The organism is Tardiphaga sp. 866_E4_N1_4 (genome assembly GCF_052076075.1).
Taxonomy (GTDB): Bacteria; Pseudomonadota; Alphaproteobacteria; order Rhizobiales; family Xanthobacteraceae; genus Tardiphaga; species Tardiphaga robiniae.
This window is the reverse complement of the sequence record NZ_CP197242.1, coordinates 1,907,785-2,022,218: the sequence shown is the minus strand read 5'-3', so window position 1 is coordinate 2,022,218 and position 114,434 is coordinate 1,907,785. Positions and strand designations below refer to the sequence as shown.

The 114,434-nt window shown below is 62.7% G+C and carries 102 protein-coding genes (2 of these 102 only partly in view); 59 read left to right on the top strand and 43 right to left on the bottom strand.

The features are described from left to right. Positions 1–39: the start of a hypothetical protein gene (locus AB8B20_RS10065; protein WP_439072463.1), read on the bottom strand. Its footprint begins 597 nt before the window's first position; the window shows 39 of its 636 coding nt (coding positions 1–39); it begins with the start codon at positions 37–39; the stop codon falls past the left edge of the window. A gap of 148 nt (positions 40–187) precedes the next feature. Here AB8B20_RS10065 and AB8B20_RS10060 point away from each other — a divergent pair, with 148 nt between their 5' ends. Beyond that, positions 188–898, top strand: a complete 711-nt coding sequence (locus tag AB8B20_RS10060) for an SET domain-containing protein (RefSeq protein ID WP_439072462.1) — start codon at positions 188–190, stop codon at positions 896–898. On the opposite strand, the gene AB8B20_RS10055 is transcribed toward AB8B20_RS10060, so the two are convergent. Beyond that, positions 895–1,293 carry a hypothetical protein gene (locus tag AB8B20_RS10055; protein ID WP_439072461.1) on the bottom strand — a complete coding sequence of 133 codons (399 nt, stop codon included), beginning with the start codon at positions 1,291–1,293 and terminating at the stop codon, positions 895–897. The genes AB8B20_RS10060 and AB8B20_RS10055 overlap by 4 nt on opposite strands. A 116-nt stretch (positions 1,294–1,409) precedes the next feature. Between AB8B20_RS10055 and AB8B20_RS10050 the strand changes: the two genes are divergently transcribed. Both AB8B20_RS10050 and AB8B20_RS10045 read left to right on the top strand, forming a co-directional pair. Continuing rightward, positions 1,410–2,228 carry a helix-turn-helix domain-containing protein gene (locus AB8B20_RS10050; protein ID WP_439072460.1) on the top strand — a complete coding sequence of 273 codons (819 nt, stop codon included), beginning with the start codon at positions 1,410–1,412 and terminating at the stop codon, positions 2,226–2,228. Positions 2,229–2,291: 63 nt separating this feature from the next. Further along, positions 2,292–2,957 carry a DsbA family oxidoreductase gene (locus AB8B20_RS10045; protein ID WP_439072458.1) on the top strand — a complete coding sequence of 222 codons (666 nt, stop codon included), beginning with the start codon at positions 2,292–2,294 and terminating at the stop codon, positions 2,955–2,957. A 10-nt stretch (positions 2,958–2,967) separates the two neighbouring features. Here the strand turns inward: AB8B20_RS10045 and AB8B20_RS10040 are convergent, their stop codons facing one another. Together AB8B20_RS10040 and AB8B20_RS10035 are read right to left on the bottom strand one after the other, a co-directional pair. Next, positions 2,968–3,912, bottom strand: a complete 945-nt coding sequence (locus AB8B20_RS10040) for a JmjC domain-containing protein (RefSeq protein WP_439072457.1) — start codon at positions 3,910–3,912, stop codon at positions 2,968–2,970. A gap of 17 nt (positions 3,913–3,929) precedes the next feature. Next, entirely contained in the window at positions 3,930–5,141 is a 1,212-nt protein-coding gene (locus tag AB8B20_RS10035; protein ID WP_439073056.1) for a GNAT family N-acetyltransferase, read from the bottom strand. A gap of 314 nt (positions 5,142–5,455) precedes the next feature. On the opposite strand from AB8B20_RS10035, the gene AB8B20_RS10030 reads away from it, so the two are divergent. Both AB8B20_RS10030 and AB8B20_RS10025 read left to right on the top strand, forming a co-directional pair. After that, positions 5,456–5,692, top strand: coding sequence for a hypothetical protein (locus tag AB8B20_RS10030; RefSeq protein ID WP_320447847.1), 237 nt, complete (start codon positions 5,456–5,458; stop codon positions 5,690–5,692). Between the two features lie 173 nt (positions 5,693–5,865). After that, entirely contained in the window at positions 5,866–7,266 is a 1,401-nt protein-coding gene (locus AB8B20_RS10025; protein ID WP_439072456.1) for a caspase family protein, read from the top strand. A gap of 7 nt (positions 7,267–7,273) precedes the next feature. Here AB8B20_RS10025 and AB8B20_RS10020 read toward each other — a convergent pair whose 3' ends face one another. Next, positions 7,274–7,513 carry a PilZ domain-containing protein gene (locus AB8B20_RS10020; RefSeq protein WP_089265685.1) on the bottom strand — a complete coding sequence of 80 codons (240 nt, stop codon included), beginning with the start codon at positions 7,511–7,513 and terminating at the stop codon, positions 7,274–7,276. A 227-nt stretch (positions 7,514–7,740) separates the two neighbouring features. Here AB8B20_RS10020 and AB8B20_RS10015 point away from each other — a divergent pair, with 227 nt between their 5' ends. Next, entirely contained in the window at positions 7,741–8,034 is a 294-nt protein-coding gene (locus AB8B20_RS10015; protein ID WP_414716866.1) for an HdeA/HdeB family chaperone, read from the top strand. 146 nt (positions 8,035–8,180) lie between these two features. After that, entirely contained in the window at positions 8,181–8,462 is a 282-nt protein-coding gene (locus AB8B20_RS10010) for a hypothetical protein (protein ID WP_439072455.1), read from the top strand. 89 nt (positions 8,463–8,551) lie between these two features. Here the strand turns inward: AB8B20_RS10010 and AB8B20_RS10005 are convergent, their stop codons facing one another. Then, positions 8,552–8,761, bottom strand: a complete 210-nt coding sequence (locus AB8B20_RS10005; protein WP_089265143.1) for a DUF6894 family protein — start codon at positions 8,759–8,761, stop codon at positions 8,552–8,554. A gap of 294 nt (positions 8,762–9,055) precedes the next feature. Here AB8B20_RS10005 and AB8B20_RS10000 point away from each other — a divergent pair, with 294 nt between their 5' ends. Beyond that, complete coding sequence (locus AB8B20_RS10000) at positions 9,056–9,373, top strand: hypothetical protein (protein WP_439072454.1); 318 nt, start codon at positions 9,056–9,058, stop codon at positions 9,371–9,373. 103 nt (positions 9,374–9,476) lie between these two features. After that, a complete protein-coding gene (locus tag AB8B20_RS09995) occupies positions 9,477–9,914 on the top strand; it encodes an acyl-CoA thioesterase (protein WP_439072453.1) in 438 nt (145 codons plus the stop codon). Between the two features lie 42 nt (positions 9,915–9,956). Here the strand turns inward: AB8B20_RS09995 and AB8B20_RS09990 are convergent, their stop codons facing one another. The 3 genes from AB8B20_RS09990 to AB8B20_RS09980 all read right to left on the bottom strand — a co-directional run bounded on the left by AB8B20_RS09990 (position 9,957) and on the right by AB8B20_RS09980 (position 11,136). After that, positions 9,957–10,184 (bottom strand): hypothetical protein, encoded by a 228-nt coding sequence (locus tag AB8B20_RS09990; protein WP_068735728.1) that lies wholly within the window; start codon positions 10,182–10,184, stop codon positions 9,957–9,959. Positions 10,185–10,348: 164 nt separating this feature from the next. Beyond that, positions 10,349–10,648 carry a hypothetical protein gene (locus AB8B20_RS09985; protein WP_439072452.1) on the bottom strand — a complete coding sequence of 100 codons (300 nt, stop codon included), beginning with the start codon at positions 10,646–10,648 and terminating at the stop codon, positions 10,349–10,351. Between the two features lie 74 nt (positions 10,649–10,722). Then, on the bottom strand, positions 10,723–11,136 hold the full coding sequence (locus AB8B20_RS09980; protein WP_439072451.1) for a hypothetical protein: 414 nt from the start codon (positions 11,134–11,136) through the stop codon (positions 10,723–10,725). A gap of 638 nt (positions 11,137–11,774) precedes the next feature. Between AB8B20_RS09980 and recA the strand changes: the two genes are divergently transcribed. Beyond that, positions 11,775–12,878 (top strand): recombinase RecA, encoded by a 1,104-nt coding sequence (recA, locus tag AB8B20_RS09975; protein ID WP_439072450.1) that lies wholly within the window; start codon positions 11,775–11,777, stop codon positions 12,876–12,878. Between the two features lie 184 nt (positions 12,879–13,062). Here the strand turns inward: recA and AB8B20_RS09970 are convergent, their stop codons facing one another. The 5 genes from AB8B20_RS09970 to AB8B20_RS09950 all read right to left on the bottom strand — a co-directional run bounded on the left by AB8B20_RS09970 (position 13,063) and on the right by AB8B20_RS09950 (position 18,803). Beyond that, a complete protein-coding gene (locus tag AB8B20_RS09970) occupies positions 13,063–14,076 on the bottom strand; it encodes an ABC transporter ATP-binding protein (RefSeq protein WP_439072449.1) in 1,014 nt (337 codons plus the stop codon). Then, positions 14,073–15,062 (bottom strand): ABC transporter ATP-binding protein, encoded by a 990-nt coding sequence (locus AB8B20_RS09965; RefSeq protein ID WP_439072448.1) that lies wholly within the window; start codon positions 15,060–15,062, stop codon positions 14,073–14,075. Before AB8B20_RS09965 ends, AB8B20_RS09970 begins: the two co-directional genes overlap by 4 nt. A 25-nt stretch (positions 15,063–15,087) precedes the next feature. Beyond that, complete coding sequence (locus AB8B20_RS09960; protein WP_439072446.1) at positions 15,088–16,026, bottom strand: ABC transporter permease; 939 nt, start codon at positions 16,024–16,026, stop codon at positions 15,088–15,090. A 7-nt stretch (positions 16,027–16,033) separates the two neighbouring features. Continuing rightward, complete coding sequence (locus tag AB8B20_RS09955; protein ID WP_149531197.1) at positions 16,034–17,014, bottom strand: ABC transporter permease; 981 nt, start codon at positions 17,012–17,014, stop codon at positions 16,034–16,036. 181 nt (positions 17,015–17,195) lie between these two features. Then, a complete protein-coding gene (locus AB8B20_RS09950; protein WP_439072445.1) occupies positions 17,196–18,803 on the bottom strand; it encodes an ABC transporter substrate-binding protein in 1,608 nt (535 codons plus the stop codon). A 253-nt stretch (positions 18,804–19,056) separates the two neighbouring features. On the opposite strand from AB8B20_RS09950, the gene AB8B20_RS09945 reads away from it, so the two are divergent. Both AB8B20_RS09945 and AB8B20_RS09940 read left to right on the top strand, forming a co-directional pair. Beyond that, positions 19,057–20,310: an NAD(P)/FAD-dependent oxidoreductase gene (locus AB8B20_RS09945; RefSeq protein ID WP_231079953.1), complete on the top strand. Its 1,254-nt coding sequence runs from the start codon at positions 19,057–19,059 to the stop codon at positions 20,308–20,310. Between the two features lie 116 nt (positions 20,311–20,426). After that, complete coding sequence (locus AB8B20_RS09940) at positions 20,427–20,681, top strand: DUF6489 family protein (protein WP_089265127.1); 255 nt, start codon at positions 20,427–20,429, stop codon at positions 20,679–20,681. An 8-nt stretch (positions 20,682–20,689) separates the two neighbouring features. Here AB8B20_RS09940 and AB8B20_RS09935 read toward each other — a convergent pair whose 3' ends face one another. The 4 genes from AB8B20_RS09935 to AB8B20_RS09920 all read right to left on the bottom strand — a co-directional run bounded on the left by AB8B20_RS09935 (position 20,690) and on the right by AB8B20_RS09920 (position 27,723). Continuing rightward, positions 20,690–21,667, bottom strand: a complete 978-nt coding sequence (locus AB8B20_RS09935) for an alpha/beta hydrolase (RefSeq protein ID WP_231079954.1) — start codon at positions 21,665–21,667, stop codon at positions 20,690–20,692. Between the two features lie 166 nt (positions 21,668–21,833). Next, positions 21,834–25,067 (bottom strand): bifunctional cytochrome P450/NADPH--P450 reductase, encoded by a 3,234-nt coding sequence (locus AB8B20_RS09930; protein WP_439072444.1) that lies wholly within the window; start codon positions 25,065–25,067, stop codon positions 21,834–21,836. Positions 25,068–25,176: 109 nt separating this feature from the next. Further along, complete coding sequence (locus AB8B20_RS09925) at positions 25,177–26,172, bottom strand: alpha/beta fold hydrolase (RefSeq protein ID WP_439072443.1); 996 nt, start codon at positions 26,170–26,172, stop codon at positions 25,177–25,179. Between the two features lie 9 nt (positions 26,173–26,181). Continuing rightward, on the bottom strand, positions 26,182–27,723 hold the full coding sequence (locus AB8B20_RS09920) for a WS/DGAT/MGAT family O-acyltransferase (protein WP_439072442.1): 1,542 nt from the start codon (positions 27,721–27,723) through the stop codon (positions 26,182–26,184). A gap of 491 nt (positions 27,724–28,214) precedes the next feature. On the opposite strand from AB8B20_RS09920, the gene AB8B20_RS09915 reads away from it, so the two are divergent. Next, complete coding sequence (locus AB8B20_RS09915) at positions 28,215–28,703, top strand: phasin family protein (RefSeq protein WP_244527903.1); 489 nt, start codon at positions 28,215–28,217, stop codon at positions 28,701–28,703. Between the two features lie 102 nt (positions 28,704–28,805). Here AB8B20_RS09915 and AB8B20_RS09910 read toward each other — a convergent pair whose 3' ends face one another. The 4 genes from AB8B20_RS09910 to AB8B20_RS09895 form a co-directional block, all read right to left on the bottom strand. Next, positions 28,806–29,231, bottom strand: a complete 426-nt coding sequence (locus tag AB8B20_RS09910) for a DUF4399 domain-containing protein (RefSeq protein ID WP_089265122.1) — start codon at positions 29,229–29,231, stop codon at positions 28,806–28,808. 27 nt (positions 29,232–29,258) lie between these two features. Further along, positions 29,259–30,791: an SUMF1/EgtB/PvdO family nonheme iron enzyme gene (locus AB8B20_RS09905; protein WP_439072441.1), complete on the bottom strand. Its 1,533-nt coding sequence runs from the start codon at positions 30,789–30,791 to the stop codon at positions 29,259–29,261. 213 nt (positions 30,792–31,004) lie between these two features. Beyond that, on the bottom strand, positions 31,005–32,582 hold the full coding sequence (locus AB8B20_RS09900; RefSeq protein WP_439072440.1) for a fatty acid--CoA ligase: 1,578 nt from the start codon (positions 32,580–32,582) through the stop codon (positions 31,005–31,007). A 109-nt stretch (positions 32,583–32,691) separates the two neighbouring features. Then, a complete protein-coding gene (locus AB8B20_RS09895; protein ID WP_439072439.1) occupies positions 32,692–33,495 on the bottom strand; it encodes an AraC family transcriptional regulator in 804 nt (267 codons plus the stop codon). Positions 33,496–33,624: 129 nt separating this feature from the next. Between AB8B20_RS09895 and AB8B20_RS09890 the strand changes: the two genes are divergently transcribed. Beyond that, positions 33,625–34,029, top strand: coding sequence for a hypothetical protein (locus AB8B20_RS09890; protein WP_439072438.1), 405 nt, complete (start codon positions 33,625–33,627; stop codon positions 34,027–34,029). 66 nt (positions 34,030–34,095) lie between these two features. Here AB8B20_RS09890 and AB8B20_RS09885 read toward each other — a convergent pair whose 3' ends face one another. After that, positions 34,096–34,968 carry an SDR family oxidoreductase gene (locus AB8B20_RS09885; protein ID WP_315843013.1) on the bottom strand — a complete coding sequence of 291 codons (873 nt, stop codon included), beginning with the start codon at positions 34,966–34,968 and terminating at the stop codon, positions 34,096–34,098. Between the two features lie 112 nt (positions 34,969–35,080). Here AB8B20_RS09885 and AB8B20_RS09880 point away from each other — a divergent pair, with 112 nt between their 5' ends. The 6 genes from AB8B20_RS09880 (at position 35,081) to ppc (ending at position 43,270) form a co-directional block, all read left to right on the top strand. Beyond that, the gene (locus tag AB8B20_RS09880) at positions 35,081–35,890 is read left to right on the top strand and encodes a crotonase/enoyl-CoA hydratase family protein (protein WP_089265116.1); all 810 of its coding nucleotides are present in this window, start codon (positions 35,081–35,083) and stop codon (positions 35,888–35,890) included. Between the two features lie 177 nt (positions 35,891–36,067). Then, entirely contained in the window at positions 36,068–37,612 is a 1,545-nt protein-coding gene (locus AB8B20_RS09875) for an acyl-CoA synthetase (protein ID WP_439072437.1), read from the top strand. Positions 37,613–37,622: 10 nt separating this feature from the next. Further along, positions 37,623–38,429, top strand: a complete 807-nt coding sequence (locus AB8B20_RS09870) for a transporter substrate-binding domain-containing protein (protein WP_439072436.1) — start codon at positions 37,623–37,625, stop codon at positions 38,427–38,429. Positions 38,430–38,489: 60 nt separating this feature from the next. Continuing rightward, positions 38,490–39,464: a tripartite tricarboxylate transporter substrate binding protein gene (locus tag AB8B20_RS09865; RefSeq protein WP_439072435.1), complete on the top strand. Its 975-nt coding sequence runs from the start codon at positions 38,490–38,492 to the stop codon at positions 39,462–39,464. 5 nt (positions 39,465–39,469) lie between these two features. Further along, entirely contained in the window at positions 39,470–40,393 is a 924-nt protein-coding gene (locus AB8B20_RS09860) for a DUF1932 domain-containing protein (protein WP_439072434.1), read from the top strand. Between the two features lie 99 nt (positions 40,394–40,492). Then, the gene (ppc, locus tag AB8B20_RS09855) at positions 40,493–43,270 is read left to right on the top strand and encodes a phosphoenolpyruvate carboxylase (RefSeq protein ID WP_439073055.1); all 2,778 of its coding nucleotides are present in this window, start codon (positions 40,493–40,495) and stop codon (positions 43,268–43,270) included. Between the two features lie 201 nt (positions 43,271–43,471). Here ppc and AB8B20_RS09850 read toward each other — a convergent pair whose 3' ends face one another. After that, the gene (locus tag AB8B20_RS09850; protein ID WP_244527893.1) at positions 43,472–44,497 is read right to left on the bottom strand and encodes an SMP-30/gluconolactonase/LRE family protein; all 1,026 of its coding nucleotides are present in this window, start codon (positions 44,495–44,497) and stop codon (positions 43,472–43,474) included. Positions 44,498–44,896: 399 nt separating this feature from the next. Between AB8B20_RS09850 and AB8B20_RS09845 the strand changes: the two genes are divergently transcribed. Further along, positions 44,897–46,129 (top strand): tetratricopeptide repeat protein, encoded by a 1,233-nt coding sequence (locus AB8B20_RS09845; protein WP_231079964.1) that lies wholly within the window; start codon positions 44,897–44,899, stop codon positions 46,127–46,129. A 60-nt stretch (positions 46,130–46,189) separates the two neighbouring features. On the opposite strand, the gene AB8B20_RS09840 is transcribed toward AB8B20_RS09845, so the two are convergent. From AB8B20_RS09840 to AB8B20_RS09825, 4 genes are all read right to left on the bottom strand, one after another. Beyond that, positions 46,190–47,491, bottom strand: a complete 1,302-nt coding sequence (locus AB8B20_RS09840; RefSeq protein WP_439072433.1) for an MFS transporter — start codon at positions 47,489–47,491, stop codon at positions 46,190–46,192. 353 nt (positions 47,492–47,844) lie between these two features. Then, positions 47,845–48,768 carry an SDR family NAD(P)-dependent oxidoreductase gene (locus AB8B20_RS09835; RefSeq protein ID WP_089265108.1) on the bottom strand — a complete coding sequence of 308 codons (924 nt, stop codon included), beginning with the start codon at positions 48,766–48,768 and terminating at the stop codon, positions 47,845–47,847. Between the two features lie 222 nt (positions 48,769–48,990). Next, positions 48,991–50,130 carry a thiolase C-terminal domain-containing protein gene (locus AB8B20_RS09830; RefSeq protein WP_439072432.1) on the bottom strand — a complete coding sequence of 380 codons (1,140 nt, stop codon included), beginning with the start codon at positions 50,128–50,130 and terminating at the stop codon, positions 48,991–48,993. Positions 50,131–50,134: 4 nt separating this feature from the next. Next, positions 50,135–50,548 carry a Zn-ribbon domain-containing OB-fold protein gene (locus AB8B20_RS09825; protein ID WP_120291263.1) on the bottom strand — a complete coding sequence of 138 codons (414 nt, stop codon included), beginning with the start codon at positions 50,546–50,548 and terminating at the stop codon, positions 50,135–50,137. Positions 50,549–50,762: 214 nt separating this feature from the next. Between AB8B20_RS09825 and AB8B20_RS09820 the strand changes: the two genes are divergently transcribed. The 7 genes from AB8B20_RS09820 (at position 50,763) to AB8B20_RS09790 (ending at position 57,745) form a co-directional block, all read left to right on the top strand. Then, positions 50,763–51,095 (top strand): AtuA-related protein, encoded by a 333-nt coding sequence (locus tag AB8B20_RS09820; RefSeq protein WP_068735784.1) that lies wholly within the window; start codon positions 50,763–50,765, stop codon positions 51,093–51,095. A 40-nt stretch (positions 51,096–51,135) separates the two neighbouring features. Continuing rightward, a complete protein-coding gene (locus tag AB8B20_RS09815; protein WP_439072430.1) occupies positions 51,136–52,500 on the top strand; it encodes an amidase in 1,365 nt (454 codons plus the stop codon). An 82-nt stretch (positions 52,501–52,582) separates the two neighbouring features. Further along, positions 52,583–53,272: a DUF2848 domain-containing protein gene (locus AB8B20_RS09810; protein ID WP_439072429.1), complete on the top strand. Its 690-nt coding sequence runs from the start codon at positions 52,583–52,585 to the stop codon at positions 53,270–53,272. 260 nt (positions 53,273–53,532) lie between these two features. Beyond that, positions 53,533–54,276: a 2OG-Fe(II) oxygenase gene (locus tag AB8B20_RS09805; protein WP_439072428.1), complete on the top strand. Its 744-nt coding sequence runs from the start codon at positions 53,533–53,535 to the stop codon at positions 54,274–54,276. Positions 54,277–54,297: 21 nt separating this feature from the next. Then, a complete protein-coding gene (gene alkB / locus AB8B20_RS09800; protein ID WP_439072427.1) occupies positions 54,298–54,948 on the top strand; it encodes a DNA oxidative demethylase AlkB in 651 nt (216 codons plus the stop codon). Between the two features lie 80 nt (positions 54,949–55,028). Next, positions 55,029–56,288: an MFS transporter gene (locus AB8B20_RS09795; protein ID WP_439072426.1), complete on the top strand. Its 1,260-nt coding sequence runs from the start codon at positions 55,029–55,031 to the stop codon at positions 56,286–56,288. Positions 56,289–56,527: 239 nt separating this feature from the next. Further along, positions 56,528–57,745, top strand: a complete 1,218-nt coding sequence (locus tag AB8B20_RS09790) for an ABC transporter substrate-binding protein (RefSeq protein WP_439072425.1) — start codon at positions 56,528–56,530, stop codon at positions 57,743–57,745. 252 nt (positions 57,746–57,997) lie between these two features. Here the strand turns inward: AB8B20_RS09790 and AB8B20_RS09785 are convergent, their stop codons facing one another. The 6 genes from AB8B20_RS09785 to hpaH all read right to left on the bottom strand — a co-directional run bounded on the left by AB8B20_RS09785 (position 57,998) and on the right by hpaH (position 64,566). Then, a complete protein-coding gene (locus tag AB8B20_RS09785) occupies positions 57,998–59,626 on the bottom strand; it encodes a thiamine pyrophosphate-dependent enzyme (protein WP_439072424.1) in 1,629 nt (542 codons plus the stop codon). Positions 59,627–59,641: 15 nt separating this feature from the next. Beyond that, positions 59,642–60,511 (bottom strand): fumarylacetoacetate hydrolase family protein, encoded by an 870-nt coding sequence (locus AB8B20_RS09780; protein ID WP_439072423.1) that lies wholly within the window; start codon positions 60,509–60,511, stop codon positions 59,642–59,644. Positions 60,512–60,652: 141 nt separating this feature from the next. Further along, on the bottom strand, positions 60,653–61,636 hold the full coding sequence (gene hpaD / locus AB8B20_RS09775) for a 3,4-dihydroxyphenylacetate 2,3-dioxygenase (protein WP_439072422.1): 984 nt from the start codon (positions 61,634–61,636) through the stop codon (positions 60,653–60,655). Positions 61,637–61,810: 174 nt separating this feature from the next. Continuing rightward, positions 61,811–63,352 (bottom strand): 5-carboxymethyl-2-hydroxymuconate semialdehyde dehydrogenase, encoded by a 1,542-nt coding sequence (gene hpaE, locus AB8B20_RS09770; RefSeq protein WP_439072421.1) that lies wholly within the window; start codon positions 63,350–63,352, stop codon positions 61,811–61,813. Further along, complete coding sequence (locus tag AB8B20_RS09765; protein WP_439072420.1) at positions 63,345–63,743, bottom strand: 5-carboxymethyl-2-hydroxymuconate Delta-isomerase; 399 nt, start codon at positions 63,741–63,743, stop codon at positions 63,345–63,347. The genes hpaE and AB8B20_RS09765 overlap by 8 nt, the downstream gene beginning before the upstream one ends. Positions 63,744–63,759: 16 nt before the next feature. After that, on the bottom strand, positions 63,760–64,566 hold the full coding sequence (gene hpaH / locus AB8B20_RS09760) for a 2-oxo-hept-4-ene-1,7-dioate hydratase (protein ID WP_439072419.1): 807 nt from the start codon (positions 64,564–64,566) through the stop codon (positions 63,760–63,762). A 137-nt stretch (positions 64,567–64,703) separates the two neighbouring features. Between hpaH and hpaR the strand changes: the two genes are divergently transcribed. The 7 genes from hpaR (at position 64,704) to AB8B20_RS09725 (ending at position 72,150) form a co-directional block, all read left to right on the top strand. Then, the gene (gene hpaR / locus AB8B20_RS09755) at positions 64,704–65,225 is read left to right on the top strand and encodes a homoprotocatechuate degradation operon regulator HpaR (RefSeq protein ID WP_439072418.1); all 522 of its coding nucleotides are present in this window, start codon (positions 64,704–64,706) and stop codon (positions 65,223–65,225) included. A gap of 159 nt (positions 65,226–65,384) precedes the next feature. Beyond that, positions 65,385–66,533 (top strand): ABC transporter substrate-binding protein, encoded by a 1,149-nt coding sequence (locus AB8B20_RS09750; protein WP_089265093.1) that lies wholly within the window; start codon positions 65,385–65,387, stop codon positions 66,531–66,533. 245 nt (positions 66,534–66,778) lie between these two features. Further along, positions 66,779–67,654 carry a branched-chain amino acid ABC transporter permease gene (locus tag AB8B20_RS09745; protein ID WP_092146577.1) on the top strand — a complete coding sequence of 292 codons (876 nt, stop codon included), beginning with the start codon at positions 66,779–66,781 and terminating at the stop codon, positions 67,652–67,654. Next, the gene (locus tag AB8B20_RS09740; RefSeq protein ID WP_231079980.1) at positions 67,651–69,429 is read left to right on the top strand and encodes a branched-chain amino acid ABC transporter ATP-binding protein/permease; all 1,779 of its coding nucleotides are present in this window, start codon (positions 67,651–67,653) and stop codon (positions 69,427–69,429) included. The genes AB8B20_RS09745 and AB8B20_RS09740 overlap by 4 nt, the downstream gene beginning before the upstream one ends. After that, positions 69,429–70,172 (top strand): ABC transporter ATP-binding protein, encoded by a 744-nt coding sequence (locus AB8B20_RS09735; protein WP_439072417.1) that lies wholly within the window; start codon positions 69,429–69,431, stop codon positions 70,170–70,172. The genes AB8B20_RS09740 and AB8B20_RS09735 overlap by 1 nt, the downstream gene beginning before the upstream one ends. A gap of 51 nt (positions 70,173–70,223) precedes the next feature. Beyond that, the gene (locus AB8B20_RS09730; RefSeq protein ID WP_439072416.1) at positions 70,224–71,309 is read left to right on the top strand and encodes a malate/lactate/ureidoglycolate dehydrogenase; all 1,086 of its coding nucleotides are present in this window, start codon (positions 70,224–70,226) and stop codon (positions 71,307–71,309) included. A 64-nt stretch (positions 71,310–71,373) separates the two neighbouring features. After that, positions 71,374–72,150, top strand: coding sequence for an HpcH/HpaI aldolase family protein (locus AB8B20_RS09725; protein WP_092146581.1), 777 nt, complete (start codon positions 71,374–71,376; stop codon positions 72,148–72,150). A gap of 160 nt (positions 72,151–72,310) precedes the next feature. On the opposite strand, the gene AB8B20_RS09720 is transcribed toward AB8B20_RS09725, so the two are convergent. The 4 genes from AB8B20_RS09720 to AB8B20_RS09705 form a co-directional block, all read right to left on the bottom strand. Then, positions 72,311–72,841: a MarR family winged helix-turn-helix transcriptional regulator gene (locus AB8B20_RS09720; RefSeq protein WP_439072415.1), complete on the bottom strand. Its 531-nt coding sequence runs from the start codon at positions 72,839–72,841 to the stop codon at positions 72,311–72,313. A 67-nt stretch (positions 72,842–72,908) separates the two neighbouring features. After that, positions 72,909–73,661, bottom strand: a complete 753-nt coding sequence (locus AB8B20_RS09715) for an ABC transporter permease (RefSeq protein ID WP_439072414.1) — start codon at positions 73,659–73,661, stop codon at positions 72,909–72,911. Between the two features lie 2 nt (positions 73,662–73,663). Next, positions 73,664–74,485 (bottom strand): ABC transporter ATP-binding protein, encoded by an 822-nt coding sequence (locus tag AB8B20_RS09710; protein WP_439072413.1) that lies wholly within the window; start codon positions 74,483–74,485, stop codon positions 73,664–73,666. Beyond that, positions 74,485–75,453, bottom strand: a complete 969-nt coding sequence (locus tag AB8B20_RS09705) for an ABC transporter substrate-binding protein (RefSeq protein ID WP_439072412.1) — start codon at positions 75,451–75,453, stop codon at positions 74,485–74,487. The genes AB8B20_RS09710 and AB8B20_RS09705 overlap by 1 nt, the downstream gene beginning before the upstream one ends. A 101-nt stretch (positions 75,454–75,554) precedes the next feature. Between AB8B20_RS09705 and AB8B20_RS09700 the strand changes: the two genes are divergently transcribed. The 13 genes from AB8B20_RS09700 (at position 75,555) to AB8B20_RS09640 (ending at position 96,164) form a co-directional block, all read left to right on the top strand. Continuing rightward, positions 75,555–75,803, top strand: a complete 249-nt coding sequence (locus AB8B20_RS09700; protein WP_439072411.1) for a hypothetical protein — start codon at positions 75,555–75,557, stop codon at positions 75,801–75,803. Further along, positions 75,752–76,912 (top strand): FAD-dependent oxidoreductase, encoded by a 1,161-nt coding sequence (locus tag AB8B20_RS09695; RefSeq protein ID WP_439072410.1) that lies wholly within the window; start codon positions 75,752–75,754, stop codon positions 76,910–76,912. The genes AB8B20_RS09700 and AB8B20_RS09695 overlap by 52 nt, the downstream gene beginning before the upstream one ends. Next, positions 76,891–77,841, top strand: a complete 951-nt coding sequence (locus tag AB8B20_RS09690) for a polysaccharide deacetylase family protein (RefSeq protein WP_439072409.1) — start codon at positions 76,891–76,893, stop codon at positions 77,839–77,841. Before AB8B20_RS09695 ends, AB8B20_RS09690 begins: the two co-directional genes overlap by 22 nt. 174 nt (positions 77,842–78,015) lie before the next feature. After that, positions 78,016–79,014 carry a Bug family tripartite tricarboxylate transporter substrate binding protein gene (locus AB8B20_RS09685; RefSeq protein WP_439072408.1) on the top strand — a complete coding sequence of 333 codons (999 nt, stop codon included), beginning with the start codon at positions 78,016–78,018 and terminating at the stop codon, positions 79,012–79,014. 881 nt (positions 79,015–79,895) lie between these two features. Then, positions 79,896–81,419, top strand: coding sequence for a UxaA family hydrolase (locus tag AB8B20_RS09680; RefSeq protein WP_439072407.1), 1,524 nt, complete (start codon positions 79,896–79,898; stop codon positions 81,417–81,419). 234 nt (positions 81,420–81,653) lie between these two features. Continuing rightward, on the top strand, positions 81,654–84,941 hold the full coding sequence (locus AB8B20_RS09675) for a DUF2126 domain-containing protein (RefSeq protein WP_439072406.1): 3,288 nt from the start codon (positions 81,654–81,656) through the stop codon (positions 84,939–84,941). Between the two features lie 31 nt (positions 84,942–84,972). Further along, entirely contained in the window at positions 84,973–87,480 is a 2,508-nt protein-coding gene (locus tag AB8B20_RS09670) for a circularly permuted type 2 ATP-grasp protein (protein ID WP_439072405.1), read from the top strand. Further along, positions 87,477–88,355, top strand: coding sequence for a transglutaminase family protein (locus tag AB8B20_RS09665; protein ID WP_439072404.1), 879 nt, complete (start codon positions 87,477–87,479; stop codon positions 88,353–88,355). The genes AB8B20_RS09670 and AB8B20_RS09665 overlap by 4 nt, the downstream gene beginning before the upstream one ends. Next, positions 88,352–89,551, top strand: coding sequence for an NAD(P)/FAD-dependent oxidoreductase (locus tag AB8B20_RS09660; protein ID WP_439072403.1), 1,200 nt, complete (start codon positions 88,352–88,354; stop codon positions 89,549–89,551). Before AB8B20_RS09665 ends, AB8B20_RS09660 begins: the two co-directional genes overlap by 4 nt. A 32-nt stretch (positions 89,552–89,583) precedes the next feature. Beyond that, on the top strand, positions 89,584–90,966 hold the full coding sequence (gene eutB / locus AB8B20_RS09655; protein WP_439072402.1) for an ethanolamine ammonia-lyase subunit EutB: 1,383 nt from the start codon (positions 89,584–89,586) through the stop codon (positions 90,964–90,966). 225 nt (positions 90,967–91,191) lie between these two features. Then, the gene (locus AB8B20_RS09650; RefSeq protein WP_439072401.1) at positions 91,192–92,775 is read left to right on the top strand and encodes a B12-binding domain-containing radical SAM protein; all 1,584 of its coding nucleotides are present in this window, start codon (positions 91,192–91,194) and stop codon (positions 92,773–92,775) included. Between the two features lie 16 nt (positions 92,776–92,791). Next, the gene (gene eutC, locus AB8B20_RS09645) at positions 92,792–93,577 is read left to right on the top strand and encodes an ethanolamine ammonia-lyase subunit EutC (RefSeq protein WP_439072400.1); all 786 of its coding nucleotides are present in this window, start codon (positions 92,792–92,794) and stop codon (positions 93,575–93,577) included. A gap of 247 nt (positions 93,578–93,824) precedes the next feature. Beyond that, the gene (locus tag AB8B20_RS09640) at positions 93,825–96,164 is read left to right on the top strand and encodes an efflux RND transporter permease subunit (RefSeq protein ID WP_231079997.1); all 2,340 of its coding nucleotides are present in this window, start codon (positions 93,825–93,827) and stop codon (positions 96,162–96,164) included. A 23-nt stretch (positions 96,165–96,187) separates the two neighbouring features. Here AB8B20_RS09640 and AB8B20_RS09635 read toward each other — a convergent pair whose 3' ends face one another. After that, the gene (locus AB8B20_RS09635) at positions 96,188–97,087 is read right to left on the bottom strand and encodes a LysR family transcriptional regulator (RefSeq protein WP_439072399.1); all 900 of its coding nucleotides are present in this window, start codon (positions 97,085–97,087) and stop codon (positions 96,188–96,190) included. Between the two features lie 138 nt (positions 97,088–97,225). Between AB8B20_RS09635 and AB8B20_RS09630 the strand changes: the two genes are divergently transcribed. The 4 genes from AB8B20_RS09630 to AB8B20_RS09615 are packed head-to-tail and all read left to right on the top strand — an operon-like array spanning position 97,226 to position 101,270. Beyond that, a complete protein-coding gene (locus tag AB8B20_RS09630) occupies positions 97,226–98,206 on the top strand; it encodes an ABC transporter substrate-binding protein (protein WP_439072398.1) in 981 nt (326 codons plus the stop codon). Then, complete coding sequence (locus tag AB8B20_RS09625; RefSeq protein ID WP_439072396.1) at positions 98,203–98,970, top strand: ABC transporter ATP-binding protein; 768 nt, start codon at positions 98,203–98,205, stop codon at positions 98,968–98,970. Before AB8B20_RS09630 ends, AB8B20_RS09625 begins: the two co-directional genes overlap by 4 nt. Next, positions 98,960–99,751: an ABC transporter permease gene (locus AB8B20_RS09620; RefSeq protein WP_093757285.1), complete on the top strand. Its 792-nt coding sequence runs from the start codon at positions 98,960–98,962 to the stop codon at positions 99,749–99,751. The genes AB8B20_RS09625 and AB8B20_RS09620 overlap by 11 nt, the downstream gene beginning before the upstream one ends. Before the next feature lie 10 nt (positions 99,752–99,761). Further along, positions 99,762–101,270, top strand: a complete 1,509-nt coding sequence (locus AB8B20_RS09615; RefSeq protein WP_439072395.1) for an amidohydrolase family protein — start codon at positions 99,762–99,764, stop codon at positions 101,268–101,270. A gap of 52 nt (positions 101,271–101,322) precedes the next feature. Here AB8B20_RS09615 and AB8B20_RS09610 read toward each other — a convergent pair whose 3' ends face one another. Then, positions 101,323–101,823: a hypothetical protein gene (locus AB8B20_RS09610; protein WP_068735853.1), complete on the bottom strand. Its 501-nt coding sequence runs from the start codon at positions 101,821–101,823 to the stop codon at positions 101,323–101,325. Positions 101,824–102,262: 439 nt separating this feature from the next. On the opposite strand from AB8B20_RS09610, the gene AB8B20_RS09605 reads away from it, so the two are divergent. The 6 genes from AB8B20_RS09605 (at position 102,263) to AB8B20_RS09580 (ending at position 108,466) form a co-directional block, all read left to right on the top strand. Continuing rightward, the gene (locus AB8B20_RS09605) at positions 102,263–102,505 is read left to right on the top strand and encodes a cysteine rich repeat-containing protein (RefSeq protein ID WP_068735855.1); all 243 of its coding nucleotides are present in this window, start codon (positions 102,263–102,265) and stop codon (positions 102,503–102,505) included. A gap of 231 nt (positions 102,506–102,736) precedes the next feature. Then, the gene (gene hpnC, locus AB8B20_RS09600; protein ID WP_089265074.1) at positions 102,737–103,618 is read left to right on the top strand and encodes a squalene synthase HpnC; all 882 of its coding nucleotides are present in this window, start codon (positions 102,737–102,739) and stop codon (positions 103,616–103,618) included. Then, complete coding sequence (gene hpnD, locus AB8B20_RS09595; RefSeq protein ID WP_374725736.1) at positions 103,615–104,469, top strand: presqualene diphosphate synthase HpnD; 855 nt, start codon at positions 103,615–103,617, stop codon at positions 104,467–104,469. The genes hpnC and hpnD overlap by 4 nt, the downstream gene beginning before the upstream one ends. Next, positions 104,469–105,719, top strand: coding sequence for a hydroxysqualene dehydroxylase HpnE (gene hpnE, locus AB8B20_RS09590; RefSeq protein ID WP_439072393.1), 1,251 nt, complete (start codon positions 104,469–104,471; stop codon positions 105,717–105,719). The genes hpnD and hpnE overlap by 1 nt, the downstream gene beginning before the upstream one ends. A gap of 42 nt (positions 105,720–105,761) precedes the next feature. Beyond that, entirely contained in the window at positions 105,762–107,735 is a 1,974-nt protein-coding gene (gene shc, locus AB8B20_RS09585; RefSeq protein WP_439072392.1) for a squalene--hopene cyclase, read from the top strand. Further along, positions 107,732–108,466, top strand: coding sequence for a phosphorylase (locus AB8B20_RS09580; RefSeq protein WP_439072391.1), 735 nt, complete (start codon positions 107,732–107,734; stop codon positions 108,464–108,466). The genes shc and AB8B20_RS09580 overlap by 4 nt, the downstream gene beginning before the upstream one ends. Before the next feature lie 198 nt (positions 108,467–108,664). Here the strand turns inward: AB8B20_RS09580 and hpnH are convergent, their stop codons facing one another. After that, positions 108,665–109,834: an adenosyl-hopene transferase HpnH gene (hpnH, locus tag AB8B20_RS09575; RefSeq protein ID WP_439072390.1), complete on the bottom strand. Its 1,170-nt coding sequence runs from the start codon at positions 109,832–109,834 to the stop codon at positions 108,665–108,667. A 21-nt stretch (positions 109,835–109,855) separates the two neighbouring features. Further along, positions 109,856–110,821, bottom strand: coding sequence for a 4-hydroxy-3-methylbut-2-enyl diphosphate reductase (ispH, locus tag AB8B20_RS09570; protein WP_439072389.1), 966 nt, complete (start codon positions 110,819–110,821; stop codon positions 109,856–109,858). A gap of 394 nt (positions 110,822–111,215) precedes the next feature. On the opposite strand from ispH, the gene AB8B20_RS09565 reads away from it, so the two are divergent. Continuing rightward, a complete protein-coding gene (locus AB8B20_RS09565) occupies positions 111,216–113,804 on the top strand; it encodes an MMPL family transporter (protein WP_175367946.1) in 2,589 nt (862 codons plus the stop codon). Here the strand turns inward: AB8B20_RS09565 and AB8B20_RS09560 are convergent. After that, positions 113,794–114,434, bottom strand: partial view of a DUF2147 domain-containing protein gene (locus tag AB8B20_RS09560; RefSeq protein ID WP_231080001.1) — the 3' portion only. Its footprint extends 67 nt past the window's final position; the window shows 641 of its 708 coding nt (coding positions 68–708); its start codon lies off the right edge, out of view; the stop codon is at positions 113,794–113,796. The genes AB8B20_RS09565 and AB8B20_RS09560 overlap by 11 nt on opposite strands.

Here is a 114,434-nt window from a genome sequence, read left to right as displayed (position 1 = left end):
GATCGTTAGGGCGGCGGCGAGGGCGGGCAGGCGGGGCATTCAAGGGCATCCAGCACGGGAAAGGTGCTGCTTTGACGCTCACAAGCTGGGGAAGGTTCAACGGAAGCGGCTGACAGGGCTGGTTGAATCGCGCTAGACAGCTTGGTCAGCCTTCATTTTGTCTCCAGCAGCGTCAGTTCCTCATCCCATGCCCGCCTCGACTTCCGCTAAGCCATATCGCATCGGCCGTTCCAAAACAGGTCTCGGTCTTTTCGCCACCCAGCCGATCAAGAAGGGCGTCAAGATCGTCCAATACTTCGGGCCCCTGCTGGATTCGAAGAACGAGAAGCACGACGCGATCGAGAACAAGTATCTGTTCCAGATCAGCAAGCGCTGGACCGTCGATGGTTCGATCCGCAAGAACATCGCGCGCTATATCAACCACGCCTGCAAACCGAACGCTGAGTCCGACGTCAATGCGGCGAAGAAGAAGATCATCATCCGCTCGATCAAGAAGATCGAGCCGGGCGAAGAGATCAACTACGATTACGGCACGGAGTATTTTAAGGAATACCTGAAGCCGATCGGCTGCAAGTGCGATTCCTGCGAGAAGAAGCGCAAGAAGAAGCGCGCCGAAGCACGTGCCGAGAAGCTCAAGGCCAAGGAGAAGGCCGAGCGCAAGGCGCTGAAGAAGGAAGAAAAGGCGAAGGCCAAGAGGGCCAAAGATAAGGCCAAGAAGGCCAAGAAGGCCAAGTCTTCGGGCAAAGCGGCTTCGGGCAAAGCCAAAACGACCAAGGCCGCCGCGAAGAAGACATCCGCAGCGACCAAGGCCAAGTCTGTTAAGGCCAAGTCGGCTAAATCCAGGTCGGCCAAGGCTAGCAAGGCAAAGGCCGGCAAGGTCAGGAGCAAGGCGGCTTAAGCCGCCTGTGCCGCTGCGCTCCGGCGCAGCCCGATATATTGCAGCTCCGCAAACACACCGACTGCGATCGCCTGCGCGGCCACGAAAATCTGGCCGAGCAGGTTCGGCGTCACCGCGCCCGAGAACAGCAGGCCGATGCTGCCCAGAGTCCACAGGGCGTTGCCGACGATGATCACCAGCACCAGCAGCTTCGGCATGGTCGCGCGGGTGCCGAGCCAGCCGACCAGCGCCGCATAGGCGATCAGAAACAGACCGGATTCCAGCAGCAGCGCTTCAGGCAGATGCAGCAGGGGCGCCAGCATGGCTGCGGCAAAGGTCAGCAGCAGCGCCATGGCGCCGCTGACGACAGCGTCGATCTGGATGGCGCGGCGGAGCAGCAGAGAAGCATTGATCATGGTCGTTGTCCTTCGGTTGGTCGTTGTGGGTGTCCCGAAGATGCCGGCGCCGCGGAGCCAAATCGATTACCTGTGAGGTCATGGAAGCTGCGAAATTCGCATGCTAGCTTTTTGCCATGAGCACACAGCTAGCAGCGTCCTCCGCAACATCCCGGCCCGCTGGGATTGGCCATCATCTGCGCGAATGGCGGCAGCGTCGCCGCCTGAGCCAGCTCGATCTCGCCGGCGATGCCGAGATTTCCACGCGTCATCTGAGTTTCCTCGAGACCGGCCGCGCCTCGCCCTCGCGCGAGATGGTGTTGCGGCTGGCCGAGCGGCTCGACGTGCCGCTGCGCGAGCGCAATGTCTTGCTGGTGGCTGCTGGCTTCGCACCGGCCTTTCCGCAGCGGGCGCTGGACGATCCCGCGCTGAATTCAGCGCGACAGGCCATCGACCTCGTGCTGAAGGCCCATGAGCCCAGTCCGGCGCTGGCGGTCGATCGGCACTGGAATCTGGTCGCGGCCAACCGCATGGTGATGCCGCTGCTGTCAGGCATCGCGCCTGAATTGCTGGCGCCGCCTCTGAATGTCTTGCGACTGAGCTTTCATCCGGAGGCGTTGGCCCCGCGCACCGTCAATCTCGGTGAATGGTGCGCGCATCTGCTGGAGCGGCTGCACCGGCAATGCGAGGCGACCGCCGATCCGGAATTGCTCAAACTGTATCAGGAATTGAAGACCTATCCGGTGCCGGCGCGGTCGGCGCCGATCGCGGCTGACAGCGTCGTGGTGCCGTTCCGGATGAGGCTGGGCGACGATGTGCTGAGCTTCATGTCGACGACCATGACCTTCGGTACGCCGCTGGATATCACCCTGTCGGAAATCGCCATCGAGACGTTCTTTCCGGCGGATGATGTCACGGCGAACAGGCTCCGGGAGATCGCTTCAAAGGGGAACTAACGGCCTTGTCCGCGATGTCCACGACGCCTATTTGTGGGCGGAACAAATACAGGGAGCCCGCCCATGAGCACCATCAAGCCGCTTCAGATCGATATCGTCTCCGACGTCGTGTGCCCGTGGTGCTATATCGGCAAACGCCGCATCGAGAATGCGCTGGCGCTGGTCCCCGACGTGCCGGTGCATGTCAATTGGCGGCCGTTCTTCCTCAATCCGTGGATCCCGCGCGAGGGCATTGATCGCTCGATCTATCTGGAGACCAAATTCGGTTCTGTCGAAGCCTACAAAGGCATTGCCGGCCGTGTCGTCGATGCGGCTGAGCAGGAGGGCCTGACCTACCGGCCGGACAGCGTGAAGCGCCAGCCGAACACCATCGATTGCCACCGGCTGATCCATTGGGCCGAAGCCTCCGGCAAGTCGGCCGAGGTCAAGCAGCGGCTGATGGAATTGTATTTCCGCGATGGCGGAGATCTCACCCAGAGTGAGACGCTGGTGCAGGCTGCGGCCGATGTCGGGCTCGATGCGGACGATATCCGCAAGCGCCTCGCCACTGATGAGGACGTCGAGCTGATCTCAGGCAACGCCAAGGAAGCCGCTGACAAGGGCATTTCCGGCGTGCCGACTTTCGTGTTCGCCGGCAAATATGCGGTGTCCGGTGCGCAGGATGCGGAGAAGCTCGCGCGCGCGATCCGTCAGGTCTCGGCGGAAGTGAACGCGGAGGCGGCCGAGTAAGGGCGCGCGCTTACGCGCCCTTCAAATAATAATTCGCCTTCTTGCCGAGCGCGATGCGGCGTAGCAGTTTGCGCATGGCCAGTGAGCTACGCAGCGGTTTGATCGCCGTGGTCACCGTCCGGTAGAAGGCGAGCTTCAGCAGATCGAGCATCGGCTGCTGTCCCGGCGGCTTCTGCGGGAAGCCGATGCCGCGCAGCATCGAGTTGAAGAAGTGCAGGTCGTTGACGCGGCGCACTTCCTTGGTCTTCCAGGTGATTGCCATCGAGATCGAGAACGAGCCGGCGGTGCGCACCCAGTGCGGCCACTGATAGGGCACGTAGCAGCCATCGCCATCGAACATGTGAAACTCGACGGCGCGCGGTGCGAAGCTGTCGTCGAATTTGAGGTTGCGGTGCTTGGTCATCGAGCGTTCGATCTCGTCGTCGGAGACGATGGCGCGGTCCTTGTTGTCGTAGATCGTGAAGAACTTCTCGCCGTGGATCTGGACGAAGAAATTGTCTTCGCTGTCGAGATGGAACGGCGTGGTCGAATTCGGCGACGACACGAACAGGAAGCCTTCGAGCTGTTCGAAGCCGGCATCGAGCAGGCTGTTGAAACCGCGGGCGCGCGCCACCGACAGCAACGTGTCTTCGAGCAACTGGCGATATTCGGGCGAATTCTCGATCCGCTTCAGCACCATCCAGGCACCGGCAGTTTCGATACGATTGACCACCTCAACGGGATCGAGATCCACCGACGGGATCGCGTCGGGATCCTGGCTGATCGCGACCTTTCCCGAATTGTATTCGATGAGATCGCGCGGCAGTTCGGATGCCAGCTGTGCGATACGCTGCAGCGTCAGCAGCGGATGTCCGGCGAGCTTGTGCTTGATGGCGAACGGCTTCAGCGGAAAATCGTTCTTGAGCGATTGATTGGCGGCCGAGATCACCGGCGCGACGTCAGTAGCTGCGTTCATGGTTGAACCCCTGATATCTAGCGGAGGCGGTTGCGGAGGGAGCGGGCCACGCGTCGCAGTGGCTCGCGGATGGAGCGACGCAGGGTCAGCGCGCCGTGGATGAGTGAGACGAGCGGGTCGTGTTTGCGCAGCGGAATCAGCACGTCGCCGATGGCAAGGCGGCCGCGCCAGATCGGGTCGATCATCGGGTGACCGGCATTGGCCGTGGAGTCGGCGCTTGTAATCACGGGATCGGCGCAGAGATGCCGCGTCACGTCGAGCGTGAGTTGCACGCCGGGGGACAGTTTGGCGAAGCGCTCGTCGACGCCGAGCTTGAAGTAGAAGGCACGATCGAGATGTCTGAGCAGCACACCGGAGGCGACCGGCGTGTCGCCGGCGCGAAGCGTGACGATCTCGCATTGGCCCTGTTCGGCGAGCGCCTTGGTGGCGCTGCGGATGAAGTTGTTGTCGCCGGCATCCTGCATCAGGGCGGTGCCGCGTTTGCCTTTCCAGCCGCTCGCTTCCAGCGTCAGGAATGTGTCGATGGTCGCAGCGATCTCCGCCGGCGTGCGCGCAATGTGGAACGTCACCGCGCCATGCTCGGCGAGACGATTGCGCTGGCGGCGCAGTTCTTTCAGCTTCTTCGCGCCGAGCGCATCGCGCAGTAGGTCATCGGCATCGCGCGTGGCATCGAGGCAGGCGCGGGCGTGCGATTGCAGGATACGCGGCGCCAGGTCCTGCATGGCGAGCGACTTGCGGATCGTCTGCATTGCGGCGCCGTCGAGCGAGACGTTCTCGAGGATCAGCGCATGCGCGCCGGCCTTGCGGGCCTGTTCCAGCAGGCGCGTGACGGCGTCCGGCGCCATGTCGCGATCGAGTAGTGGCGTCGAGAGGGTGCCATAGGGATCGGCACTCACCAGTACGGGGAGCGGAATGCGATAGGCGCGCCGCGCGGTGATCACCGGCAGCAGCCCGATCAAGCGGGGCGTTCCGGTGTCGCTCGCCCAGGCGCTGAGCGCGGCGACATCGGTGCGGCCGCGCGCGGATGCATTGACGGCCAGTTCCCAGTCGGCGAGGTAATAGCCGTTCGGCTCGACGGCCTGCTGCGCGAGCGCGCGCCATGGCTCGGGCGCGATTGCTGCGAGCGGCGCAAGCGCATCGGGCGCAGACGCTGGGCGGTTCGCCGCGGTCACCCCGGCGCCCGTTGCTCTGCTGCCATGCATGCCGGCTGGGTTTGCAATGTCGACCACGTCCCCGATCCCCGTCGCAAGGAAGGCGGCGCAGGCCGCTTCTCCATTGCTGTCTGCGGAGACTAGGCGAAACATTCCAAGATCCGGTTTTTCCGGACATGAAATTTGACGGGAATGTGCAACCGATCGTTCACCAAACGGTCGCTGAAAAGCCTGTGTTTTCAGCGGATATAGGTCGGCCGGGGTGGCGGGTGCCGGAGTATTCGCTCGTTTCCAAGGACGGGCGGACCTGCGGTCGATGGTCGCGGCCTCGCCATGTTGGGGCTGGAAAATGGCCTGCACGTCAGGCTATCAAGGCGCCGGAGGGACGCATGATGAGAGCATTGGTATTGGCGATCGCGGCAGTGGCGCTTCTGGCTGCGCCGGCGACAGCGCAGATGGGCGGCAAGCGCGGCGGCGCCGATCATGCGCCTGGGCCCGAAAAGCCGAAGATCGACGAGAAGGCGTACAAGGCCGCCTTGGAGCGCGTTCCGACTCCCAAGGAAAAATACGATCCATGGGGCGGCGTCGCTCCTGCTCCCGCGCCTACAACGGCAGCGAAGAAAAAGTAATCTTCGACTGCATATGTCGCACGCGGTTCCCGTGAACCGCGCTTGCGTTGACAGCGACCAAATTGGGCAGCGGCAGGCCGTCGCATTGTTGGCGTGCGGCCATCCTGATTTCAGTTGAATCAGGCGGGGAATTATCCGTCGCGCGAGCTGGCCCAGGCCGGGGAGACTGTTCGATGGTTCGTCCTGTCATTCGCAGCGCGATCGTTGCAGCCACGGTAATGCTCGGCTCGCAAGCCGCATGGGCGGAGAGTCGTCTGGCGCTGGTGATCGGGCAGTCCTCCTATCGGTCCATCGCGCCGCTCCCCAATCCGGTCAATGACGCCAAGGCCATGGCGCAGATGCTCGGCGATGCCGGCTTCGAGGTGCAGTCGGCCACGGACCTGTCGCAGACCGATCTGCGCGCCAGGATCGCCGGCTTCGCCGCCAGTGTGTCCGCCAAGGGGCCTGACACGGTGGCGCTCGTGTTCTATGCCGGCCACGGTTTGCAGATCGACGGCGAGAACTATCTGGTGCCGGTCGATATCGATCCGAAGCGCGAAGCCGATATTCCACTGCAGGCGGTGCGCCTCAATGATATCCTGAACACGCTGACATCCGTGCCGAGCAAGAGCCGCATCATCCTGCTCGATGCCTGCCGCAACAATCCGTTTCCGGCTATCAGCAAGACCACCGGCCGCGGGCTCGCCCAGGTCGACGTGAAATTCGGCACGCCCGGCACGTTGCTGTCCTTCTCGACGTCGCCCGGCGCCGAAGCCGAAGACGGCAAGGACGGCAACAGCCCCTATACGACGGCGCTGCTGAAGGCGGGGCGCGAGCCGGGCCTGCCGATCGAGGATGCGTTCAAGCGCGTGCGACTGTCGGTCAATCAGGCCACCGAAGGTCGGCAAACGCCGTGGGAGAGCTCGTCGCTGGTCAATGATTTTCGCTTCTTTGGCACTGATGCCGGCGCCAAGCCTGCGGCTACCAAGAAGACCGTCGATCAATGGCGCAAGGAGCTACAGGGCAAGCCGGTGCAGGACGCCAACAACCTGATCGTGTCGGACGGCTCGGTGGAAGCCTATGAGGCCTTTGTCGGCCTCTATGCCGAGCCGCCGCTCGGCCCGCAGGCGAAAGAATGGCTCGACCGTCACTACAAGATGGTCGCGTGGAACAACGCGGTCATCACTAATACTGCGCCGTCCTATCGTGACTTCCTGGCGAAATATCCCGACAGCGATCTGACCTCGACGGCGCAGAAGCTCGAGGAGCGCACGCGCAACAAGCCGGTGCCGGATGCGGCAGCAAACGCGCCGACCAATGTCGCGTTGGCCGGACCGGGCCCGACATGCCCGTGCGGCACGCCGCCCGCAGCGGCGCCTGCATCGAAGAAGGCGGAGAGAACCACCGAGCCTGCGAAGAAGCGCGCCGACAAGCCATCGCCACCGCCGCGGCGCAGCCGTGAGATCGTCGAGGAAGAGGTCATCATCCGCCGTGCGCCGCCGGTCTATTACGAGCCGGTACCGCGCGTCTATTACGGCGGTGGAGGCTATGGCGGTTACGGCGGCGGCAACTATGGCGGCCGCGGGCGCTACTGACGGGCGCCTACTCGAACGCCACGCCAAGCTGGCGGTCGTTATTCCAGACCGGACGGCAGCGGCGGATGAAGTGATCCGCCTCGATCACCAGCATGAAATTCGAGGGCAAGCCGAGCGGGCTCGCGATATCGACACGCGCGCCAGAGGCCGAGAGGTTGCGGACGGTGCAATCGATACCGCCGCCGCCAAAGGCCAGCGTGCCGCGCTTCAGAACCCGGTGTCGTGGAGCCGTTCGTTTCTCGATCATGGTCGCCGTCCGCATCGTCTGCATGCGCCATGCCTAGCACCGCGATCTTGCCGGCCGATAAAGCCGATCGCAGAAATCCGGACCCGCCTGTTCATCCTTCGTGAAGTTCTGGAGGATCAGAAGATTTCATAAAAATATCAAATCAAGGAAATGAGCTCCATGATATCGTCGGGCCGTTGGACGCTCAGCCAGCCATCGGCCGGCGTCATTTTTCGGGGAAGGGGACCATGATGAAATTCGCCTGCGCGTTTCTGACTGCCGCTGCCATGTTCTCTGCCGCGCCGGCCCAGGCCGTCGTGCTCGATCTGTCCACCATGTCCTGCAAGCAATTCGTCGAATCCGGTCCCGACGAGATCAAGATGGTGCTGACCTGGATGGACGGCTGGTACAAGGGCGACTCGGACGATGCGATCATCGATACCGAGGTGTTCGTCGAGAACGCCAAGAAATTCGGTACCTATTGCGCGGCGCACCCGACCATCAGCATCGTGACGGCCGCGGAGAAAGTGCTGGGCGACTAGGCTCCAATCCGGGCCAGCGCCCGGGTTTCCCGGTTTCCGAAGGTTTCAACCTGCGTGAGGCACGACGGGGTGCCTTGCGTCAGGCGCTTGGCGTGCCCGAATGGCCGGTGGTATAACGCCTCCGAAATTCACGGAGCTTTGGTGCCATGAAACGATCCAGCAAACTATTCAGCGTCGTCGCAGTGCTCGCGCTTTTGACCGGCCCTGCCGCCGCGCAGATGATGAACCTGATGCCGGAGGTGAAGTCCAAGTCGGCGGAGGAGAAGGAGCAGGACGCGATCACCGAGAAGGCGTATCGCGAGTCGCTGCGCAAGATTCCCGACACCAAAGCCGCGGCCGATCCATGGGGCAATGTGCGCAGCGATGCGCCGAAAGCCGTTGCACCCGCGAAACAGCCACGCACCAAGACCGGCAGCGCTGCGAATTGATCAGGCGATGACGTGGCATCGGCGGCTCGTGCCGCCGGGCGCGCAAATGGACTGAAGCCTGCGCGCGGCCACTGACATATGCGCCTGTGTCAGTTGCTCCAGGACAGCGGCACTTCGAACAATCCGCCGCTGTCTTCATTCTCGACGACGATCGCGCCCCTCACGACGCCGAGGCTGCGCACCATCTCCGATGCGAGCTGACGTGCGTGCAGCATCGCTTCCTGATCGTCCTTGAAGCTCGTCCCTTCTTCGTCGAGGAACGTGTTTTCGGCGATAATATGAAAGAAATATCGAGGCACGGGAAACGACCACAGCTGGCGCGCGTGTAAATGGCTTGCAGCACCTGAGGTTGCTGTAAGACAATGATACCGCTAAACTAACTTGTTCCGTGCGTCGATAGAAATGTGCAAAATTTGCGGCAAATAAACGGTTTTTTTGCGCGGCCAGTCGCGCGTGCAGGGATCCGCTTTCGGAACCGTGATCCATCTCTGGGTTGTCATCGAAGGCGGCCATTGTATCGGGCGCCATGATCGTTGCGGTATGGTGGGATGAGATACGGCGTCATCCGGCCGCGGTTTCACATAGGGGCCATCATGTTGTCGGCCGATCTCGTATTTGCATGTGCTCTGGTCGTGATGATCGGGTGCAACCTCTATGGCGAGCCGCGGATCGCAGGTGAGCACATCGCGATGCAGTGGGGCTTCGACGGCAAGCCGACATGGGATGCGCCGAAGCGGATTGCACTGTGGGGCATGGTCGTCTTCATGCTGACGGTGCGCCTGATCATCTGGACGGCGACGACCTTCGCACCGGAGAAGGTTCACGGCGCCAATCTCGGACTCATGTTGGCGTCGGTGATCATCGCAGCGTCGCACATTTTCATTGTGCTGAAGGCCATCAAGCAGACCTGAGTTGCGGCATGACGTCTCCCTGCGGCGGCTGGCTTCGCCGTGCAAGAGAGGCTAGGGGAGCATCAGGGCGGAGAACGAAGCCGCCGTCATAGGCGAGGGGCATATGTCACGCGACCGGTTCTGGTTCTTCCACCCGTTTCGGGTGCGCTATTCCGAGATCGACGGCCAGGGCGTCGTGTTCAACGCGCACTATCTCACTTACTTCGACACGACCATCACCGAATATTTTCGTGCGCTCGGCTATGACCAGTTTGCCGATGCCAAGGCGAGCGGCGTCGACTTTCACGTCGTCAAATCGGTGATCGAATACAAGGCGCCGATCCTGTTCGATCAGGAGCTGGACGTCGCCGCGCGCGTGGCGCGGATCGGCAACTCCAGTCTGGTGTTCGAACTCGGCATCTTCGCGCGCGCAGCCGACGGTCTGTTTGCGACGGGCGAGATCGTCTGGGTCAATACCGATCAGAAGACCCATCGTCCGGTGCCGATCGCGCAACCGATCCGCGATTTGATCGCCACGCGCGAAACGCATCTCGCGGGATAAGGCACAGGTCACATGGGCTCGGTGCGCGGACGCCGGGCGACTCTAGGCTGGCTCGTCCAGATCGTAGAAATGGGCGAGCCCCCGGCAGATCTCCATCAACCGGTCGCGAAAGGGGGTCTGGGCCGGATCCGAGTAACTGACAATGACGCGCCAGCTGTCATCCAGCGAATAGATGATTACGCTCATGTTCTTGGGCCATGGCCCGGCGATTGCGGCGGCTTCTCGAATGATCTTCTGAAGTTCGGCGGCGGTTTTCTTTGGCTTGGGCATCCACGCTCCCTGGCTAGAAGCGTTCTAAAGTGGCGGCGGGGAACTGTCCAGAGTGTGCCGGGCTCGCAGTTTGTGTGACCCGACTTGCCTGTCTCGGGTGACCCCGGCGGCCGGCCCGTTCAAACCGCCGCACTGACCAAAAGAGGCCGCGCCCCGAGGCGGCCTTACCTTGGCAACGTTCCCAGATCGCCCGATGAAGGCCTGCCCAGGGCAACGAATGCTGCGACCGCCAGAAGGCAGACGGGCGCAATCAGACCGAGCAGGTATCCGGCAAGACCGTGCCGAATATAGATGCCCCAATAGTTCACGAGGCCGGGGTAACTGGGGTCGGTGTTCGTATAGAAGACGACAAATTTTGCGGCGTTGGATATGTGCCCGTGTGACCACACGAGAAATGTAAATGCCAGCACGGTTGCGATCACGCAGAGTGCTGCTGCCACGACCATGCGCTGATTTCTGTTCATCGGATATCTCTCGCTGACTTCACGCCCCGTTGTGCAGGAAAGCTGCACGCAGGTTCAAAGGAGGAAGACTCGCCTCATGCACCGCCATGGGGTGCTTCGCTGCGCGTCAGGAACCAGCCTGGGATCTGCAGCGTGATCCATGATCCGAGCACCGTGAGGATCGCCATGCCCGCGAGCGAGATATAGAGCAGAGGATGTTGCGAGGATACGAGCGACCCGTTGAGGTGCAGGTGCGGGCGGATCATGTCCATAACCATACCGACCAGGCTCGCCGCCACGAAGCCGCCGATGGCCGACGCGACAATACTCGCGATCCATCCAAGCGGGCCGCGCTTCTTTGTCCAGGCCTCGTGAATTCCCACCGCCAGCATGGCGATAACCATGATCAGCATGATGGTCAGCGGGCCACCCACGCTCGACCTGGGCATCGCGCCACTGAGTTCGACGAGCAACAGGGCAGCGGCGGAGAGCAGTGCGATCGTCTTCACGGCGTGTGACCTTCCCATGTCGGATTGAACGCATGAGCGATGCGGACATCCTGTTGTGCGGGAAACGTGCAGGAAGGTTCAAAAGTGGCTCGATTAGTCCAAATCGGGTGGCTGTCGTTTTTGAACGATATCGACGAAGATGACTAAGAATGAAAGAGGCCGCCCACTGAGGCGGCCTTAGTCCCATTCAACCGGCCCCCATGGTTGTTGGTCGGCCCAATCCTTCGCCTCGTCGAGGGTGTGGTGGCTCCCTCCAGTGAGGTCGCACGTATAAACGAGTCCATCTGGCGTTTCTGGAATCGGACGGCTTTCGTCCAATTGGTCATCGTTGTCATATCGAGACGACGCAAACCGCACGGGCTGGGCGTAGATAGCAATCCGCCTAGGGGCGGTTCGGTCGTAAAGCCAAATCCCAGTTGCAACGATTTTTTTCTCTGCGGTCATTTTTTCATAATAGGCCACAGCCGAAATCAAACTAGGCCACTGCGGCCGGAAACAGGCCAGTACCAAAATTCTCAAAAGAACATATTGCGAACATAGAACAGATAGGGTACATTGTTTTCAACCCGAACAGCGCCGCCATCCTTTGGCGCTTGCCGTTTGTCCTGTCGCGAATCCCTTCATAAGGAGCTAGATCAATGGCTACCACTCCGACTGCCCTGCGTATCGTTGAAGGATCCTCCATGGACAAGACCAAGGCCCTGTCGGCCGCGCTCTCCCAGATCGAGCGCCAGTTCGGCAAGGGCTCGGTGATGAAGCTCGGCAAGAACGACCGGTCGATGGATATCGAGGTGATTTCGTCCGGCTCGCTCGGCCTCGATATCGCGCTCGGCGTCGGTGGCCTGCCAAAGGGCCGGGTGATCGAGATTTACGGACCGGAATCCTCGGGCAAGACGACTTTGGCGCTGCATTGCGCCGCGGAAGCCCAGAAGAAGGGCGGCATCTGCGCCTTCATCGACGCTGAACACGCGCTCGACCCGGTCTACGCCCGCAAGCTGGGGGTCAATGTCGATGAACTCCTGATCTCGCAGCCGGACCACGGCGAACAGGCGCTGGAAATCGCCGACACGCTGGTGCGCTCCGGCGCGGTGGACGTGCTGATCATCGACTCCGTGGCAGCGCTGGTGCCGCGCGCCGAACTCGAAGGCGAAATGGGCGACGCGCTGCCCGGCCTGCAGGCCCGTCTGATGAGCCAGGCGCTGCGCAAGCTGACTGCCTCGATCAACAAATCCAATACGATGGTGATCTTCATCAACCAGATCCGCATGAAGATCGGTGTGATGTATGGCTCGCCGGAAACCACTACCGGCGGCAATGCGCTGAAATTCTACGCCTCGGTCCGTCTCGACATCCGCCGCATCGGCGCGATCAAGGAGCGCGACGAAGTGGTCGGCAATTCGACCCGCGTCAAGGTCGTGAAAAACAAGCTGGCACCGCCCTTCAAGCAGGTCGAATTCGACATCATGTATGGCGAAGGCGTCTCCAAGATGGGCGAGATCCTCGATCTCGGCGTGAAAGCGGGAATCGTCGAGAAGTCCGGCGCCTGGTTCTCCTATGACAGCCAGCGTCTCGGCCAGGGCCGTGAGAATTCCAAGGCCTTCCTGAAGGCCAATCCGGACATGACCGCCAAGATCGAAGCCTCGATCCGGCAGAATTCCGGCCTGATCGCCGAACAGGTTCTCGCCGGTCCCATCGAGCGCGACGAAGACGGTGGTGACGGCGAGGAGCCGGCAGAAGATTGATCGGATCGGGTCCGGAGACGCACTGACGTTCATGCGCAGTGATCTTGCCGGGCCGATCTTGCAGCCGAGATTTTCGGCTGAATGATTTCGCGGTGGGTGCTGTGGGGGTCTGTTGCCGATACCCTGCGGTGCCTGCCGCGTTGTCGTTTCAGGGCATGTTGATCTGAGTGCGCGCTGATCGCAACTATCGCCGCGCGGCGGGAACGGCCTCGGCCGGCGGTGCGATCAGTTTGTTGACCGCATGACAGGCGACGCCGTCGACCAGATCCGGCACGACTTTGCGACAGAGATCGAACACTTCCGGGCAGCGCGGATGAAACGTGCAGCCGGAGGGCGGATCGATCGGATTGGGAATCTCGCCGGAGACCGCGATGCGTGCGCGGCCTGACATGGCCAGATCCGGCACGGCGCCCAGCAGCATGCGCGTATAGGGCATGCGCGGCGCGCGGAAGAGTTCGCGCCCTTCCGCGATCTCCACGATGCGGCCGAGATACATCACGCCGATCCGGTCAGCCATGTGCCTGACCACAGCAAGGTTGTGGCTGATGAACAGATAGGTTAGGCCGAATTTGTCCTGCAGTTCGCGCATCAGGTTGAGAATCTGCGCCTGCACCGAGACATCCAGCGCGGAGGTCGGCTCGTCGCAGACGATGAACTCGGCCTCCGATGCGAGTGCGCGGGCAATCGCGATACGCTGGCGCTGGCCGCCGGAGAACTGATGCGGATATTTCTGCCCGTCGTCGGGATGCAGGCCCACCAGCGTCAGCAATTCGCCAATGCGGGCGCGAATGTCGCGCTCGCCCTGAATGAGATCGAAGGCGCGGATCGGTTCAGCGATGATCGCATCAACGCGCAGCCGCGGATTGAGGCTCGCATAGGGATCCTGGAAGATCATCTGGATGCGCTTGCGCAGCAGTCTTCGCGCGCCCGCCTGGCCGGGATCGCTCATCGAGACGCCGTCGATGATGACGTCGCCGGATGTCGGCGGCAGCAGCCCGACCACCATCCGCGCCACCGTGCTCTTGCCCGAACCGGATTCGCCGACCAGCGCAAAGGTCTCGCCGCGCTTGATCTCGAACGAGACGCCGTCGACGGCTTTCAGAAACTCCATCGGGCTGCGCTCGATCATCCGGTTGAGCCAGGGCTTCGAGACATCGAATGCGCGTTTGAGATTGCGTGCCTGCACCAGCGCCGTCATGCCGCGCTCTCCGCGTGGGCGTGATCGTAGAGATGACAAGCGACCTGCTGGGCGCCAACAGCGATCGGCTCCGGCCGCTCGATACGACAGCGGTCGAACGCAAAGCTGCAGCGCGGATTGAAAGCACAGCCCTGCGGAATGGCCGACAGCCGTGGCATTGAGCCTGAAATCTGCACCAGCCGCTGCGAGGCATCGCCGGTCAGTGTCGGGATCGCGCCCATCAATCCCTTGGCATAGGGATGCAGCGGGTTCTGCACCACGTCGCGCACCGGTCCGATCTCGGCGATGCGCCCGGAATACATCACGGCGACGCGGTCGGACGTCTCGGCGATCACGCCCATGTCGTGGGTGACCAGCATCACGGCGGTGCCATGGTCGCGGCCGAGCCGCTTGATCAGCGCGATGATCTGCGCCTGCACGGAGACGTCGAGCGCGGTGGTCGGCTCGTCCGCGATGATCAGTTCGGGCTCGGCCGCGATCGCCAGCGCAATGACCACGCGCTGCCGCATGCCGCCGGAAAACTCATGCGGATAGGCATCGACGCGCTTGTCCGGCGCGGGAATGCCGACCTCGGCGAGCAGATCCACCGCGCGCTTGCGTGCCTGCGTCTCGTTCATGTTGAGATGGGTGCGGATCGTCTCCACCAGCTGGTCGCCAATGCGATACAGCGGATTGAGGCTGGTCAGCGGATCTTGAAAGATCATCGCGATGCGCTTGCCGCGAATCCGGCGCATCTGCTCCGGCGGCAGATTGTCGATGCGCAGGCCCGACAACAGGATCTCGCCGCCGGCGATGCGCCCGGGTGGATCGATCAGGCCGATGGCCGCGAGGCCCGTCACCGACTTGCCGGCGCCGGATTCGCCGACCACGCCCAGCACCTCGCCCTTGGCGATGTCGAAGGACACGCCGTCGATGGCGCGCAGCGCACCGCGCCGGCTGGCGAATTCGACGCGCAGGCTGCGCACGGAGAGGACGGGTACGCTCATGTCGGGCACTGCTTGAGGTGAGGCATCATTGCAGCTTCGGGTTCAGCGCATCGCGCAGCCAGTCGCCGAGCAGGTTGATCGACAGGATCAGCGAGGCCAGCGCGAGTCCGGGAAAGGCGATGACCCACCATTCGCCGGAGAACAGATAGTTGTTGCCGATGCGGATCAGCGTGCCCAGCGATGGCATCGTGTCGGGCATGCCGGAGCCGAGAAACGACAGCGTGGCCTCGGTGATGATGGCGAGCGCCAGATTGATGGTGGCGATCACCAGAATCGGCCCCATGGTGTTGGGCAGGACATGGCGGATCATGATCACCCGCGCGGGCAGGCCGATCAGCTGCGCCGCCGCGACATAGTCCTTGTTCTTCTCCACCATCACCGAGCCGCGCACGGTGCGGGCATATTGCACCCAGAAGCTCAGCCCGATGGCCACCACCAGCACGATCAGCGTGGTCGAGGCATCCAGATGATTGCCCAGCGCCGACTTCACCACGCCGTCGATCAAGAGCGCGATCAGGATCGCCGGAAAGGTGAGCTGCACATCGGCGATGCGCATGATCAGGCTGTCCACGGCACCGCCGACATAGCCGGCGATCAGGCCGAGTCCGATGCCGAGCACTGCCGCGAAACTGACGCCAAGTACGCCGACCACGAGCGAGATCCGCATGCCGTAGAGGATCGCCGAATAGATATCGCGACCCTGCTCGTCGGTGCCGAGCAGGAACGGCCTCTGGCCCTCCGCCGTCCAGAGCGGCGAGATGCGGGAATTGATCAGTTCGAGCTGCGCCGGGTCGAACGGATTCTGCACGACGAGTAAAGGCGCAAACAGCGCCATCATCAGCAGTACGAACACGATCGCCGCGGCGACCATGGTGAGTTTGGAACGGCGGAACGAATAGAAAATGTCGCTGTCGATGGCGCGGGCGAGGAGGGACGGTGTGCGGGGGATGGGCGTATCGGTCATGTCACCCTCATGCCGGCCGGTTGATCGTCGCGCGCAGGCGCGGATCGACGATGGTGTAGAGGATGTCCACGATCAGGTTGATGGTGACGAAGATCAGCGACACCACCAGGAGATACGCCGCCATGATCGGGATATCGACATTCTGCACGGCCTGCACGAACAAGAGCCCCATGCCCGGCCACTGGAACACGGTCTCGGTGATGATCGCAAAGGCGATGACCGAGCCGAATTGCAACCCGGCCACGGTGATGACCGGCACCAGTGTGTTCTTTAGCGCATGGCCGAAATGGATCGCCCGCGTGGTCAGCCCGCGGGCGCGCGCGAAGCGGATATAGTCGGTGCGCAGCACTTCCAGCATCTCGGCGCGGACGAGGCGCATGATCAGCGTCATCTGGAACAGGCCGAGCGTCACCGATGGCATGATCAGCGCCTTCAGGCCGGAGATCGTCAGCAGGCCGGTGGTCCACCAGCCGAATTTCACGACATCGCCGCGCCCGAAGGAGGGCAGCCAGCCGAGTGTCACCGCGAAGAGATAGATCAAGAGAATGCCGATCAGGAAGGTCGGCAGCGAGATGCCGATCAGCGACACCGCCTGCAGCACCTTGGCGAAGAACGAATCCTTCCGCAGCGCCGAATAGATGCCCATCAGGATGCCGAACACCATGGCGATCACGGTGGCGCAGGTGGCGAGCTCCAGCGTCGCCGGCATGCGCTCCTTCAGTAGCGCCGAGACCGGCTGACGAAACTGGTAGGAGACGCCGAACTTGAACTGCACGGCATTGATGAAGTAACGCGCGAATTGCACCGGGACGGGATCGTCGAGGCCGAGCGACGCGCGCACCTCAGCGCGCTGCGCCGGCGTTGTGTCGATGGCCACCATCTGGTTCACCGGATCGCCGGCAAAGCGGAACATGGTGAAGGCGATGATGCCAACGGCGATCATCACACCAATGGACTGCAATGCGCGGCGCAGGATGAAAGCGAGCATGGGCTATTTCGCTTTCTGTTATTGAAACATCTGGGACCTCATGGTGAGGAGGCGCTTCTTCAGCGCCGTCTCGAACCATGAGATAATGCAGGCCACCATCCTTCGAGACGCGGCGAAGGCGCCGCTCCTCAGGATGAGGACTGAGATCGGGGCGACCTGGCCTTCCACGCGGATGCCAAACCTAGTCCTGCTTCACCGCCCAGTATGGCAGCACCTGGTTGTCCGGGCGCTGCACGATCTTCACCTTCTTGGAGACGCCCCAAGCCAGCGCCTGCTGATGCAGCGGGATATAGGCCCAGTCCTTGGCGGCAATCTCATAGGCCTGTTTGATGAGCTGGTCGCGCTTCGCAGTGTCGGTCTCCTGTAGCACCTGATCGGTGAGGGCGTCGAACTGCTTGTTGCAATAGCCGCCGAGATTGGTAGCGCCGCGCGGGCTCGCGGGATCGTCGCGGCAGCCCATGATGTCATGCATCACATTGTGCGAATCCTGCGTACCCGGTGTCCAGCCGAGCAGATAGAATGAGGTGTTGAAGCCGCCGGTCTTGAAGACCTTGGCAAAATACAGCGCCTTCGGCTGTGCGTTCAGGATCACCTTGACTCCGATGCGCGCGAGCATGCCGACCACGGCCTGGCAGATCGCGGCGTCGTTGACATAGCGATCATTCGGGCAATCCATGCCGACTTCGAATCCGTCGGGATAGCCGGCATCGGCCAGCAGTTTCTTGGCGCCGTCGGCGTCATACTTCGGCCGCGTGAAGTCGCCGGAGAGCTTGAACAGCGGCGGCGCGATCATCAAGGCGGATGGTGTCGACAGTCCGCGCATGACGCGGCTCTTGATCAGTTCGATGTCGATGGCCTTGTAGAAGGCCTCGCGGACGCGGATGTCCTTGAACGGATTCTTGCCCTTGATGTTCGAGAACAGCAGCTCGTCGCGAATCTGGTCCATGCCGAGGAAGATGGTGCGCAGCTCCGGCCCGGCCATCACGGCGGCGTTGGCTGATCCATTGACGCGGGCGATGTCCTGCACCGGCACCGGCTCGATGATGTCGACTTCGCCGGACAGCAGCGCCGCGACGCGGGTGGCATCGGAGGCGATCGGCGTGAAGATGATCTCCTTGAGATTATGCTCGGGCTTGCCCCACCAGTTCGGATTGACCTTGAAGACGGTCTTCACGCCCGGCTGATGGCTTTCGATGGTGAAAGGGCCCGTGCCATTCGCATTCAACGACGCGAAGCTTGGCGACGTCGCCGCGGCAGGCGTCGGCGCGTTGGCATTGTTCGCCTCCGCCCATTTCTTGTCCATGATGTACCAGACGTCCCATTGCGACGTCAGGATGGGATTGGGCTTGGTCAGCACGAAATCGACGGTGTAGTCGTCGATCTTGAGCACCTTGGCATCGGCCGGAATGACCGTCGTGAAGTCGGAGCCCTTGGCGCGCACGCGGTCGGCGGAGAACACGACATCATCTGCGGTGAAGGGGTCGCCATTGTGGAATTTGACACCCTTGCGCAGATGGAAGCGCCAGCGCGTCGGCTCCGGTGTTTCCCAGCTCTCGGCAAGCGCCGGGATGATCTGCAGATCCTTGCCGCGTCCGACGAGGCCTTCATAGACCTGGCCGTGATGGGCGATCGTCGTGGTCTCGCGCAGCGTATAGGGATCGAGCGATTTCAGGTCGCCCTGATTGGCATAGCGCAGCGTTTGTGCGGAGGCGGGCAGTACGGAGGCAGAAACTGTGGCAAAGGCGATCAGCGATGCAGCGGCGGCAATGAACGTCTGACGGATCGACATACTGAGCTTCTCCATTGCATTGCCGCGATTGCATCACCACGCGGCCGCCCGACAGTTGAGCGAGTGTCACATTGTTGGCGGAGATTGCACGCCGCGCAAGCAGCATTTGTCAGCTATGCGCTGCACAATGAAGTGGCTGGCGCAATCCTTGCTAGGGTTAGGTATAAGCAATTCTACGCATTGCGCGCGTGCATCATTCGGTCACGACACAGCGCTAACAGGACCGCCAGAACGGCAAGATTTCGGAGCAGGAATGGCGGAACTCAAGGCTGATGTGCTTGTGCTTGGCGCAGGTATGGTCGGTGTGTCGGCGGCGCTGCATCTGCAGGCGCGCGGCCGCAATGTGGTGCTGGTCGACCGGCATGAGAAGGCCGGTGAGGAAACCAGCTATGGCAATGCCGGGCTGATCCAGTGCTGTTCGGTTTTTCCCTATATGCTACCGCGCGACCTCAGCAAGCTGTTTAAATATGCGCTGAACCGCGCGCCGGAGGTGCACTATCATCTCAACGCGCTGCCCGGCATGCTGCCGTGGATCGTCAGATATTTCCTGAACTCGTCGCCTGAGGGAGCGCTCCGCAGTGCGATGGCGGCGCTGCCGCTCATCCAGCGCAGCCTGATCGAGCACGAGGCCCTGATCGCGGAGGCCGGCGTGCCGGAGTTGCTGCGCCGGATGGGTTGGATCAACGCGTTTCGCTCCGAGGCTACGCTGGCGAAAGGCATCGCGGATCTCGAACGCCATCGCGCCTATGGCGTACCGGGCGACGTTCTGGACGCCGCCGCCATTGCAGAGCAGGAGCCGAACCTGTCTACCGATTTTGCGGGTGCCATCCACTGGACGTCGCCGGGCTTCGTGCCAGATCCTGGCGGCCTCGCGAAAGCCTATGCCGCACTGTTTATCCGCAAGGGCGGTCGCTTCATTGCCGCAGACGCCCGGACGCTGGAGCAGAGCGACGGCAAATGGCGCGTTGCCGGGCCGAACGGGGCGCTGGTCGCGCGCGATGTGGTGGTTGCGCTCGGGCCATGGTCGGATCAGGTGTTTCGGCCGCTCGGCTACAACATCCCGCTCAAGAGCAAGCGCGGCTATCACATCCATCTGGCGCCATCCGGCAATGCGGTGCTGCGCCATCCGGTTCTCGATGCCGATCGCGGCTATCTGCTGGCGCCGATGAATCGCGGCATCCGGCTGACTACCGGCGCCGAATTCGCGCTCCGCGATGCGCCGCCGACGCCGGCGCAGATCGAGCGGGCGCTGCCGATCGCACGGCAGACCTTCCCGCTCGGCAATCCCGTCGAGGCGAAGCCCTGGATGGGCGCCCGGCCATGCCTGCCGGACATGCTGCCGGTGATCGGCAAGGCGCCGCGCCACAAGGGCCTGTGGTTCGATTTCGGCCACCAGCATCATGGCTTCACGCTGGGGCCGGTGACCGGCCGTCTGATCGCGGACATGGTGACGGGCGTCACGCCCTTCACCGATCCCAAGGCCTTCGCGGCTGAGCGTTTCGGCTGACATCTCGCAACTGCAATGTAGATGTCACATCGCTTGCATCGGGCAGGCGTCAACGGCGATACTGCCGCTGCGTCGCCATGTTCGCGTGAGCGGCCGGTTTGCCTCAGGAGCTGATAATGAAAGTGATCGTCACCGTGGACTGCACGCCGCTCGAGGCGCGCGAATTCCTGGGGCTGCCTGATGTGCAGCCGATGCAGTCGGCGATGATGGATCAGATGCAGAAAAAGATGATGGACAACATCGACAAGTTCTCGCCGGAGTCGATCATGCAGAGCTGGTTCTCGTTCGATCCGAAGATGGGCGAGCGCTTCCAGGAGATGTTCGCCAATATGGCCGGCCTCGGCGCTGCACGGCCGAAGGACAAGAAGTAGGCGCGCGCTCAGCCCGCGCGGCGCGCATTGACCTGCAGCGACTGCTGCAGTTTCGCCCCATGCGCATGCCGGGAGATGGCGTCGATCACCAGGGACCACATCGAGATCGGCAGAGCGTGGCCCATCCGGTCGACCATCATCAGCTTTGCGCCGGGAATCGACGCCGCCGTGTCGCGGCCGGCGGCCGGATGCACCAGGGGATCGATCTTGCCGTGGATCACCAGCGTCGGCGCGGTGACCGTGGCGAGACGCTCTTTACGGCTGCCCGAAGCGAGGATGGCGCGGAGTTGCCGGCCGACGCCGGCCGGGCTCAGGCCGCGCGCATAGGTCCGTTCGGCGCGGTCGAGATCCCTGGCTTCGTCGTCGGGGAAGCTGCCGACGCGCAGGAACAGCCAGGTCTGCTTGAAGCGTTCGAGGAACGCCTCGTAGCCGGTCGGCTGCGGCTTCAGCAGCAACAGTGACACCGCGCGGCTCGGCTGCGGCAGGCGCGGATTGCCCGTGGTCGACATGATCGAGGTCAGCGAGCGCAGGCGCTCCGGATAGGTGATCGCCATTTCCTGCGCGATCATGCCGCCCATCGATGCGCCGACCACATGTGCGGAGCGGATGCGCAGCACGTCGAGCAGGGCCACCACGTCGGTCGCCATGTCGCTCAGCTTGTAGGGGGCGGAGACGGGCGTACCGAGAAAACGCAGCTTGGCCAGTTCGTACAGAGTGAACGGCTTGCCGCCGGCCATCTTGGAGGACAGGCCGATGTCGCGGTTGTCGAAGCGGATCACCCGAAAGCCATTGCTGGCCAATTCGCGGCAGAAGTCGTCGTCCCAGTGGATCATCTGGGCGCCGAGACCCATGATCATCACCATCGGTTCCGCGTCCGAATAGCCGAAGATGTCGTAACAGATATCGATGCCGTTCGCGCGCGCCAGCTGTGGCGGTTCGTACGGGACATCAATCGGTTCGGGAGATCGGGCGGAACGTGGGCTCATGTCAAACATATGACACGGAAAGTCCCTGCGAAAAAGTGACAACCGCGTCATGCGCCAAACAAATCGTCGCAGCGATTAATGAGAGATTGCGCGTATGGCAATTGTGACAGTGCGCGCGGGCTTTTGTGACAGCGATTGTGACAATGGAACTGGTATCAGCCTCTCGCTAGCTCCCGGCCCAGACGTCGAGCACGTAGCGATTGCGGGTGCCGAGGTCGTCGATCCAGGCCAGCGCTGCAGTGTCATCGCCGCCGCTGCGCTCGCGCTGGATCGCCATCAACGCCGCTTTCACATCCGGCTCCATCTTGCCGCCGTCGCCGCATACATAAGTAATGGCGCCTTGCTGGATAAGATCCCAGACGCGGTCCTTCTGCTGGGTGATGAGGTGCTGCACATAGGTCTTCGGTGCATCGCCGCGCGAGAAGGCGGTGTGTAGTTCACAGATACCATCGGCAGCGAAACCCTTCAGCTCCTCGGCATACAGAAAGTCCTGATCGGGATGGCGGCAGCCGAAGAACAACAGCGCCGGGCCAAGCGTAGCACCTTGCGCCTTGAGTGCGGCGCGTTCCTGCAGGAAGCCGCGGAACGGCGCGAGGCCCGTGCCGGGTCCGATCATGATCAATGGTACCGCGGGATCGGCGGGCAAGCGGAAGCCCGCTTTGGTCTCGCGCACGATGGCATGCACGGTATCGCCGGCGCGGCGGCCACTGAGATAGTTGGAGCAGACGCCTCGATAGATGCCACGGCCGGAATGCGCGGGGCCCTGGACCACCGCCGTGGTGACGCTGCAGTGTGACGTCTCGCCTTGCGGCGACGACGAGATCGAATAATAGCGCGGCGCCAGCAGCGACAGCATTTCCAGATAGGTGTGGAACGGCAATTCGCAGGCCGGATGTTCTTCGAGGAGGTCGAACACCGATTTGCGTTTGGCGAGGATGTCACTGCGATAGCGCTCGCTCGCAGCGGGATCGTCGCCCACATAGCCGAGCAGTTTCGGCCTGGTCATCGGGCATCGGGTGTTCTCTGCCATGATCTGGATCTGCTTGCGGGTGGCGACCTGTTGCAGCTCGACGAATTCGGTGAGCAGGCGACCGACCGAGACGACATCACCGACAGGCAACTGCGCGCGGCGACCTTCCGCGACCTGCAGCCGGATCTGGTCATCCGGCAGGAAGCCGAAGCGGCGCGCCACCGCATCGACTAGCGCGGGATCGTTGCGCGGCACCACGCTGAGGTGATCGCCGACGCGGTAGCTGGTCCCGGCAGGAAGCTCGATCTCAATATGCCGCGTCGAGCGATCGGATGCGCCGTTCTGCAGTTCGCGATTGCCCAGCACTTTCATCGGGACCACGCCGCCGAGCGCCACGACGGTGTTCACCGCGCTCGGCGCGACAGGTTCGATCTGATAGAGCGGCGCATCGTCGGCGCTGCGCTCGAAGCCGGTATCGAGGCCGAATTCCTTCACCGCGAGCGGGCGCAGTTTCGCGAACCAGTCCTCGAACTGACCGTCTAGATCGTCGCGCGCATCGCCTTCGCCGCGCACATAGGCGTTGGTCGCACCATGCGCGCGCAATTGGTCGTCGATAATGCGGGGGATCGACTGATAGGTCGCCAGCCAGTCGCTGTTGCCACAGCCGAACACGGCATAGCGCACCTTGGCGAAGGCATCCTTCGGCAGGTCGGTGCCGAGCCAGTTGACGAATTGCGTGGCATTGTCCGGTGCCGCGCCGTTGTAGGACGCGCAGAAGATCAGCACGCCGCCCTCGGTCGGCAGTTTGCCGACAAAGTCATCCAGCGGCGCGAGTTTGGTGGCGAAGCCGTTGACCTCGGCGAGATCGGCGACGCGCGTTGCCAGTTCCTCGGCGGTGCCGAGATTGGAGCCATAGAGCACCAGCAGCGGCGTGTTGTGGCTGGGCCGTGCGCGACCCGTGGCGACGGGCGTGAGCGGCGTAGCAGCAGAGGTGGCAGCAGCCGTCCGTCCGGCAAAGGCGCTGCGCTCGTGATCGTGGCGCGGGCGCACCTTGATCTTGAAACCATCAGGCTTGATGGTCAGCGTTTCCTTCAGCACCATCTGGTAGCGTTTGTGGTCGGTCATCTTGAACCGCTGCAGGATCATGCCGAGCGCCAGCGCCGCTTCATGCATGGCGAAGCCGCGGCCGATACAGGCACGCTGGCCGTTGCCGAACGGCTTCCACGCATTGATCGGCCGTGCGGCTTCGGCCTCTTTCGAGAAATTCTCGGGATCGAAGGCGTCGGGATTGGGTCCCCACACCGAGGGATCGCGATGCAGCGCCAGCACCAGGATGGTGACGAAGGTGCCCTTGCGCAGCTTGTACTTGCCGCCGCCGATGGTCTCGTCCTGCACCGGCGCGATGCCATAGGCCGGTGCCGGCGGCCACAGCCGCAGCGACTCCTTCAGGATCTGCGTGATGTAATGCAGCTGCGTAACCTGCTGATAGGTCGGCTTGGCATTCATATCGGGGCCGAAGACACGGTCGACTTCCTCATAGGCCTTCTTCAGCACCTCCGGATGTTTCAGCATCGCGTAGATCGCGCATGACAGCAGACCCGACGTGGTCTCGTGTCCGGCGATCAGGAAAGTGTTGATCTGGTAGCGGATGTTGACGTCGTCGAGCTGTTCGCCGGTGGCGCGGTCGACGCCGGTCATCATGGCGCCGAGCATGTCCTTCTTGGCCTCGGTCGCCTCGGCATTCTTGCGGCGCTCGGCAATGATCTCGTCGACCATGGAGTTCATGAAGGCGACGTCGCCGGCGAGATCGCGGCGGCGCTTCTGCATCCACAGACTTTCGAGCGGCAGGCCGCGGGTCATCATGATGGTCTCGAGCGAGCGCACCAGCGATTCCACGAAGGGGTGGTAGTCGCTGCGGTAGAACGAGTTGAAGCGATAGTCGAAACCGCAGAGGCCAATCGTGTCCAGCGTCAGCGCCGTCATGTCATGGACGACGTCGATCTCCTCGTCGGTGTTGAGGCGTTCCCACTTCTTCACCAGCTGCTCGGCGATATCCACCATGCTCGGGTGATAGGACTGCATCGCGCGGTTGCCGAAGGGCTGCAGCAGGATGTTGTGGGCCTTGGTCCAGTTCGGCTCTTTCGTGTCCGCCGTGAACAGTCCGTCGCCGCCGACGGCACGCACCCGGCGCAGCGCGCCGCGCACCGCCTTGTCGAAACGCTTCTCGTCGCTGAGCTCGTCCACCAGATCGTGGCCGCCGACGATCACGATGGGTGAGCCCATCATGTCCAGCCAGAAGATCGGCCCGAGCTCCTTGGCCAGCCGCGCCAGATCCTGCACCGGCGCATTGGCGTCCAGCGACAGCATGTTGCCCACCACCGGCTTCTTCGGCGGATGCGGGATCGGGGCGAGTTTGTTGGTGGAGGACATTCTCAAGCGTTTCCTGTTGCGTAGGATGGGTAGAGCGTCTTCGCGAAACCCATCAAAATCCTGCACCCGGCCGTGATGGGTTTCGCAAGAGCTCTACCCATCCTACGGATCATCCAAACCGTCTTCGCCGCCAGTCGATCAGCACCTGGCTAACCTCGTCGGGCTTTTCCTGCTGGGTCCAGTGACCGCTGTCCTTCACCAGATATTTCTCCAGATCTGGAATGATGTTTTCCATGCCATCCGCGGAGGAGGGCGGCAGCACCGCGTCGTTCTCCGCCATGATCATCAGCGAGGGCACGCGCACGGTGTGATCGAGCCCTTCGGCGCGCGCCCAGTTGGCGCTCATGTTGCGATACCAGTTGATGCCGCCGGTGAAGCCGGATTCCTTGAAGGCATCGACGAAGATCTTCTTTTCCTCGTCGGAGAGAATCTTCTGGCGCGGGTCCTTCGCGGGATCGTAAGCAGCGACCATCTGCGGAAAGGCCAGATTGGTCTTCGACGACGCGCCGATGCCGCCTACCGGCGCTTCGCCCACATTCGCGTGTTTGCGCGGCATCGGCTTGCGCATGAAGAAGTCGAACGCCTTGTCGACATTCTCGCCGAAGATGCGGTCCGGCTCGTGTGCGGGATCCTGGAACTGGACGATATACATCGTCTCGCCGAAGCGCTTTTTATAGATCTGCAACGGATCGACCGGCGCGCGATCGGTGTGCGGCGTATTCACGCCGACCACGCCGGCGACGCGATCGCGATGCCGCAGCGGCATCTGCCAGACGATGAAGCCGCCCCAGTCGTGGCCGACGAAGATCGCCTTGTCGATCTTGAGATGATCGAGCAATGCGACGAGATCGCCGGTGAGATGTTCGATACTGTAATCCTCGACCGCGTCGGGGCGCGACGTCGCGCCATAACCGCGCTGGTCCGGCGCGATGACGCGGATGCCGGCGGCAGCCAGTGCCTTGATCTGATGCCGCCAGGAGAACGCCATTTCCGGCCAGCCATGGCACAGCACCACAGGCGGTGTGTCGCTCATGGGGCCGGCGTCGTAATATCCCATGCGAATGCCGTTCAGCTTGGCGAACTGCAAGGGAGGCATTTCAATCATGATAAGTCCTTAGCTGGCGGTCTTGAGAGCATCGGGCGACGCGAAGGCCGCCTGCAGCAGCGCGAATTCGTCCGGCATCATGTCGGCGAGCACTTGCACATGCGGGATGATATTGGCGCCGGCGATGAAGCCGAAATCGAGCTGGTCGCGATAACTCTGCACGGTGATATTCAGCGCCAGCCCATGGGTGGCGATGGATACCGGGAAGATGTGCAACAGCTCGGCGCCGGCCGCATAGAGTGTCTGCCGCGGACCGGGCACGTTGGACACCGTGATGTTGGCCGCCGGCGGCAGCACGTCGGAGAGATTGGTGCGGCTGTAGAGCAGCGCCAGGATCTGCACCATGATCGGTGCGCCCAGCATCGAGATGTTGGAGACCTGCGGCATCAATGCGCGTAGCGGATGCGACATCTCCTTGGACTTGGTCGATTGCGCGATGATCGCTTCCAGCCGCTCCTTTGGGTCCTCGATATTAGTGGCGATCGAGCAGATCATGCCGAACACCTGATTGTTGGAATCGGTGTTGCCTTCCTCGCGCAGCGAGATCGGCACCGCGGCAGTCAGGGACTTGGCGGGCAGGGCGCCTTTTTCCTTGAGGTAGCGCCGGACTACGCCTGATGAGAGCGCCAGCACCACGTCATTGAGTTTGCCGCCCGCCTGCTTGGCTACGGCCTTGGCCGCCGACAGCGGCACCGACACGCCGGCAAAGCTGCGCTCCGAGGAGATGGTTTTGTTGAGCAGCGTCGGCGGCGACAGCATACTGTTGAGACTGTCGCGCGATTTGGGATCGGCGATTTTGGCCATCACGTCGGAGGCACTCTTCACCATGGTCGGGATCGAGCCGGCGAATTTCACCGCACTCTCGATCTGGAACATGGCGTTGTCGAACAGGATCGAGCCGATATCGCTCTTGCCGGAGCGCGGCAGTTCGATGCCTTTTCCGGAATTCTCCAGCGGCTGACGCCAGAGCTGCTGGTAGGAGTCGATGAAGCTCGCTGCGATATCGCGCGGCTCCTGACGCTGCTTGGCGCGCACTTCCGGCTTCTCGATCTCGCGCGGGATCGGCGTCACGTCATAGATCATGCTGGTGAGGGCCGCGCCGGCACCGCCGTCGATGCAGGCATGGTGCATCTTCGAATACAGGCCGATCTCGTTGTCCTTCATGCCCTCGAAAACATAGAACTCCCACAGCGGCCGGGCGCGGTTCAGCAGCTTGGCATGCATCCAGCCGACGATGCGCTCCAGCGTGGGACGGTCATGGGGCGCGGGCAGGCTGCCGCGGAAGATGTGACGGTCGATGTCGAACTGGTCGTCCTCGACCCAGGAGGGATGGTCGATATCCAGCGGGGCCTTTTCCAGTCGGGCCTTGAGGATCGGCGCCACATGCAGGCGCGAGGCGATCATCGCCTTGAAGTCCTCGAAGAAGTCGCCCTTGTAATCCTCGGGCAGGCGAAAGATCGCCATGCTGCCGACATGCATCGGCATCTCCGGCGTTTCCAGATACAGAAACGACGCGTCCATTGAGGACAGCTTCCTGCTGGCTTCCGCCATGATACGTCCCTCCCTCGCATGGTCACCGACGCCTTTGCGGCGCTCTACCGATGAGTGTGCCTGCGCGCGGGGCGAATATGCAATGGCAAAGGCGAGGCCGGACACCGGCCAGGCCCACGACTTAAGGCTGGGGTCGTCGAGGCGTTGGGAGGTCGGTTTGCCGACTTAAAGGGCAGGTGCCATTTGCCTTGCCCAGTTGGATATCCGGAGAATCCGCGGCTCGAAATGCTAAATTATAAAGCTAAATCAACACGTCGGTTACTCTCCTGTTTCAGATCTCTGGCGGTAGCCCGTTAATGCATCAGGCGCCGCCTGATTACCGGAAATATCACGGGTTTGTGATGTTGCGATGCACCATAGATGTTGCAGTGCATTATTTACTATGTCATAGAAGTTGCACCCCGGGCCCACAACGGCGGGACGGGGTGAGCCGAGCCTGAGTGCAAGCATGAGCTTTGCAGAGGCGGCCCAACCCGAGGATGGAGACGAACATGACGATCGAAACCGAAACCAATTCCGTGCTGAACAACGTCAAGCAGGCTTTCGCGCCCGTCACCGAGGCGTTCACCAAGCTGCAGAACATGGAAGTGCCCGAAGCGACCCGTGACTTCGTCAAGCGCGCTGCCGGCACTGCCAAGGACAAGGCCGCCGACTTTCAGGCCAATTCCGAGAAGGTGACCTCTGCCATCGAGACCGCCGTGTCGAACTCGGTTAGCGAAGCCACCAAGATCAGCCGCAACGTTCAGGACGCGTTCTATGCCGACGTCCAGTCGTTCTTCGCTGGCATCGACAAGCTCGCTTCGGCGAAATCGCTGACCGAAGCCTTCCAGGTGCAGACCGATCTCGTGCGCGCCCATGGCGAAGTGCTGAGCTCGCGCGCCAAGGCGTCGACCGAATATCTCGGCAAGCTCGTGTCGGAAGGCGCCAAGAGCGCGCAGGACAACTTCTCGAAGGCGACGTCGTTCGCTAAGACCGCCTGATCCACACGCGATCAAGCGACATGAATTCGAAAGGCCCGCGCAAGCGGGCCTTTTTTGTTGTTCTGGCAGAGCAGGCCGCACGTCCCGGCGTCGGAAGCACGTTCACTTGATTGTCACGGTGATCTTGTTCGAGACGATGGGCGGGTTGAAGGGATAGTGAGCGCCGTCTCCCAGCACGAGCTGGAGCGTATGTTTGCCGGGGGGCAATTCGATGCGTGCTTCGGTCTGGCCGGCTCCGAAATGGAGATGCGACTTGTCCTGCGGGATCGGCTCCTTCGGATCGAGCGGGTCATTCACATCGATCAGCAAATGATGATGGCCGCTGTTCTGGAAATTATCGCCTGCATGAGTGACGCCCATGTTGCGCAAACCGAAACGACACCAGAACCCGCCCTTGATCACCGCTTTGTCCTGTGGCCACACGAAATAGAGGACCGCATCCTTCGGTGCGGACTTTCCTTGCGCATGGACTGCAAGGGGCGCCGTTGACAGCATGGCGGACAACACGATGAGCCCGGTGATCCTCATGACGCAGCCTTTCCTTCGGGGGCGGTCTCAGGACGAAATGGCAATCCGGAAGCCGTGGGTCGGATATCGCACATTGGTGTCGTAGCCATCGCGGCTTGCGGGTCGGACGTAACGCGCATCGTTTTTCCAGGAGCCGGATCGAATGACGTGCGAGACGCAGTCGTTCTCGACCCATGGCGCGCCGTTCTGCGGGGCACCCTGATAGTTCTTGTGCCAGCAATCCTCTGTCCATTGATTGACGCCGCCACCCATATCGTAGAGCCCGAATGGATTTGGCTTCAGACTGCCGAGCTTGAGCGGCTGTTCGGCGGTGGCATCCGTGCAGTTCTTGCAATTGGCCATGCCGGGCTGGAGCTGATCGCCCCACCAGTATTTCGTTTGCGTGCCGCCACGCGCGGCGTACTCCCATTCAGCTTCGCTCGGGAGCCGGAAGGCTTTTTGCGTTTCCTTCGCAAGCCATGCGACAAACTGCTTGGCATCGGTCCAGCTCACATCCGTGACTGGAATGTCGTCCCGCCCTGTCACCAGAAACGCGCATGCATTCGCAGCAGCGCACGCGTTCCACTCCCGAACGGAGACTGGATACTTGCTGATCGCGAAGGGCTTGATCGTGACCTGGTGGACCGGCTTTTCCGATATGTCGTCATTGCTGCCCATCGCGAAGGTCCCGCCGGGGAGCGGGACCATGACGGGCTCTATGACCGGCTTTGGTGGTGCTGGCGGCGGGGGCGGGACAGGCGTCACCGCCGGAGCAGGTTCAGGCCGGGCTTGCTTGGCGGCGGGCGCGGGCGCTGATCGGGTGCCTGCATTCCCTGTCTCTTGCGGAGGCGCCGAGGGAGCTGACGCCTGATTGCCGATTTCACCGCGCGGGTAAGCCCTCATGTACCAGACGCCGGCGCCTGCGAGAGCCAGCAGGATGGCGCAAAACGAAATGATCAGAACATGTTCACGCCGCTTCCGTGCCTTGTTGAATGCCGCGGGATCAGGAAGCACCCGGTAAACGCGCACCGGATCGGTAATGTTCTTGATCTTGCGGTCTCCAAGCGACTCGTAGCCGCAGACGAGCTTGTGCTTGATCTGCTCGTAGATGCCACCCGAGATGTACACTTGGCCCGGGTCGGCGATCCCCTCGAGGCGCGCAGCGATATTGACGCCATCGCCGAAGACATCATTGGGCTCGATGATCACGTCCCCCAGATTGACGCCAATGCGATATTCGATCCAGGAGCTCTTTGGCAGCGCAGCGTTGCGCCCGATCATGCTTTGCTGGATGACGATGCCGCATCGAACGGCTTCGACCGGACTGTCGAATATCGCAATGAACCCATCGCCAGTTCTTTTGACGAGCTTGCCGTCGTGCTCGGCAATGCTCGGCTCGATGAGGTCACGCTCGATGCGCTTGACGCGCGCATGCGTTTCTTCCTCGTCGAGTTCCATGAGGCGGCTATATCCGCAGATGTCCCCCACAACGATCGCCGCAAGGCGACGCGGCGTTCCGACGCGCGGGGTGGCAGGGTCCTTACCCCTGCCTGAACTGATGTCACGAATCTCGCCGCGCATGACTTCGCGCCTCTACAACGGACACACGAGGTTCACTAGCCGTTCGGTCGACCGTCATGACGCTACGCTCAACGTCTCCGTCAGACAATTAGCTGAAAACGCAAATTGGCTGATCCCGGAGGAGCCGCGCGGTAGCGAGATGACGAAGTTCCTCGTCTTCGCTGTATCGATATACCCGGCGCCGATATAATAAGGCGGCAGCTACACAGGTTCTCAGTTCACCTGCCGCTCTTTCCCCACCCAATAGGGATCGCGCAACTGCCGTCGCAGGATCTTGCCCGATGCATTGCGTGGCAATGCTGCGATGAAGTCGATGGTCTTCGGCGCCTTGAATCCCGCGATGCGCTCGCGCGTGAACTTCATCAGTTCGGTTGCGCCGAGCTCCTTGCCGGGCTTCAGCACCACCACGGCCTTCACCGCTTCGCCCCATGTATCGTCGGGAATACCGATGACGGCGACTTCGGCGACATCCGGATGATCGCAGATCGCGCTCTCGACTTCGGCGGGATAAATGTTCTCGCCGCCGGAGATGATCATGTCCTTGATACGGTCGTGGATGTAGAGGAAGCCGTCTTTGTCGAGATAGCCGGCGTCGCCGGTGCGCAGCCAGTTGTCGCGGCCGAGCGTGCGCGCGGTGGCGTCCGGCAGATTCCAGTAGCCCACCATGTTGGATGCCGAGCGCGTTGCGATCTCGCCGACTTCGCCCACATCAAGCGGCTTGCCGTTCACATCGAGGATGGCGATCTCGATTCCCGGTAGCGCCTTGCCGGCGGAACGCATGCAGTCGCGGCCCTCGACGTGATCTTCCGGGGCGAGCACCACGATGGTACCGGTGGTCTCGGTCATCCCGTACATCTGCACGAAGCCGCAGCCGAATACGCTGATGCATTCCTTGAGCAGGGCGGCGGGGATCGGCGATGCGCCATACATGATGTAGCGCAACTTGCTGAAATCCATCTCCCGCGCACGCGGCTGCCGCACGATGAACTGCATCGCTGCCGGCACCAGGAACAGTTTGCTGATGCCGTAGTCCCGGAAGAAATCGAGCACCTTGTTGGGATCGAACTCCCTGGCGATTACGCTCTTGGCGCCGTGATAGAGGCCGAACACCGCCCAGCCGACGCCGCCGATATGAAATACCGGCATGGCCACCAGCGAGACGTCGTCGGCGGTCCAGACGTTCCAGTCGGGGTTCTCGTCGGTGCCGCCGATGCGCAGCAGTGACAGGAAATTCTGATGCGACAGCATCGCGCCTTTTGGTTTTCCTGTGGTGCCCGACGTGTAGAGCTGGATCGCGACATCGTCCTTGGTCATGGTGAGGTTCGGGTCGTGCTCGCTCTGCGCGTCGCGCCAGGCCGTAAAATCCTGCCACTCGGTTGCGCCGCCTTCCATGGTCATGACGATACGCACGCCCGGCATTTGTGGCTTGAGGCTGCGCACGAGGTCGACGAATTCCGGTCCGACGAACAGGACGCTTGCCTTGGCGTCGTCGACAATGAAGGCGATCTCCGGTCCGGCGAGCCGCCAGTTTACGGGTGCCGTCACCACCTTGGCCTTCACGGCGCCGGCAAGAAGTTCGATAAACAGATCGCTGTTCTTGCCGAGATAGGCGATACGTTCGTTCGGCTTGACGCCGAGCGCGATCAACCCGTTGGCGACGCGGTTGGCATTGTGATCGAGTGATCTGTAGCTGGTCTCGCGGCCCTCGAACACCAGCGCAATTGAATCGCCGCGGGTCTGTGCTTGCGCGCGAATGACATCGGCCAGCGTGGCCGCTTCCGCAACGGACATGTGTCTCCCTCCCTCAGTTTATTAGTTGCGGTGAGTGTGCGGGCGTCCGGGAGGACTGACAAGACGGGAAAGGTGCTGCGGTGCGGTGAGACAGGTGCCGGGAGGTCGTTCAGCCGACGTTGCGCGTCCTGCGCTGTTTTGCAAAATAGCGCGCGGGCGGCTCGCCAAACGCCCGTCGAAACATCGCGATGAAGTTGCTGGACGTGGCATAGCCGAGCGCTTCGGCGACATCCGCGACGGGTTCATTGGCGGCCAGCCGTTCCAACGCCAGCGTGAGACGCGCCTGCTGCCGCCACTGCGTGAAGCCCATGCCGGTCTCCGTCATGAAGATGCGACGTGCCGTTCGTTCCGACAGGCCAGCCCATTCGCCAAGCTCATGCAGCGTGCGCGCGTCATGCGGCCGCCGGATCAGCGCATTGGCGATACGCAAGGCGCGGATATCCGTCGGCATCGGCAGATGCAGCGGCTCCTGCGGCGCACCGCGGATTTCATCGAGCAGCACGGCCACGACGCGCGTCTGCGCCGGCGTGAGTCGATCCGCATTCGTCCAACCCGCAGCGCGCCTGACGAGCGCGCGCAGCAGATCGCTGACACCCATGACGCAGGGCTGCGACGGCAATGTCCGGCTCGCGGCCGGCGTCAGGAGCACGCCCCATCCGCTCAGTACACCGCTCAGGGTCACCTTGTGATGGAGCCCGGGCGGCAGCCAGCCGATGCGCTGCGGCGGCAGTAGCCACGAGCCCTGTTTCGTGGGCAGGCGGATCAATCCGCTTTCGATACAGAACAACTGGCCGCGGCGGTGATGATGCCAGTCGAGTTCGCGGGTGCCGAGCCGAAATGCATCGCCGGGCTCATCGCTGCCCCAGATGGCGATTGCGGACGGTCCGTCGAGGCGCTCGGTGAGCGAGGTCATGACACCATGCCTTTTCAGAACCGCTCCAGCCTGGCCGGTTCTCATTATTTTGCGTCCGAATGTCGTTAACGGGTTTGAGCGACCGGGTCTATCTCCGCATGCAGATCAACGAACAGTCAGGAGACGACGATGAGCCTCGATAGCGGTGCCTTTCTCATTCACGATGTTGCGGCCTTCCCGATCGTGTGGGTCCGGCATGATGAGCTTCAGCCGGGAAGTGCGGCGCAGTGGGAGGTCGAGATGGACGATCTCATCGGCCGCAAGCAGCCTTTCGTCATGATCATGGCCAGTCATCATCATGATGAGGCGCATGAAGATCGCAAGGCGAGGGGGCTTTGGCTCAAGCGCAACAAAGCGACGCTCGCGCTGCTTTGCCGTGCCATCATTGCCGTCGAGCCGAATGCCGTCACACGCGTTCTCGTAGAAGCCCAGTCGGCACTTGCGACGAAGGCGTTCGGCATCAGTTCCGCGGTGGTCGTATCCGAGGACGAGGCGATGCGGGTTGCGCGCGAGCGGTTGCAGGTTGCGCGTTGATCAAAAAGCAAAACGAGGCCTCCCGCATGGGAGAGCCTCGCTGCCGGTCGAATTACTTTGCGGCCCTTACCCCCGCTGCGCCTTGTCCTTTTCGTTCTGCGCTTTGATGCTGTCGCGTGCCTGGATCCATTCGGCATCGGACCAGTCGCGCAGCTGATAGAAGTTGCCGCCCATGGCGAGAGCCTGCGCGCCGTCCATGGCGATGGTCTCGCCTGATATCCAGTCGCAGCCGCCGGAGATCAGGAACACCGCGAGGTTCTGCAGCTCTTCCATCTTGCCGACGCGGCCCATCGGGTTTTGCGCGCGGGTGCGCGCGCCGGCCTCGTCGCCGGGCTTGATGCGCTTGCTCATGCCTTCGGTGGGGATTTCGCCGGGCGCGATGGTGTTGAGGCGGATGCCGTAGCGGCCCCATTCGGTGGCCAGCGACATGGTCATGGCATGGATCGCCGATTTGCTCATGGCGGAGGGCACCACGTAGGGGCTGCCGTTGCGTACCCAGGTCACGGTGATCGAGACCACGTTGCCCGGCACCTTGTCGGCGATCCAGCGCCGGCCGACTGCATGGGTCATGTAGAACGTGCCGTGCATCACGGTATTGGCGACCGCGTCGAAGCCGCGCGCCGACAGGTCCTGCGTCCGCGAGATGAAATTTCCGGCGGCGTTGTTGATCAGGTCGGTGAGGGGGCCGTCGGCCCAGATGCCTTCGATCATCGCATCGACCGCCGCGGCGTCGCGGATGTCGACGCCGTGGCTGGTGACCTTGCCGCCAAATTCCGCCATCAGCTCGGTTGCGGTCTCGTCGCATACAGCCTTGCGGCGACCGCAGATATGCACTTCGGCGCCGAGTTCGAGGAATTTCGCCGCCATCGATTTGCCGAGACCGGTGCCACCGCCGGTGACGAGGATTTTTCGGCCTGCGAGGAGCTGCTGATTGAACATGGGAGGGTCCTGCTTTAAGAGGATGCGGACGGGTTAATTAGTTGATTGACTAAACCCGATACCGCTCGCGTGTAAAGCGGGAAGAAAAACAAGTCTAGGAAGGAAACCTCCCATGGAAGACCGCATCTCTGTGTCCATGACGGATGGCGTTGCCGATGTTCGGCTGGTCCGCGCGGACAAGATGAATGCGCTGGATGCGGCGATGTTTGCGGCATTGGTCGATACCGCCGAGCGCCTGAGCCACGAGAAAGGCCTGCGCGCGGTGGTGTTGTCCGGCGAAGGCCGGGCGTTCTGCGCCGGCCTCGACATGGGACGATTCGCCGCGATGAATGAGGGCGGCGGCGACGGTATTGGCGGCGCGCAGAAGCGCGACCTGTCACTGCGCACACACGGTCTTTGCAATCACTCCCAGCAGGCGGTGTGGGGCTGGCGTCAACTGCCGGTGCCGGTGATTGCGGCGGTTCATGGCGTCGCCTTTGGCGGCGGTTTCCAGGTCGCGCTCGGTGCCGACATGCGCTTTCTCGCGCCGGACACGCGCATGTCCGTCATGGAAATCAAATGGGGCCTGGTGCCCGACATGGCAGGCACGCCGATCCTCGCTTCGCTTGTGCGCGACGACATCCTGCGCGACCTCACTTATACCGGCCGCATCTTCTCGGCACAGGAAGCGCTGAGCTACGGCCTCGCCACGCGCATCTGCGACGATCCGCGCGCCGCAGCGCTCGAGACGGCGCGCGAGATCGCCGGCAAGAGCCCGGATGCGATCCGTGCTGCCAAGCGCATGCTCAACAATCTCGCGGTCGATCCCGGTCCGGCGCTGCTCGCCGAATCCGTCGAGCAGATGAAACTGATGGGCGGACCGAACCAGACCGAAGCCGTGCGCGCGAATATCGAGAAACGTGCGCCGAAATTTGTGGATTAGTCCGCGACGTTCTCAGCCGTCATTGCGAGCCCTGAGAAAGTTGGACTTCCAACTTTCTTTGGGCGAAGCAATCCAGAAAGTCACAAACGAAGACTGGACTGCTTCGTCGCAAGGGCTCCTCGCAATGACGGCGAAGAGTTCATCAAAAATCAAAAACAAAAATCCGGAAACGTATCCATGTCGACAAACTCCCTCTTCCAAGGCGTCATCTCAGGCGATCGCCGCCGCGGCTTTGCCGAACTGACCGAACGTGCGAGCCGCATTGCCGGCGGGTTGTCACGGCTCGGCGTCAAGCAGGGCGACAGCGTCAGCATCCTGATGCGCAACGACATCGCGTTTCTCGAAGCGGCCTATGCGGTGGCGCAGCTCGGCGCTTATGGCGTACCGGTGAACTGGCACTTCAAGCCGGAAGAGATCACCTATGTCATCAAGGACTCCGGCAGCAACGTCCTAATCGCCCATGCCGACATGTTGCATCAGCTGCGCGAGGCGATCCCGCAGGGCATCGTGTCGCTGAGCGTGCCGACGCCGCCGGAGATCATCGCGAACTACAAGGTCGATCCCGCACGGCTCGGCACCCCGGACGGCGCCATCGATCTGGAGAGCTGGCTGACCGAACAGGCGCCCTATGACGGCCCCGCGCTGCCGCAGCCGCACAACATGATCTACACGTCGGGCACCACCGGCCATCCAAAGGGTGTACGCCGTTTTGCGCCGACGCCGGAGCAGGCGGCGTCCGCCGACCAGATGCGTGCACGCGTCTATGGCCTCAAGCCCGGCGCGCGCGCATTGCTGCCCGGACCGCTCTATCACTCGGCCCCCAATGCTTTCGCCCTGCGTGCCGGGCGCCTCGGCGGCGCGCTGGTGCTGATGCCACGCTTCGATCCCGAAGAATTCCTGCGCGTGGTGCAGGACGAGAAGATCGACACCATCTTCATGGTGCCGACCATGTTCATCCGGATGATGAAGCTGCCGGAGGACGTCCGCAAGAAATACGACATGTCGTCGCTGCGCCACATCATCCATGCCGCTGCGCCGTGCCCGGCCGACGTCAAGACCGCGATGATCGACTGGTGGGGCCCGGTGATCTACGAATTCTACGGGTCGACCGAATCCGGCGCGGTGACCTTCGCCAATTCCGAGGACGCGCTGAAAAAGCCCGGCACCGTCGGCAAGATCGCGCCCGGCGCGGAATTGCGCTTCCTCGGCGACGACGGCCAGATCCTGCCACAAGGCGAGATCGGCGAGATCTATTCGCGCATATCAGGCAATCCGGATTTCACCTATCACAACAAACCCGAAAAGCGCGCCGAGATCGACCGCGACGGTTTCATTACCTCGGGCGATGTCGGCTATCTCGATGCCGACGGCTATGTCTTCATCTGCGATCGCAAGCGAGACATGGTGATCTCAGGCGGCGTCAATATCTATCCCGCCGAAATCGAAGCCGCACTGCATGCCGTGCCCGGTGTGCATGACTGCGCCGTGTTCGGCATTCCCGACGAGGAGTTCGGCGAGTCCCTGATGGCGGTGATCGAGCCGCAGCCCGGCGTGGTGCTCGACCTTGCGACTGTGCGCGCGGACCTCAAGAAAGCGCTGGCCGACTACAAGGTGCCGAAGCAGATAGAGATCCAGAGCAATCTGCCGCGCGAAGACTCCGGCAAGATCTTCAAGCGCCGGCTGCGCGATCCTTATTGGGCCAAGGCTGGGCGGACGATCTAGGAGGGTGATGATGCGCGCGGCAATGATTGGAAACAAACTTGCCGCGCAGATCGCGGCGATCGCTCTCCTGGTGGCAGCGTTTGCCGGTCCTGCGGTTGCCGTCGATCTCGAGCCGAAGCAGATCCTCGCCCCAAGCGGGAAGCTGCGTGTCGGGCTCTATCCGGGAACACCGACGTCTATTCTCGTATCGCAAACCGAAGGCCCGCGTGGTGTCGGTTACGATCTCGGCAAGGAGCTCGCGCGGCAATTGGGCGTGCCCTATGAGCCGGTGGTGTTCTCCAGGAATGCCGAGGTTCTCGAAGCGGTGAAGACAGGCGCCGTCGATGCCGCTTTCACCAATGCGTCGGCCGCGCGTGCGAACGACATGGATTTCGGCCCGTCTTATCTGGAAAGTGATCTTGGCTATCTCGTCGCGAAAGAGTCCAGGGTTGCGGGGCCCGATGATGTCGATGTCAAAGGCGTCCATGTCGGCGTCACCGCCGGAAGTTCATCCGATGCGGTTCTGTCACGCGATTTGAAGAATGCCGAAGTCGTTCGCGTGCCGGCCATCAGGCTTGCGCCCGGCCTGCTGATGGCCGGCAGCATCGATGTGTTCGCCACCAACAAGGCGACACTGTTCGAACTCGCAGAGCAGGCGCCGGGCGCGAGGGTGCTGGATGGCCGCTGGGGTGTCGAGCGACATGCCATCGCGATCCCCAAGGGGCGCGATGAGGGGATGGCATTTGTCCGCAAATTCACCGAGGATGTGAAGGCGCAGGGACTGGTCGATGCGGCCATCGCGCGGTCCGGGCTGCGCGCTGCGACCACAGCCAAGTAGCCATATCAAGTAGCAACGACACGAGATTGTTGCGCAATATTACAAGAGGGACGACCACCCATGCCTGCGCCTATGAAATTGGCCATCGCCACGGCGGCTGCATTGCTGTCTTTCACCAGCCCGTCGCTGCACGCCCAGACGTTTCCCAGCAAGCAGGTGACAATCCTGGTGCCCTATGCGGCCGGCGGTGCGGTCGACGTGCTGGCGCGGACCTTTGCGCAGTCGCTGTCGAAGACCTGGGGCCAGCAGCCCGTGGTGGACAACCGTCCGGGCGCCGGTGGCATCATCGCCTCGCAGGCGCTCGCGAAGTCACCGCCCGATGGCTACACGCTGATCCTTGTCGCGTCGGGCCATCCGCTCAATCAGTTCTTCTATCCGAAGCTGCCCTACGACACGTTCAAGGATTTCACGGCGATCAGCGAAGTCGCCTATTCGCCACTGGCCATCGTGGTGTCGAAGGACAATCCGGCGAAGAATCTGCAGGAGTTGCTGGCGCAGGCGAAAGCCAAGCCGGACTCGCTGTCCTACGGCATGTCGGGCAATGGCACCTCGGCGCATCTTGCCGGCGAATTGCTGAACCACATGGCCGGCACCAAGATCGTCTCGATCCCCTACAAGGGCGGTGCGCCGGCGCTCACGGCCGTCATTGCTGGCGATATTCCCATGAGCATCAATCCGCTGCCCGAGATCGTCGGCCAGCTCGAAGGCGGCGCGGTGCGTGCCGTGGCGGTGACGACGGCGACGCGCTCGGCGGCACTGCCCAATGTGCCGACGGTCGCCGAATCCGGCGTCGCCGGTTATGATACGGCGGTGTGGTGGGGGTTCCTCGGACCTGCCGGCATGCCGGCCGATATCGTGGCGAAGATCCATGCGGATCTGGTGACGGCGCTGAAGGATCCGGTGGTGCTGGCGGCGCTGAAGAAGATCGATGCCACGCCGGTCGGTTCCTCGCCGGCAGATTTCGACAAGTTCATGCATGCCGAAGCGGACAAATGGGGGCCGGTGCTGAAGGCGGCAAACATCAAGGTCCAGTAAGCAATATGACTGAACGTTCGAACCAGTGGCACGTCGGCCTGATCGGTTATGGCGAAGTCGGGCGCATTCTCGCTGAAGACCTGCGCAAGCAGGATATCCGCGTCAGCGCCTATGATCTCAAGCTCGACGGCAAAGATGCCGGGGCGCTCCGCGACCATGCCGAGACCCATGGTGTCACGCTCGCATCCTCGCATGCGGACCTTGCGTCACGCGCCGACTTCATCGTTTGCGCTGTCACCGCGAGCCAGACGGTGCCGGCGGCGCAGGCCTGCGTGCCCGGTCTGAAGCCGCAGGCGTGGTTTCTCGATTTCAACTCGGCATCTCCCGGCGCGAAGCAACGTGCGGCCGTGTTGATCGATGGCGCCGGTGGGCGCTATGTCGAGGGCGCGGTCATGACCTCGATCCCGCCATACCGCATCAGGGTGCCGCTGCTGCTCGGCGGCACCGGCGCGCGCGATCTCGCGCCGCTGCTCAATGCCATCGGCTTCGATGCGAAAGTCGCCAGCGACAAGCTCGGCGTCGCCTCGGCTACCAAGATGTGCCGCAGCATCATGATCAAGGGCCTTGAGGCCATGGTGATCGAGAGCTTTACGACCGCGCGCGCCTATGGCGTCGAGGACGCGGTGATCGCCTCGCTGGTCGAGACGTTTCCGAGCATCGACTGGGAGAAGCAGGGCGCCTATTTCTTCCAACGTGTCATCGAGCACGGCCGCCGCCGCAGCGAGGAAGTCCGCGAGGTCGCCGAGACCGTGCGCGAGATCGGGCTCACGCCGTGGTCGGCCGAAGGCACGGCCGAGCGCCAGGGCTGGGTCGCGGATCTCGCCGATGACGGGCTGTTCGGCACCAAGGGCGAGGCGGGTTTCGCGCGCAGCGCGGACTGGCGCACCGAGGCGGATCGGATCTTAGGTAAGGTAAAGCCACGAAGCTGAGTTCCGGGACACTGCTGGGCGCTGCAACTTCGTCTTGCGTCGCAGCATGACTTGCGACCAAATGGGGCGCCGGCAACTTCCTGGAGCGTCCTTGTGTCCCTGACCCTGTCCACCGAAGAACCCGCATCCCAGCGCGGTGACGATCCTGCTCACCAGGAGGCCGATGCCCGGCTGCGCGAGGACATCCGGCTGCTCGGCCGCATCCTTGGCGACACCGTGCGCGATCAGGAAGGCGAAGCGGTATTCGCCCTGGTCGAGAACATCCGTCAGACCTCGGTCCGTTTTCACCGCGACGAGGACAAGCTGGCGCGGCGTGAACTCGAAGCCATTCTCGACGGCATGTCGATCGCCGAGACCGTGCGCATCGTTCGCGCCTACAGCTATTTCTCCCATCTCGCCAATATAGCGGAGGACCAGAACAACATCCGCCGGATGCGGGCGCAGCGCGCGAATGCGGCCAACGCATCGGGCACGCTGGCCCATGCGGTGAAGCGCGCGCGCGAGGCCGGCATCGATGCCGCGCTGCTCAGCAAGTTCTTCGGACAGGCGCTGATCTCGCCGGTGCTGACCGCGCATCCCACCGAAGTGCGGCGCAAGAGCACCATCGACCGCGAAATGGAAATCGCGGCATTGCTGGACCGGCGCGAGCGCATGCAGCTCACCGCCGAGGAGATCGAGGCGTCGGAAGAGCAATTGCGCCGCGCCGTCGTCACCCTGTGGCAGACCAATCTGCTGCGCCGGAGCAAGTTGACGGTGCTCGACGAAGTCGCCAACGGATTGTCGTTCTACGACTACACGTTCCTGCGTGAGGTGCCGCGTCTGCATTGCGTGCTGGAGGACAGCCTGCGCGCGCAGGGCGGCGCTGCCGAACTCGGCTCGTTCCTGCGCATGGGCAGCTGGATCGGCGGCGACCGCGACGGCAATCCGTTCGTCACGGCAGATGTGATGCGCGGCACCATGATGCTGCAGAGCAGGCGCGCCTTCAGCTTCTATCTCGACGAACTCCACGCGCTGGGCGCGGAACTGTCGATGGCAGCGCATCTCGCCGATGTCTCCGATGAACTCCGCGCATTGGCCGAACGCTCCCCTGATCCATCGCCGCACCGCGCCGGCGAGCCCTATCGTCTGGCGATCTCCGGCGTCTATGCCCGCATGGCGGCAACGGCCCATGCGCTCGAGCTGCCGAACCGCCGCGCAGCCGTGGGCGATGCGCCGGCTTACGTATCGGCGCAGGAGTTCAAGGCCGATCTCGACGTGCTCGATCGTTCGCTGATCGCTGATAATTCCGCAGTCATCGCCCGCGGCCGGCTGCGGCAATTGCGCCGCGCGGTGGATTGCTTTGGCTTCTATCTCGCCAGTCTCGACATCCGGCAGAATTCCGCTGTGCATGAGCGCACCGTCGCCGAACTGATTGACGCGGCGATGCCCGGCACGTCCTATCTCGCGCTCGGCGAGGAGGCGCGCATCGCGCTGCTGACGAATGAATTGAAGAACGCGCGGCCGCTCGGCTCGCTGTTCGTCAAATACAGCGATGAGACGCTGGGCGAACTCGCACTGTTCCGCATGGCGGCGCAGGTTCATGCGAAATTCGGCGCGGCGGCAATCCCCCAATGCATCATCTCGATGTGCAAGGGCGTCTCCGACATGCTCGAAGTCGCAGTGCTGCTGAAGGAGGTCGGGCTCGTCGATTGCTCCGGTCGCAGCGCCATCAATATCGTGCCGCTGTTCGAGACCATCGAGGATCTGCAGGCCTCTGCAGCCATCATGGACCGCATGTTCTCGCTGCACGACTATCGCAAGTTGGTCGACAGCCGCGGCGCGGTGCAGGAAGTCATGCTCGGCTATTCCGACAGCAACAAGGATGGCGGCTTCGTCACTTCCGGCTGGGAACTGTACAAGGCCGAGATCGAGCTCATCGAAGTGTTCGAGCGGCATCACATCCGGCTCAGGCTGTTCCACGGTCGCGGCGGCTCGGTCGGCCGCGGCGGCGGCCCAAGCCACGATGCGATCCTGGCGCAGCCCGGCGGCGCGGTGGATGGCCAGATCCGCATCACCGAACAGGGCGAGATCATCTCCAGCAAATATTCCAATGCCGAGGTTGGCCGCAACAATCTGGAAATCCTCGCCGCCGCAACGCTGGAAGCAAGCCTGCTGGCACCGAAGCACAGCGCGCCGCGCCGCGAATATCTCGAAGCCATGGAGGAGATTTCCGAACTGGCCTTCAAGGCCTATCGCGGGCTGGTCTATGAGACCGAGGGCTTTGTCGATTACTTCTGGGAATCCACCGTCATCAATGAGATCTCGACGCTGAACATCGGCAGCCGTCCGGCCTCGCGCAAGAAGACCCGCGCCATCGAGGATTTGCGCGCGATCCCGTGGGTGTTCTCCTGGGCGCAGTGCCGCTTGATGCTGCCGGGCTGGTATGGCTTCGGCAGCGCCATCGAGGCGTGGCTCGCCAATCATCCCGACAAGGGCATGGTCTTCCTGCAGGAGATGCACCGCGAATGGCCGTTCTTCCGCACGCTGTTGTCCAACATGGACATGGTGCTGGCCAAGAGCTCCATCGCCATCGCCTCGCGCTATGCTGAGCTTGTCGCCGACCAGAAGCTGCGCGAGACCATCTTCGGCCGCATCCGCGGCGAATGGCATCTGTGCATCGAGACGCTGCTGGATATTATGGAGCAGGAGCGCCTGCTGCAAAACAATCCGCTGCTCGATCGCTCGATCCGCAATCGCTTCCCGTATCTCGATCCGCTCAACCACGTGCAGGTCGAGCTGCTGAAAGAGCACCGTGCGAATAATCCGGACGAGCAGGTGCTGCGTGGGATTCAGCTGACGATCAACGGGATCTCGGCGGGGCTGCGGAATAGCGGGTAGGGGGAGCGCGCAGATGTGAGTGGCCTCCCTCCCCCTTGCGGGGAGGGTCGGCCGAACGAGGCGATGCGACGCATCGCCGAAGTGGAGGCCGGGGTGGGGGTGCCACAGGCGCCGTCGCTTGTGGCACCCCCACCCGTCACGTTTGCTCGCTCCGCTCGCAACGCGCCACCCTCCCCGCAAGGGGGAGGGTGAAGAAAGCCCTCAACAGAAATGCGCGCCCTGCGTTTCCACATAGACCGCATAGAGTGACTGGCTCGCCGTCATGAACAGCCGGTTGCGCTTCTTGCCGCCGAAACACACGTTCGCGCAGGTCTCCGGCAGCTTGATCTGGCCGATGCGCTGGCCGTCCGGCGCGAAGATTTGCACGCCGTCATAGCCGTCGCCGACCCAGCCGGCACCGACCCAGATATTGCCTTCGGTATCGACGCGCAGCCCGTCAGGGAAGCCGGACTTGCCATCCAGCGTCATGTCGATCAGCGGCTTGCCATTCGAGAGCTTGCCGCCGTCGACGTCGTACTGCCAGACGACATTCTTGGCATTGGGATAATGCGTGATGCCGGTGTCGCAGACATAGAGCTTCTTGTAGTCCGGGCTGAAGGCCAGACCATTCGGCTTGAACGGATCGTCTGCGACCTTGCTGATCTGGCCGTTCGTTGGATCGATGCGATATACCGCTTCCTTCTGGTGCGGCTGCGTGACGCCCGGCGCCGCGCGTTGTCCTTCATAGAGATTGATGGCGCCGTAGCCGGGATCGGTGAACCAGATCGCCTTGTCGATCGGATTGACCACCATATCGTTCGGCCCGTTCAGCGGCTTGCCGTTTGCCTGTTCAGCCAGCGTCGTGACGCTGCCATTGTGCTCGAAGCGGACAAGGCGCGTGCGCTGCGCGGAAAGCTGGCGGCCCTCGGTGTCGAACGAATTCCCGTTGCTCTCCTCGGATGGATAGCGGAAGCGCTCGGAGATGTGGCCGTCATCGTCGAGATAACGCAACTGGCGATTGGCAGGGATATCGCTCCAGATCAGATACTGACCCTGTGCATTCCACGCCGGTCCCTCCGCCCACAGGCAGCCCGTATAGAGCCGCTTGATGACGGTGTTGCCGACTCTCGCCTTGAAGCGATTGGCGTCGATGACGACGATATCGGGATCGGGATAGCGCTGCGGTTCCGCGCCGCGGTTGAAATTTCGCGCCAGCGCATCGGGCGCGATCAGCGATGTCGCGGCCATTGCCGCGGCGCCGCTCAGGATTTTTCTGCGACTGAGTGAGTTGGATATTGCGGCGGGTTGAACTGCGTCGTTCGCGTCGAGCTGAGTTGGCATCGTCGTCCTCCCGGCTTTTCTGGTTTGCTCCAGTTATTGCCAGCAGTCTAAATACCGTTGCGACGGCGATGCTACACAATTCGATGCTGCCGCGCGGTCATGGCGGTGCACAAGCGCGCATCGCAGCGCAGTGAACGTTTTGATAGTTCCATGCGACCAACACCAAAGCTCTCATTTGATGCGCGGTTCCCCATGTCGTTGTTTCGCTGTCACATATGTGTTGCAGTCGCTTCTGCAGCATTGCTGTTCGCCACATCATTGTCAGCACACGCGGATAATGGATGTCGCCCGCCGATGGATCAGCGGATGATCGCAGGCTGTAGCGATATCATCGATCGTCCCGGCGCAACGGATGCCGAGCGCTCCGAAGCGCTTCGCCTTCGCGCCATCGGGAACTTCGAACTCGGCCATATGGAGGCGGCGCGCGCGGACTTTACTGCGTTCATCGCACTCAATCCTGATTTTGCGAAAGGCTATGGCGCGCGCGCCATGGTCCACAACCGCCTCGACGAATTCGATCTGGCTATCGCGGATGCTAACAAGGCGATCGCCCTCGATCCCACTTACTCCTCGGGCTTCGGCTCGCGGGCGAGCGCCTATGAATCCAAGGGCGATTTCGTGCGGGCGCGCGCCGACTATGACAAGGCGATTCGCCTGCAGCCGGGCAATTCGTCCTACCACCGCGGACGCGGAATGTTGCGGAAGAGATTGGCCGACATCGATGGCGCGATCGCGGATTTCTCGGAAGCCATCCGCCTCGATCCGAAAGACTATGCGGCGTTTGCATTGCGCGGCAACAGCCGTGCCGCTAAGAAAGACTACGAGAGGGCGTTGGCCGACTATGACGCTGCGCTACAGATCGAGCCCGGCGACAGCTATGCCCACCGTGGTCGCGCCGACATCAGGATTCGACGCGGCGACAATGACGGCGCGATCGCGGATTTCGATGTCGTTCTGGCCGGCAATCCGAACGACGTCGGCGCCCATGTTGACCGCGGCATCGCCTTCGCGCGCAAGGGCGATTTCGCCGGCGCGATCCCGGACCTGGATGCGGCGCTGAAGCTGAGGCCGGATGATCCCGACACCCGCAACCGGCGGTCGCATATGAACTTCATCGAGGGACATTTCGCCGAGGCTGCCGCCGATTTCGGCGACGTGGTCGAGAAGACGCCGGAATACGAGCTGGGCAAGCTGCTACGCTACATCGCGCGGGCGCGCAGCGGCGACAACGACATCGGCGAGCTAAAACGCAATACCGACAAGCTCGATCGCAAGGGCTGGCCATGGCCGATGGTCGCGGTCTATCTCGGCCAGATGAGTCGGGAGGAGATGCTCGCCAAAATGAAGAACATGCGGCTGGAGGACGACTTCGGCGATTGCGGCGTGTCGTTCTATCTCGGCCAGTATCTGATGGTGAAGCACAAGCCGCAGGAGGCGCTGCCCTATCTGAAACAGGCAGCTGAAGTGTGCCGGGGCGATGGCGAATTCGAGCGTGACGCGGCTCGCGCCGAGCTCAGGCGGCAGCAGGCGGCGCGCTGATCAATAAAAAAGGAGCAGCGTTGGCACTGCCCCTTTTTTGACGTTTGCCGGCAAGCGCGCTCAGACCTCGTGCTTGTCCGAAGCGAAGATCGCGATGAGCGTGATCGTCGCGGCGGCGAGCACGTAATAGCCGATGTAAGCGAGACCGTAATTTGCCTGCAGCCAGGTGGCGATATAGGGCGCCAGTGAGGCGCCGAAGATGCTCGCCAGATTGAACGTCATCGACGAGCCGGTATAGCGTACGGCGGTCGGGAACGGTGCCGCCAGCGCGGCGCCGATCAGGCCATAATTGACGCCGAAGATCGCCAGACCGATCAGCGCGAAGGCATAGATGCCCGCCACGCCGCCTGACAGCAGCGGCGCCAGGAAGAACGAGAACACGATCACCATCAGGCAATTGGCGATCAGCAGCGTGCGGCGACCGATCTTGTCGGCGAGCAGGCCGGCCAGGATGTTGGTGGTGCCGAAGGCGACGGCGCCGGCGATCTGCACCTTGAGCGCGTCGAGCAGCGACATCTTCGCGATCCCGACATTGTAGGACAGCAGATAGGCCGTGCAGACATAGAAGAACACGAAGGTCATCAGACCGACCAGCGTGCCGAGCACGAGGCTGCGCTTGTGCTTGCGCAGCAGCTCCATGCTGGGGACGGCAACGCGCTCGGCCTTCTCGATTGCCTTCTGGAATTCCGGCGTCTCGGTGATCGACAGGCGCACCCACAATCCGATGGCGATCAGCACGATGGAGGCGAGGAACGGCACGCGCCACGCCCAGCTCAGGAACGTTTCCGGCGAGACGAAGTGCAGCAGAATGAAGAACGTGCCGGACGACAGGAACAGGCCGAGCGGCGCACCGAGCTGCGGGAACATGGCGTACCAGTTGCGCTTGCCTTCCGGTGCATTCTCGGTGGCGAGCAGCACTGCGCCGCCCCATTCGCCGCCGAGTCCAAAGCCCTGACCGAAACGGCACAGCACCAGCAGCAGCGGCGCAGCGAGGCCGATCTGCGCGTGAGTCGGCAGCAGGCCGATCAGCACGGTCGAAATGCCCATGGTCAGCAAGGCTGCGACCAGCGTGGTCTTGCGGCCGACGCGATCGCCGAAATGGCCGAACACGACAGCGCCGAACGGACGCGCAAAGAACGCGATCGAGAACACCGCGAAGGACGCGAGCAGCGCGGCGGTGTCGTTGCCAGCCGGGAAGAACAGTTTTGGAAACACCAGCACCGCGGCGGTGGCATAGACGTAGAAGTCGAAGAATTCGATCGTGGTGCCGATCAGGCTCGCCAGCAGAACGCGGGCGGGGGAATTCAGCGGCTTGGAATGCGGCATGGCCGCGGAGGGCATCGCGCCCGCGTGATCTGTCATGATGTTCGTCCAGCAAATGCGGTTTCGTCCGCACATGCGTGACGTCAAACCCGTTGATTGCTGGTGACATAGCCGGTCTTGGCCGGCGTTTGAATTCTTTACGACGAAATTAGCGCGATCTCGGGTCAGATAAGACCGCTATGCATAGCTATTTGAGTAATATTGTTTGGTTTTCGATTTTGGGTTGTGGAGATGGTCGGTGTGTCGGCGGCGAGAGGGCGGCAACCTCTCCACGTCATGCCCGGGCAAAGCGCGAAGCGCGGCTTCGCTAGATGTCCCGGGCATCCACGCCTTTTGTTTGGTCGCCAAGACGTGGATGGCCGGGACAAGCCCGGCCATGGCGCACAGTGTGGTTAGACTGGATCCCAGCTGAAAATGTCAGCCGAACGATCGAGCTTGTAGAACGACGACTTCAGCGCCGGCATGCCGTGCTCGGCGAGGGACTGCGGGGTCCAGCCTTCGGCGCGGTGGATCGAGCGCAGCGGGCGCGACTGGCCCATCAGGAAGATCTCGTTCATGCGCGCGGCAAAGATCTGCCCGGAGATTTCCTTGGCGTCGTCGGAGAGCAGATGCGCCACCAGCGGTGCGATCTTTTCCGGACCCATGCGCTGCATGCGTTCGACGCGGGCCTTCTCGGCTTCGGTCTCGGTCGGGATGCTGCCGATCATGCGGCTCCAGGCGAAGGGCGAGACGCAGTTCGAATTGACGCCAAAGCGGCCCATGTCGAGCGCGATCGACTTCGACAGGCCGACGATGCCGAGCTTGGCCGCCGAGTAATTGGCCTGGCCGAAATTGCCGATCAGACCCGAGGTCGAGGTGAAGTGCACGAACGAGCCGGAATTCTGCTCGCGGAAATATCGCGCGGCAGCATGGGATGTATAGAACGAGCCCATCAGATGGACCTTGATCACCATCTCGAAGGCATCGATGGACATCTTGTGGAAGATCGCGTCGCGCAGGATGCCGGCATTGTTCACCACACCGTCGATCTTGCCGTAGGTGTCCACGGCCTGCTTGATGATCTTGCTGGCCGGGATCGCTTCGGCCACCGACTCGAAGTTCGCGACGGCGGTGCCGCCGGCCTTGGTGATTTCCTCGACGACCTGTTCGGCCGGTGCCGCGCCATCGCCGCCCGACCCGTCGGTGCCGACGCCGGGATCGTTGACGACGACCTTTGCGCCTTCAGCGGCGCAGAGTAGCGCAATGCCACGGCCAATGCCGCGACCCGCGCCGGTGACGACAATGACCTTGCCGTCGAGTGATTTGGTAGATGCCATGTGGTTTTCCTTTTGGTGGTGTGATTGATGTTTTCTAACCTCTCCCCGCCGGGGCGAAGCGAAGCTTCGCTAGGCGGGGAGAGGTCGTCCCGGCGAAGCCGGGGCGGGTGAGGGGGACTATCCGCTTGCTCCGTGCTTGCGGATAGTCCCCCTCATCCGTCTCGAACGCGCTTCGCGCATTCGAGCCACCTTCTCCCCGCAAGCGGGGAGAAGGCACCGCGTTTACTTCTCGTTCGTAAAAATCACCGTGCCCGACGCGGCGAACATGCCGCCGACGCCGTGGCACACTGAGATCTTCGCGCCAGGCACCTGTGCCGGCGCGATGCCGCGCATCTGCCGTACGCTCTCCTGCAGCGCATACATGCCGTACATGCCGGAATGCATATAGCTGAGGCCGCCGCCATTGGTGTTCATCGGCAGCTTGCCGCCGGGGCGGGTGTTGCCGTCCGCGATGAACTTGCCGGTTTCCTCATGCGGCATGAAGCCGAGATCGCCGAGACCATACAATGGCAGATGCGCGAAGGCATCGTAGATCATCAGGTGATCGACGTCCTTGTGGGTAATGCCGGCTTCGCGGAATGCGGTCGGTCCGGCCACGGTGAAAGCGCGCGATGAATCGAAGGTCTTCATCTGGCTGACCATCGGCGTTTCCACGCTCTCGCCGGTGCCGAGAATATAGACCGGCTTGTTCGGGAAATCCTTGGCGCGATCCGCCGAGGTCAGGATCAATGCGCCACCGCCATCGGTGACGAGGCAGCATTGCAGGATGCGGAACGGATAGGCGATCATCTTCGAGTTCAGCACGTCCTCGACCGTGATCGGCGCCTTCATCATGGCGCGCGGATTCTTCGCGGCCCATTCACGCTGGAACACGGCGACCGACGCGATCTGCTCGTGGGTGATGCCGTGCGTCTTCATGTAGCGCAGCACGGGGATCGGGAACATGCTCGGCGGACCGTAGACGCCATAGGGCGCCTCGAACTGGCCCTGCAGGCCGTCGGCCGGAATCGAGCGCGGCAGTTTGCCGATCATCGACTTGCCGGACTCCGCGTGCGTGATCAGAACCGTCTTGCACAGGCCGGCCTCGATCGCCGCGGCCGCGTGGCGAACATGCAGCATGAACGAGCAACCGCCGACGGATGTACCGTCGACCCAGGTCGGCGTGATGCCGAGATAATGCGCGATCTGCTGCGGCGTCTCGACGGCCGTGGCGATGCCATCGATGTCGGACAGTTTTAGCCCGGCATCCTTGATGGCATTGAGGGCCGCATCCGCGTGAAGCTGGATCTGCGACATGTTGGGGATGACGCCGAGCTCGGTGGTCTCGGCTGCGCCGACAACGGCGACTGCGTTTCTGCGCATGATCTCAGCCCTTCGCCGGGCGGAATACGGGGAGGGTGATGGCGTCGTCGAGCTTCTCGAAGGCGACCTCGAGCTTCATGTCGAGTTCGAGCGCTTCGGGCGTCTGCGGGCAATCGATGATGTTGCTCATCAGCCGCGGACCTTCTTCAAGCTCGACCACGGCAATCGCGTAAGGCGGCGTGAAACCCGGCGCGGCGGGCCGGTGATTGATGACGTAGCTGTAGAGGAAACCCTTGCCCGAGGCCTTGAACACCGAGACCTTGCGCGAGGCGCAGCCGGGGCAGAACGGCCGCGGCGGAAAATACACATTGCTGCAATCGTCGCAGCGCTGCAGGCGGAGTTCGCCGGCTTTTGCGCCGTCCCAATAATGCTGGGTTTCCGGTGTCGGTTTCGGCCGCGCGCGGGCTGGTTCAGCCATGTGTGGTGTTCTCTCCCTTGGACGGGGATTTGGCCCCGTTCGTTGTCCTCTGGATGGACATTCCACATTCCACCGGGGGCGGTCCAGCGCGCGTGCTGCATGGCCGTATCTGCTCACTGCGGGACGACGTGGAATTCCGGTTGGAAAACGTGCGAGGCTTGTCCCGCTGCAACCAGGCAGGGTAGGTTGGTACGGATGGTTCAGGGAGCATGACGTGAAGCTGCGCGAGATCGCCCATTCCCGCACAGGTGACAAAGGCAACATTTCCAACATCTCGGTAATTGCCTTTGACGCAAAGCTATATCCGTTGATAGTATCCCAGGTGACCGCCGCGCGCGTGAAGGCCCTGTTTGCGGGCATCGTCGCGGGCGAGGTGGTCCGCTATGAACTGCCCAATCTGGCGGCCTTGAATTTCGTCATGGATCAGGCGCTTGGCGGCGGGGTGACGCGATCGCTCGCGCTCGATGCGCATGGCAAATCGCTCAGCTCCGCGCTGCTCGATCTGGAAATCGAGGACACTTTCGGCGATACCGACCGGGCGCCGTGACCACTTGCGGGTCCGGCAAGACACACAGGATGCCGCGACCATGAGCAACGACTTCCACCAGACCGCACCGACCCTCGCCAGCCTGGCCGCCGACCTTGCCGCCGGTCGCACCACGTCCCGCAAGCTGGTCGAAGCCTGTCTGGCCAAAATCGCCGATCCGAACGGCGAGGGCGAGCGCACCTTCATTCACGTCGACAAGGATGCGGCTCTGGCCGCCGCCGATGCCATGGATGCGCTGCGCAAGGCCAATGCCGCGCCGTCGCGCTTTGCCGGCATTCCGATCTCCATCAAGGATCTGTTCGACATCAAGGGTCAGGTGACCCGCGCCGGTTCGCGCGCGCTGGACGATTCTGCGCCGGCCGACGCCGATGCGCCGACTGTCGCACGTCTGCGCCGCGCCGGTTTCGTGGTGATCGGGCGCACCAACATGGTTGAATTCGCCTATTCGGGCATCGGCACCAATCCGCATTACGGCACGCCGAAAGGCGCGTGGAAGCGCGAGCTCGGCCATGTGCCGGGTGGCTCGTCCTCCGGTGCCGCCGTCTCCGTGCTCGATGGCATGGCGCATGCGGCATTGGGTACCGACACCGGCGGTTCCTGCCGCATTCCCGCGGCCTTCAACGGCATCGTCGGCTACAAGCCGACGCAGCGCCGCGTGCCGCTCGATGGTGCCGTGCCGCTGTCCTTTACCCTCGACAGCATCGGCCCGCTCGCACGCTCGGTCGCCTGCTGCGCGGCGATGGATGCTGTGCTGGCCGGCGAACCGGAATTTGAGCTCACGCCGCGCCCGATCAAAGGCATGCGTCTCGCGGTGCCGACGACGCTGGCGATGGACGATCTCGATCCGGTCGTCGCCTCGGCCTTCGAACGCGCGCTGAAGAAGCTCGCCGAGAAGGGCGCGATCATCGAGCGCATCGAAGTGCCTGAGTTCAACGACATCGCGCCGATGAGCACCAAGGGCGGCTTTACGGCGGCTGAGAGCTACGCCTGGCATCGCTATCTCCTGGCCAGCAAGGGTGACGTCTATGATCCCAGAGTCGCGCTGCGCATCCAGCGCGGCGAGACCCAGAACGCCGCCGACTATCTCGACCTCCTGCCGATGCGCCGTTCGTTGATCGCGCGCACCGAAAAGCGCATCGCGCCTTACGATGCGCTGGTGCTGCCGACCAGCGCGATTACGCCGCCGTCGATTGCCGACATGGAAGACGACAAGGTGTTCTCCAAGCAGAACCTGATGGCGCTGCGCAACTGCACGCTGATCAACATGATCGACGGCTGCGCCATCTCGCTGCCGATCTCGGCCGCGGACGAAGCGCCTGTCGGCCTGATGCTGGCAGCCGCCGGCGGCGCCGACCGTCGCATCTTCGAACTCGCCGCGGGGATGGAGACGCTCGTTCGTGGCTGATGTTTTCTAACCTCTCCCCGCAGGCGGGGAGAGGGAGCGCGACGCCGGAACTCACTTTCAATTGCAAGCAAGGAAGAACCATATGACCACCGAGATCGCGTTCACGCTGGACGCAAAGGGCACCAAGACGCCGCTGACGCTCAAGATCACCCAGGGCGTCATCGCCGGCTGGACCGGCCGCGATCCCGTCGCGCGCGATCATCACATCAAGGAACTCGAGGCGCTCGGCATCGCGCCGCCGGCCTCGACGCCGATCTACTACCGCTGCTCGGCGCGCCGCTTCACCACTGACGGCATGATCGAATGCACCGACGAGAATTCCTCGGGCGAAGTCGAATTCTGCCTGATCGCGTCAGGCGGCAAGACCTATGTCGGCGTCGGCTCCGACCATACCGACCGCAAGGTCGAGACCTACAACATCACCGTGTCGAAGCAGATGTGCGACAAGCCGATCGCACCTGTCGTGTGGGAGCTCTCCGAACTGCTTCCGCATTGGGACCAGATCATCCTGCGCTCCTGGGCGACCATCAAGGGCGAGAAGGTGCTGTATCAGGAAGGCCTGCTGAGCGGCATGCTGCCGGTGGCCGAACTGATCAAGAAAGGTTTCGACAGCGACACGCTGCCAGACGGCACGGCGATGTTCGGCGGCACCTTCGCCGCCAAGGGCGGCATCCGCCCGGCCGATCGTTTCGACTACGAGATCGAAGATCCCGTGCTGAAGCGCAAGATCAGCCATGGCTATGATGTGAAGACATTGCCGGTGGTGGGTTAACCACCCGCTCGTCGTAGTCCGACACTCGTCATTCCGGGGCACGCGCGCATCTTCGTGCGCGTGAACCCGGAATCCCGACGTGTTTGGCTCCCGGAGACCCCCCATGCCGAGATTCCGGGTTCGCGATCGCCAAGTGGCGCTCGCGCCCCGGAATGACAGTGAGAGGCATCCGGAAATCGGGTGGCTTCACCCGCCCATCTCCCCAAAATGGCCAACAGGCCATGACATGCTGATCGCGGCCGGATGACGGAGGCGATGATATGGTTTCACTCGCGAAGAAGCGCCCAGAAAACAATGACGCGCCGCAGGCGCGCGTCGATGCCATCGACTGGCAGCGCATCGGCGCCGAACTTGACGCCCAGGGCTGTGCCGTGTTCGAGAAACTGCTCACGCCCGATGAGTGTCGTCACCTCGCATCGCTCTATCCCGACGATTCCCGTTTCCGCAGCCGCATCGTCATGGGCCGCCACGGCTTCGGCCGCGGCGAATACAAATATTTCAACTATCCGCTGCCCGATCCGATCGCCGGCCTGCGTCCGGCGCTCTACGGACCATTGAGCACGATCGCCAATCGCTGGAACGAGGCGATGGGGATCGACGTGCGCTTTCCCGCCGATCACGCCGCGTTTCTCAAGCGCTGCCACGACGCCGGACAGACCCGACCGACGCCGCTGCTGCTGCAATATGAAGCCGGGGACTACAACTGCCTGCATCAGGATCTCTATGGCGAACACGTGTTTCCGCTACAGGTCGCGATCCTGCTGTCGGAGCCGTCGGAGGATTTCACCGGCGGAGAATTCGTGTTGACGGAGCAGCGTCCGCGCATGCAGTCGCGCGCCGAAGTGGTAGACTTGCGGCAGGGCGATGCCGTGGTGTTCGCCGTGCATCACCGGCCGGTTGCCGGCACATGCGGCAGCTATCGCGTCAATCTGCGCCATGGCGTCAGCCGGGTGAAGTCGGGCCGGCGCCATACGCTCGGGGTGATCTTTCACGATGCGAAGTGACGGGACGACTGAACAACCGCGATGACCGACCTGTTTGCCGATATCAGGGATGACCAGCCTGCGTGTGAAGAGCTCGCCGAGGGAGCCGTTCTGCTGCGCAACTTCTTCGCCGCCGAACAGCCGGATGTAATCGCCGCGCTGCGTATGATCGTGAAGGCGGCGCCGTTCCGCCATCTGGTCACGCCGGGCGGTCACACCATGTCGGTCGCCATGACCAATTGCGGCCGTGTCGGGTGGGTGTCGGATCCCCGGGGCTATCGCTACGACCCCGTCGATCCCGACAGCGGTAAGCGATGGCCCGAAATGCCGGTGCCGTTTCGCGATCTCGCCGCGCGCGCGGCGGTTCAGGCCGGCTTCGAGGCCTTCGTGCCGGATGCCTGTCTCATCAATCGCTACAAGCCCGGTGCCAAACTCTCGCTGCACCAGGACAAGGACGAGCTGGATCTGCGCGCGCCCATCGTCTCGGTGTCGCTCGGCCTGCCGGCGACATTTCTGTTCGGCGGTCTCACCCGCAGCGCGCCCACGAGGCGCTATCGTCTGACCCATGGTGATGTCGTGGTCTGGGGCGGCCCGTCGCGGCTGGCCTATCATGGCGTCGCGCCGCTGCCGGATGGCGAGCATCCGGTCATGGGCGGCCAGCGCATCAATCTGACCTTCCGCAAGACCTGTTGAATGGGACCTGTTGAGCGCTGCGCGTTGAACGCTTTCCTCGGCTGCCGCGACCATTCTATGGTCGGGCGGGTGAGGGGACCATGAGCGAGCAGGAACGAACCGGCACACAGGCCGCCACCAGCAACGGCGCGGGCGTCTATCTCGCCGTCCTGCAACTGGTGTTCACGCTCGGCTGGGTCACCTATGTGATCTATCTGCCGAAGCTCGCCGCCGATGTCGGCATTGCGCCGACCGTCGTGATCTTCATCTTGATGCTCGATCAGGCGATCTTCACCGTCACCGATACGGCGATGGGCCTGGTCGCTGACAGGATCGCGCGCGTGGTCGGGCGGCTCGGTCTCATTGTCGGCATCCTGACCGCAGTGTCCTGCGCAGCCTTCGTCGCGCTGCCTTTCGTTGCCGGGCAGGGACCGAAGGCGCAAGTCGCGCTGATCGCATTGATCGTGATCTGGTCGGCAACATCCTCTGCCTTGCGCGCGCCGCCGCTGACATTGCTTGGCAAATATGCGGCGCGCCCATCGCGGCCATTTCTCGCGGCGTTGGCCATGCTCGGCTATGGCGTTGCCGGCGCGCTCGCGCCCTATCTCGGCACGACATTGCGCGGCGTCGATGCGCGGCTGCCTTTCGTACTTGCCGGCGTCGTCTTGCTGATCGTGACGCTGGCGCTGTCGCGCGTCGAGCGTGGCCTCGTGCATGTCAGCGCCCGTGAGGCAAAGGCTTTGCCGGCACCAGGCAAGGCGCTCGGCCGTGTGCCCATGCTGTTCATCGCTGCGATGGTCATTCTCGCGCTCGGCTTCCAGCTGCATTTCAGCATCAACAGCGCGCCGATGTTCCTGCGCTTCGCCAAGCCGGCCGATCTGGAATGGCTGATGCCGATCTTCTGGATCGGATTCAACATCGCGATGTTTCCGGCCAGCGCGGTGGTCAAGCGTCAGGGCGGGATTCTCGTCATTGGCGTCGCCGCATTGCTCGGCGCGCTTGCGGTGATCGGCGCGGAGTTCGCCGTGAATCTCAACATGCTGATCGCGGCGCAGTTCATCGCCGGCGCGGCATGGGGCTGCATGATGATGAGCGCGGTGTCGGCGGCGATGGCGATCGGCGAGACCGGCGCCGAGGGCAAGGTCATCGGTCTCGTCTTCTCGGCGCTCGCGCTCGCGACTTTCGCACGCGTGGCTGCGGTCGCCGGCGGATTGCAGAAGCTGCCGGACTATGCGCCGCTGCTGCACTGGGCACCCGTCGCATGCTGGGCGGTCGCCGGTGCTGGACTACTGGCGCTTGCTGCGGTTCGGTGGCAGCGCGTGCCACACACTCGTCATTCCGGGGCGGGACCGACGCCGTAGGCGACGGGACCGAACCCGGAATCCCATTATGTTCATCACCTTCCGCGGCCCGGAATTGAGGAGCGATGAACACATCGGGATTCCCCGCCACTCCAGTTGGAGTGGCTGAGGTTCGCGAAGTGCGCGCCCCGGAATGACAGTGTGAGGAGACGATTTAATCGATCGATTAAATTTTGCTGGCCAATGCATTCGGCCGCCATTACGCTTTCCTCAATAAAAACCAGAACGAGGAAACGACAATGACCCGAATGGGCATATTGGCTGCCATTGCTGTTGCTTGCCTGAACGGTTCGGCGCTTGCCGAACCCATCACCAAACCTCTCACCATCGCCGTGCTGAACGACAAGAGTTCGGTGTTTTCCGATGCCGGCGGCACCGGCAGCGTGGTCGCGGCGCAGCTTGCGATCGACGATGTTGGCGGCAAGGTACGCGGCCTGCCGGTGAAGCTGCTCGGGCCGGATCATCAGAACAAGACCGATATCGGCGTGTCGCTGGCGCGCGATCTCTACGATCAGCAGGGCGTCGATGCGATCTTCGACATCGGCAATTCGGCGATCTCGCTGGCCGTGCAGAACATGGCGCGCGAGCGCGGCAAGGTGCTGGTGCATGTCGGCTCGGCCACTGCCGACGTGTTCGGCAAGCAATGCGCGCCGACCGCTGCGATGTGGCTCTACGACACCTATTCGCTGGCGCAGGGCATCGCCAAGGCGGTGGTCAAGCAGGGCGGCGACACCTGGTATTTCATCACGGCGGATTACGCGTTCGGTATCGCCATGCAGGCGGAAGTCTCGAAAGTGGTGGAAGCTGCCGGCGGCAAGGTGCTCGGCGCGGTGAAGCATCCGGTCGGGACGATGGATTTCTCGTCCTTCCTGCTACAGGCGCAATCCTCCGGCGCCAAGGTGATCGCGCTCGCCAATGCGTCCGGCGACACCGTCACCAATATCAAGCAGGCGCGCGAATTCCAGATCGGCGAGGGCAAGCAGAAGCTCGCCGTGCTGATCTTCTATCTCACCTCGGTGAAGGCGCTAGGCTCGGAGGCCACGCAAGGCGTGCAGTATCTCGAAGGCTATTACTGGGACAATGACGACAAGAGCCGCGAATTCGGCAAGCGCTTCATGGCCAAGCACGGCAAGATGCCGACCCATGCGCAGGCTGGCGTCTATAGCGCGGTGAAGCATTATCTGCGCGCCGCCGAAGCCGCCAACGAGAATGACGGATTGAAGGTGATGCGTCAGATGAAGGCGATGCCGGTCGACGATTTCTTCGCGCCGGGCGCCCGCGTGCGCGAGGACGGCCGGCTGATGAACGACATGCTGCTGGCAGAAGTGAAGAAGCCGTCGGAGGTCAAAGGCGAGTGGGACCTGCTCACCATCAAGGGCAAAGTGAAGGCGGAAGACATCATGCGGCCGATCGCGGATGGCGGATGCACGCTGCTGGATCCGCCGGTCAAACAATAAACTCGTCGTTTCGGGGCGTACTAACCTCTCCCCGCATTTGCGGGGAGAGGTCGACGCGCCTTTCGATGCGCAGCATCGAGTGGCGCGGCGGGTGAGGGGCATCCACTGCAGTTGCTGCGAACTATTCCTATCAGATCGCACATCTTCGACCCGACAGGTTGAGCATGTGTCGTCTTTCTTGCCTCGCCCCTCACCCGACCGTCTTCGCTGCGCTACGCCGGTCGACCTCTCCCCGCGCAGAGCGGGGAGAGGTTAAGAAGGCTTCTTCGGATGAATGAACGCCCACGGACTGACTTCCGAGTCCCTGACCAAATCCACCGCGATCAGATACGGCCCGCCGTCCGCCAGCGCCTTTTCCAGCGCCGGCTTGAACTCCGCCGGTGACGTCACCCTGATAGCACCGACGCCGAATGACTCCGCGAGCTTGACGAAATCCGGATTGACCAGATCCGCCGCGACCACGCGGCCGTCGAACACCTGCAACTGGTCGCGCCGCACATTGCCATAGGCATTGTTGTTGAACACCAGCGTCACCACGCCGATCTTGAACTGCACGGCCGTCGCCAGTTCCTGCACCGCGAACATGAAGCCGCCATCGCCGGTGATCGCCACAACCGGCCGGTCCGGCTGCGCGACCTTGGCGCCGAGCGCGGTGGGAAAGCCGGAGCCGAGCGTGCCCTGATAGCCCGAGGTGATGAAGGTGCGGGGCTGATAGACCGGGAAGCCGAACCATGAGGTGAAGCCGACCTGCGACAGCTCGTCGGTGACGATGGCGTTGTCCGGCAGCACGTCGCGCAGGATGTCGAGATAGGCCATCTGCGGCTGGATCGCCTGGATGTCCTTCTGCGCTTTCGCCGAGGCTGCGCGGATCGTCTCGCGACGCCCGGCCGTCTTCGTGTATCCGGCCTTGCTTACGGCGGCGACCAGCGCGCGCGTTCCTTCTGTCGCATCGGCAACGATCGGCGCATCGACCGTGAGCCGTCGGAATTCGACGGGATCGATATCGATGCGGATAGACTTCAGCCCCTCCGGCCGGAACGGCCAGCGGAACGTGGTCGGCAATTCCATCCGCGAACCGATGCCGATCATGAGATCGGTCTGCGGCCACAGATTATAGGCGGCGGCCATGGTCAGGCCGAGCTCATGCGCATTGCTGACGATGCCGCGGCCGGAGCGGAATGCGACCACGGGCGCGTCGATCATCTCGGCGAGTGCGAGGATGTCGTCGCCCGCATCCATCGCGCCTGCGCCGACGAAGATCATCGGCGCCTTGGCGGATTTGATCAGCGCGGCGGCGGCCTTGATGCGATCGGGATCGGGCGAGGGCGCAGCAAACGGTTCAAGCGTCGTCGCTGCGGCGGTTTCCGCGCGCTGCGTGAACACATCCCACGGCATTTCCAGCGCCACGGGGCCGCGGCGGCCGGACATCATCTCCTGAAATCCGCGTGCCACCTTGGTCGGCGCGTCCCCGGGATAGTCGATGCGCTCGGCCCATTTCACGAAACTGCGGAGTGTCGCAAGCTGGTCCGGCATCTCATGCAGATGACCGCGGCCCTTGCCAAGGTAATCACTCGGCACCTGACCGGTGAGGCACATCACCGGCTCGTTGCAGCCGAAGGCGGTCAGCATCGCCGCGCTGGCATTGAGAATGCCGGGGCCGGGCACCACGCTGAACACGCCGGGCTTGCCGGAGGCGCGGGCGTAGCCGAACGCCATATAGCCGCAGGCCTGTTCGTGGCGCGCGCCGATGACGTTCAGCTTCGCCTGATGAAAGGCGTCGAACAGACCATAGACCTGCGCGCCCGGCAGGCCGAAGACCGTGTCGACGCCGTGCGCCGTGAGCCCGCTGACGATGGCTTCGCCACCGGTGAGAACAGTCATGCGTATTCCAATCCGTTAGTGTTCGTCGACGACGCCGTTGCGCAGCGTGCCGATGCCGTCCGCCTTGATCTCGATTACATCGCCGGGGACAAGATAGCGTGGCGGATCGAAGCGCGCACCGGCGCCGGTCGGCGTGCCGGTCACGATCACGTCGCCGGGCACGAGGGTCGTGAAGGTCGAGATATAGCTCAGGAGATAGCGGAAGCCGAACATCAGCCGCGAGGTGCGATCGTCCTGCCGCAGCTCGCCGTTGACATGCGTGGTGAGGCGGATGTCAGCGATCTGGCTTTCGTCGGTATAGGGCACGATCCATGGCCCGAGACTGCCGGTGGAGTCGAAATTCTTGCCTTGCGTGACGTTGAACTTGGCGTGCCGCACCCAGTCGCGGATGGTGCCTTCGTTGCAGAGCGTCAGCGCAGCGATGTGGTCCAGCGCATCGCCCTCGGCGATGTGGCGCCCGGCCTTGCCGATCACCAGCACCACTTCGCCTTCATAGTCGAGCTGCCTGGATACGCGCGGCCGCACCAGCGGCGCCTCATGTCCGACGAAGGAGCGCGGCGTGCGCATGAACATCGAAGGATATTTCGGCGCGTCCTGACCGTCCTTGTATTCGGCGTTGCGGTCCGGATAGTTGACGCCGATGCAGATGATCTTTTCCGGGGCTGGGATCGGCGGCTGCCAGGTGATGCTGTCAATCGCAAAATCCGCAGGCTGGTTGGCCGCGGCATCCGCGAGCCGGTGCAGGGCGCCGAGCGCGATGGCCTCGCGCAAAGTCGGATAATCGCCGCCATAGCGCGCGGACAGATCGACGATCCCATCATCGGTGACGGCACCGTATTTCAGCGTGCCGTTGACGGTGAAGCTGGCGAGGCGGCAGTGGGTCATGGCGCACTCACCTCACATGCTGTTGTCATCACCCGCGAAAGCGGGTGATCCAGTATCCGGCGCTGCCCGTGTTCAATCATTGTTGTCTCCGTTTACTGGATCGCCCGGTCAAGCCGGGCGATGACAGGGGAGTATGTCGCCTCAATCCGCAATCGTCACATCTGCCACGAAGGCCGGCTCGCGCACCGCCCGCCCATCGAATGGCGAGCCTTGTTCGAACCACGAGCGCGGCGCAGGTGCGCCCCACAGGGTCTGGCGGCGCGGATCCTTCAGCGACCAGCGCAGCGGCTCGTGGTCGGTGTCCATGGTCTGGTAGTCTGACGTGTAGAGCTCGAGGCGATGGCCGTCGGGATCGCGCACATAGAGGAAGAACGCATTGGAGATGCCGTGGCGGCCGGGGCCACGTTCGAGGTTCTTCAGATAGCCCGATGACGCCATCACGTCGCAGAGATGCAGGATGTTCATCGCGGTCGGCACCCAATAGGCGAAGTGGTGCAGCCGCGGTCCCCGGCCATTGGTGATGGCGAAGTCGTGGACATTGCCCTTGCGATGCATCCAGGCAGCGGCGATGCGGCCATTGTCGCCGTCCTCTTCGCCATATTCTGTTAGCCGGAAGCCGAGCCGCGCATAGAAGTCGACGGTGTCCTGCACCTCGGCGGCGAAGACGTTGAAGTGATCGAGCCGCTGCGGATGGCAACCCTTGTAGAGATCGAAGCGGCGGAGCAGATGCGGGCGCTTCTCCATCGTCGCATAGAGTTCGATCTGGAAGCCGAATGGATCGGTGACATGCATCGTGCGGCCCTGGAACGGCCGTTCGACGAAGGAATAGGTGATACCGTTGGCGGCGAACCAAGCGGCGGCCTTGTCGAGATCGTTCTCGCTGGCGACGCGAAAGCCCAGCCGATGGCAGGCTGATGTTGCCGCCTTGCGCAGCACCAGCGAGTGATGCTGGTGTTCTTCCACGGCGCGCAGATACACCGTCTCGCTGTCGGCGTCCTCGACATGCAGGCCGACGGCGTTCTCATAGAATGCGCGGCTGGCCTTGAGATCAGTGACATCCAGCACGACGTGGCTGGAGCGCAGGATATTGAAGGGCGGATCGAACACGTGGGTCGGCACGGGCATGGGCGTTTCCTGCGTTTTTATCTCGTCATTCCGGGGCGCGTGCGCACTAGCGCACGTGAACCCGGAATCCCGATATGTTCATCACTTCTCGATGCCGGGCGGTTCAGAGGGGGATGAACCGCACGAGATTCCGGGTTCACGTGCGTAAGGGCGCACGTGCCCCGGAATGACAGTCTAGATACCGAGGCGCTGTATCTTATGCGTCCCGCGCGCGAGCGAGACGTGCTTGGTCTCCATATAAAACTCGAACGAATAGTCGCCGCCGTCGCGGCCGATGCCGGAGGCTTTCATGCCGCCGAATGGCGTCGGCAGGTGGCGGACATTTTCCGAATTGAGCCAGATCATGCCGGCCTCCAGCGCGTCGGCCACGCGCAGCGCGCGGCCCACGTCATTGGTCCAGACATAGCCGGTGAGGCCGTATTGCACGGCGTTGGCGATCTCAATGGCTTCAGCTTCGTTGCTGAACGGGATCACCGTGAGGAACGGGCCGAACACTTCCTCTTGTGCCACGCGCATGTCCTTGTGTGCGCCAGTCACCAGCGTCGGCTGCACGTAATGTCCGCCGCCGGGGCCGTCATAAGGCTTGCCGCCGACGGCGATGGTCGCGCCGTCCTGCCGCGCGATGTCGAAATAGCTGCACACCTTGGCATGATGCCGCGCATGGATCAGCGGGCCGACTTCGGTTCTGGGATCGAGCGGATGCCCGACCTTCAGTGCCTGCACGCGGGCCGTGAGCTTCTCGATGAATGTATCGGCAATGCTCGCCTGCACCAGCAACCGGCTGGACGAGGTGCAGCGCTCGCCATTCAGCGAGTAGATCATGAACACCACGGCATCGAGCGCGCGGTCCAGATCGGCATCATCGAACACGATCACCGGATTCTTGCCGCCGAGTTCGAAATGCACGCGCTTCAGCGTCGGCGCGCCCTGCGCCATGATCGCGGAGCCAGTGGCGCTCTCGCCGACGAAGGCGATGGCCTTGATGGCGGGATGCTCGGTCAGCGCCTTGCCGGACTCTTCGCCGAAGCCATGCACGGTGTTCAGCACACCGTCGGGCAGGCCGGCCTGCTTGGCGAGCTTCGCCAGCAGATCCGCGGTGATCGGCGACCATTCGGCCGGCTTGTGAACCACCGTGCAGCCGGCGGCCAGCGCCGGCGCGATCTTCCAGGTGGACAGCATGAACGGTGTGTTCCACGGCGTGATGACACCGACCGGGCCGATCGGCACGCGCGTCGAGACGTTCCAGTGCTCATCGGCCGGCATGTTCAGGCCGTCGCGGGCCTCCATGCATTTGTCGGCATAGAAGCGAAAATTCTCGGCGCCGCGGATCGCGGCCTTGGCCATGAAGCGATGCGCCTGGCCGGTGTCGATACATTCCAGCACAGCGATATCGTCGGCATTGTCCTCGATGGCATCCGCTACCCGATGTAGCAGCTTCTTGCGCGCGGTCGGCGCCATGTCGCGCCATTCTCTGAAGGCGCGATGGGCGGCCTTGGCGGCACTGTCGATATCTTCTTTCGTGCCCCGCGCGACCTGCGCAAGCACGCTTCCATCGATCGGCGACGTCGTCTCGAACACCTCACCCGACGAGGACGGCACGATCCGGCCATCGATAATATTGCCGATGCCGTCGGCCTTGAGTGTCTTCAGCAGCGGCGCGGCGCGCTCGGTGTTGGCCTGAAGGACAGCGGCGGGATCGGTAGGGGTCTTAGCCATTGTTGGCCTCGGCTTTCAGCAGGTCGTGAATGGGATTGCGCTTCCAGCTCGTCGCGCTGTCGTTGATCTGCATGTCGAAGGACAGCGCAAATCGGCCGCCGGCGAAAACATCGTCGAGATGGGTCGAGACCACATCGAAGATATGCGCACCGGCCGTCTGGCGAGCCTCGAGCGAGCGGCCTTCGCCGATCCGCAGCAGGATATCGAGAAAGCTGAGGCCGGCGCGGCCGTCGGCGATGGCATAATGCTCGCAGCGGATCGCGCGGACGCGGATGCCGCCGAGCGGAAAGATGCCGGTCTGCACCGCAGCATTGCGGATGACCTCGCAGAGCGCGCTGATATCGATCGCGCCGTCGAGATTGGCCGAATATTCGATGGTGAAATGCGGCATGGTGTGTGACCCCTGTTCAGCCGAAGTAGCAGCTCACGGTACCCCAGGGGCCATAGTCCGCCTGGATCGTGTCGCCTTTGCGGGTCTCGATGGGGCGAATGAACGAGCCGGCGAGAACGACCTGACCGGGTTCCAGCGCAAGCCCATGTGGCGCGATCTTGTTGGCAAGCCAGGCGACGCTGGTGGCGGGATGATTCAGCACGCCGGCGGCGAGGCCGGTTTCTTCGAGCTGGCCGTTGCGATGGCACATGGCGCCGACCCAGCGCAGATCGGTCTCCAGTGGCCGCATCGGCCGGCCGCCGAGCACGATCCCGGCATTCGCCGCATTATCGGCGATGGTGTCGAAGATTTTTCGCGTGGCTTTGGTTGCGGCATCGACGCGCTCGACGCGGGTGTCGAGGATCTCCAGCGCCGGGACCACGAAGTCGGTGGCGTTCAGCACGTCGAACATCGTGCAGTCAGGTCCTTCGAGCCGCGTCTTCATCACGAAAGCCAGTTCGGCCTCGACGCGGGTTGCGATGAAACGGTCGGTGGGAACGATGCCGCCATCGGCGAAGAACATGTCGTCGAGCAACACGCCGGAATCCGGCTCGTCGATATTCAGCGCGCTCTGCATCGCCTTGGAGGTGAGGCCGATCTTGTGGCCGCGCACGATGCGACCCTCTGCGACCTTGATCTCGATCCAGGCTTTCTGGATCGCATAGGAATCGTCGATGGTGATGCCGGGATGGTCCAGCGACAGTTGCCGGATCTGCGTCCGCGTCTTCTCGGCGTGATGCAGGCGCTGCGCCGCGCTTGATATGTCTGAAGAGGTGAGTGCCATCGCGTCGTCATCCCGCGCAGAAAAGCCGCGCGGAAAAGTGATTAACATGTTAAGTTGTTGCGATCAAACCCCGGCCGTGACAATTCGATTGTGCGTTGCACACTGGGATGCGCCAGAATCATCTTATAGAGGCGATCATGACGACAGCATCAAAGCCACGGACCGCCGCCAAGTCCGCCGCGAAAATCCCGATGCGCGACTTCTCGCAGTCGCTGCCGATGTCGCTGCTGCGAACGCGGGAATCGGTGATGCGACATTTTCGCCCGTCGCTGCGGGCGCATGATCTCACCGAACAGCAATGGCGCATCCTGCGCGCGCTCGCGGCGTCGAGCGAGATCGAGGTAACGGAACTCGCGCGCGTCGCCTTTCTGCTCGGGCCGAGCCTGTCGCGCATCCTGCGCGATCTCGAAGGGCGCAAGTTGATCGAGCGGCGCTTGCTGAAGGCCGATTTGCGCCGCAGCATTGTTTCGATCACGTCAAAGGGATTGAAATTGATCGAGGCTGTCGCGCCCACATCGGAGGCAATCTATGCCGAGATGACGAAGCGCTTCGGCGCGCGCAAATTGTCGGACCTGCAGGCCCTGTTGCATGAGCTGGAAGCTGCGCTGCTGGCCATGCCAGCTGCCGATGGGGCGGAAGACGATGACGCTGGTGAATAACTGATCTGCATATTTTTGCGGCAAGGCCGTCGCACGTCACGCGAGCGTTAATTCGTCGTACGAATTTCGCTGGGCTGTAGACAGGAGAAGAATTTTTCGCTCAACTCCCGCCATCAAAAGAAGGCTGGCGCTCAAGTCCAGCCTCTTAGGGAGAGAACGATGACGCTCACGAGACGTGGATTCACGGCAGGATTGGCCGCTGGTCTGACCGCCCCCTACATCATTGGCAGCGCGCGCGCCCAGGGCGGCGGAACGATCAAGATCGGCATGTGCGCGCCGATTACGGGGCCGGCCGCCGAAGCGGGCAAATATGCCACCGGCGGCGCCAAGCTCGCAGTCGAGGCCATCAACAAGGCAGGCGGCATCCTCGGCAAACAGATCGAACTGATCATCGAGGACGACCAGACCACCAATCCCGGCATCGTGCTGGCCTTCTCCAAGCTTGCTGCCAATCCCGACATCGTCGGTTTCCTCGGCTCGATCCGCTCGACTCAGGTCCATGCGATGGCGCCTGACGTGCTCAAACTCGGCAAGCCGGTGATGTTCGGCGGTACCGATCCGAACCTCACCAAGCTCGGCAATCCCTGGCTTTTCCGCTTCCGCCCGAATGACAGCTATTCCGGCCGCGTCATCGCCGAATATGGCGTCAAGAATCTCGACAAGAAGAAGTGGGCTGTGCTGCATTCGACCGATGCGTTCGGCACCGCGGGAGGCAAAGCACTGACCGAAGCGCTCGGGCCGCTGGGTGCAACCGTCGCGCTCGATCAGGGCTATGCCAACCAGAGCCAGGATTTCACGCCTGTCGTATTGGCGATCAAACAGTCCGGCGCCGACATTCTCGGCTCATACTTCACCTTCGAAAACGATCTCGGCATTTTTGCCCGTCAGCTCCGCCAGCTCGGCGTCAACATTCCGTGGGTCGGTTCGCCCTCGATCGTCAACGTCACCGCATTGAAGCTCGCCGGTCCCGCGCTCTACGGCACCTATGGCGTCGCCGATTACGCGGAAGATTCCTCCGAGGCGTCGAAGGCCTTCGGCAAGGCCTATCGCGATGCCTACAAAGTCGCGCCGGATAACCAGAGCTCCTGGCCATATGATGCGATCAACGTGCTGGCGACGGCGATCAAGAATGCCGGCTCGACCGATCCGCAGAAGATCCGCGAGGCGATCCTCACGGTCAAGAAATATCCGGGAGCCGAAGGCGAATACAACTTCGACAAGAACGGCGACGGTCTGCACGGCTACAACATCGTGAAGAACGAGAAGGGCAACATCGTCTTCGACAAGCACATCGAATTCGATAATTGACGGTGATGGCCGTCGACCAACGGCCTAAATCGTCATCCCGGGGCACGCGCGTCTTCGGCGCGTGAACCGCCGCACCATTGTCATTCCGGGGCGCGAGCGCCGCTAGGCGGTCGCGAACCCGGAATCCCGAAATGTTCAGCGCCTGTTGCCGCGCTCACCATGTCGAGATTCCGGGTCTGCGCCGAAGCGGGCGCATCCCGGAATGACGAGTTCTTGGCAAAATCACCTCCCACCGAGCACGCCTGATGGATCTGGTACTGCAGTTACTGTTTACGGGAATCGGTATCGGAGCCGTCTATGCGCTGGTGGCGCTGGGCTTCGTGCTGATCTTCCGGGCGACAAACGTCGTCAATTTCGCACAGGGGGAGTTCTCGATGGTCGCCGCCTATCTCATGGTGGTCTGCGCCGTCGATCTGGAACTGCCTTACTGGCTGTCCTTCATCATTGCGCTCGCCGGCATGGCGATCATCGGCGTCATCTTCAATCTCGGCGTCTATTATCCGTTGCGCCACCGCACCTATCTGCCTGTCATCATCGCCACCATCGGCGCCTCGATCCTGATGGCCAACGGCGTGCTGGCGCTGTACGGCCCGCAGCCGCAGGTGCTGCCGGGCTGGTTCGATACGCCGGGCATCCAGCTCGGTCCGGTCTATCTCGACAGCCAGTATCTGCTGATCATCGTGGTCACCATCGCGCTGGTGATCTTCAATTACTGGTTCTTCGAACACACGATGATCGGCAAGAAGCTGCAGGCGACATCGCAGGACAAGGAGATGGCCTCGCTGCTCGGCATTTCCGTCTCGACGATGATCATGGTCACCTTCATCTATTCGGCTGTGCTCGGCGGTCTAGCCGGGCTTCTGGTTGCGCCGATCCTGTTCGTGTCGATCCAGATGGGCTCCACCATCGCGCTCAAAGCGTTTGCGGCCACCATCATCGGCGGCTTCGGCGATGTCACCGGCGCCATCATCGGCGGTCTCGCGCTCGGCATCATCGAGACGTTTGGCGCCGCCTATATCTCCGTACCCTACAAGGACGGCTTCGCTTTCCTCGTGCTGGTGCTGTTCCTGGTGTTCCGTCCGCAGGGCATCTTCGGCGAACGTGTTGCGGAGAAAGCATGAGCACCTCCAGCGACAACATCCCGGCAGTGGTCATCACGCGTCCGAAGCCGCTGCTGCTGCGTCACGCGCCGTATTTCATCGGCGCCGCCGTTTTGGTCTTTCTGGCGTCGTCGATGCAGTTCGACGGCTACATCCTCAATATCCTGATGCAGGCCACCACTTTCGCCATCGCCGTGTTCGGCCTGTCGGTGGTGCTCGGCCTGTGCGGGCAGATCAATCTGGCGCAGGCGGCATTCTTCGGCTTTGGCGCCTATGCGGTCGGCATCGGCACCACGGACTATCAGCTCAGCTACTGGCTGTGTCTGGTGGCGGGCTGCGTGATGGCGCTGGTCGCCGGCGCGGTGCTCGGCCTGTCGACGCTGCGGCTCGGCGGCCATTACCTCGCGATGGTGACGATCTCGTTCCAGCAGATCGTTACTTTGGTGATGATCAATGCGATCTGGCTCACCAAGGGGCCGGACGGCGTGTCGAAGATCGGGCGTCCGTCGCTGTTCCTGTCGTCGCAGTCCTATCTCGCTTTCTGCGTCGCGATGCTGGCCTTGGTCGGCTACATCGTCTGGCATCTGCCGGAAACGCGGCTCGGCCGCGCCATGCGCGCGGTGCGCGACAACGAGCTCGCAGCCGGCGTCAACGGCATCGATGTGTTTCGCACCAAGGTCTATGCATTCGCCATATCGGCCGTGCTCGGCGGCCTCGGCGGCGGTCTGTTCGCCGGCGGCTTCGCCTATATCTCGCCGGACCAGTTCTCCTTCGCCGAATCCATCGTGTTCCTGACCATGTCCCTGCTCGGCGGCGTGGCGTCGCCGATCGGCTCGGCCATCGGCACGGGCCTGCTGATCCTGATTCCGGAATGGTTGCGTTTCCTCAAGAGCGTGCCGGGCCTGTATCTCGCCATCTATGGCCTGTCGGTGATCCTGATCATCCGCTTCATGCCCGACGGCATCTGGGGTTTCGTCACCGCGGCCTATGATCGCATGCGCAGCAGCAAGAAGGTGGCCGTGACCAGCGCGCCGCTGCAGCTCAGGCCGGCCGCGACCGGCGGCGACATGGTGCTCGAAGTCACCGGCCTGTCGAAACATTTCGGCGGCTTGAAAGCCGTCGATCAGGTCGACATATCCGTGCGCCGCGGCGGCGTGCACGCGCTGATCGGCCCGAACGGCTCGGGAAAGACCACGACGCTGAACGTGCTGTCGGGTCTCTACAACGCGACCTCCGGCAAGGTGGTGCTCGACGGGACCGACGTCACCACCATGCCGCCGCATCTGCGCGCGGCAGCGGGACTCGGCCGCACCTTCCAGAACATTCGCCTGTTCCGCTCGATGACCGCGCTGGAAAACGTCATTATCGGCGCCGAGCGGCCGGGCAATACGCTGACCGGCAAGGGCGATGAAGCCGCGCTGACCGAGCGGGCGCTGGCGGCACTCACTTTCGTTGGCCTCGGCCCGCGCGCCATGGAGTTGATCTCCAGCTTCTCCTACGGCCATCAGCGTCTGATCGAGATCGCGCGCGCATTGGCGGCGAATCCGACGCTGCTGTTGCTGGACGAGCCCGCTGCCGGCCTCAATTCGACCGAGAAGCTCGAACTGCATGAACTGCTCAAGCGCATCGCCGCGCAGGGGCTGACCATCCTGATCATCGATCACGACATGACGCTGGTGTCGGAAGCAGCCCAGCACATCACCGTGCTGAATTTCGGACGGCGTATTGCCGATGGCGAGTCGATGGCGGTGCTCCGCCATCCCGACGTCGTCTCGGCCTATCTCGGAACAGACTGATGCCGCTGCTTGAAATCAACGATCTCAATGTCCGTTACGGCGAAATCGTCGCGCTCCGCGGTGTGTCGTTCAATGTCGAGGAGGGGCAGGTGGTCACGCTGCTCGGTGCCAACGGTGCCGGCAAGTCGACCACGCTGCGCGCGATCTCGGGTCTCGCCAAGCCAGCATCCGGCGACATCCTGTTCGACGGCAAGTCCATTGCAGGTTTGGGCCCGGAAGCCATCGTGCGGATGGGCATCTCTCATGTGCCGGAGGGCAGGCGGGTGTTTCCCGGCCTGACGGTGAAAGAGAACATCATGCTCGGGGGCTCCAACCGCAAAGCGAGCAAGTCCGAATTGTCTGGTGAAGCCGACGCGATGTTCGACCTGTTTCCCGACATACGGAAATTCTCTGGTGCGCTCGGCTGGACGCTGTCCGGTGGTCAGTTACAGATGGTCGCCGTCGCGCGCGGGTTGATGGCCGAGCCGCGGTTGCTACTCCTGGACGAGCCGTCGCTCGGCCTCGCGCCGGTCATCGTGCAGGCGGTGTTCCGCATCATCACGGAAATCCGCCTCTCCACCACGGTCTTGCTTGTGGAGCAAAATGCGCGCATGGGACTATCCGTCGCCGATCAGGGCTACGTGCTGGAAACCGGCCGTATCGTGCTTGGCGGCAAGCCGGAGGATCTCTGGGCCAACGAGGCCATCGCGGCCGCCTATCTCGGCGGTCATGGTAAACCTGCAGCAGGTCTTGCGGCCCATTGAGGGCTTGCACTGACGGCCTCGCTGCCCATCAACAAGGACGAATGTCCCGCCATGGTTACAGTTCAAGTCAACAAGCTCATCGATTTCGTTGCCGACGTGTTCGCCCATGCCGACTCTTCTCCGGAAGAAGCCCGGCGCATCGCCACCTATCTCACCACCGCGAACCTCACCGGCCATGACAGCCACGGCGTCATCCGCGTTCCCGTCTATATCCGCTGGCGCAATAACGGGATGATCACCCCGAACCAGACCATCGAAATCCCCGTCGATACGCCGTCGCTCGCCGTCGTCGATGGCCGCTTCGGCTATGGCCAGACGGTCGGCCCGCAGGCGGTCAAGCTCGGAATCGAGAAGTGCAAGGCGGCCGGTCTCTCCGCCATCGCCACCAAGAATTCCGGTCACATCGGCCGCATCGGCGACTGGGCCGAGATGGCCGCGGCCGAAGGCCTGGTCTCGATCCATTTCGTCACCGCGGCAGGCTCCGTGCTGGTCGCGCCCTATGGCGGCGTCGAGCGTCGTCTCTCCACCGCGCCATATTGCGTTGGCATTCCGCGTCCCGGACAGATGCCGGTGGTGCTCGATTTCGCGACCTCGGTGGTCGCCGAAGGCAAGGTGCTGGTCGCCTCGCGCGGCGGCAAGAAGCTGCCGAAGGGCGCGCTGATTGCGCCTGACGGGTCGCTGAGCGAAGACCCGGCGCTGCTTTACGGCCCGCATGAGATGCAAGGTCCGCGCGATCACTCCAAGGGCACCGGCGCGATCCGCGCTTTCGGCGATCACAAAGGCTCGGGCCTCGCATTGATCTGCGAACTGCTCGGCGGCGCGCTGACCGGCAATGGTGCCACCAAGTATGATCGGCCTTTCGCCAATGGCATGTTCTCGATCTATATCGATCCGAAGGTGATCGACCCCGCGAACTTCTTCGATGGCGAAGTCGCGCGCTATGTCGACTTCTTCAAGAGCGCCAAGCCGGCCGCTGGCGTCGATGCCGTTCTGATCCCCGGCGACAACGAGGCGAAGACTCGCGCCGAGCGCAACGCCAATGGCGTGCCATTGCCGGATGAGACCTGGGCTGCCATCGTGCAGACCGCACGCGACGTCGGCGTCAGCGAAGACGCCGTGAAGAAGGCGACGTCGTAATTTCTCGAGCTCAACTCTGCTGCACTCAAGTCATCACTACCAACCAAAAGAAGGACCATCGACGATGGCAAACAAAGTCAAGGAAATCTGGAAGGCGGGCAAGGTTGCCGTCAACGGCTGGCTCGCGATTCCGTCGGGCTTCTCTGCCGAGGTGATGGCGCAGTGCGGTTTCGACAGCGTCACCGTGGACATTCAGCACGGCGTGCAGGACTACATGTCGATGGTGGAGTGCTTCCAGGCGATGGGTGCGCATCCGGTGACGCCGATGGTCCGCGTGCCATGGAATGAGCCCGGCATCATCGGCAAGGTGCTCGATGGCGGCGCCTATGGCGTGATCTGTCCGATGGTCAACACCAAGGAAGAAGCCGAGAACTTCGTTCAGTACTGCAAGTATCCGCCGCGCGGCACGCGCTCGAACGGTCCGATCCGTTCCGGCATGTATGGCGGCGCCGGCGACTATCAGAAGACGGCCAATGCCGACATCATCTGCCTGCCGATGCTGGAAACCAAGACCGCGGTCGATAATATGGAAGCCATTCTCGATGTCGAAGGCATCGACGGCGTCTATGTTGGGCCGTCCGACCTCGGCTTCTCCTACGGCCTCGTGCCGAAGCTCGACCGCGAAGAGCCGGAGATCCTCAAGATCTACGACAAGCTCATCAAGGAATGCGACAAGCGCGGCCTCAATCCGGGCATCCACTGCTCGGGTCCCGCGGGTGCTGCGAAAAACATCGGCATGGGCTTCAAGCTGGTGACGCTGCTCAACGACAGCGGCATTCTCGCCACCGGCGCGAAGAGCTGGGTCAACGACACCCGCAAGGGCTCGGGCGGCAAGGCGTAACGCCACAGGCTCTCTTCCCTCTCCCCTTGTGGGAGAGGGTGGATCGCCGCGAAGCGGCGAGACGGGTGAGGGGTAGCCACAAGCTCCGAGCCCGGCCGGACCCCTCATCCGTCACGGCCTTCGGCCGTGCCACCTTCTCCCACAAGGGGAGAAGGAAGGATCACTCCACCACCGGCACCGTGTCTATCTTGATCTCGCTCTGCCGGCCGTCGATCACATCCGCAAAACGCATCAGCTCCTGCATCAGCAGCTGCTGCCCTTCGAGTCCGAGCGGTGCCAACAACTCCCGCTGCACGTCGAACACCCGCGGAATCGCTTCGTTGATGACGGTCTCGCCCGCGGAGGTGAGCTGAACACGCAGCGTGCGGCGGTCATTCGGCTCCGGTAGCCGCGCCAGGTAGTTCTGCGCTTCCAGCTTGTTGAGCCGGCTGGTCAGGCCTGCGCCACTGAGCAGCAGCGATTGGGCGATCTGCTTCGGCGACAGGCTGTAGGGCGCGCCGGCGCGGCGCAGCGCCGTCAGCACGTCATAGGTGCCGCGCGTCAGTTCGAAGGGCGCGAGCGCCTCGTCGATCAGCGCCGTGCATTGCATCTGAATCCGGCCGATCAGGCCGTAGATGTGCACCGGGCTGGGGTCGATATCCGGCCGCTCCGTCTGCCACTGCGCAAAAATGGCATCGACCTGTTCGCGCATTGCCGCGCGCGCGCGCGTCGGACGACGCGAGGGTGGTTTCGATCCAGATGTCTCGTCAGTCATGGCGTCACGGCGTCCAGTCGATCACACGTCGTTCGATAAACTCGATGCCGTGAAACAGCGCAATACTTAGCACGGTGAGCAGCGCGATGGCGGCGAAAGCGAGCGGCGTCTGCGACTGCGCGGTGGAGGTCAGGATCAGATAGCCGAGCCCGTCCTGCGCGGCGACGAATTCGCTGATCACAGCGCCGATCACGGCGAAGGTCACCGCCACCTTGCAGCCGGTGAAGAAGTGCGGCAGCGCCACGGGAACGCGCAGCCGGCGGAACACCATATGCGGCGAGGCGCCGAGCGAGCGCATCAGGTCGAGCATGGTCTTTGGCGCAGCCTCGAAGCCGGCAACCATGTTGACGAGGATCGGGAAGAAGCAGACCAGCACCACGACCAGGATCTTCGGCCATTCGGAGAGGCCGAACCACAGGATGATCAGCGGCGCCACGGCGACCTTCGGCACCGACTGCAGGCCGAGCAGGATCGGATAGATGATCCGGCGCGCCAGCGGGTTGAGGCTGATCAGGATCGCCAGCGGCAGCGACAGCGCGATCGCCAGCACGAAGCCGAGCACGGTCTCGCGCAATGTCACGATGGTGTTCGAGGCCAGCTCCGGCGCCCACTTTACGGCGGATGTGTAGATCTCGGAGGGCGCCGGCAGGATCCATGTCGGAATCTTCAGGGCGTCGCAGATGAGTTCCCAGCCGATCAATAGCGCCAGATAGATCAGCGGCGTGGCGGCGCGGTCGATGAAGCGCGAGAAGGACATGATCAGCCACCCGTCCGGTTGAAGATGATGTCGCGGATCTGGTTCTTGATCTCCTGGAAGCGCGGCAGCTTCACGGTGTCGGCATCGCGCGGACGCGGCAGATCGATGGTAATGTCAGCACGGATGGTGCCGGGGCGTTCGGACATGATCAGCACGCGGTCACCGAGCAGGATCGCCTCCTCGATGTCATGGGTGATCAGCAGCGCGGCTCGGCCCAGCTCCTGCCAGAGGTGCGAGAGTTCGAGCGACAATTCCTCGCGGGTGAGCGCGTCGAGCGCGCCAAAGGGTTCGTCGAGGAGTAGCAGGCGCGGATCGGAGATCATAGCGCGGCAGAAGGCGGCGCGCTGCTTCATGCCGCCGGACAGTGCCTGCGGACGCTGATGGGCGAAATCCTTCAGGCCGGTGAGTTCGAGCAGCTTCAGCGCGCGCTCGCGCGCGGCGGCTTTCGGCAGCGCCAGCACGTCGGCGGGAAGCAAGACGTTGTCGAGCACGCTGGTCCATGGAAACAGCACGTGCTCCTGAAACACGATGCCCACTTCATGCGATGGGCCGTCGAGCGGCGTGCCATAGCGCTGCATGGTGCCGGTGTCCGGCATTTCCAGCCCGGCAACGAGGCGCAGCAGCGTGGACTTGCCGCAGCCTGACGGGCCGACCACCGAGACGAAGCTGCCGGGATCGATGCGTAGATCGACCGGTCCCAGCGCATGCGTGGCCTTGCCGTCGCGGCCCGGATAGGTCTTGGTGACGCCCTTGAGATCGATCGCAGGAACCACTGCCGCGGCAGTCCGCGGCGGCGCATCATTGTGTGCGGAGATCGCCGTCATCAGTCGATGAAGCCCGGCGCGAACAGGTCTTCCGGCTTCACGGGATTCTTCAGCGTGAAGTTGGCCGACATCACATCGACGGTGCTGGCGATGCTCTTCGGCTCGATATGGCCGAGCGATCCCTTCACCTCGGCGAGTTCCTTCACCAGCCTGGTCTCGCCTTCGATCACGGCGGGAGCGAGCTCCTTCTGATACTTCGCCATGATGGTGGCGGCTTCCGCCGGATTGGCGAAGGCGTCCTTCATGCCCTTGATGGTGGCGCGGACGAAGGCCTTCACCTGATCCGGGCTCTTTGCGATCATCTCCTCGGAGGCGATCAGGCCGTTGCCGTAATAATCGAGATTGGAGTCGGCGTAGTTGATGCGGGTGACTTCCTTCGGCGCCACGGCTGCTGCAATCAGCGGCTCGCCGACCGAGAACTGGCAGATCGCATCCGCGCGGCCGTTGGCGAGCAGCGACGGCAGCGCTGAGCCTTCGGCAACCACCCACTTCACCTTGCTGGCGTCGATGCCGGCGGCCTTGGCGAAAGCCGGGAACAGCAGGCGCACCGAGCTTGATGCGGTGTCGGCGACGGTCTTGCCTTCGAGATCCTTCGGCGAATTGATGCCGCTGCCCTTGATGGCGAAGATCGCCTGCGGCGGCTTCGCATAGACCACGGAGACCAGCTTCACCGGCACGCCGTCATTGCCGCGCGCCAGCACCAGCGAACCGGCATCGGCGAAGCCGAAGGTCGCGACGCCGGCAGCAACCTTCTTGATGGCGTCGGCCGAGCCCTGGCCGCGCACGAAGGTCACGTCGAAGCCCTCGGCCTTGTAGTAGCCCTTCTCGCGGGCGACGTAGAAATAAGCGTGGCGGCCGTTGAAGCCGAAATCGGTGATGAAATTGATCTCGGCAGCCTGCGCGGTGGAGACGCCGGCCGTAGCCAGGGTCGCGAGCAGGGCGGCGGTGAGGCGAGCGCGGAATTTCATGGTCTGACCTTCAGTGACGGGTGAGGAGGAGGCCGGCTTTCGGTGCGCAAGCGGCGCATCCAAATTCGTTCGCAATCGAACAAATGCTAAGGGCGGCCTTGATGAAGATCAACGGCGGTGCTGCCCAAAAACTCATCGAGATAAACGAAATTCCGCGTAAAATCCGCGCATATGGCTCGTTTCTGAGGCGGCTCAGGCCGTCGCTTGACAGCCGCGAGCAGCCCGTTCTATGCGAAATCATTAGCTATCGAATGATCTGCGGCCCGGACGCTGTGGCGCCGCTGGAACGAGGTGAGAGATGGATCGCGGAACACGGATCGCCGTTCTCGGCGCGGGTCTCGCCGGATTGACGGTGGCGGGGCTGCTGCAGCGCGCCGGCTTCCCGGTCGCGGTCTATGAGCAGTCGCCGAGTTTTTCGCGCATCGGCGCCGGCATCATTCTCGGCGCCAACGTTTCGAAGGTGCTGCGCCGGCTTGACCTCGAAGACGCCTTCGCCGCCACCGGCATTCGCCCCGATGCGTTTCTCAGCCGTGCATGGGATACGGGCGAGCAGCTCTACAGGCTCGATTTCGACGCGGAATGCGAAGCGCGTTTTGGCGGCCCCTTTGTCAATATCCACCGCGCCGATCTGCATCAGTTGCTGCAGCGACCGCTCGCGCCCGGCACCATCCGTTTCGGCCACAAGCTCACCGGCATCGAGGAGCGCGGCGACGCGCTCACTTTGCGCTTCGAGAACGGCACAAGCGCGGAAGCCGATATCGCCATCGGCGCTGACGGCATTCGCTCCATCACCCGCGAACTCATCCTTGGCGCGGAAGAGCCGCGCTTCATTGGGCGTTCTGCACCGCGCGCGGTGTTTCCGGCCAGCCGCATCAAGGGTGACCCTATCGACGACTGCACCAAGTGGTGGGCGCCCGACCGGCATACGCTCGCTTACTATATGACGCCTGACCGCAACGAGGTCTATGTCATGGCGGCGCTGCCGATGGCGCGCTGGGATGGCGACGGTTCACCGGTGAAGGGCGACCGCGACGAATTCATTGCCGCCTTCGACAGCGCGCATCCCGATCTCAGGCGCGCGGTGGAAGCGGCCGAAGACGTCACCGTGTGGCCGATCTTCGACCGACCGCGCAACGACACCTGGCACAAGGGCCGCGTGGTGCTGATGGGCGATGCCTGCCATGCGGTGCGTCCGTTCATGGCGGCTGGTGGCTCGGCGGCCATCGAGGACGCCGCGATCCTCGGCCGCTGCATCGCCGAGTTCGGCGATCCCGCCACGGCGTTTGCGCATTACACGATGATCCGCATCCCGCGCGTCGCCGACATCCAGCAGATTTCCATCGCCAATTCGTGGATGCATGGCCCGACCGAGACCGACTGGTTCTTCGGTTATGATGCCTGCACCGTGCCGCTCGACCGAGCCATTCCGGAGGCCCTATGTCCGAATTTGCAGCGATGAAGCCCGGCGACATCCGTCCTGAACCGATGCAGGCGCGCGATCTCGTCGGTTACGGCGCCACGTCACCCGACCCGCGCTGGCCAAACGGCGCGAAGATCGCGGTCAGCATCAGCCTGAATATCGAGGGTGGCGGCGAGTCCACGCTGGTGAATGGCGATGCAGTCTCCGAAGGCATGCTGAATGACATCGGCGTGCCGACGAAAGAGGGCGTTCGCGTTCCGTTGGTGGAGTCCGTGTTCGAATATGGCAGCCGTCGCGGCGCCTGGCGCATTCTCGATATTCTCGATCGCTTCAAGGTGCCTGTCAGTATTCTCGGCGTCGCGCGGGCGATGGAGCAGAATCCGGAGCTGGCGAAAGCCTGCGTTGCGCGTGGCCACGAAATGGTCAGCCACGGCTATCGCTGGATCGACTATTGCCATGTGGATGAAGCGACCGAGCGTGCGCATATCCGCAAGGCGATCGAGATACTCACCGAGCTGACCGGTAGCCGTCCGCTCGGCTGGATGACCGGCCGTCCCGGTCCCAACACGCGGCGTCTGCTCGCGGAAGAGGGCGGCTTTCTCTACGACCGCGACTCGCTCGCGGATGAGCTGCCCTACTGGGTGAAGACCGAGCACGGCCCGTTTCTCGTCGTGCCGTACTCTTATGAATCCAACGACAATCGCTTCAACGAGAATTCCGGCTTCTCGACCGGCGAGCAGTTCTTCACTTACATGCGCGATGCGTTCGACGTGCTCTACGCGGAAGGCGTCGCCGGCGCGCCGAAACTGCTGTCCATCGGTTTGCATGACCGTTTGATCGGCCGACCTGGCCGTGTTGGCGGACTCATCAAGATGCTCGAACACATGAGCGCGCATGATGGCGTATGGTTCTGCCGTGGCATCGACGTCGCGCAGCATTGGCGAACGCATTTTCCGCCGAAGCCATGACGCGCCGCTGACGGCCGGGCAATATTCCGGCTGATGGCATGCACGCCGGAGGCGGCGTTGCCGCATGTGTTCTCCGAACGCCTGTGCGTGTCACTCTGCTTTGCCTTCGCAGGCGAAGCCGGTCATACTCGATACACTTATCCGCAGAGATAAGATCAAATCGGGAGAATGATCGTGCGAAACAACTTGCGTCTGCTCAATCGACGCCAATTCGTCACCGCGGGCGCAGGCGCTGCTGCATTGTTGAGTGCGCCGTCACTCGTCCGCGCCAATAGCTGGCCGACCAAGCCGATCAAGATTCTCGCGGGCTCCGCGGCCGGCGGCCAGACCGATCAGTTCTCGCGCGTTTATGGCGAGTATCTGTCGCGTGAACTCGGGCAGACCGTGGTGGTCGAGAACAAGGCCGGTGCCGGCGGCGCCGTTGCAGCGATGGAGCTGAAACGCTCCGATCCCGACGGCCACACGCTGATGATCTGCAACACCACCGCCTATATGCTCAATCCCGTTCTCATCAAGGACATCAAATACAGTGTCCCGCAGGACTTCGCCTGGGTCGCGGTGATGCCGGGCGGCAGCCTGCCGCTGATGGTGAGCGAGAAGGTCGGCGCAAAGACGCTGAAGGACTTCATCGACTATGCGCGCAAGGCCGAGAAGGTGAATGTTGGCACATATGCGTCCGGCTCCTTCGCGCATATGGTCATCGTCGAGCTCAACAAGCAGTATGGGCTGAAGATGGAGGCGGTGCATTATCGCGGCGAGGCGCCCATGTGGCAGGATCTCGCCGGTGGGTCGATCGATGCCGGCATCGGCAGTTACGCCGCGGCATTGCCGGTGCTGCAAACCGGGAAAGCCCGCGCCGTTGCGGTGTCGCGCCGCCGCATCAAGGATCTTCCCGACGTCGGCACATTCCTCGAACAGGGCGCAACCTCACGCGCGCACAGCCTTTTGACCTTTCAGGGATGTGTAGCTCCGGCGAAGACCCCGCCGGAGGTGATTGCAAAACTGTCCGCGCTGTTCGTTGGCGCCGGCAAGAGCGATCGCGTGCGTGAACTCCTCAAGAGCCAGGGCATCGATGAAGGCCCGATGACGCTGGAGGCGAGCCAGGCGCTCTACAAGGAGGAGGCGCCGGTCTGGGCCGAGCTTGCCGCAAGTCTGGGACCGCAGCCGCAGTAGTTGGGTCTGGAGGCACTCTGGTAGTCCGGCCCGCCACACACTCGTCATTCCGGGGCGCACGAAGCGGTGCAGCCGCGTAGTGCGAACCCGGAATCTCGAAGTGTTCGGCGCGATCGGAGACTCCCATGCTGGGATTCCGGGTTCGCGCGCGCAAAGATGCGCCCGCGCCCCGGAATGACAAGTGGGGGCAAGCCCGCGCCTAAACATTTTTTCCTATCTCCCGTTGACAACATCCCCATCAGGTTTATATTCCCCTCTGTCCTGCCCCACCGAGAGGGGCGATCGCGATCGTCACGTTCGCGGGGTGGGATGCGGTGGACGCCGGAGATGCGGCGTTACGCGGTTCATGGGGGAACGTCTGTCTTCGGGCAGGACGGATCTGCGCCAGCACTGCCACTGGCAAGGAGACGGCCGGCCCTGGGTGGAAAGACTCCCTGGACAGTGCGACGGACGACCAAGTCAAAACGCGTTCGGCCAAGTGCTTTGCGGCTACCCTGTCCCTCCGCCCTGGGACACTAATTTTGGTGATGGGACCGTTCGCCATGGCAGATGTGCAAGCAACCGAAAAAACACCGCAGGCGGAACGTCGGGCACTTGCTCGGCGCCTCCGAAAGTCCTGATGCATTCTAAATTGCGGAAGACCGCATCGCATCAGGCCCAAGGGTGCAACGGGCACCCGGCGTTCCGCACGCCCTCTCACAAGAGGGTGGGAATGCAAACCACGACGGCGCCCCCGCGCCGCAAACAACAGGGGTGATGACGCATGTCTGATCGGCGTCATCATGGGCCACAGCGGGGCTGACGCCGCCTGCTTCTTTCAGCTAGAGTCATTCCAAACAAGAGGTCTGCCAGACCACTAAAACGCGCGCGAGGAAATCCCGATGGTTCCGTCTCCCGTCATTCGTCTGCATGACAACGACGCCGTATTGATCGCGCGCACCACGCTGCTGCCCGGTATCGAGGTGACGACAGGCGTCGTGACGTCGGAGCGCATCCCCGCGGGCCATAAGGTCGCGGTCCGGCCCATCGCCACCGGCGAGGAAATCCGCCGCTACGGGCAGATCATCGGCTTTGCCACGCAGCCGATCGCGCCCGGCCAGCATGTCCATACGCAGAACATGGGCATGGGCGATTTCGATCGCGACTATGCCTATGGCGTGGACGTCAAGCCGACGCCGAATTTCGATCTGCCAGCGAGTTTCATGGGTCTCAGGCGCAGCGATGGCCGCGTCGCCACGCGCAACTATATCGGTATCCTCACCTCAGTGAATTGCAGCGCCCATGTCGCCAGCATGGTCGCCGATGTATTCAAGAAGAATCCCTTCACCGGGCACAATCCGCTCGCCGACTATCCCAATGTCGATGGCGTCGTTGCGCTCACCCACAAGACGGGCTGCGGCATGACGCAGGACGAGCCGCTCACCTTGCTGCGACGGACGCTCGGCGGCTACGCGCGCCACGTGAACTTCTCGCACGTGGTCGTGCTCGGCCTCGGCTGCGAGATCAACCAGATCGGCGGCTTGATGCAGGAGCAGAAGCTCGCTGGGCGTCTGCGCGAAATGCAGATCCAGGAAATCGGCGGCACGCGCAAGACCACGGAAGCCGGCGTTGCCTTCGTCAATGAAGTGCTGGCCGATGCCAACAACGTCACGCGCGAGGAAGTCTCCGCCAGCGAATTGACCGTCGCTCTGCAATGCGGCGGCTCCGATGGCTATTCGGGCATATCCGCCAATCCGGCGCTCGGCGCGGCGAGCGATCTGCTGGTGCGTCATGGCGGCACCGTGGTGCTGTCGGAAACGCCGGAGACCTATGGCGCCGAACATCTCCTCACGCGCCGCGCGGTGTCGCGCGAGGTCGGCGAGAAACTGGTCGGGCTGATGCGCTGGTGGGACGCCTATTGCGAACGCGAGGGCGCCGAGATGAACGCCAATCCGAGCCCCGGCAACAAGGCCGGCGGCCTCACCACCATTCTCGAAAAATCTCTGGGCGCGATGGCCAAGGCCGGCTCGACCAATCTCGTCGACGTGCTGAACTATGCCGAGACGATCACCAAGAAGGGTTTTGTGTTCATGGACACGCCCGGCTACGACCCCGTTGCGGCGACAGGGCAGGTCGCCGGCGGCGCCAATCTCGTCTGCTTCACCACCGGCCGCGGCAGCGTGTTCGGCTGCAAGCCGGCACCGTCCATCAAGCTCGCCACCAACACGCCGATGTTCAAGCGGATGGAAGAGGACATGGACATCAATTGCGGAACCATCCTCGATGGCGACGAGACGGTCGGGGAATGCGGCCAGCGCATTTTCGAACTGATGCTCAAGACGGCGTCCGGCGCGCCGACCAAGAGCGAGAGCTTCGATTTCGGCGGCGCGGAGTTCGCGCCCTGGGTGCTCGGCGCGACGATGTGAGGGTGACCGCTGCTCCGTCCTCATCCTGAGGAGCGGCGCACTTGCGCCGCGTCTCGAAGGATGGCCCAGCACTCCGATTCATGGTTCGAGACGCGCGCCAAGCGGCGCGCTCCTGACCATGAGGGCTGAGTTAGGTGAAGCGCCCCCAATCGAGGCACATCGTGCCCGTTGTTAGAGCTTGATCCCTGGCACCTCCGGTGTTCTGCTTAAAAAAGCTGCTGGAGTTGCGCCACTGTGTCGATCTTCGTCGCACTGAACCACGTCACCCATTACAAATATGATCGGCCGATCACGCTGGGGCCGCAGACCATCCGGCTGCGACCGGCGCCGCATGCGCGCACGCCAATCCTGAGCTATTCGCTGAAGGTCACGCCGACCAATCACTTCGTGAACTGGCAGCAGGATCCGCAAGGCAACTGGCTGGCGCGCTTCGTCTTTCCGGAACCGGCCAACGAATTGAAGATCGAGGTCGATTTCACCGCCGAAATGACGGTGATCAATCCGTTCGACTTCTTCGTCGAGCCCTATGCCGAGACGTTTCCGTTCGCTTATACCGATGATCTGAAGAGCGAACTCGCGCCTTACATGGCGACAACCGAACCAGGTCCGCGGTTTACGGCCTATATGGCGGAGATCGCGAAGGAAGCGCCGAACACGGTGAACTTCCTCGTCGATCTCAATGCGCGCCTGCGCGAGAAGGTCAACTACATCATCCGCATGGAGCCTGGCGTGCAGACGCCGGAAGAGACGCTGCTGTCCGGCGCCGGGTCATGCCGCGACTCTGCGTGGCTGCTGATCGAGACACTGCGCCATCTCGGCCTCGCCGCGCGTTTCGTCTCCGGCTATCTGATCCAGTTGCGCCCGGACATCGATCCGATCGAAGGGCCGCCTGAAGTTGAGGCTGATTTCACGGATCTGCACGCCTGGGCCGAAGTCTATATCCCCGGCGCCGGCTGGGTCGGCTTCGATGCGACATCGGGCATGCTGACGGGCGAGGGGCATGTCCCCGTCGCGGCCACACCGCATTTCCGCTCAGCCGCGCCGATCTCCGGCATGGCCGGCTTTGCCGAAGTCGAGTTCGCCTTCGCGATGGGCGTCAAACGTATCCGCGAGGCGCCGCGGATCACCAAGCCGTTCTCGGATGAATCCTGGGCCAGGCTCGATGCGCTCGGCGAGAAGGTCGATGCCGATCTCAAAGCGCATGACGTGCGCCTCACCATGGGCGGCGAGCCCACATTCGTGTCTGTCGACGATATGGAATCGCCGGAGTGGAATACGGCTGCCGTCGGTCCGACCAAACGCGGCCTCGGCGACGATCTGATCCGCCGGCTGCGGACGCGTTTCGCGCCGGGCGGCCTGATGCATTACGGGCAGGGCAAATGGTATCCCGGCGAGAGCCTGCCGCGCTGGGCGTTCGGCCTGTATTGGCGCAAGGACGGCGTGCCGATCTGGAAGAACGACGCACTGATCTCACGGATCGAAGGTCCGCGCAGCGCCGATATCGGCGGCGCCGAGCGTTTTGCCGAAGGCACCGCGCGGCGGCTTGGCCTGCCGAAGGACTATGTCATCCCGGCCTTCGAGGATCCCGTCTATTGGGAGCAGAAGGAATCGAACCTGCCGAACAATGTCGTGCCCGGCGACTCCAAATTGCCCGATCCGGAGGAACGCGCGCGCATGGCGCGGGTCTTCGAACATGGACTCGACAGGCCGAAGGGGTTCGTGCTGCCGATCCAGCGCTGGAATACGGAGGCGGCTGCGGACAGGCGCTGGCGCTCCGAGCGCTGGAAGCTGCGCCGTGGCAACCTGTTCCTGACACCCGGCGATTCACCGATGGGCCTGCGCCTGCCATTGTCGTCGCTGCCGCACCTCACCGAAGAGGAATATCCGTTCATCGTCGAGCAGGATCCGCTGGAGCCGCGCGGCGACATGCCGGTGTTCGACGAAATCGCGTCTGCGGAAAACCAGCCTGCCGCGCAATACGTCCAGGAGCAGCAGATTCGTTCCGGCGGCGTACGCACGGCGATGTCGATTGAAATTCGCGACGGCATTCTCTGTGCCTTCATGCCGCCGGTCGAGAAGTTTGAAGATTATCTCGAACTGGTGACGGCGCTGGAGGCGACGGCCGAAGAACTGCAGATGCAGGTTCATGTCGAAGGCTATCCGCCGCCGTTCGATCCGCGCGTCGAGGTCATCAAGGTGACGCCCGATCCCGGCGTGCTGGAGATCAACATCCATCCCGCCTCGAGCTGGCGCGAGGCCGTCGATACCACGACGTTTCTCTATGAGGAGGCCGCGAAGACGCGGCTCGGCGCCAACAAGTTTCTGCTCGATGGTCGTCACACCGGCACCGGTGGTGGCAATCACGTGGTGGTCGGCGGCAGCTCGCCGGCGGACTCGCCCTTCCTGCGCCGGCCGGATCTCCTGAAGAGCCTCGTGCTGTATTGGCAGCGCCATCCATCGCTGTCCTATCTGTTCTCCGGCATGTTCATCGGTCCGACCAGTCAGGCACCGCGCATCGACGAAGCACGGCATGACGGTCTCTATGAATTGGAGATCGCACTGGCGCAGGTGCCGCCGCCCGGCGAGAAGGCGCCGTTGTGGCTGGTCGATCGGCTGTTCCGGCACATCCTCGTCGACATCACCGGCAATACCCATCGCGCCGAAATCTGTATCGACAAGCTCTATTCGCCCGATGGCACGACGGGTCGCTTGGGTCTCGTCGAATTCCGTGCGCTTGAGATGCCGCCCGATCCGCGCATGTCGCTGGCGCAGCAGCTCCTGATCCGCGCGCTGATCGCGAAGATGTGGCGCGCGCCGCAGGACGGCAAATTCGTCCGCTGGGGCACGGCGCTGCATGATCGCTTCATGCTGCCGCATTTCCTGTGGGAGGATTTCCAGGACGTGCTGAGTGAACTCGGCCGGTCCGGTTACGAATTCTCCAAGGAATGGTTCGAGGCCCAGCTCGAATTCCGCTTTCCCGTGTTCGGCCACGTGACCTATGGCGGCGTCACGTTGGAAGTCCGTCAGGCACTGGAGCCCTGGCATGTGCTGGGCGAGGAGGGCTCGGCCGGCGGCACCGTCCGTTATGTCGATTCCTCGGTGGAGCGGTTGCAATTGAAGGCCAACGGTTTCACGCCGGGGCGGCACATCATTACCTGCAACGGCCGGGCGCTGCCGATGACCGATACGGGCCGGGCCGGCGAGGTGGTCGCCGGCGTCCGCTTCAAGGCCTGGCAGCCGGCCTCTGGCCTGCATCCGACGATCCCGGTCCATGCGCCGCTGGTTTTCGACATTTATGACAGCTGGAATCGGCGGTCGCTTGGCGGTTGCGTCTATCATGTGGCGCATCCCGGCGGCCGCAATTACGAGACAAAACCGGTCAATGCCTACGAGGCGGAAGCTCGCCGGCTGGCCCGTTTCGAGGAGATCGGCCACACGCCCGGCGAAATCGCTCCGCCAAGGGCAGAACGCACACTTGAATTCCCATTGACCCTCGACTTGCGAACGCCTCTCCTGCATTGAGAATGCAGGCAGTTTGGGCTGGAGAGTCGGAATGACGGGACAGGCCGGTCAGGGGAAAAAGCCCCGTCCGGGACATCGTAAAGTCGCGCAATGGACCCGCGACTACGAGCGGCTGCCCGGGATTCCCGACGAATTCATCGCCCAGGACGGCACGCCCCGCGAGGTCTGGACGCGTTTCTTCGAGGCCTTCGGCGCCATGGCGCCCGCCGAGATCGAACGCCGCTTCGGCTCTGCCGACCGTCATCTCCGGGAAGCCGGCGTCACCTACCGCGCGCCCGGCGAAATCGCCGACCGGATCTGGCCACTCAGCCATGTGCCGCTCCTGATCGACGAATCCGAATGGCTGCAGATTTCAGCGGCAATGACGCAGCGTGCGGAGTTGCTGGAGAAGATTCTCGGCGATCTCTATGGCGATGCCAGCCTCGTCGCGTCCGGCGCGATCCCGGCGGCGGCGATTGCCGGCAGTTCGGAATATCTGCGGGCCATGCGCGGCGTGAAGCCGCCCGGTGGCCGCTACCTCAACGTCTATGCCGCCGATCTTGGCCGCGGTCCCGATGGCCGGTGGTGGGTGCTCGGCGATCGCACGCAAGCGCCGTCCGGCATGGGCTATGCGCTGGAAAACCGGCTGGTGTTGTCGCGCGCCTTCACCGATCTCTACAAGTCGATGAATGTCGAGCGCGTCGCGCCGTTCTTCGAAGCGTTTCGCGACAGCCTGCGCGCCTCGGCCGATCGCGACGAGCCGCGGGTCGGCCTGTTGTCGCCGGGGCCGTTCAGCGAAACCTATTTCGAACATGCGACGCTGGCGCGTTATCTCGGCTTCCTGCTGGTGGAAGGCGATGACCTCGCAGTCTCCGGCGACCGCGTGCACATCCGCACTGTGGCCGGCCTGAAGCGCCTTGATGTGCTGCTGCGCCGCGTGGATGCCAATTCGCTCGACCCGCTGGAGCTCGATGCCTCGTCGCAACTCGGTGTGCCCGGGCTGATCGACGTTGTCAGAAAGAATGGCGTCGTCGTCGCTAACATGCCGGGCTCCGGCGTCATGGAAGCGCGCGCGCTTTTGGGTTTTCTGCCAAGCTTGAGCCGGAAGCTGCTCGGTGAACCACTCAAGATGCCGCATATCGCGACCTGGTGGTGCGGCCAGAAATCGGCGCGCGAGGAAGTGCTGGCGCGGCTCGACGACTTTGCAATCGAAGGCGCCTATGGCGGAGCGGTGCCCGGTTTCCCTGGCTACTCGCCCGTGCTGCCGTCGCAGCTCTCGCCAAGCGAGCGCGAGCGTCTGAAGGCGGCGATTGCCAATCGCGGTGTCGATTATGTCGGGCAGGAGCTGGTGCAGCTTTCGACCACGCCGGTCTGGGACAATGGCCGGCTCGCGCCGCGTCCGTTCGTGCTGCGCGTCTTCGCGGCGGCGACGCCTGAGGGCTGGACCGTCATGCCCGGCGGCTTCTGCCGTATTGCGGATCAACCGGATGCCCGCGCAGTCTCCATGGGTGCCGGCGCGCGCGCAGCCGACGTCTGGGTGGTGGCCGACAAGGCCGTTGCTGCATCGACGCTGCTGCCAGCCGTCGACAATGTGCGTATCCGCCGCATCGCCGGCTGGGTGCCGAGCCGTGCCGCCGACAATCTGTTCTGGCTCGGGCGCTATCTCGAGCGCGCGGAGTCCACGCTGCGTCTGATCCGTGCACTCAGCGTGCCGCAGCGCGATCCCGGCAAGGGCGGCGCCACTGGGCAGCAATCGATCGAGCGCATCCAGCGCATGCTGATGACCTGGGGCGCGACATCGCTCACCTCGCGCTCCCAGCCGGCCAAGATCGCGGCTCAGGCATTGCAGGGCGAGGAGCAGTTTGGCTCAGCGCTATCGCTGGTGCGCTCTGCATTGCGGACCGCCACCTCGCTGCGCGAGCGGCTGTCGCCCGACGCCTGGCAGGTCATCACCGAAATGGCCGAGCGGCTTGCGCATGAAGTTGAAGATGACGATGACGTCGTCAGCGCGGCCGAACTGACCCTGCAGGAACTGGCGAGCTTCGCCGGTCTCGCGCAGGAAAACATGAACCGTGCTGCCGGCTGGCGCTTCCTCGAGATGGGGCGCCGCGCCGAACGTGCCATCAACACCACGCGCTTTGCGCGGCAATTCGCATCCGACGAGGCGACGAGCGACGATCTCGACATCCTGCTGACGCTGGTGGATTGCCAGATCACCTATCGCTCGCGCTATCTGGTCGGTCCGCTATTGGCACCGGTGCGTGATCTCGTGGTGCTCGATCCCTATAACCCGCGCTCGGTGGCATTCCAGGTCTCGGCGCTCAACGATCACATCGCCAGCCTGCCGACGCTGAAGGAGAACGGCCTGATGGAACGGCCGCAGCGGCTGGCGGTGGCGCTGCGTTCGTCGCTGGTCACCGGCGAGGCATCCGAGATTCATACCAAGTCACTGTTTGCGCTGGAGCAGGATCTGCTGACGCTGGCGGATTCCATCGGCCTGCATTACTTCCCGCACGGTGCCAGCGCATCGCGCCCCGAAAAGCTGACGGGGCTGGCGTGATCTACGAAATCCGCCATGTCACGACCTATAGCTATGAAAGCCCGGTGAGCTATGCGCGCTGCTCGCTGCGGCTGCAACCCAATAGCAGTGCCGGTCAGCAACTGGTCTCGCACAGCGTCGATATCAAGCCGCTGCCGGCGGCCCGCGCCATGCGGACGGATTTCTTTGGCACGCCGACGGAAAGCGTGTTGATCGAAACCCCGCACAAGATGCTGCGCATCGATAGCCGGTCGCGGGTCTATGTCGAGCGTTTCGCGCCGGGGCGCGGCGATGACAGTCCTTCCTGGGAGAGCGTCCGCGAGGCGGCGTTCGATTCCAGCGACCTCAGCGGTGCGTCGCCGATCGGCTACGTCTTCGCCAGCCCGCTCGTGCCGATCATCGATGCCGTCACGGACTATGCAGCGGTGAGCTTTACCGAAGGCCGCGGCATTCTCGCCGGGGCCGTCGATCTGATGCATCGCATTCGCACCGAGTTCAAATACGATCCGAAGGCCACGGTGATTTCGACGCCGTTGCAGGAGGTGCTGGATAAGCGCCACGGAGTCTGTCAGGATTTTGCGCATATCATGATTGCGGGCATGCGCGGCCTCGGCCTCCCGGCGGCCTATGTCAGCGGCTATCTGCGTACCATCCCCCCGCCGGGCAAGGAACGCCTGCAGGGTGCCGACGCAACTCATGCCTGGGTGTCGGTCTGGTGCGGCGAGGAACTCGGCTGGATCGGCTTCGATCCGACCAACGACATTTTGGTCGAGAACGATCATATCGTGCTGGCGATCGGCCGCGACTTCTCCGACGTGTCGCCGGTCGACGGCGTGATCGTCGGCGCCCGCAAGCAGAAGCTTGCCGTTGCTGTCGATGTGCTGCTGCTGGAATGACCATCGTTCGTCGCGCACACAACACCAGTGACGTCGTCATTCTCGGTGCCGGTGCGGCCGGCCTGATGTGCGCCGGTATTGCGGGGCAACGCGGTCGCTCGGTGATGCTGCTTGAGCAGGCGAGGGCGCCGGGCGAGAAGATCCGCATCTCCGGTGGTGGCCGCTGCAATTTCACCAACCTGCATACAACGCCGGCGAATTTCCTGTCGCAGAATCCGCAATTCTGCAAATCCGCACTGAAGGGGTTTACTCAGCAGGACTTCATCGCGCTGGTCGAAAAATATCGCATCGCCTATCACGAAAAGACGCGCGGGCAATTGTTCTGCGATGGTTCGTCCCAGCAGATCATCGACATGCTGCTGGACGAAAACCGCCGCAGCGACGTGCAGATGCGGCTTGGCGTCGGCATTCTCGGCGTGACGAAGAACGACAGCGGCTTTGTGGTCGCCACCGATCAGGGCGAGTACCGGTGTCAGTCGCTGGTGATCGCCACGGGCGGGCCTTCGATCCCGAAAATGGGTGCCAGTGCCTTTGGCTACAAACTGGCGCAACAATTCGGGCTGAAGATGGTCGCGCCGCGTGCCGCGCTGGTGCCGCTGACCTTCGACGTTGCGGCGCTTGCACAATTCAAGGACCTCGCTGGCGTTGCCGTTGATGCCGTCGTCAGCGTCGGCAAGGCCAAATTCGACGAGGCGCTGCTGTTCACCCATCGCGGTCTCAGCGGTCCGGCGATCCTGCAGATTTCATCCTATTGGCGGGACGGGCTCGATGTCGTCATCGACATGGCGCCGACGCGCGATGTGCTCGCCGCCTTGAAGGAGGCACGCCGCGAACGTCCGCGGCAGGAACTGGCGACCGTGCTTGGCGACCTCCTGCCCAAGCGACTGGCCCAGATGATCGCCGACAAGATCGCCGGCCCACCGCGGCTGGCGGATTTTTCGGACAAGCTTCTGGGGACGGTGGCGGCGGCGGTGAAGGAGTGGCGCGTGCGGCCGAACGGCACCGAAGGTTATCGCACGGCCGAGGTAACCCTTGGCGGTGTGGACACCACAGAACTGTCATCGAAAACGTTCGAGGCGGCATCGGTGCCGGGGCTGTATTTCATCGGCGAGGTCGTCGATGTCACCGGCCATCTCGGCGGCTTCAATTTCCAATGGGCGTGGTCCTCCGGCGTTGCCGCGGGGCGGCACGTCTAGACAGACTCCGGCGAATATCCAACAATCCGGCCATGATCTATCGCCACGCCATCGGTGACCATACGCATGTCTTCGCGGATCTGCGCGACCTCATGGCCAAGGCAACGCCGCCGCGCTCCGGCGACAGGTTGGCCGGGATTGCAGCCGAGACCGCCGAGCAGATGATCGCCGCGCGGATGGCGCTCGCGGATGTGCCGCTCAAACAGTTCCTGCAGGAAATGGTGGTGCCCTACGAGGACGACGAGGTCACGCGTCTTATCGTCGATACGCATGATGCTGCGGCATTCTCCACGATCTCGTCGCTGACCGTCGGCGGCTTTCGTGACTGGCTGCTGTCAGACGCGGCCACGCCGCAAGTCCTTCAGACCGTCGCCCGCGGCATCACGCCGGAGATGGCGGCGGCAGTCTCGAAGCTGATGCGCAATCAGGACCTGATCCTGGTGGCCAGGAAGTGCGAGGTGATCACGCGCTTTCGCAATACGATCGGGTTGCGCGGGTGCATGAGCGTGCGGTTGCAGCCGAACCACCCGTTCGACGATATCAGGGGCATCACGGCCTCCATTCTCGACGGGCTGATGCTCGGCTCCGGCGATGCCTGCATCGGCATCAATCCGGCGAGCGACGATCCGGCGGTGCTGGGCGGGTTGGTGCGGCTGCTCGACGATGTCATCACCAAGCTGGATGTTCCGACCCAGAGTTGCGTGCTCACCCATGTCACGACCAGTCTTGATCTCATCAACCAGGGCGCTCCGGTCGATCTGGTGTTTCAGTCGATCGCCGGGACAGAGGCCGCCAATAGAAGTTTCGGCATCGATCTGGCGATCCTGAAGGAAGCTCATGCCGCCGGGCTTTCGCTGAAACGTGGCACGCTTGGCCAGAACGTTATGTATTTCGAGACCGGGCAGGGCTCGGCTCTGTCGGCCAACGCCCATCACGGCGTCGATCAGCAGACTTTGGAAGCGCGGGCCTATGCAGTTGCGCGGGCGTTCGATCCTCTCCTGGTGAACAGCGTCGTCGGCTTCATCGGCCCCGAATATCTCTATGACGGCAAGGAGATCATCCGTGCCGGGCTGGAGGATCATTTCTGTGGCAAGCTGCTTGGCCTGCCGCTGGGCGTCGACGTCTGTTACACCAACCATGCCGAAGCCGATCAGGACGACATGGATAATCTGCTGACGCTGCTGGCCGCGGCGGGTGTGACCTTCGTGATGGGCGTGCCGGGCGCTGACGACGTGATGCTGAACTACCAGTCGACGTCATTTCACGATGCGCTCTATATCCGCGACCTGTTTGGGCTCAAACGCGCACCGGAGTTCGACGACTGGCTGCAACGGGTCGGGCTCTCCGGAGCGGACCTTCGCATCCGCGATCGGGAAGGCCTGCTGCCCGATCTGGCCGCGCGTCTGATCGCCTGACGTCAATAAACCGTCATAAGGCTTGGCGCTTTGTGCGCACTTGTGCGGAGCTGGTCACGACCTTGTCACCGCCCGCCACAATCTTGAAGAAATTCTGGCCCAGATTCGGACGCCGTGATTAGATCGCTCAAAGTATTCGGCAGGAGTGGAACGGTTTTATCTCGGCGACGTTATTGAAGGTTAAGCGCTTATGGGGACTGCTGATGCATTCACAGAGGAATTTTGATGAGAGCTGAGGGCAGGCAGACGGTCCGGCGCATTCTGTGCGTCTTTCCGCGATACACGTCTTCATTTGGTACGTTTGAATATTCATATCCTCTGACCGACGGCGTTCAGGCCTTCATGCCTCCCCAGGGCTTGCTGCTGATTGCCGCCTATATGCCCGAGAACTGGGAAGTCCGTTTCATCGACGAGAACATCCGCGCCGCCACGCCCAATGATTTCCTCTGGGCCGAAGTTGTGCTGGTGTCAGGCATGCACATCCAGCGCACGCAGATGAACGACATCTGCTACCGCGCGCATTCCTACGATCTTCCGGTGGCGATCGGAGGGCCGTCGGTCTCGTCATGCCCCGACTACTACCCGGCTTTCGACTATCTCCATATCGGCGAACTCGGTGATGCCACCGATCAACTGATCGATATCCTGGAAAAGGATACATCGCGCCCGGACCGGCAAGTCGTGCTGAAGACCACCGACCGTCTGGACATGACCAGGTTTCCGATTCCGGCCTATGAACTGGCCGATATTCCGCGCTACTTCCTGGGCAGCATCCAGTATTCCTCGGGCTGCCCGTATCAGTGCGAATTCTGCGATATCCCCGGCCTCTATGGTCGCAATCCGCGCCTGAAGTCGCCTGAGCAGATCACCGCCGAACTCGACAAGCTGCTCGAATGCGGCATCATGGGCTCGGTCTATTTCGTCGATGACAACTTCATCGGCAACCGCAAGGCCGCACTCGATCTGCTGCCGCATCTCGTCGAGTGGCAGAAGAGGACCGGTTTTGTCTTGCGCCTGTCCTGCGAAGCGACGCTGAACATCGCCAAGCGGCCGGAAATCCTTTCGCTGATGCGCGAAGCCTGGTTCGGCACGATCTTCTGCGGCATCGAGACGCCCGATCCCGTCGCCCTTAAGGCGATGAAGAAGGATCACAACATGATGGTCCCCATCATGGAGGCGATCGAGACGCTGAACAGTTTTGGCATGGAAGTCGTGTCCGGCATCATCCTCGGCCTCGATACCGACAAGCCCGAGACCGGCCAGCATTTGCTCGAGTTCGTGGAAACGTCACAGATTCCGCTTCTGACCATCAACCTGCTGCAGGCGCTGCCGCAGACGCCGCTTTGGGACAGGTTGAAGAAGGAAGGACGCCTGAACGAGGACGAGGGCCGCGATTCCAACGTCGACTTCCTGTTGCCGTATGAGGACGTCGTGAAAAGCTGGCGGCGCGCCATGGGCAGTGCCTATGTGCCAGAAAAACTGCTCGAGCGTTTCGAATACCAGATCCGCCACACCTATCCCAACCGGATCAAGCCGCCGATCGGGGCCATGCTGACCTGGAAGAGCATCCGGCTCGGGCTGGTGATGTTGCGCAACATCTTCTGGAAGGTCGGCGTGCTTGGTGATTACAAGCGGGCGTTCTGGAAATTCGCGCTCCGTCGGCTGGCCCGTGGCGAGATCGAATATCTCATCAGCGGGATCATGGTGGCGCACCACCTGATCAACTTTGCCCGCGATGCGTCCGGTGGTCAGACCAACGCGTCCTATTATTCGTTGAAGCTGCAGGACGCTGCCGTTCCGGCCGAATGAGCGATAGGCTGGCGTCATGACAGATCGGAATGATGTGACGCCGCCGGTGCAGCAGCGCTCCCTCGCGGAGCTGCGGGCGTTGACGCCGGCGCGTGTCGGGCTCGGCCGGGCCGGAGCCAGTCTGACCACGCGGGCCCTGCTTGATTTCACGCTCGACCATGCCCGCGCACGTGACGCGGTCCATGCGCCCTTCGAGGCCGAAGCCATCGCGGCCGCACTGGCCGGGCTGGGGACGAGCGCGCTGGTGGTGACGAGCCAGGTCGCGGATCGGGCCGACTATCTCAAGCGCCCCGATCTCGGCCGCCGACTGTCTCGCGAGTCACAGGAGATGCTTAAAGGTCGCGACAGCGCCGCGTGCGATCTGGTGATCGTGATTGCGGACGGCCTGTCTCCGGCTGCGGTCAATGCGCACGCGCTTGGCCTGCTGGGTGCCTTAATGCCCAAATTGGCGGGGGTCGGGATCGGCGCTGTCGTGGTTGCCGGCGGCGCCAGAGTCGCGCTCGGCGACGAGATCGGTGCGTTATTGAGGGCGCGGATGACGATCATGCTGATCGGCGAACGTCCGGGTCTCTCGGCGCCGCAGAGTCTCGGTGCCTACCTGACCTTCGCACCGCGGCCGGGTCTGACGGACGCTGCGCGCAACTGCGTGTCGAACATCCAGGTGGCCGGTCTGTCCTTCGAGGAGGCAGCGAGCAAGATTGCCTGGCTGGCGCGCGAAGGGCTGAATCGCAATATGACCGGTGTGGCTCTGAAAGACGAAAGCGGTCTGGAACTGGTAGCACCGCTCGTTGCACCAGCTTGAAACAACAGCCTTTGCGCTCCATTTTGTGACCTGAAACGCAACCTCTGCGCGCTCGCCGCCTTGCGATGTGTCATACAGACCTGCTACATCTGCCCGCGGCAAATTTACCGCATGTTTTCAAGGGCTAGCGCTGTTCGGTCTCACCGATTCCAGCCTTACTACTGCCCGCGACGCTTGCTAGGCAGACGCCGCTGACGACAGGACTGGACAGGGTATGCACGATACGGTTCCCCCCCACGACGCCGATATGAATAAATTGCGCAAGGGGCCGATCAGCATCGCCTTCGGGCTTGAGCGCATCGGTCTGATCGCGGTGAAGGCGCCGGTCCTGTCCTGCGTGATCCTGCTCGCGCTGGTGATCGGTGCGATCTTTGGCATCCAGCGCATCAAGATCGACGATTCGCTGAGCCAGCTATTTCGTTCTGACAGCAAGGAATACAAGCAATACGAGGAAGTGACGAAGCGCTTCCCGTCCACCGAGTTCGACGTGCTCGTGGTGCTCGAAGGCAAGACGCTGCTTGCGCGCGACAATCTTGGAAAGATGCGCGACCTCGTCACCGACCTGCAATTGGTCGATGGCGTGCGCGGGCTGATCTCGATCTTCTCGGCGCGTCAGACGCCGGCCCCCGGCAAGTTGCCGGCAGCGCTGTTTCCCAACGATCTTCCTGAAGGTGCCGACTACGACAAGTTCATCGAGACGGTGAAGCAGAACGAGCTGATCCGCGGCAAGCTTTTGTCCGACGATGGAACTCTGGCGCTGGTGGTGCTGTCGCTCGACCCGGCCGTGGTCAGCAACAGCAAGCTCAGCACCGTGGTTGCCGATATCCGCAAGACCATGAATGAGGACCTGGCCAATAGCGGTCTGACCAAGGAATTGTCGGGCGTGCCGGTGATGCAGCTCGAAATCCGCAATGCGGTCGAGCGCGACGGCCTGATCTATAACATCGCCGGTATTCTCGCCGGCTGCGTCATTGCGATCATCTTCTTCCGCAAGATCTCGTTCATGATCATCGCGGCGTTTCCGCCGCTGCTGGCGATCCTGTTGTCGCTCGGCGCGCTCGGCTGGGCCGGCTTCAGCCTTAACATGTTCCTCAATGTGATGACGCCGCTGATCATGGTGATCAGTTTTGCCGACTCGATGCAGCTCACTTTCGCGGCGCGTGACCGGTTGATCGCAGGCGAGGACAAGTATTCAGCATTTACGAATGCAGTTCGTGTCGTGGGTCCGGCCTGCGTCCTCACCCATGGCACCGCCGGTATTTCCTTCCTGGCGTTGCAGTTCTCCGACTCGGACCTGATCCGCGCCTTCGGCGAGGCCGGTCTCACGGCCACCATCATCGCGCTGGTCGCGGTGCTGTCGCTGGTGCCGGTGTTCGGTGTGCTGCTGGTGCGCAACGAGAAGATCTTCGCTGCCAAGTTCCAGACCGCCGATGCCGGCGTGCAGGCGCTGCGCGCCTTCTGTTACTGGATCGCGGTGCGCATGGTCGGCCGTCCTGGCCTGTTCAGCCTGATCTCGCTCGTCGTCGTCGTTGGTCTCGGGATCGTTTACGCCAATCTCGAGCCGCGCTATCGGCTGGCCGATCAAGTGCCGGACAAGGAGCAGGCGGTCGCCGCCAGCGGACGGCTCGACGCCAAGCTCACCGGCGCCAATCCGATCGACGTGCTGATCGAGTTTCCGAAGGGCGCGGATCTCTATTCGCCGGACACGTTGGCAACCATCGCCGAAGTTCACGCCATGGTCGAGAAGCAGGCCGGCGTGGGTAACGTCTGGTCGCTGGAGACGTTGCGGCGCTGGCTGGCGGAGAAGGCCGGTTCGTCGGATGTCGCGACGCTGAAGGAATATGTCAGCGTCATCCCTGAGCATCTGGTGCGCCGCTTCATCTCGGCGGATCAGACGGCGGTGGTGGTGTCCGGCCGTGTGCCCGACAGCGATTCGAGCAAGATCCTGCCGGTGGTCGACAAGCTCGACAATGCGCTGAATGCCGTTCGCACCAAGCACCCGGGCTATGAGATCGCGGTGACCGGCCTCTCGGCGATCGCGGCGCGTAACAGCGCCGGGATGATCGAGAAGCTCAATCACGGCCTGACCATCGAGTTCGGTCTGGTCGCCGTCTTCATCGGCCTCGCATTCCGCTCGTGGGTGGTGATGCTGGCCTGTATCCTGCCGGGCATCTTCCCGGTGGTGCTGGCCGGCTTTGTGTTGTGGCTGCTCGGGGAGGGGCTGCAATTCGCCAGTGTGGTGGCACTCACGGTGTCATTCGGCCTCGGCCTCAGCGCGACGATTCACTTCCTCAACCGCTTGCGTCTGGAAGACACGCCGGGCACCGATCCCGCGATCGCCGTCGAGCGTGCGACTGTGCTCGTTGGTCCCGCGCTGATCCTGACGACGGTGGTGCTGGCCTGCGGCCTCGTGGTGACGGTATTCTCGGATCTGCCGTCACTGCGGCTGTTCGGCTGGCTCAGTGCCTTCTCGATGGTCGCGGCACTAGTGGCCGACCTGTTCATCCTGCGCCCGACCGCGATGTGGCTGATCAATCTGCAGCAGCGCCTCACCGGCAGTTCGGTTCTGGCGAAGCAAGAGAAGTAGTCAACCGGCGCTGCATCTGCCGCTCAGCTACGTCTGACGCCGGAAAACATGTCGCGATTGTGCGCTATGAACTTGACCAGGAAGTCGGCAACCGCACGCGACCTGGCCAGCTTGCTCTGGGTCGGATGGGTGATCAGGTAGATGCCCTCGCGGGGCGCCGCAGGACCCATCTCGATACGCGTGACGCCAGGCAGGGCATCGCCCACGTAGCAGGGAAGCACTCCGACGCCCAGGCCAGAGGCCACCGCCGCGCGCAGCGAAACGGTCGAGCTGGCTTCCACCGCCGGTGCACGCCCCTTGGCGAGACTGACCATCCACTTCCGCTCCGGCATCTCGCGGCTTGCGTCGGAGAGAAGGATAAAAGGCATCTCCGCCAACGTGGCACCCTCACGCAGGCGGAGCGCCAGATCATCACGGGCGTAAAGGGCGAAGCGGTAGTCGCAGAGCCGGCGGATTCCGAGTTCGTTGGGAACCGCAAGACTGATCCGCAGTGCGACGTCGGCGTGGCCGCGCCGGAATTCGTCGAACTGCATGTCGGCGCATAGTGCGATCCGGATCGAAGGGTGCGTGTTGCGGAAATCGGCGAAGGCATCGGTCAGCGCGTGACAGATCAATGCGTGGGGCGCGGCAACGCGAACGACCCCTTCCAGCTCTGAATGAGGGCCATCGATCAGTTGCGGAAGCGCGTCGAGGGCTTCCGCAATTGATCGTGCCTTCGCGATCAGCGCGGCCGCGGGCGGGCTCACAATCAGGCGGCCCTCACTGCGCCGGAACAGTTTGGTGTCCAGCGCGAGCTCGAGCGTTGCCAGCCGGCGCAGGACCGTGCTGTGGCTGACATCCAGCTGCTTGGCAGCGCCAAGCGCCGTGCCGCTGGATTCGATGGCCAGCACCACGCGCAGGTCGTCCCATGTAAACGCGGCCATCTTGCTGCCCCGCCACTGTCTATAATTGAAAATCATACTTTCATTTTTGGACAATGCCAGCCGGTATCTCGGCATCAGTGTTGCTTGGGAATGGAGGAGAACGGCGGCAGCCGGACTGCAACATTCACGAGGTTGTTCATGAGCATGAAGCGTTTACTGCTGGCGGTTGTATTGGCCGCAGGCCTGTCGCAAGGCGCATACGCCGAGGATAAGGCCATATTGCAGCTCGACTGGATCCCGACAGGGGAGCACGCGGCGTATTTTGCGGGCCAGCAGCGCGGATTTTTCAAGGACGCTGGTATCGATCTCACCATCGTCAGGGGTTATGGATCGGGCGACACGGTGAACAAGGTGGCGGCAGGCGCGGCCAAGTTCGGCGTTGCCGACGTCGGCGCGGTGCTCGCGGGACGCGCGCAACAGTCAGTACCGGTCAAATCGATTGTGGCGGTCTATACCTATTCGCCGCACTCGCTGTTCATTCTGAAATCGTCAGCGATCAAGGGCTTCAAGGATCTTGCCGGCAAGAAAATCGCCGTGAGCCCGGGCAACAGTCACCGGATCTATTTTCCGGAAGTCGCACGCCGGGTCGGAATCGACCCGGAGAGCGTAACCTGGGTCACGACGGACGCATCGGCAATGGCGGCGATGTTGATTGCCAAGCGCGTCGATGCGGCGCCATTCTACTCCATCCATCAATACTATCAGAACAAGGCAGCCACGCAGGCCGGCGAGGAAATCGTAGCGCTGCCCTTCGTCTCGGCGGGCTTTGCGATCTATGCGTCATCGTTGATCGCCACCGATGAGACGATCAAGACCAATCCGGATCTCGTGAGGCGTTTCGTCGGTGCCGCTGTGAAGAGTTACGCGTGGGCGCGCGACAATCCGGTCGAGACCTGCAAGCTCCATGTGCAGAAAAATCCGGAAGTCCTGCAGGACGAATGCGAAGCGTCGCAGAAGGCCACCATGGGCTTCATCTTCAACGATCACCAGCGTGCAACAGGGCAGGGGCACTTCGCAAAAGATCGCCTGGCAGATACGTGGAAGGCCGTGGCCGAGAGCCTCAAACTCGATGCATCGTGGAATCCGGCCCAGGCCATCGACGACAGTTTCGTCCCGTGATCTCGCTTGCCCGGGTCGGCAAGACCTTCAAGACCCGCCGCGGCGGCCATGTGCAGGCGCTGGACGACGTCACGATCTCCATACGGCCGGGGGAGTTCGTTGCCATCGTCGGTGCCTCCGGCTGCGGCAAGTCGACGTTGCTGCGCATGGTGGCCGGATTGGTGCTGCCCGATATCGGGCATCTCACGCTCGACGGCAAACTGGTCACAGGGGCGACGAAAGGCACGGCGATGGTGTTCCAATCGCCGACCCTGCTGCCGTGGATGAATGTGGAGCGCAACGTTGCATTTCCATTGGGCCTGTCTGGCGGTGATGGGCCCGAAGCGCGCGAGCGCGCTCGCGTGCTGCTGCATTCGGCGGGTCTCGCGGGCTTCGAGCATCGGATGCCGCGAGAACTCTCTGGCGGCATGCAGCAACGCGTCGCGATCTGCCGCGGCCTTGTGCAACAGCCGCGCATCCTGCTCATGGATGAACCATTCGGCGCACTCGATGCTCTGACGCGCGAGGAGATGAGTCTGTCCCTGCTCGCGTTGTGGCAGGCAAATCCGATGGCGGTGCTGTTCGTGACTCATTCGATTTCCGAAGCCGTGCTGCTTGCGGATCGGGTCGTGGTGATGTCGCCGCGGCCGGGCCGTGTCGCGGAGATCGTGGAGGTCAATCTGCCTCGCCCGCGATCGTTCGACCAGGAAGCCAGCGCGGAATTCCACCGCTGCTCGAAACTGATCCGCGACCGGATCTATGGCGGAGCGGCCCATGCTCACTAATGCTGCAGACTGGGGCCGCCGCAACCTGCCGGTCATCGTGTCGACCCTGACATTCCTGCTCGGCTGGGAACTGCTCTGCCGAGGGTTTGGCATCAGGCCGTTCCTGTTGCCGTCGCCGAGCGCGATCTGGACAGCGGTAGTACCGGTCTGGCCCAACATCGCCATGCATACGGTGACTACGCTGCGGACCGTTCTGCTCGGGCTCGCGGCTTCCATTGCGATCAGCCTGCCGCTTGCCATGCTGATTGCAAGCTCGCGCACGATGTCGGCGGCAATCTATCCACTGCTGGTGCTCACCCAGTCGGTGCCCAAGGTGGCACTGGCGCCGATTCTTCTGGTGGCACTCGGGGCCAACGAGTTTTCAAGGGTGATCATTACCTTCCTCGTCGCGTTCTTCCCGCTCGTGGTGAGTTCTGTCGCGGGACTCTTGGCCGCGCCGCCCGAACTGATCGAACTCGGACGTTCGTGCCGCGCGACCCGTGTCCAGGAATTGCTGCGCATCCGTCTGCCATACGCTTTGCCTTTCGTGTTCGGCGGATTGCGCGTCGCGGCTGCCCTTTGCGTAGTGGGTGCCGTGGTGGCCGAATTCGTCGGCGCGGATTCCGGCCTCGGCTATCTGATCCAGACCTCGATGGCGTTCTTCCGCACACCGGTCGCGTTCGGCGCGGTGGTGATTCTCGCCATCATGGGCATCGCGCTGTTCCAACTGGTCGAGGTCATCGAGCGCCTGCTCGTGCCGTGGTCGAGCAATCTGGACAGCAACTCCAACGACAACAACTAGGTCAGGTGCAATGGCAAAGAACTATCCGGGATATGTACTGATCCGTGACGCTTTGATCTCCGACGCGGGGTCCCGCCGCGGCGTGAAGGGCGATATTCTGATCAAAGACGGGATCATTGCGGAAATGGGGCTTGATCTTGCCGCGCCAGACGGCGCGAACATCGTCGATGCCTCCGGCATGCTGGTTCATGCCGGCCTCGTCAACGCCCATACCCATGGCCATGGTGGCCTCGGCCGCGGGCAGGGCGATCGCTGGACGCTGGAGGTACTGCTGGCTGCCGCCCCGTGGATTAGCGGTAGCCGCTCGCTGCAGGACAAGAAGCTCACGACCCAGATCTGCGCTGCCGAAATGGTGCTGAAAGGCTGCACCGCGGCCTATGATCTGTACTACGAATATCCGGCACCGAGCATCGACGGCATGGATGCCGTCGCTGAGGCCTATGCGGAAGTCGGCATGCGTGCCGTCATCGCGCCGATGGTCGCGGATCACAGTTTCTACGAAGCCATTCCCGGACTGCGCGATGCGCTTCCGGAAGATCTTCAGCACCAGGTCGATCGGCTACGGCTGGGGCCGGGCGATCGGACTATTTCGGCCATCGGATCGATTCTCGAACGCTGGAAATGGTCTTCACATGACATCCGACCTGCGGTGGCGCCGACCATTCCGATCCATTGCAGCGACAGTTTCATGTGCGGCTGCGCCAAGCTGGCACGCGACCATGGCATTCCCCTGCAGAGCCATGTCGGCGAGAGCAAGGTGCAGGCGGTGGTCGGCAAGGAACGTTACGGTAAGACGCTGATTGCGCATCTCGACGAACTAGGCCTGATCAACGAACAATTCTCCGCGGCTCATGCGGTCTGGCTCGATGATGATGATTTTCGGCTGATGGCCGACCGTGGCGCCTCGCTGGCGCATAACGCTGGCAGCAACATGCGGCTGGGCAACGGCCTGTTCAGGATGCGCCGTGCGCTCGACCTCGGCGTCAATGTCGGCATCGGGACAGACGGTGCGAACTGCTCCGACAATCAAAACATGTATGAGGCGATGCGCTACGCATCGATGGCCTCCAAGGTACAAGGGCCCGACCCACGCAAATGGGCTGCGGTCGAGGAGATTTATTATGCTGCCACGGCCGGCTCGGCGCGGGCGCTCGGGCTGTCGCATACCGGCGTATTGGCGCCGGGCTACAAGGCCGACATCGTGTTCCTGGATCTCGGGGCGATCAACTGGATCCCGCACAACTGGAGCGTCAACCAACTGGTTCATACCGAAGATGCGACCTCGGTGCGCCACGTGATGATCGGCGGCAGCTTTGTGGTTCGCGACGGCCGCTTGCTGACGCTGGACATGGCCAGACTGGCACGGGAAGCGGAGGCCGCGCGAGATCGGCTCGAGATACTCAATGCGGAATGGCGTGGTCTGTTCGAGCGCCTGGAGCCTGTGGTGGCATCGTTCTGTCCGGGACTGGCAGCGCGTCCCTACCAGATCAATCGCTATCTATGCGACGAGGTCGAATGAATTTCTGCGGCGCGAAGCCTGTGGCTTCGCACCTGATTGCACGGGTCACGTCTCAGCTCTTGACCATATTGATCGAAACGCCGCGAATTTCGCCCTTGGAGCTGATCGACACCGACTGCTTGTTGCCGCGGGTCGTCAGCGTGATGTTGGCGGCAAAACCCGCAGCCTCGACGAAGACGTCGATCTGGCCGCCGCCGGCCTTGCCGACCAGATTGCCGTAGACGTTGCGGCTGGCTTCGCTCCAGCTGCCCGAAACATTGTTGCCCTGGCTGGTGACATTGCTGGAGAGGTCGAACTTGTAGCTGTCGCTGGCGCAGCGCAGCGTCTGCGCCAGGGCGCTGCCGCCGCCATCCACCTTGTAGGTCGCCCGGCAGCGAATGCGCTCCGAGGAGCCGTCCGACATGGAGACCGTTCCGGTACCGCTCCAGGCCCCGTCGAAGCCGGCGAACGGTCCGGACTGGGCATGGCCTGCGGACACCGACAGCAGCAGGATCGCGCCAGCGCCAGCGGCCTTGAGGGCGTGCCCGAACCGCTTTGCAGAATGGAATGTCATGTAAGTTTTCCCAAAATAGCGCTGTGTAACCGAGTTATGCCGCGCCTCATCGAGGCTTAAGTGTCGCTGCACATCTTTAGGTTCAATAGAGCGATCATAATTGGACGATTGTAAAAGTAACATGTCACCGCCCACAAGCGCGAAGGTTCCCGGAGCGGAACGGGTGGAGGTCATGCGCGTCTGAACAATTGTCCTAAAACCTTATCTTGCCCTGCGGGGGTGGCATCGGCCGGCCCTGCAGCTGGTGCGGCCATGTGCGCAAGTTTTCGCCGCATTTATTCGTGTCTGTGGGGGCGGGAATGTTCTGTGTCCTGATTGCATCCATCGCCGCGAATTCGCCGATGTGCCTGAAGATAAAGCCTTCCCGGCGATGCGAATGTTTCAGTTTATGCTATGCACCACACGGGCTGTGATCTCGTCACCATACTGAAGGAAGACAATGCGTAAATTTCTCCTGGTACTGTCCGTGCTTTCCGCATCTGCCTCGACCGGTGCATTGGCCCAGCAAAACCAGCCCCGCAGCGGCACCGACGCGGAGCAGAAGGCCTGCACCCGCGACGTGCAGAAGCTCTGCCGCGCCGTCATGGATCAGGGCGACCTCGTGGTTCTGTCCTGCCTGAAGGAAAACCGCCCCAAGATCAGCAAGGCCTGCAACGACGTTCTGGTCAGCCACGGCCAATAACCCCGCCCTAATGCGAGATTCCGGGCTCGTGGCGCCGTTTTGGTCTCGCCGCGAGCCCGCCAAGACGTGATCCGGCCCGGCACTGGCTGCGGCCGAAAGTGGCATATTGGCATTGGTCTCACGGGCCAATTTGCCCTATATGGGGGCTCGCGGCCGACCCCGCCTGCCGGTATTACCGGACCTTGGCGGCCCCCGAGCCACCCTGTTCAAATCCAACGTAGCCAGTTCTGGATGACCCCTGCGAGCGAACTGCGATCCGGCAAGACCGATCGTGACGAGAATTTTCCTGTCGCGTCGTGGATTATCCATCCGCGCCACCGGGCGCTGATTCTTGCCTTCTATAATTTCGTCCGGACCGCAGACGACATTGCCGATCACGCGCTGCTCGATGCGCCTGCAAAACTGGCTCTGCTCGACGAGCTGGAGGCCGACCTGCTCGGTCAGGGTGACGGCCAGGCCGAAGCCGTCGTTCTGCGCGAGGCGCTCCAGATGCGCGAGATGCCCCCGCGTCATGCGCTCGACGTCCTAACAGCCTTCCGGATGGACGTGACCAAGCTGCGCTACGCCGACTGGGATGAGCTCATTCATTATTGTTCGTTCTCGGCGATGCCGGTCGGACGTTTCATGCTCGACGTGCACGGCGAAAGCAAAGCCACCTGGCCGGCGTCGGATGCGCTGTGCGCGGCCTTGCAGATCAACAATCACCTGCAGGATTGTGGCAACGACTATCGCGATCTCGATCGGGTCTACATTCCGCAGGACACGCTGGACCGGCACGGCGCCTCGGTGGACGATCTCAAGCAGGCAAAGGCGTCGCCGGCGCTGCTGGCCTGTATTCGCGAGCTGGTCGCCAAGACCGAGACCCTGATGCATGAGAGCGAGACGCTGACGGTTCATATCGCGGACGTCCGGCTTGGCTGCGATGTCGCCGTCATCGAGACTTTTGCCTGGCAGATCCTGAAGATGCTGAAAGTGCGCGATCCGCTCAGCGAGAAGGTCCATCTCTCGAAGGCCAGCATGGCAGGCTACGCGCTGGCCGGCATTGCCGGCGGGCTGTGGCGCCGCGCGACCACCAGCGCGCCGATGCCTCGTTCGACGACGCCGGGCGCATGAACCAGATGACGAGCCAGGTGAATAATAGTGAATCTCAGAGCGAGGTTCAGGGCGTTGCTGCCGGCAGCTCGTTCTATGCCGCGATGCGCATTCTGCCGCGTGCCCAGCGCGATGCGATGTTCCAGATCTACAGCTTCTGCCGTCAGGTCGACGATATCGCGGATTCCGATGGTCCGCGCGACGTCAGGCTCGCCGACATGCAGCAGTGGCGCGCAGATATCGATGCGCTCTATGCAGGCAATCCGCCAGCGCGGGTGCGCGACTATGCCGGGCCAATCAAGCAATTCGGCATGCGCAAGGAGGATTTCATCGCCGTCATCGACGGCATGGAGATGGATATCCCTGCAGATATTCGCGCGCCCGATGACGCAACGCTCGATCTGTATTGCGATCGTGTTGCCAGTGCCGTCGGCCGCCTATCGGTGAAGGTGTTCGGCATGCCGGACGAAGATGGCATTCTGCTTGCTCATCATCTCGGCCGTGCGCTGCAGATCACCAATATCCTGCGCGATATCGACGAAGACGCCGGTATCGGTCGTCTCTATCTGCCGCGTGAGCTGCTCTATCACGCCGGCATCACGTCGAGCGATCCCGACGTGGTGCGCGCCAGCCCGGCATTGCCGAAGGTCTGTGTGCCGCTGGTGAAGCGGGCGCAGGCGCATTTCGAAAAGTCCGACGAGATCATGGCGCGTAACAAGCGCCGCGTGGTGCGCGCGCCACGGATCATGTCGAAATATTATCACGCCATCCTGGAATTGCTGGTGGCGCGCGGCTTTGCTTTGCCGCGCGACCCCGTTCGTCTCGGCAAGGCCTCCAAGATAGCGATCCTGCTGCGATACGCGATCATCTGATGCAAAAGACCGCTCATATCATTGGTGCCGGCGTTTCCGGCCTGTCGGCCGCCGTGCGTCTCGTCAATGCCGGCTTCAAGCTCCACGTCCATGAGGCGACGCAGCAGGCCGGTGGCCGCTGCCGGTCGTATTTCGACGCGCAGACCCAGCTCCAGATCGACAACGGCAACCACCTGGTTCTGTCGGGCAACAGCCATGTCGTCGCTTATGCAAAGTCGATCGGCACCGAAGCCGGGCTCGTTGGTCCGCAGCGGGCACAATTCGCATTTGCCGATGCCAAGACTGGCAAGCGCTGGCAGCTCGATCTCGGCGATGGCAAGATCCCGACATGGTTGTTCGACAAGACGCGCCGCGTCCCGGACACATCAGTCGCCGATTATCTTGCGCTGTCGCCGCTGATCTGGTCATCGAATAGTCGCCTGGTCGGCGATGCCATTCGCTGTGAAGGCGTCCTCTACGATCGTCTGGTACAGCCACTGTTGCTGGCCGCGCTCAATGTCGATCCGCCGGAAGGTTCGGCTGGTCTGGCCGGCGCCATCGTGCGCGAAACGCTGCTGGCAGGCGGCCAAGCGTGCCGCCCGTTGATCGCGCGCGCTGGTCTTAGCGATGTTCTGGTCGAGCCTGCGATCGAATTGCTGCGCGCCAAGGGCGCCGGCGTTCATTTTGGCCATGAGCTGCGCGGTTACACCATGAGTGGTGATCGCGTCACCGAGCTGAAGTTTGGCGCTGAAGACGTCATCACGCTTAGCGCGGACGATGTCGTCGTGATGGCGGTTCCGCCATGGGCCGCGAAGTCGCTATTGCCTGGTGTGAAGACGCCGACCGAATTCCGCGCGATCGTGAATGCGCATTTCAATTATGTTCCGCCAGCAGGCCACGCGCCGCTGATTGGCGTTGTCGGCGGTGTGGTGGAATGGCTGTTTGCTTTCCACAATCGCCTGTCGATCACGATCAGCAATGGCGATCGTTTTGTGAACACACCGCGCGAACAGTTTGCGCAACAGATCTGGGACGAGATCTGCAAGATTTCGAATATCCAGGCGCCGCTGCCCGCCTGGCAGATCGTGCGCGAGCGCCGTGCTACTTTTGCGGCTACGCCTGCCCAAGATGCCCTGCGTCCGGGCACGCGCACCGATTTCAAGAACCTGTTTCTTGCAGGCGATTGGACCGATACCGGTCTGCCGGCGACTATTGAGGGATCGGTGCGGTCGGGTGACCGCGCGGCCGATCTCGTTCTGGCGATGCGCTGACCGTTGCGCAGCCAGACGATCATTCACGACGAGTACGGAGATATGGCGAGCGAGATGCATTCGGTCAGTCCAGAGATCACAATTCAGAACGCGGCGCTCGAGACGAGCATTGCTTCGGCGAAGCAGGGCCTGCTGAAGTTCCGGCAGCCTGACGGCCATTGGGTATTTGAGCTCGAAGCCGACGGCACGATTCCGTCAGAATACGTGTTGTTGCGGCACTACCTCGGCGAGCCCGTCGATGCCGAGCTTGAAGGCAAGATCGCCAACTATCTTCGCCGCACCCAGGGCAAGCATGGCGGCTGGGCGTTGGTGCAGGACGGCGACTTCGATATGAGCGCCAGCGTGAAAGTGTATTTCGCGCTGAAGATGATCGGCGATTCGACCGACTCGCCGCATATGGTCCGCGCCCGCGAAGCAATCCGCTCGCGCGGCGGTGCCGCCAATGTGAACGTCTTCACGCGCTTCCTGCTGGCGATGTTCGGCATTCTCTCCTGGCGCGCCACTCCGGTGCTGCCTGTCGAGATCATGTTGCTGCCGATGTGGTTTCCGTTCCACCTCAACAAGATGTCCTATTGGGCGCGCACCACGATCGTGCCGCTCATGGTGCTCGCAGCGCTGAAGCCGCGCGCGCAGAACAAGAAGGGCGTCGGCATCGACGAGCTGTTCCTGGAAGATCCGTCCAAGGTCGGAGGCATTAAACGCGCGCCGCATCAGAGTCGCGCGATGTTCGCCTTCTTCACCGGCATCGACATTCTGCTCCGCGCAGCCGAACCGTATTTCCCAAAGAAACTCCGCGCCCATTCGATCGCGAAAGCCGTCGAGTTCTGCGAGGAGCGCCTGAACGGCGAAGACGGTCTCGGCGCGATCTATCCGCCGATGGCCAATATGGTCATGATGTATGAAGTACTCGGCTTCCCCGCCGACTATCCGCCCCGCGCCATCCAGCGGCGCGGTATCGACAAGCTTCTGATTGTCGGTGAGGTCGAAGCCTATTGCCAGCCTTGCGTATCGCCAGTGTGGGACACCGCGCTGACCGCGCATGCGATGCTGGAGACCGGCGGCGATGAAGCGTTCGGTCCGGCGAAAGAAGGGCTCGACTGGCTGGCGACCAAGCAGGTGCTCGACGTGAAGGGCGACTGGGCGGTGAAGCGGCCGGACCTGCGCCCGGGCGGCTGGGCGTTCCAGTACAACAACGCCTATTACCCGGATCTCGACGACACGGCCGTGGTGATGATGGCGATGGACCGCGCGCGCCGTCAGACCGGGGGCAAGGAATACGACGTTGCGCTCGATCGCGGCCGGGAGTGGATTCTGGGCATGCAGAGCAGCGACGGCGGCTTCGCGGCGTTCGAGGTCGATAACCTCGAATATTACCTCAACAACATCCCGTTTTCGGACCATGGCGCACTGCTCGATCCGCCGACGGAGGACGTCACCGCGCGCTGCGTCTCGATGCTGGCGCAGCTTGGTGACACCGTCGAGACCTCAAAGCCGCTGGCAGACGGTGTGGAATATCTGCGCCGTACCCAGCTCGCGGAGGGCTCCTGGTATGGCCGCTGGGGCCTGAACTACATCTACGGCACCTGGTCGGTGCTGTGTGCGCTGAATGCTGTTGGCATTGACCATCAGGACCCGGCGTTCCGCAAGGCGGTGGCCTGGCTGCTGTCGATCCAGAACGAGGACGGCGGCTGGGGCGAAGATGCGGTCAGCTACCGACTCGATTACAAGGGATTCGAGGCGGCCCCGAGCACGTCGTCGCAAACGGCATGGGCTTTGCTTGCCCTGATGGCGGCAGGCGAGGTCGATAATCCGGCTGTCGCCCGTGGAACGCGGTACCTGATGGACACACAGACGGAAAAAGGACTCTGGGACGAGGCCCGTTACACGGCTACCGGCTTCCCCCGCGTGTTTTATCTGCGTTATCATGGCTACTCGAAATTCTTCCCGCTCTGGGCGTTGGCGCGGTTCCGGAATTTGAAGAGCACCAACAGCAAGACGGTAGGGGTTGGGATGTGATTTTGGGCGATGGGGGCATTTCGACCGCGGGCGATACAACCGACCCGCGGCCGGTATTGATCGTCACGGGGCTGGTCCAGGAAGCGAAGATCGCTGCCGGGCCGGGAATGACCGTGATTTGCAGTTCAAGTGACCCTGTCCAGCTCCGCAGCCTGCTGGCTGACTTCGACCCCGCCACCATCCGCGGCGTCATCAGCTTCGGCGTCGCCGGCGGTCTCGATCCCGATCTCAAATCAGGCGCTGTCGTTGTGGCCACGGAAGTGGTGGCCGGCAACAGCCGTTGGTCAGCGTCTGAGATCCTTAGCGACGAACTGATCGCCGGTGCCGGCGTCGGCCGCCAGAAGGTGTTTCGAGGCGGTCTGGTTGGTGTCGAGAAGGTCGTGACGGGGCAGGCCGGCAAGGCCGCGCTGCGCTCGGAATTCGGCGCCGCTGCCGTCGATATGGAAAGCCACATCGCCGCGGAATTTGCCGCCATGGCCGGACTGCCGTTCGCCGCACTGCGCGTCGTCAGCGATCCCGCCCATCGCGCCCTGCCGGAAATCGCCACCACTGCGATCAAACCCAATGGTGATGTCGATCTGCGCAAGGTGCTGCGCGGCATCGCCCGCAATCCGCTGGTGATTCGGGCGCTGGTTTCGACCGGGCGCGACTTCAATCGCGCGCTACGCAGCCTGCGCGACTGCCGTAGCTATCTGCTGGGTCACACCAACCTCGTTTCCGCGGACGCGTAGCTGACGATACGCGGTCATTCCGGGGCGCGGGCGCACTTCGCGCACGCGAACCCGGAATCTCAGCATGGCTGAACACTTCCAGATTCCGGGTTCGCCCTTACGCGGCTTTGCCGCTTCAGTGCGCCCCGGAATGACGATGGGATTAGAAAAAGGGCGCGATTTGCATCGCGCCCTTTTTTATATTCAGCTCGAAATCGCTCAGGCGGCGGTCGAAGCCTTCTGGGCCTTTTCCTCGGCCTTTGCGGCAGCGGCGACAGCTTCTTCCTTGCGGATGTCCGACAGGCGCTTCTGCACTTCCGACGAGAACACGTACTGCGCCGGGCGCTGCTTGGTGAGGTCGATTTCCGGCGCCATCGGGCCCGACGTTTTCACGCCGCGCATCGCCACCCACATGGCCTTGAACGGGTTGCTGATGGCTTCGTCCGCGGCGGTCGGCTCGTAGCCGCAATGGGCCATACAGTCGGCGCACTTCTCGTACTTGCCGGTGCCGTAGGTGTCCCAATCGGTGGTGTCCATCAATTCCTTGAAGGTCTTGGTGTAGCCTTCACCGAGCAGGTAGCAGGGCTTCTGCCAGCCGAAGATGTTGCGTGCGGGCATGCCCCACGGCTTGCACTCGTACTCCTGGTTGCCGGCGAGGAAGTCCAGGAACAGGCCGGAATGCATGATGTTCCACTTCTTGCCCTTGCCGAGCGCAAAGACGTCGCGGAACAGTTTCTTGGTCTTGGTGCGGTTCAGGAAGTGCTCCTGATCCGGTGCACGCTCATAGGCATAGCCGGGCGACATCGAGACGCCGACGCCGAGCTCCACGGTGAAGTCGAGGAACTTGGCGATGTCCTCGGCGGCATGGCCGTCGAAGATGGTCGCGTTGACGTTGACGGCGAAGCCCTTGGCCTTGGCGGCCTTGATCGCGGAGACGGCGCGGTCGAACACGCCTTCCTGCGACACGGCCTTGTCGTGATGATCCTTGAGGCCGTCGAGATGCACCGAGAAGAACAGGTAGGGCGATGGCGTGAACAGGTCGAGCTTCTTCTCAAGCAGCAGCGCGTTGGTGCAGAGCGAGACGAACTTCTTGCGCTCGACCAGGCCCCGCACGATCTCGCCGATTTCCTTGTGGATCAGCGGCTCGCCGCCCGGGATCGCAACCATCGGTGCGCCGCACTCGTCCGCAGCATCCCAACATTCCTGCGCCGACATGCGGCGGTTGAGGATAGCGTTCGGATAGTCGATCTTGCCACAGCCGACACAGGCCAGGTTGCAGCGGAAAAGTGGCTCCAGCATCAGCACCAGCGGATAGCGCTTCTGGCCAGTCAGCTTCTTCTTCAACAGATAGGAGCCGATCTTCATTTCTTTAAAAAACGGAATGGCCATTTCGAATTTTCTCTCTGCGCATCACATCGTGACGAAGGTGGATCGAACCGCGGTCAGTTCGGCGGGTAGCTTGAATTCGATATTCTCTTCACGTCCGGGCAACACCGACACCGCAACCGGTCCGATCCGCCGTAAGGTCTCGATCACGTCATCTACAAGCACTTCTGGCGCGGATGCGCCAGCCGTGATGCCTACGGCACGCGCATCCTTCAACCAAGCCGGGTTGAGTTCGCTGCCATCGGCAATGAGGTAACTTGCGACACCGACTTCGGTGCCGATTTCGCGCAACCGGTTCGAGTTGGAACTGTTGGTCGCCCCGACGACCAGGATGACGTCTACAAGTTTACTGAGGTCTCTTACCGCAGATTGGCGGTTTTGTGTTGCATAGCAGATATCGCGGGTATCGGGGCCCTCAATGTCACTGAAACGCTGTTCCAGGGCTAAAATGATGTCCTTGGTGTCATCCACGCTGAGGGTCGTCTGGGTGATATAGGCGACCGGTTCCTGCGGTGGCAGTGTCAGTGCCTTGACGTCCTCAACGCTCTGAACAAGGTAAACCGGGCCGGGTACCTGTCCCATGGTACCGTCGACCTCCGGATGGCCTGCGTGGCCGATCAGGATGACCTTACGGCCCTTGGACATATACCGTTTGCCCTGGTTGTGGATCTTGGTGACAAGCGGACAAGTTGCATCCAAAACAGGCAGGCCACGGGTTGCCGCTTCTTCCTCGACGCTTCTGGCGACACCATGGGCGCTGAAGACGGTCATGGCATTCGGAGGTACTTCGGAGAGTTCCTCGACGAAAATGGCGCCCTTGGCCTTCAGGCTCTCGACCACGTATTTGTTATGGACGATCTCATGGCGGACATAGACCGGCGCCCCGTAGCGCTCGAGAGCACGCTCGACGATCTCGATGGCACGCACGACGCCCGCGCAGAAGCCGCGCGGCTGAGCCAGAAAGATTTCAAGGGGACGGCGATCAAGCACGTGGTACAAAGTCCATAATCGATTCCGGTATAATCCTTAATTCTGTACCACAATCAGGCACATATCCAGCCCAGCTGGATATTTGAGCCGTTCTGTGTGACAAAAATCACTCAGTATGCAATCACGAACCGAAAACGTGGTTTGCGACAACTGGCCGGATTGCGGTAATATCTTGCGGTTGCGCCCCAAGAACCTGAAAACTCTCACTTGTTCGTCACTTTACGGCGCGACGAGGCGTCGCTAACACGGCCGTTGCTACGGTGATCAGCACGTTTTATGCCATCCCATCACATTGCTGAAAGCAAAGCGCATCCAATGCGAAAGTAATGGTTTGCGGAACCCTCCCTCGTGAACCGCATTCTTTGCGTGCCTCGCCCAAATAGAAAGAAAAAGCGTGCTGACAAGAGTTGTCGTCTCGGTCGTGAACTTCTGCACCCGGTTTGCCCTGCCGGTGGTGCTCGTTTGTGTGCTTCTTTCGATTGGCGCGAGCTATTACACGGCGAAGAATTTCTCGATCAATACAGACATCAACAAGCTGATCTCGCCCAATCTCGATTGGCGTCAGCGCGACATTGCCTTCGATAAGGCCTTCGACCAGGAGCGCCTGATTATCGCGGTGGTTGAGGCGCCCACGCCTGAATTCGCCAATGCCGCAGCCAATGCGATGGAAGCGAAGCTGGTCACCAACAAGACGGATTTCGACTCGGTTCGCCGATTGGATGGCGGAGCGTTCTTCGAGAAAAACGGCTTGCTGTTCCTGCCGACCAAGGAAGTTGCGCAACTGACGGGCCAGTTCCAGCAAGCTGCTCCCCTGATTGAAATCATGGCCGGCGATCCCAGTCTGCGCGGTCTCACCGGCGCGCTGGAGACCGGTCTTACCGGCATTCGCCGCGGGCAGCTTCAGCTCGACGCTGCAGCGCCGACCTTCAACGCCGTTTCGCAAACCATCGAGGACGTGCTGAAAAACGGCAAGGGCACCTTCTCATGGCGGGGGCTGGTCAGCGACAAGCCTCTGACGGATGGCGACAAGCGTGGCTTCATCGAAATCAAGCCTATCCTCGACTTCAACGCGCTTGAGCCCGGCAAGACCGCGACAGATGCGATCCGGCAGGCTGCCATCGACCTGAACATCGCTGGCGAATACGGCGCACGCGTGCGGTTGACCGGCCCGGTCCCCATCGCAAACGAGGAATTCTCCACCGTGCAGGATGGAGCCATCGTCAACGGGATCGGTACGGTTTTGATCGTGCTGGTCATCCTCTGGATGGCGCTGCACTCGGCCAAGATCATCGGTGCCGTGTTCGCAACGCTATTCGTGGGCCTCGCCACAACCACCGCCGTCGGTCTCATGATGGTGGGGTCGCTGAACCTGCTGTCGATTGCATTTGCCGTGTTGTTCGTCGGCTTGGGTGTCGATTTCGGCATCCAGTTCAGCGTGCGTTACCGCTCCGAGCGTTACAAGAACGACAATCTGCCGCTCGCTTTGACGAAGGCGGCCGAATATTGCGCCGTGCCGCTGTCGCTCGCCGCTTTCGCAACGGCTGCCGGCTTTCTGTCGTTCCTGCCGACCGATTACAAAGGCGTGTCCGAACTCGGCAAGATCGCCGGCGCCGGCATGATGATCGCGTTCCTGACCAGCATCACCGTTCTGCCGGCATTGCTCGACCTCTTGAATCCCGCGGGCGAAAAGGAGCCCGTCGGTTATGCGTTCCTGGCACCTGTCGACCGTTTCCTGGAAGAGAAGCGCTTCTGGATTATCGGCATCACACTGGCGCTCACGATCGCCGGTCTGCCATTGCTCTACTTCCTGAAGTTCGACTTCAATCCGATCAACCTGCGCAATCCGAACGTCGAGTCGATCGCGACCTTCCTCGATCTGCGCAAGGATCCGAACACCGGCGCCAATGCGGTCAACATCATGGCGCCGAACGAGGCCGCTGCGAAACAGGTCGAAGAACGTCTCTCCAAGGTCCCGGAAGTTGCTCGTACGATTTCGCTCGGCAGCTTCGTTCCTGAGGATCAGCCCGCCAAGCTGAAGGCGATTCAGGAAGGCGCGAAAATTCTCGAGCCGGCTTTGAATCCCGAGTCGATCGACAAGGCGCCGACCGATGCGGAAAACGTCACTTCTCTGAAGGACTCGGCGGCGAGCCTGCGCAAACTTGCGGGAACGCAGACCAGTCCCGGCGCCGTCGCCGCGAAGCGTCTGGCGGATGCGTTGGCCAAGACCGCCGATGCAAGCCAGCCTGTTCGCGATCAGGTGCAGGCGACCTTTGTGGTGCCGCTCAAGCTCGCGTTGGGGCAGTTGCGTAATCTGATGCAAGCGAGCCCGATCAGTTTGCAGACCTTGCCAGCCGAATTGGTGAATTCGTGGAAGACCAAGGATGGCCAGATCCGCGTGGAGGCGCAGCCCAACGGCGATCCGAACGATAACGACACATTGCGCAAGTTCGCCGATGCCGTGCTGAAGTCCGAGCCGCTCGCCGTCGGTGGTCCGATCTCTATCCTGAAGTCGGGCGACACCATTGTCACCGCCTTCATTCATGCGGGCATCTGGGCGCTGCTTTCGATCTCGTTGTTGCTGTGGCTGGCTTTGCGGCGCATCAGCGACGTGCTGCTGACTATCGTTCCCTTGCTGGTGGCGGGAACGGTCACGCTGGAGATCTGTGTGTTGATCGGCTTGCCGCTGAACTTCGCCAACATCATCGCGCTGCCGCTGCTGCTCGGCGTCGGCGTGGCGTTCAAGATCTACTATGTGACGGCCTGGCGGGCAGGCTACAAGAACTTGCTGCAGTCATCGCTGACACGCGCGATTTTCTTCAGCGCGCTGACGACTGCCACGGCGTTCGGCAGCCTGTGGCTGTCGAACCATCCGGGCACCGCGAGCATGGGTAAACTGCTCGCTATGTCCTTTGTCGTGACGCTGGCGGCCGTGCTGCTCTTCCAGCCGGCTCTTATGGGTAAGCCGCGCGAGACTAGTGAGTGACCTTGTTGATTTCGGGCAGCAGGCAGATATCGCCGATATCGGCCGGCTGTCCCGGCACCGGCGCTGCAGCGGTTTTCTGACCGGCAGGAGCGGCGGCCTTGGGGGCGCCGGCAGCGGGAGCCGGTGCAGCCTTGGGTGCAGCAGCAGCTGTCGGAGTAGCCGCTGGGGCCATCTTGCCGCCGGTGGCGGCGCCTGCCTTGGGCAGGGCGCCCTTGGCGGTGAGGTTCGAGGGGCTCGATGGAATCGACGGGCCTACGCGCGTCCAGGTCTGACCGCCGCACAGGAAACCAAGGACGCATCCTTCGATTTCAAGTTCGTCAGCAGTATCACCGAGCTTGATCGTCGATTTATAGAATTTTCCGTCCTTGGCATTGTAGACCTGACCCGCCCATTTGTCGTTTGCGGCATTCTTTTTCATGTCCAGCAATGTCACGATGCCCAGAGTGGGGCGGGCCTTCTTGGTGGCATCGGGATTGTTCTTGTCGATCCCGCCGGGGGTCTTTTCCCAGGCTACGGCCCCCCACATGCTGCCACCGCATTCGGCAACACGAATATGCGCGACGCCGTCCTCGACCTTCCAATCGCCGGTCGGATCAGCTGCAAATGCGGGAGCCAGCCCTGCTGAAAACA

What these genes read in the sequence shown, in the direction of transcription:
- AB8B20_RS09630 (WP_439072398.1), top strand. Translation starts at nt 97,226, where the DNA reads ATGAGCATGAAGCGTTTACTGCTGGCGGTTGTATTGGCCGCAGGCCTG.
- AB8B20_RS09785 (WP_439072424.1), bottom strand. Translation starts at nt 59,626, where the DNA reads ATGACTGTTCTCACCGGTGGCGAAGCCATCGTCAGCGGGCTCACGGCG.
- AB8B20_RS09955 (WP_149531197.1), bottom strand. Translation starts at nt 17,014, where the DNA reads ATGCTCGCTTTCATCCTGCGCCGCGCATTGCAGTCCATTGGTGTGATG.
- hpaD (WP_439072422.1), bottom strand. Translation starts at nt 61,636, where the DNA reads ATGCCCGTGCCGACCCACGTGTTCGATCCGCCCTTCAATATCCTGCGC.
- AB8B20_RS09805 (WP_439072428.1), top strand. Translation starts at nt 53,533, where the DNA reads ATGGTTTCACTCGCGAAGAAGCGCCCAGAAAACAATGACGCGCCGCAG.
- AB8B20_RS09885 (WP_315843013.1), bottom strand. Translation starts at nt 34,968, where the DNA reads ATGTTCAATCAGCAGCTCCTCGCAGGCCGAAAAATCCTCGTCACCGGC.
- AB8B20_RS09865 (WP_439072435.1), top strand. Translation starts at nt 38,490, where the DNA reads ATGCCTGCGCCTATGAAATTGGCCATCGCCACGGCGGCTGCATTGCTG.
- AB8B20_RS09845 (WP_231079964.1), top strand. Translation starts at nt 44,897, where the DNA reads ATGATCGCAGGCTGTAGCGATATCATCGATCGTCCCGGCGCAACGGAT.
- AB8B20_RS09835 (WP_089265108.1), bottom strand. Translation starts at nt 48,768, where the DNA reads ATGGCATCTACCAAATCACTCGACGGCAAGGTCATTGTCGTCACCGGC.
- AB8B20_RS09905 (WP_439072441.1), bottom strand. Translation starts at nt 30,791, where the DNA reads ATGCGCGGCGAGATTCGTGACATCAGTTCAGGCAGGGGTAAGGACCCT.
- hpaE (WP_439072421.1), bottom strand. Translation starts at nt 63,352, where the DNA reads ATGGCTAAGACCCCTACCGATCCCGCCGCTGTCCTTCAGGCCAACACC.
- hpnH (WP_439072390.1), bottom strand. Translation starts at nt 109,834, where the DNA reads ATGGCCATTCCGTTTTTTAAAGAAATGAAGATCGGCTCCTATCTGTTG.
- hpnC (WP_089265074.1), top strand. Translation starts at nt 102,737, where the DNA reads ATGACCCCTGCGAGCGAACTGCGATCCGGCAAGACCGATCGTGACGAG.
- eutC (WP_439072400.1), top strand. Translation starts at nt 92,792, where the DNA reads ATGACAGATCGGAATGATGTGACGCCGCCGGTGCAGCAGCGCTCCCTC.
- AB8B20_RS09670 (WP_439072405.1), top strand. Translation starts at nt 84,973, where the DNA reads ATGACGGGACAGGCCGGTCAGGGGAAAAAGCCCCGTCCGGGACATCGT.
- AB8B20_RS09925 (WP_439072443.1), bottom strand. Translation starts at nt 26,172, where the DNA reads ATGATTGAAATGCCTCCCTTGCAGTTCGCCAAGCTGAACGGCATTCGC.
- AB8B20_RS09995 (WP_439072453.1), top strand. Translation starts at nt 9,477, where the DNA reads ATGTCACGCGACCGGTTCTGGTTCTTCCACCCGTTTCGGGTGCGCTAT.
- AB8B20_RS09880 (WP_089265116.1), top strand. Translation starts at nt 35,081, where the DNA reads ATGGAAGACCGCATCTCTGTGTCCATGACGGATGGCGTTGCCGATGTT.
- AB8B20_RS09830 (WP_439072432.1), bottom strand. Translation starts at nt 50,130, where the DNA reads ATGCGCAGAAACGCAGTCGCCGTTGTCGGCGCAGCCGAGACCACCGAG.
- AB8B20_RS09950 (WP_439072445.1), bottom strand. Translation starts at nt 18,803, where the DNA reads ATGTCGATCCGTCAGACGTTCATTGCCGCCGCTGCATCGCTGATCGCC.
- AB8B20_RS09750 (WP_089265093.1), top strand. Translation starts at nt 65,385, where the DNA reads ATGACGCTCACGAGACGTGGATTCACGGCAGGATTGGCCGCTGGTCTG.
- AB8B20_RS09890 (WP_439072438.1), top strand. Translation starts at nt 33,625, where the DNA reads ATGAGCCTCGATAGCGGTGCCTTTCTCATTCACGATGTTGCGGCCTTC.
- AB8B20_RS09875 (WP_439072437.1), top strand. Translation starts at nt 36,068, where the DNA reads ATGTCGACAAACTCCCTCTTCCAAGGCGTCATCTCAGGCGATCGCCGC.
- AB8B20_RS09965 (WP_439072448.1), bottom strand. Translation starts at nt 15,062, where the DNA reads ATGAGCGTACCCGTCCTCTCCGTGCGCAGCCTGCGCGTCGAATTCGCC.
- AB8B20_RS09765 (WP_439072420.1), bottom strand. Translation starts at nt 63,743, where the DNA reads ATGCCGCATTTCACCATCGAATATTCGGCCAATCTCGACGGCGCGATC.
- AB8B20_RS09740 (WP_231079980.1), top strand. Translation starts at nt 67,651, where the DNA reads ATGAGCACCTCCAGCGACAACATCCCGGCAGTGGTCATCACGCGTCCG.
- AB8B20_RS09640 (WP_231079997.1), top strand. Translation starts at nt 93,825, where the DNA reads ATGAATAAATTGCGCAAGGGGCCGATCAGCATCGCCTTCGGGCTTGAG.
- AB8B20_RS09735 (WP_439072417.1), top strand. Translation starts at nt 69,429, where the DNA reads ATGCCGCTGCTTGAAATCAACGATCTCAATGTCCGTTACGGCGAAATC.
- AB8B20_RS09605 (WP_068735855.1), top strand. Translation starts at nt 102,263, where the DNA reads ATGCGTAAATTTCTCCTGGTACTGTCCGTGCTTTCCGCATCTGCCTCG.
- AB8B20_RS09725 (WP_092146581.1), top strand. Translation starts at nt 71,374, where the DNA reads ATGGCAAACAAAGTCAAGGAAATCTGGAAGGCGGGCAAGGTTGCCGTC.
- AB8B20_RS09895 (WP_439072439.1), bottom strand. Translation starts at nt 33,495, where the DNA reads ATGACCTCGCTCACCGAGCGCCTCGACGGACCGTCCGCAATCGCCATC.
- hpaR (WP_439072418.1), top strand. Translation starts at nt 64,704, where the DNA reads ATGACGACAGCATCAAAGCCACGGACCGCCGCCAAGTCCGCCGCGAAA.
- AB8B20_RS09915 (WP_244527903.1), top strand. Translation starts at nt 28,215, where the DNA reads ATGACGATCGAAACCGAAACCAATTCCGTGCTGAACAACGTCAAGCAG.
- AB8B20_RS09970 (WP_439072449.1), bottom strand. Translation starts at nt 14,076, where the DNA reads ATGACGGCGCTGGTGCAGGCACGCAATCTCAAACGCGCATTCGATGTC.
- AB8B20_RS09840 (WP_439072433.1), bottom strand. Translation starts at nt 47,491, where the DNA reads ATGACAGATCACGCGGGCGCGATGCCCTCCGCGGCCATGCCGCATTCC.
- recA (WP_439072450.1), top strand. Translation starts at nt 11,775, where the DNA reads ATGGCTACCACTCCGACTGCCCTGCGTATCGTTGAAGGATCCTCCATG.
- AB8B20_RS10040 (WP_439072457.1), bottom strand. Translation starts at nt 3,912, where the DNA reads ATGAACGCAGCTACTGACGTCGCGCCGGTGATCTCGGCCGCCAATCAA.
- shc (WP_439072392.1), top strand. Translation starts at nt 105,762, where the DNA reads ATGGCGAGCGAGATGCATTCGGTCAGTCCAGAGATCACAATTCAGAAC.
- AB8B20_RS09610 (WP_068735853.1), bottom strand. Translation starts at nt 101,823, where the DNA reads ATGACATTCCATTCTGCAAAGCGGTTCGGGCACGCCCTCAAGGCCGCT.
- AB8B20_RS09825 (WP_120291263.1), bottom strand. Translation starts at nt 50,548, where the DNA reads ATGGCTGAACCAGCCCGCGCGCGGCCGAAACCGACACCGGAAACCCAG.
- AB8B20_RS09985 (WP_439072452.1), bottom strand. Translation starts at nt 10,648, where the DNA reads ATGAACAGAAATCAGCGCATGGTCGTGGCAGCAGCACTCTGCGTGATC.
- AB8B20_RS10030 (WP_320447847.1), top strand. Translation starts at nt 5,456, where the DNA reads ATGAGAGCATTGGTATTGGCGATCGCGGCAGTGGCGCTTCTGGCTGCG.
- eutB (WP_439072402.1), top strand. Translation starts at nt 89,584, where the DNA reads ATGATCTATCGCCACGCCATCGGTGACCATACGCATGTCTTCGCGGAT.
- AB8B20_RS09680 (WP_439072407.1), top strand. Translation starts at nt 79,896, where the DNA reads ATGGTTCCGTCTCCCGTCATTCGTCTGCATGACAACGACGCCGTATTG.
- AB8B20_RS10050 (WP_439072460.1), top strand. Translation starts at nt 1,410, where the DNA reads ATGAGCACACAGCTAGCAGCGTCCTCCGCAACATCCCGGCCCGCTGGG.
- hpnE (WP_439072393.1), top strand. Translation starts at nt 104,469, where the DNA reads ATGCAAAAGACCGCTCATATCATTGGTGCCGGCGTTTCCGGCCTGTCG.
- AB8B20_RS09940 (WP_089265127.1), top strand. Translation starts at nt 20,427, where the DNA reads ATGAAAGTGATCGTCACCGTGGACTGCACGCCGCTCGAGGCGCGCGAA.
- AB8B20_RS09990 (WP_068735728.1), bottom strand. Translation starts at nt 10,184, where the DNA reads ATGCCCAAGCCAAAGAAAACCGCCGCCGAACTTCAGAAGATCATTCGA.
- AB8B20_RS09695 (WP_439072410.1), top strand. Translation starts at nt 75,752, where the DNA reads ATGGATCGCGGAACACGGATCGCCGTTCTCGGCGCGGGTCTCGCCGGA.
- AB8B20_RS09700 (WP_439072411.1), top strand. Translation starts at nt 75,555, where the DNA reads ATGAAGATCAACGGCGGTGCTGCCCAAAAACTCATCGAGATAAACGAA.
- AB8B20_RS09635 (WP_439072399.1), bottom strand. Translation starts at nt 97,087, where the DNA reads ATGGCCGCGTTTACATGGGACGACCTGCGCGTGGTGCTGGCCATCGAA.
- hpaH (WP_439072419.1), bottom strand. Translation starts at nt 64,566, where the DNA reads ATGGCACTCACCTCTTCAGACATATCAAGCGCGGCGCAGCGCCTGCAT.
- AB8B20_RS09795 (WP_439072426.1), top strand. Translation starts at nt 55,029, where the DNA reads ATGAGCGAGCAGGAACGAACCGGCACACAGGCCGCCACCAGCAACGGC.
- AB8B20_RS09870 (WP_439072436.1), top strand. Translation starts at nt 37,623, where the DNA reads ATGCGCGCGGCAATGATTGGAAACAAACTTGCCGCGCAGATCGCGGCG.
- AB8B20_RS10010 (WP_439072455.1), top strand. Translation starts at nt 8,181, where the DNA reads ATGAAACGATCCAGCAAACTATTCAGCGTCGTCGCAGTGCTCGCGCTT.
- AB8B20_RS10025 (WP_439072456.1), top strand. Translation starts at nt 5,866, where the DNA reads ATGGTTCGTCCTGTCATTCGCAGCGCGATCGTTGCAGCCACGGTAATG.
- alkB (WP_439072427.1), top strand. Translation starts at nt 54,298, where the DNA reads ATGACCGACCTGTTTGCCGATATCAGGGATGACCAGCCTGCGTGTGAA.
- AB8B20_RS09745 (WP_092146577.1), top strand. Translation starts at nt 66,779, where the DNA reads ATGGATCTGGTACTGCAGTTACTGTTTACGGGAATCGGTATCGGAGCC.
- AB8B20_RS10015 (WP_414716866.1), top strand. Translation starts at nt 7,741, where the DNA reads ATGATGAAATTCGCCTGCGCGTTTCTGACTGCCGCTGCCATGTTCTCT.
- AB8B20_RS10060 (WP_439072462.1), top strand. Translation starts at nt 188, where the DNA reads ATGCCCGCCTCGACTTCCGCTAAGCCATATCGCATCGGCCGTTCCAAA.
- AB8B20_RS09810 (WP_439072429.1), top strand. Translation starts at nt 52,583, where the DNA reads ATGACCACCGAGATCGCGTTCACGCTGGACGCAAAGGGCACCAAGACG.
- AB8B20_RS10020 (WP_089265685.1), bottom strand. Translation starts at nt 7,513, where the DNA reads ATGATCGAGAAACGAACGGCTCCACGACACCGGGTTCTGAAGCGCGGC.
- AB8B20_RS09945 (WP_231079953.1), top strand. Translation starts at nt 19,057, where the DNA reads ATGGCGGAACTCAAGGCTGATGTGCTTGTGCTTGGCGCAGGTATGGTC.
- AB8B20_RS09710 (WP_439072413.1), bottom strand. Translation starts at nt 74,485, where the DNA reads ATGACGGCGATCTCCGCACACAATGATGCGCCGCCGCGGACTGCCGCG.
- AB8B20_RS09860 (WP_439072434.1), top strand. Translation starts at nt 39,470, where the DNA reads ATGACTGAACGTTCGAACCAGTGGCACGTCGGCCTGATCGGTTATGGC.
- AB8B20_RS10045 (WP_439072458.1), top strand. Translation starts at nt 2,292, where the DNA reads ATGAGCACCATCAAGCCGCTTCAGATCGATATCGTCTCCGACGTCGTG.
- AB8B20_RS09650 (WP_439072401.1), top strand. Translation starts at nt 91,192, where the DNA reads ATGAGAGCTGAGGGCAGGCAGACGGTCCGGCGCATTCTGTGCGTCTTT.
- AB8B20_RS09935 (WP_231079954.1), bottom strand. Translation starts at nt 21,667, where the DNA reads ATGAGCCCACGTTCCGCCCGATCTCCCGAACCGATTGATGTCCCGTAC.
- AB8B20_RS09920 (WP_439072442.1), bottom strand. Translation starts at nt 27,723, where the DNA reads ATGGCGGAAGCCAGCAGGAAGCTGTCCTCAATGGACGCGTCGTTTCTG.
- AB8B20_RS09660 (WP_439072403.1), top strand. Translation starts at nt 88,352, where the DNA reads ATGACCATCGTTCGTCGCGCACACAACACCAGTGACGTCGTCATTCTC.
- AB8B20_RS09815 (WP_439072430.1), top strand. Translation starts at nt 51,136, where the DNA reads ATGAGCAACGACTTCCACCAGACCGCACCGACCCTCGCCAGCCTGGCC.
- AB8B20_RS09960 (WP_439072446.1), bottom strand. Translation starts at nt 16,026, where the DNA reads ATGACCGATACGCCCATCCCCCGCACACCGTCCCTCCTCGCCCGCGCC.
- AB8B20_RS09620 (WP_093757285.1), top strand. Translation starts at nt 98,960, where the DNA reads ATGCTCACTAATGCTGCAGACTGGGGCCGCCGCAACCTGCCGGTCATC.
- hpnD (WP_374725736.1), top strand. Translation starts at nt 103,615, where the DNA reads ATGAACCAGATGACGAGCCAGGTGAATAATAGTGAATCTCAGAGCGAG.
- AB8B20_RS10000 (WP_439072454.1), top strand. Translation starts at nt 9,056, where the DNA reads ATGTTGTCGGCCGATCTCGTATTTGCATGTGCTCTGGTCGTGATGATC.
- AB8B20_RS09705 (WP_439072412.1), bottom strand. Translation starts at nt 75,453, where the DNA reads ATGAAATTCCGCGCTCGCCTCACCGCCGCCCTGCTCGCGACCCTGGCT.
- AB8B20_RS09730 (WP_439072416.1), top strand. Translation starts at nt 70,224, where the DNA reads ATGGTTACAGTTCAAGTCAACAAGCTCATCGATTTCGTTGCCGACGTG.
- AB8B20_RS09790 (WP_439072425.1), top strand. Translation starts at nt 56,528, where the DNA reads ATGACCCGAATGGGCATATTGGCTGCCATTGCTGTTGCTTGCCTGAAC.
- AB8B20_RS09910 (WP_089265122.1), bottom strand. Translation starts at nt 29,231, where the DNA reads ATGAGGATCACCGGGCTCATCGTGTTGTCCGCCATGCTGTCAACGGCG.
- AB8B20_RS09720 (WP_439072415.1), bottom strand. Translation starts at nt 72,841, where the DNA reads ATGCGCGAACAGGTCGATGCCATTTTTGCGCAGTGGCAGACGGAGCGG.
- AB8B20_RS09900 (WP_439072440.1), bottom strand. Translation starts at nt 32,582, where the DNA reads ATGTCCGTTGCGGAAGCGGCCACGCTGGCCGATGTCATTCGCGCGCAA.
- AB8B20_RS09715 (WP_439072414.1), bottom strand. Translation starts at nt 73,661, where the DNA reads ATGTCCTTCTCGCGCTTCATCGACCGCGCCGCCACGCCGCTGATCTAT.
- AB8B20_RS09615 (WP_439072395.1), top strand. Translation starts at nt 99,762, where the DNA reads ATGGCAAAGAACTATCCGGGATATGTACTGATCCGTGACGCTTTGATC.
- AB8B20_RS10055 (WP_439072461.1), bottom strand. Translation starts at nt 1,293, where the DNA reads ATGATCAATGCTTCTCTGCTGCTCCGCCGCGCCATCCAGATCGACGCT.
- AB8B20_RS09850 (WP_244527893.1), bottom strand. Translation starts at nt 44,497, where the DNA reads ATGGCCGCGACATCGCTGATCGCGCCCGATGCGCTGGCGCGAAATTTC.
- AB8B20_RS09780 (WP_439072423.1), bottom strand. Translation starts at nt 60,511, where the DNA reads ATGACCCACTGCCGCCTCGCCAGCTTCACCGTCAACGGCACGCTGAAA.
- AB8B20_RS09930 (WP_439072444.1), bottom strand. Translation starts at nt 25,067, where the DNA reads ATGTCCTCCACCAACAAACTCGCCCCGATCCCGCATCCGCCGAAGAAG.
- AB8B20_RS09690 (WP_439072409.1), top strand. Translation starts at nt 76,891, where the DNA reads ATGTCCGAATTTGCAGCGATGAAGCCCGGCGACATCCGTCCTGAACCG.